83 protein-coding genes and 2 pseudogenes are annotated in these 98959 nt (G+C 62.3%); 28 read left to right on the top strand and 57 right to left on the bottom strand.

Annotation, left to right across the window (positions count from 1 at the left end; translation table 11 throughout):
- The first annotated feature begins 197 nt into the window (after positions 1–197).
- Positions 198–1943, top strand: coding sequence for an FAD-dependent oxidoreductase (locus VSR68_RS37475; RefSeq protein WP_342944572.1), 1746 nt, complete (start codon positions 198–200; stop codon positions 1941–1943).
- A 429-nt stretch (positions 1944–2372) separates the two neighbouring features.
- On the opposite strand, the gene VSR68_RS37470 is transcribed toward VSR68_RS37475, so the two are convergent.
- Positions 2373–3326 carry a LysR family transcriptional regulator gene (locus tag VSR68_RS37470; protein WP_342944571.1) on the bottom strand — a complete coding sequence of 318 codons (954 nt, stop codon included), beginning with the start codon at positions 3324–3326 and terminating at the stop codon, positions 2373–2375.
- A 66-nt stretch (positions 3327–3392) separates the two neighbouring features.
- Here VSR68_RS37470 and metE point away from each other — a divergent pair, with 66 nt between their 5' ends.
- Positions 3393–5699, top strand: coding sequence for a 5-methyltetrahydropteroyltriglutamate--homocysteine S-methyltransferase (gene metE / locus VSR68_RS37465; protein ID WP_342944570.1), 2307 nt, complete (start codon positions 3393–3395; stop codon positions 5697–5699).
- Between the two features lie 4 nt (positions 5700–5703).
- On the opposite strand, the gene senB is transcribed toward metE, so the two are convergent.
- Positions 5704–6714, bottom strand: coding sequence for a selenoneine biosynthesis selenosugar synthase SenB (gene senB, locus VSR68_RS37460; RefSeq protein WP_342944569.1), 1011 nt, complete (start codon positions 6712–6714; stop codon positions 5704–5706).
- Positions 6715–6733: 19 nt separating this feature from the next.
- On the opposite strand from senB, the gene senA reads away from it, so the two are divergent.
- Both senA and VSR68_RS37450 read left to right on the top strand, forming a co-directional pair.
- Positions 6734–7930: a selenoneine synthase SenA gene (gene senA, locus VSR68_RS37455; protein WP_342944568.1), complete on the top strand. Its 1197-nt coding sequence runs from the start codon at positions 6734–6736 to the stop codon at positions 7928–7930.
- Positions 7931–8117: 187 nt separating this feature from the next.
- Positions 8118–8540 carry a universal stress protein gene (locus VSR68_RS37450; RefSeq protein WP_342944578.1) on the top strand — a complete coding sequence of 141 codons (423 nt, stop codon included), beginning with the start codon at positions 8118–8120 and terminating at the stop codon, positions 8538–8540.
- Positions 8541–8695: 155 nt separating this feature from the next.
- Here VSR68_RS37450 and VSR68_RS37445 read toward each other — a convergent pair whose 3' ends face one another.
- The 6 genes from VSR68_RS37445 to VSR68_RS37420 form a co-directional block, all read right to left on the bottom strand.
- Complete coding sequence (locus tag VSR68_RS37445; RefSeq protein ID WP_342944567.1) at positions 8696–9007, bottom strand: transposase; 312 nt, start codon at positions 9005–9007, stop codon at positions 8696–8698.
- 24 nt (positions 9008–9031) lie between these two features.
- Complete coding sequence (locus VSR68_RS37440; protein WP_342944566.1) at positions 9032–9994, bottom strand: electron transfer flavoprotein subunit alpha/FixB family protein; 963 nt, start codon at positions 9992–9994, stop codon at positions 9032–9034.
- A 35-nt stretch (positions 9995–10029) separates the two neighbouring features.
- On the bottom strand, positions 10030–10779 hold the full coding sequence (locus tag VSR68_RS37435) for an electron transfer flavoprotein subunit beta/FixA family protein (protein WP_342944565.1): 750 nt from the start codon (positions 10777–10779) through the stop codon (positions 10030–10032).
- A gap of 32 nt (positions 10780–10811) precedes the next feature.
- A complete protein-coding gene (locus VSR68_RS37430; protein ID WP_342944564.1) occupies positions 10812–11987 on the bottom strand; it encodes a CaiB/BaiF CoA-transferase family protein in 1176 nt (391 codons plus the stop codon).
- Positions 11987–13159: a mandelate racemase/muconate lactonizing enzyme family protein gene (locus VSR68_RS37425; RefSeq protein WP_342944563.1), complete on the bottom strand. Its 1173-nt coding sequence runs from the start codon at positions 13157–13159 to the stop codon at positions 11987–11989. Before VSR68_RS37425 ends, VSR68_RS37430 begins: the two co-directional genes overlap by 1 nt.
- 146 nt (positions 13160–13305) lie before the next feature.
- Positions 13306–14781 (bottom strand): benzaldehyde dehydrogenase, encoded by a 1476-nt coding sequence (locus tag VSR68_RS37420; protein WP_428983672.1) that lies wholly within the window; start codon positions 14779–14781, stop codon positions 13306–13308.
- A 206-nt stretch (positions 14782–14987) separates the two neighbouring features.
- Here VSR68_RS37420 and VSR68_RS37415 point away from each other — a divergent pair, with 206 nt between their 5' ends.
- On the top strand, positions 14988–16151 hold the full coding sequence (locus VSR68_RS37415; RefSeq protein WP_342944561.1) for an acyl-CoA dehydrogenase family protein: 1164 nt from the start codon (positions 14988–14990) through the stop codon (positions 16149–16151).
- A gap of 124 nt (positions 16152–16275) precedes the next feature.
- Here the strand turns inward: VSR68_RS37415 and VSR68_RS37410 are convergent, their stop codons facing one another.
- From VSR68_RS37410 to VSR68_RS37390, 5 genes are read right to left on the bottom strand one after another with little or no spacing between them, the layout of a single operon-like run.
- Entirely contained in the window at positions 16276–16938 is a 663-nt protein-coding gene (locus VSR68_RS37410; RefSeq protein WP_342944560.1) for a TetR/AcrR family transcriptional regulator, read from the bottom strand.
- Positions 16939–16949: 11 nt separating this feature from the next.
- Positions 16950–18182, bottom strand: a complete 1233-nt coding sequence (locus VSR68_RS37405) for a CoA transferase (protein WP_342944559.1) — start codon at positions 18180–18182, stop codon at positions 16950–16952.
- Between the two features lie 44 nt (positions 18183–18226).
- Positions 18227–18649, bottom strand: coding sequence for a hypothetical protein (locus VSR68_RS37400; RefSeq protein ID WP_342944558.1), 423 nt, complete (start codon positions 18647–18649; stop codon positions 18227–18229).
- A gap of 28 nt (positions 18650–18677) precedes the next feature.
- Positions 18678–19958 carry an MFS transporter gene (locus tag VSR68_RS37395; protein WP_342944557.1) on the bottom strand — a complete coding sequence of 427 codons (1281 nt, stop codon included), beginning with the start codon at positions 19956–19958 and terminating at the stop codon, positions 18678–18680.
- Positions 19959–19972: 14 nt separating this feature from the next.
- Positions 19973–21106 carry a porin gene (locus tag VSR68_RS37390; protein WP_342944556.1) on the bottom strand — a complete coding sequence of 378 codons (1134 nt, stop codon included), beginning with the start codon at positions 21104–21106 and terminating at the stop codon, positions 19973–19975.
- 844 nt (positions 21107–21950) lie between these two features.
- On the opposite strand from VSR68_RS37390, the gene VSR68_RS37385 reads away from it, so the two are divergent.
- Positions 21951–22517 carry a VOC family protein gene (locus VSR68_RS37385; RefSeq protein WP_342944555.1) on the top strand — a complete coding sequence of 189 codons (567 nt, stop codon included), beginning with the start codon at positions 21951–21953 and terminating at the stop codon, positions 22515–22517.
- Positions 22518–22740: 223 nt separating this feature from the next.
- Here VSR68_RS37385 and eutA read toward each other — a convergent pair whose 3' ends face one another.
- From eutA to ehuA, 5 genes are all read right to left on the bottom strand, one after another.
- Positions 22741–23532, bottom strand: a complete 792-nt coding sequence (gene eutA, locus VSR68_RS37380) for an ectoine utilization protein EutA (RefSeq protein ID WP_342944554.1) — start codon at positions 23530–23532, stop codon at positions 22741–22743.
- Positions 23533–23535: 3 nt separating this feature from the next.
- Entirely contained in the window at positions 23536–24195 is a 660-nt protein-coding gene (gene ehuD, locus VSR68_RS37375; RefSeq protein WP_342944553.1) for an ectoine/hydroxyectoine ABC transporter permease subunit EhuD, read from the bottom strand.
- 4 nt (positions 24196–24199) lie between these two features.
- Positions 24200–24859, bottom strand: a complete 660-nt coding sequence (ehuC, locus tag VSR68_RS37370; RefSeq protein WP_342944552.1) for an ectoine/hydroxyectoine ABC transporter permease subunit EhuC — start codon at positions 24857–24859, stop codon at positions 24200–24202.
- A gap of 73 nt (positions 24860–24932) precedes the next feature.
- On the bottom strand, positions 24933–25775 hold the full coding sequence (gene ehuB / locus VSR68_RS37365) for an ectoine/hydroxyectoine ABC transporter substrate-binding protein EhuB (protein ID WP_342933879.1): 843 nt from the start codon (positions 25773–25775) through the stop codon (positions 24933–24935).
- A 72-nt stretch (positions 25776–25847) separates the two neighbouring features.
- Positions 25848–26750, bottom strand: coding sequence for an ectoine/hydroxyectoine ABC transporter ATP-binding protein EhuA (gene ehuA, locus VSR68_RS37360; RefSeq protein ID WP_342944577.1), 903 nt, complete (start codon positions 26748–26750; stop codon positions 25848–25850).
- A gap of 408 nt (positions 26751–27158) precedes the next feature.
- Between ehuA and doeA the strand changes: the two genes are divergently transcribed.
- Positions 27159–28370, top strand: a complete 1212-nt coding sequence (doeA, locus tag VSR68_RS37355; RefSeq protein ID WP_342944551.1) for an ectoine hydrolase DoeA — start codon at positions 27159–27161, stop codon at positions 28368–28370.
- An 83-nt stretch (positions 28371–28453) separates the two neighbouring features.
- Entirely contained in the window at positions 28454–29542 is a 1089-nt protein-coding gene (locus tag VSR68_RS37350) for an alcohol dehydrogenase family protein (RefSeq protein ID WP_342944550.1), read from the top strand.
- An 84-nt stretch (positions 29543–29626) separates the two neighbouring features.
- Here the strand turns inward: VSR68_RS37350 and VSR68_RS37345 are convergent, their stop codons facing one another.
- The 4 genes from VSR68_RS37345 to VSR68_RS37330 form a co-directional block, all read right to left on the bottom strand.
- The gene (locus tag VSR68_RS37345) at positions 29627–30568 is read right to left on the bottom strand and encodes an ABC transporter substrate-binding protein (protein ID WP_342944549.1); all 942 of its coding nucleotides are present in this window, start codon (positions 30566–30568) and stop codon (positions 29627–29629) included.
- A 96-nt stretch (positions 30569–30664) separates the two neighbouring features.
- Complete coding sequence (locus VSR68_RS37340; RefSeq protein ID WP_342944548.1) at positions 30665–31693, bottom strand: ABC transporter permease; 1029 nt, start codon at positions 31691–31693, stop codon at positions 30665–30667.
- 19 nt (positions 31694–31712) lie between these two features.
- Positions 31713–33224, bottom strand: coding sequence for a sugar ABC transporter ATP-binding protein (locus tag VSR68_RS37335; RefSeq protein ID WP_342944547.1), 1512 nt, complete (start codon positions 33222–33224; stop codon positions 31713–31715).
- A 226-nt stretch (positions 33225–33450) separates the two neighbouring features.
- A complete protein-coding gene (locus VSR68_RS37330) occupies positions 33451–34212 on the bottom strand; it encodes a GntR family transcriptional regulator (protein WP_342944546.1) in 762 nt (253 codons plus the stop codon).
- 160 nt (positions 34213–34372) lie between these two features.
- On the opposite strand from VSR68_RS37330, the gene VSR68_RS37325 reads away from it, so the two are divergent.
- A complete protein-coding gene (locus VSR68_RS37325) occupies positions 34373–35671 on the top strand; it encodes an L-fuconate dehydratase (RefSeq protein ID WP_342944545.1) in 1299 nt (432 codons plus the stop codon).
- Between the two features lie 27 nt (positions 35672–35698).
- On the opposite strand, the gene VSR68_RS37320 is transcribed toward VSR68_RS37325, so the two are convergent.
- A complete protein-coding gene (locus VSR68_RS37320; RefSeq protein WP_342944544.1) occupies positions 35699–36373 on the bottom strand; it encodes a DUF4410 domain-containing protein in 675 nt (224 codons plus the stop codon).
- Positions 36374–36707: 334 nt separating this feature from the next.
- Between VSR68_RS37320 and VSR68_RS37315 the strand changes: the two are divergent.
- A pseudogene (locus VSR68_RS37315) lies at positions 36708–37163 on the top strand ((2Fe-2S)-binding protein); the annotation flags it as partial.
- A 148-nt stretch (positions 37164–37311) separates the two neighbouring features.
- Positions 37312–39501, top strand: coding sequence for a xanthine dehydrogenase family protein molybdopterin-binding subunit (locus VSR68_RS37310; protein WP_342944543.1), 2190 nt, complete (start codon positions 37312–37314; stop codon positions 39499–39501).
- A gap of 140 nt (positions 39502–39641) precedes the next feature.
- Here the strand turns inward: VSR68_RS37310 and VSR68_RS37305 are convergent, their stop codons facing one another.
- The gene (locus tag VSR68_RS37305; RefSeq protein ID WP_342944542.1) at positions 39642–41264 is read right to left on the bottom strand and encodes an ATP-binding protein; all 1623 of its coding nucleotides are present in this window, start codon (positions 41262–41264) and stop codon (positions 39642–39644) included.
- 54 nt (positions 41265–41318) lie between these two features.
- Positions 41319–42017, bottom strand: coding sequence for an esterase (locus tag VSR68_RS37300; protein WP_342944541.1), 699 nt, complete (start codon positions 42015–42017; stop codon positions 41319–41321).
- Between the two features lie 465 nt (positions 42018–42482).
- Here VSR68_RS37300 and VSR68_RS37295 point away from each other — a divergent pair, with 465 nt between their 5' ends.
- The 6 genes from VSR68_RS37295 to VSR68_RS37270 all read left to right on the top strand — a co-directional run bounded on the left by VSR68_RS37295 (position 42483) and on the right by VSR68_RS37270 (position 47074).
- Positions 42483–42818: a DUF4148 domain-containing protein gene (locus tag VSR68_RS37295; protein ID WP_428983673.1), complete on the top strand. Its 336-nt coding sequence runs from the start codon at positions 42483–42485 to the stop codon at positions 42816–42818.
- 260 nt (positions 42819–43078) lie between these two features.
- Positions 43079–43798, top strand: coding sequence for a DUF1223 domain-containing protein (locus VSR68_RS37290; RefSeq protein WP_342944539.1), 720 nt, complete (start codon positions 43079–43081; stop codon positions 43796–43798).
- A gap of 311 nt (positions 43799–44109) precedes the next feature.
- Positions 44110–44721 carry a sigma-70 family RNA polymerase sigma factor gene (locus VSR68_RS37285; protein WP_342944538.1) on the top strand — a complete coding sequence of 204 codons (612 nt, stop codon included), beginning with the start codon at positions 44110–44112 and terminating at the stop codon, positions 44719–44721.
- Complete coding sequence (locus VSR68_RS37280; protein WP_342944537.1) at positions 44711–45361, top strand: DUF1109 domain-containing protein; 651 nt, start codon at positions 44711–44713, stop codon at positions 45359–45361. Before VSR68_RS37285 ends, VSR68_RS37280 begins: the two co-directional genes overlap by 11 nt.
- A gap of 362 nt (positions 45362–45723) precedes the next feature.
- Positions 45724–46236 (top strand): DoxX family protein, encoded by a 513-nt coding sequence (locus VSR68_RS37275; RefSeq protein ID WP_342944536.1) that lies wholly within the window; start codon positions 45724–45726, stop codon positions 46234–46236.
- A gap of 256 nt (positions 46237–46492) precedes the next feature.
- The gene (locus VSR68_RS37270) at positions 46493–47074 is read left to right on the top strand and encodes a TMEM175 family protein (protein WP_342944535.1); all 582 of its coding nucleotides are present in this window, start codon (positions 46493–46495) and stop codon (positions 47072–47074) included.
- A 40-nt stretch (positions 47075–47114) separates the two neighbouring features.
- On the opposite strand, the gene VSR68_RS37265 is transcribed toward VSR68_RS37270, so the two are convergent.
- From VSR68_RS37265 to VSR68_RS37250, 4 genes are all read right to left on the bottom strand, one after another.
- A complete protein-coding gene (locus VSR68_RS37265; RefSeq protein ID WP_342944576.1) occupies positions 47115–48686 on the bottom strand; it encodes an MOSC and FAD-binding oxidoreductase domain-containing protein in 1572 nt (523 codons plus the stop codon).
- 238 nt (positions 48687–48924) lie between these two features.
- The gene (locus VSR68_RS37260; protein WP_342944534.1) at positions 48925–49710 is read right to left on the bottom strand and encodes a DUF427 domain-containing protein; all 786 of its coding nucleotides are present in this window, start codon (positions 49708–49710) and stop codon (positions 48925–48927) included.
- Positions 49711–50263: 553 nt separating this feature from the next.
- Positions 50264–50710: a cytochrome c gene (locus VSR68_RS37255; RefSeq protein WP_342944533.1), complete on the bottom strand. Its 447-nt coding sequence runs from the start codon at positions 50708–50710 to the stop codon at positions 50264–50266.
- Complete coding sequence (locus VSR68_RS37250; RefSeq protein ID WP_342944532.1) at positions 50711–51142, bottom strand: hypothetical protein; 432 nt, start codon at positions 51140–51142, stop codon at positions 50711–50713.
- Between the two features lie 123 nt (positions 51143–51265).
- Between VSR68_RS37250 and VSR68_RS37245 the strand changes: the two genes are divergently transcribed.
- Positions 51266–51799: a helix-turn-helix domain-containing protein gene (locus VSR68_RS37245; protein ID WP_342944531.1), complete on the top strand. Its 534-nt coding sequence runs from the start codon at positions 51266–51268 to the stop codon at positions 51797–51799.
- 119 nt (positions 51800–51918) lie between these two features.
- Here VSR68_RS37245 and VSR68_RS37240 read toward each other — a convergent pair whose 3' ends face one another.
- Entirely contained in the window at positions 51919–52098 is a 180-nt protein-coding gene (locus VSR68_RS37240; RefSeq protein ID WP_342944530.1) for a hypothetical protein, read from the bottom strand.
- A gap of 574 nt (positions 52099–52672) precedes the next feature.
- Here VSR68_RS37240 and VSR68_RS37235 point away from each other — a divergent pair.
- Positions 52673–53143 carry a MaoC family dehydratase gene (locus tag VSR68_RS37235; RefSeq protein ID WP_090873292.1) on the top strand — a complete coding sequence of 157 codons (471 nt, stop codon included), beginning with the start codon at positions 52673–52675 and terminating at the stop codon, positions 53141–53143.
- 13 nt (positions 53144–53156) lie between these two features.
- A complete protein-coding gene (locus VSR68_RS37230; protein ID WP_342944529.1) occupies positions 53157–54893 on the top strand; it encodes a class I poly(R)-hydroxyalkanoic acid synthase in 1737 nt (578 codons plus the stop codon).
- Positions 54894–55023: 130 nt separating this feature from the next.
- Here the strand turns inward: VSR68_RS37230 and VSR68_RS37225 are convergent, their stop codons facing one another.
- Positions 55024–56202: a porin gene (locus VSR68_RS37225; RefSeq protein ID WP_342944575.1), complete on the bottom strand. Its 1179-nt coding sequence runs from the start codon at positions 56200–56202 to the stop codon at positions 55024–55026.
- 511 nt (positions 56203–56713) lie between these two features.
- Between VSR68_RS37225 and VSR68_RS37220 the strand changes: the two genes are divergently transcribed.
- The 3 genes from VSR68_RS37220 to VSR68_RS37210 all read left to right on the top strand — a co-directional run bounded on the left by VSR68_RS37220 (position 56714) and on the right by VSR68_RS37210 (position 59911).
- Positions 56714–58207, top strand: a complete 1494-nt coding sequence (locus tag VSR68_RS37220; RefSeq protein ID WP_342944574.1) for a transglycosylase SLT domain-containing protein — start codon at positions 56714–56716, stop codon at positions 58205–58207.
- 201 nt (positions 58208–58408) lie between these two features.
- Complete coding sequence (locus VSR68_RS37215) at positions 58409–59179, top strand: TerC family protein (RefSeq protein WP_342944528.1); 771 nt, start codon at positions 58409–58411, stop codon at positions 59177–59179.
- Positions 59180–59443: 264 nt separating this feature from the next.
- Positions 59444–59911, top strand: coding sequence for a nuclear transport factor 2 family protein (locus VSR68_RS37210; protein WP_342944527.1), 468 nt, complete (start codon positions 59444–59446; stop codon positions 59909–59911).
- Positions 59912–59992: 81 nt separating this feature from the next.
- On the opposite strand, the gene VSR68_RS37205 is transcribed toward VSR68_RS37210, so the two are convergent.
- From VSR68_RS37205 to VSR68_RS37150, 12 genes and pseudogenes are all read right to left on the bottom strand, one after another.
- Positions 59993–61348, bottom strand: coding sequence for an epoxide hydrolase (locus tag VSR68_RS37205; RefSeq protein ID WP_342944526.1), 1356 nt, complete (start codon positions 61346–61348; stop codon positions 59993–59995).
- Between the two features lie 193 nt (positions 61349–61541).
- Positions 61542–62342: pseudogene (locus VSR68_RS37200) on the bottom strand (carbon-nitrogen hydrolase family protein); the annotation flags it as partial.
- A complete protein-coding gene (locus tag VSR68_RS37195) occupies positions 62330–62692 on the bottom strand; it encodes a MarR family winged helix-turn-helix transcriptional regulator (protein WP_342944573.1) in 363 nt (120 codons plus the stop codon). The pseudogene VSR68_RS37200 and the gene VSR68_RS37195, both read right to left, overlap by 13 nt.
- Before the next feature lie 390 nt (positions 62693–63082).
- Positions 63083–63472 (bottom strand): BON domain-containing protein, encoded by a 390-nt coding sequence (locus VSR68_RS37190; RefSeq protein ID WP_342944525.1) that lies wholly within the window; start codon positions 63470–63472, stop codon positions 63083–63085.
- Positions 63473–63504: 32 nt separating this feature from the next.
- Positions 63505–64650, bottom strand: a complete 1146-nt coding sequence (locus VSR68_RS37185) for a porin (RefSeq protein ID WP_342944524.1) — start codon at positions 64648–64650, stop codon at positions 63505–63507.
- Between the two features lie 84 nt (positions 64651–64734).
- Entirely contained in the window at positions 64735–66363 is a 1629-nt protein-coding gene (locus VSR68_RS37180) for a 3-(methylthio)propionyl-CoA ligase (protein ID WP_342944523.1), read from the bottom strand.
- Positions 66351–66704: a Rieske (2Fe-2S) protein gene (locus VSR68_RS37175; protein WP_342944522.1), complete on the bottom strand. Its 354-nt coding sequence runs from the start codon at positions 66702–66704 to the stop codon at positions 66351–66353. Before VSR68_RS37175 ends, VSR68_RS37180 begins: the two co-directional genes overlap by 13 nt.
- 36 nt (positions 66705–66740) lie before the next feature.
- Entirely contained in the window at positions 66741–67301 is a 561-nt protein-coding gene (locus VSR68_RS37170; RefSeq protein WP_342944521.1) for an RBBP9/YdeN family alpha/beta hydrolase, read from the bottom strand.
- Positions 67302–67320: 19 nt separating this feature from the next.
- On the bottom strand, positions 67321–68169 hold the full coding sequence (locus tag VSR68_RS37165) for a TauD/TfdA dioxygenase family protein (RefSeq protein ID WP_342944520.1): 849 nt from the start codon (positions 68167–68169) through the stop codon (positions 67321–67323).
- 10 nt (positions 68170–68179) lie between these two features.
- Complete coding sequence (locus VSR68_RS37160; protein WP_342944519.1) at positions 68180–69160, bottom strand: quinone oxidoreductase; 981 nt, start codon at positions 69158–69160, stop codon at positions 68180–68182.
- A 113-nt stretch (positions 69161–69273) separates the two neighbouring features.
- Positions 69274–70596, bottom strand: a complete 1323-nt coding sequence (locus VSR68_RS37155) for an MFS transporter (protein WP_342944518.1) — start codon at positions 70594–70596, stop codon at positions 69274–69276.
- Between the two features lie 164 nt (positions 70597–70760).
- On the bottom strand, positions 70761–71816 hold the full coding sequence (locus tag VSR68_RS37150) for a 3-keto-5-aminohexanoate cleavage protein (protein WP_342944517.1): 1056 nt from the start codon (positions 71814–71816) through the stop codon (positions 70761–70763).
- A gap of 226 nt (positions 71817–72042) precedes the next feature.
- Between VSR68_RS37150 and VSR68_RS37145 the strand changes: the two genes are divergently transcribed.
- A complete protein-coding gene (locus tag VSR68_RS37145) occupies positions 72043–73044 on the top strand; it encodes an AraC family transcriptional regulator (protein ID WP_342944516.1) in 1002 nt (333 codons plus the stop codon).
- A gap of 49 nt (positions 73045–73093) precedes the next feature.
- On the opposite strand, the gene arcC is transcribed toward VSR68_RS37145, so the two are convergent.
- The 3 genes from arcC to arcA all read right to left on the bottom strand — a co-directional run bounded on the left by arcC (position 73094) and on the right by arcA (position 76433).
- Positions 73094–74032, bottom strand: coding sequence for a carbamate kinase (arcC, locus tag VSR68_RS37140; RefSeq protein WP_342944515.1), 939 nt, complete (start codon positions 74030–74032; stop codon positions 73094–73096).
- A gap of 81 nt (positions 74033–74113) precedes the next feature.
- Positions 74114–75124, bottom strand: coding sequence for an ornithine carbamoyltransferase (locus VSR68_RS37135; protein ID WP_342944514.1), 1011 nt, complete (start codon positions 75122–75124; stop codon positions 74114–74116).
- A gap of 55 nt (positions 75125–75179) precedes the next feature.
- Positions 75180–76433: an arginine deiminase gene (arcA, locus tag VSR68_RS37130; protein ID WP_342944513.1), complete on the bottom strand. Its 1254-nt coding sequence runs from the start codon at positions 76431–76433 to the stop codon at positions 75180–75182.
- Positions 76434–77307: 874 nt separating this feature from the next.
- On the opposite strand from arcA, the gene speC reads away from it, so the two are divergent.
- The 3 genes from speC (at position 77308) to VSR68_RS37115 (ending at position 84348) form a co-directional block, all read left to right on the top strand.
- The gene (gene speC / locus VSR68_RS37125) at positions 77308–79671 is read left to right on the top strand and encodes an ornithine decarboxylase (RefSeq protein WP_342944512.1); all 2364 of its coding nucleotides are present in this window, start codon (positions 77308–77310) and stop codon (positions 79669–79671) included.
- Positions 79672–79703: 32 nt separating this feature from the next.
- The gene (gene potE / locus VSR68_RS37120) at positions 79704–81953 is read left to right on the top strand and encodes a putrescine-ornithine antiporter (RefSeq protein WP_342944511.1); all 2250 of its coding nucleotides are present in this window, start codon (positions 79704–79706) and stop codon (positions 81951–81953) included.
- Positions 81954–82032: 79 nt separating this feature from the next.
- Entirely contained in the window at positions 82033–84348 is a 2316-nt protein-coding gene (locus VSR68_RS37115; protein ID WP_342944510.1) for an Orn/Lys/Arg decarboxylase N-terminal domain-containing protein, read from the top strand.
- A 66-nt stretch (positions 84349–84414) separates the two neighbouring features.
- Here the strand turns inward: VSR68_RS37115 and VSR68_RS37110 are convergent, their stop codons facing one another.
- The 5 genes from VSR68_RS37110 to VSR68_RS37090 form a co-directional block, all read right to left on the bottom strand.
- Entirely contained in the window at positions 84415–84918 is a 504-nt protein-coding gene (locus VSR68_RS37110; protein WP_342944509.1) for a hypothetical protein, read from the bottom strand.
- Between the two features lie 144 nt (positions 84919–85062).
- Positions 85063–85938 (bottom strand): hypothetical protein, encoded by an 876-nt coding sequence (locus tag VSR68_RS37105; RefSeq protein ID WP_342944508.1) that lies wholly within the window; start codon positions 85936–85938, stop codon positions 85063–85065.
- A 70-nt stretch (positions 85939–86008) separates the two neighbouring features.
- A complete protein-coding gene (locus VSR68_RS37100; protein WP_342944507.1) occupies positions 86009–86926 on the bottom strand; it encodes a DUF2950 domain-containing protein in 918 nt (305 codons plus the stop codon).
- A 12-nt stretch (positions 86927–86938) separates the two neighbouring features.
- Positions 86939–88423, bottom strand: coding sequence for a DUF3300 domain-containing protein (locus tag VSR68_RS37095; protein ID WP_342944506.1), 1485 nt, complete (start codon positions 88421–88423; stop codon positions 86939–86941).
- A gap of 231 nt (positions 88424–88654) precedes the next feature.
- Positions 88655–89578, bottom strand: coding sequence for a hypothetical protein (locus tag VSR68_RS37090; protein WP_342944505.1), 924 nt, complete (start codon positions 89576–89578; stop codon positions 88655–88657).
- 630 nt (positions 89579–90208) lie between these two features.
- On the opposite strand from VSR68_RS37090, the gene VSR68_RS37085 reads away from it, so the two are divergent.
- Positions 90209–92653, top strand: coding sequence for a mechanosensitive ion channel family protein (locus tag VSR68_RS37085; protein WP_342944504.1), 2445 nt, complete (start codon positions 90209–90211; stop codon positions 92651–92653).
- 132 nt (positions 92654–92785) lie between these two features.
- On the opposite strand, the gene VSR68_RS37080 is transcribed toward VSR68_RS37085, so the two are convergent.
- The 6 genes from VSR68_RS37080 to VSR68_RS37055 form a co-directional block, all read right to left on the bottom strand.
- On the bottom strand, positions 92786–94156 hold the full coding sequence (locus VSR68_RS37080) for an MFS transporter (protein WP_342944503.1): 1371 nt from the start codon (positions 94154–94156) through the stop codon (positions 92786–92788).
- A gap of 196 nt (positions 94157–94352) precedes the next feature.
- Entirely contained in the window at positions 94353–95591 is a 1239-nt protein-coding gene (locus VSR68_RS37075; protein ID WP_342944502.1) for a Zn-dependent hydrolase, read from the bottom strand.
- Positions 95592–95663: 72 nt separating this feature from the next.
- On the bottom strand, positions 95664–96413 hold the full coding sequence (locus VSR68_RS37070) for an amino acid ABC transporter ATP-binding protein (protein ID WP_342944501.1): 750 nt from the start codon (positions 96411–96413) through the stop codon (positions 95664–95666).
- Positions 96414–96415: 2 nt separating this feature from the next.
- Positions 96416–97108, bottom strand: coding sequence for an amino acid ABC transporter permease (locus tag VSR68_RS37065; protein WP_342944500.1), 693 nt, complete (start codon positions 97106–97108; stop codon positions 96416–96418).
- A 2-nt stretch (positions 97109–97110) separates the two neighbouring features.
- A complete protein-coding gene (locus VSR68_RS37060) occupies positions 97111–97806 on the bottom strand; it encodes an amino acid ABC transporter permease (RefSeq protein WP_342944499.1) in 696 nt (231 codons plus the stop codon).
- 49 nt (positions 97807–97855) lie between these two features.
- Positions 97856–98701: an ABC transporter substrate-binding protein gene (locus tag VSR68_RS37055; RefSeq protein ID WP_342944498.1), complete on the bottom strand. Its 846-nt coding sequence runs from the start codon at positions 98699–98701 to the stop codon at positions 97856–97858.
- Positions 98702–98959 lie beyond the last annotated feature (258 nt).

Below are 98959 nucleotides of genomic sequence, written 5' to 3'. Positions count from 1 at the left end.
CCGATTCGCTCAGCACGAGTTCCCCTTTGGGCCGTCCGCTCATCGATGCCTCCTCGTATCGAGTGCCACACAGAACACTTTAGTACGTGATCGACATCATTCAATGAATTTTTAACTCATGACACTACTTTTTGTTCGACGTTGCGGAGCCTCCGGCTGCCTGGCGGCGCCCGTCAGCCGCTGGAGGAGAACCCGCGATGAGCAACGAACCAACGCCTGAAAACGGACAGCCCGAGCATCGGCATGCAGCGGACGAAAGCCGCGCCATCGACGATAGCTCGCCCGCTGAAGACCCGAGCGTGCGCGATCATCCGCGTTACCAGCAGATGTTTCCCGTGCTCGCGGATGCGGAAATCGACCGCGTGCGCCGCTTCGGCAATCTGTGCCGTTACGCGAAAGGCGAGTTGCTCTATCGCGCGGGACATCTCTGCCCAGGCGTGTTCGTCGTGCTGTCGGGCAAGGTCCGCATTGTCGGCCGCGACGGCCTGGGCCACGAGCGGATCATCCACACGTATACGAAGCGCGGCGAGTTTACGTCGGACGTGACGCAGCTCTCCAACAAGCCCGCCGTCGTCGATGCGCACGTGGTCGAAGATGTCGAAGCGATCTTGCTCAGACCCGACGAACTCAGCGCGATGATGATCAGCGAAGCCGATCTCGGCGAGAAGATCATGCGCGCGCTGATTCTGCGGCGCGTGCTCGTGATCGAGCGCGGACACGGCGTCGTGCTCGTCGGCCCTTCCGGCAATGCGCGGCTGCTCGCGTTGCAGAACTTCCTGCGGCGCAACGTGTTTCCGAGCCTGACGCTCGATGCGCAACAGGACGCCGAAGCCATCGCGCTGCTCGAACGGCTGACGCCGCAACCCGACGACTTTCCTCTCGTCGTGTGTCCGAACGGCACGGTGCTGCGCAACCCCGACGAAGGACAGCTCGCGTCGTGTCTCGGACTGATACCCGAGTTCGACGCGACGCATGTCTACGACGTGGCCATCGTCGGCGCGGGACCGGCGGGTCTCGCAACGGCCGTTTATGCCGCATCCGAAGGGCTGTCGGTTGCGGCGCTCGATTGCCGCGCGCCGGGCGGCCAGGCGGGCACGAGCTCGCGCATCGAGAACTATCTGGGCTTTCCGACGGGCATCACAGGCCAGGCCCTCGCGGGACGCGCGTTCGTTCAGGCGCAGAAGTTCGGCGCGCATATCGGCATTCCGTGCGAAGTCAAAGCACTGTTTTGCGACAGTCAGCCGCCGTCTATCGAGCTTGCCGACAAGCGCCGCATCACCGCGCGCACGGTCGTCATCGCGAGCGGGGCCGAGTACCGGCGTCCCGACGTCGAGGGCCTGGCGCGCTTCGAAGGTTGCGGCGTCTACTACTGGGCGACGCCCATCGAGGCGAGGTTGTGCCGCAAGGAGCCCGTGCTGCTGGTCGGCGGCGGCAATTCCGCGGGACAGGCGGCCGTGTTTCTCGCATCGCACGCCGAGCACGTGCATATGTTCATTCGCGGCGCGAGTCTCGCGCACAGCATGTCGCACTATCTGGTCGAGCGGATCATGTCGCTGCCGAACGTCACGTTGCATACGCGGATCGAACTGACGGCGCTCGAAGGCGATGCGCGGCTCGAGCGCATCCACTATCGCGGCGCGGGCGGCATCGAAGGCAGCATGACCGCGCATCACCTGTTCGTCTTCATCGGCGCCGAGCCGAATACGGGCTGGCTCAAGACCTGCGGCGTGTCGCTCGACAGCAAAGGCTTCGTGCTGACAGGCCCCGACATTCCCGGCTCCGGCCTGCAATCGCAATCGTTGCAAACGAGCGTCGACGGCGTCTTCGCGATCGGCGATGTTCGCTCGGGGTCGACGAAGCGCGTCGCGTCGGCCGTGGGCGAAGGCGCGGCCGTCGTCGCGCAGATTCACCGCTTTCTCGTCGATACACGGCAGACGCATTAGGCGCCTTTGCGGCGCGTCGAAGCTGCGACGCGCACTTACGTCAGCGCGATAGCGATTCCAGCGATGCGCACGACTATCCGACGGAGCCCCAGGCGTGGGCGAGACTCGGGGCGGCGCGGCGGGAGGCGATCAAGCCGCTCGTCTACGCGCCGGACGGCGCGGTGCTTCCTCCGCGACTGCTCGAGCAATACACGTATCGCGCGCAGATCACGCGGGCGCACGAGAGGGCGGCGAGCTTTCCGGTCGAAGCGCGCAATGCGCACTACGACGCCGTGCTTGGCCGCAATCGCAGGCGGACGCGCGGAACTGTTGCGCATGCATCGGACGGGCCTGATCCACGACGAGTTGCTGCATGTGCTCGAACACGACCTGACTTGCACGAGATGTCCTCCCGGCACGCGCGGATAGAAGCCGCCGCGCACGGCAGTGCTACGCGCGCACCCTCGCCTCCACCCGCTCCGTCTCGCGAGCCATCGCGACGAATGCCGTCAGATAGTCAATCGCATCATCGGATTCGCGCGTGCCGAGAAAGATCTGTTTCGCGATGCCCTTCTTGCCGAGCCGCAGCGGCGTGATCGGCATCCAGCCCGCGTACTCTTCCGCGAGCCAGCGCGGCAGCGCCGCGACGCCCCGGCCGCTCGCGACCATCTGCAGCATGATGTCCGTGGTTTCGATCACCTTGTGACGCTTCGGCACGACGTTGGCGGGCGTCAGAAATTGCGTGTAGATGTCGAGCCGGTCCGTTTCGACGGGATAGGTGATCAGCACTTCCGAAGCCAGATGCTCAGGCGTGACGTAGGGCTCTTTCGCGAGCGCATGCCTGTCGGCGACGACGAGCACCTGCTCGTAATCGAACACCGGTTCGAAGCGCAGCCCCGGCTTTTTCAGCGGATCGGGCGTGACGAGCACATCGATGTCATAGCCGAACAGCGCGCCGATGCCGCCGAACTGAAACCGCTGCTTCACGTCGACATCGACATCGGGCCAGCGCGCGAGATACGGCGAAACGATCTTGAGCAGCCACTGATAACACGGGTGACATTCCATGCCGATGCGCAGCGTGCCGCGCTCGCCCTGCGCATACTGCTTCATCCGCGCTTCCGCATGCTCGAATTGCGGGAGCATGCGGTTCGCGAGTCCAAGCAGATACTGGCCCGCCTGCGTGAGGCGCATCGCGCGTCCCTCGCGCGTCCAGACGGGCGTGCCGAGTTGCTGCTCCAGTTTCTTCACGGTATGGCTCAACGCCGACTGCGTGAGATTCAGCACGTCGGCGGCGGCGGTGAGCGACCCCTGGCGCTCGACCTCTCGAATCACCATCAGATGACTGCGTTCGAGCATCGGGCCTCCATGAACAGAATTAATGCGTGCATGAAATAAATCCATTTTTATTCATACATCGAAAATTCTATCATCGCTTTCAGGCTCTTTTCTCTGGACGGCATACGAACGATGGTCACGACGCACAACCTCGGTTTTCCGCGCATCGGCGCAAACCGCGAATTGAAATTTGCACTCGAGAGCTACTGGAAAGGCCAGTCGTCACGCGACGCGCTGAAGGCCGCCGGCGCGCAGCTTCGCGCGCGTCACTGGAACGATCAGGCGCGCCTCGACTTCGTACCTGTCGGCGATTTCGCGTTCTACGACCAGGTGCTCGACATGAGCTTTACGCTCGGCAATCTGCCCGAGCGCGTGCGCGGCTTTCACGGCGATGCGCTCGACAACACCTTCCGCGTCGCGCGCGGCCGCTCGGCTCAAGGCGCGGAAGATCACCACGCATGCTGCGGCGGCGTGGCCGCTGGCGAAATGACCAAGTGGTTCGATACGAACTATCACTACATCGTCCCCGAGTTCGACGCGCACACGCAGTTCTCGCTCGATCCTTCGCGTCTCATCGAACAGCTTGCGCAAGCGCGCGCAGCCGGCGTGAACGCGAAGCCCGTGATCGTCGGGCCGGTGACGTATCTGTGGCTCGGCAAATCGAAGGACGGTTCCGACAAGCTCTCGCTGTTGCCGCGCCTGCTCCCCGTGTACGCGGCGCTGCTCGACTACTTCACGGCGCAAGGCGTCGAGTGGGTGCAGATCGACGAACCGGCGCTCGTGACGGAACTCGACGCGACGTGGCGCGAAGCATTCGTCACCGCCTACGATGCGCTGTCGGCGCGCCGCGTGCGACTGCTGCTTGCGACTTACTTCGGGCAGTTGCAGGACAATCTCGGCCTGGCGTGCAAGCTGCCCGTCGATGGCCTGCATATCGATGCGATCAATGCACGCGATGAAGTCGCGCAAGTCGCGGCGCAGCTGCCGGATTCGGCGGTGCTGTCGGTTGGCGCGATCAATGGCCGCAATATCTGGAAGACCGATCTGACCGCGGCCCTGCAATGGCTCGAACCGCTGCATCGGACGCTCGGCGACCGCTTGTGGGTCGCGCCGTCGTGCTCGCTGCTGCACGTTCCCGTCGATCTCGGCAGCGAACAGAAGCTCGACGCCGAAATCAGATCGTGGCTCGCGTTCGCGCTGCAAAAGCTCGACGAACTGACGGTGCTGGCGGGCGCACTGAACAACGGCCGCGCATCGGTGGCCGATGCGCTCGATGCGAATGCCGCCGCCATCGAAAGCCGCCGCGTCTCGCCGCGCGTGCACAACCCGGCTGTGAAGGCTGCGATAGCGCGCATCGATGCCGCGCTCGGCCAACGCGCGAGCGCATATGCGCAGCGCGCCGAAAAGCAGGCGGCGCTTCTCGACCTGCCCGCTTATCCGACGACCACGATCGGCTCGTTCCCGCAGACGAACGAAATCCGTCACGCGCGCAGCGCGTTCAAGCGCGGCTCACTCGATCAGGCGGGCTACCACGCGGCGATGGAACGCGAGATCGCACGCGCAGTGAAGGAACAGGAAGCGCTCGGCCTCGACGTGCTCGTGCACGGGGAAGCCGAACGCAACGACATGGTCGAATACTTCGGCGAACAGCTCGACGGCTATGCGTTCAGCCAGTTCGGCTGGGTGCAGTCGTATGGCTCGCGTTGCGTGAAGCCGCCCATCCTGTTCGGCGACATCAGCCGCCCGAAGGCGATGACGGTCGAATGGACCCGATACGCGCAGTCACAAACCAGCAAGCCGATGAAAGGCATGCTGACAGGGCCCGTCACGATCCTGAACTGGTCGTTCGTGCGCGACGATCAGCCTCGCTCGGTGTCGTGCCATCAACTGGCGCTCGCGATTCGCGACGAAGTGCTCGACCTGGAAAGCGCCGGCGTGCGCATCATCCAGATCGACGAAGCCGCGCTGCGCGAAGGGCTGCCGCTGCGCCGCTCGCAATGGAACGCGTATCTGCAATGGGCGGTGGAATCGTTTCGCATCGCCGCGAACGGCGTGCAGGACGAAACGCAGATCCATACGCACATGTGCTATTCGGAGTTCAACGACATCATTGCGTCGATTGCCGATATGGACGCGGATGTGATCACGATCGAAACGTCGCGCTCCGATATGGAACTGCTGGATGCTTTCGATCACTTCAACTATCCGAACCAGATCGGGCCCGGCGTCTACGACATTCATTCGCCGAACATTCCGAGCGAGGAACACATCGTGAATCTGATGCAGAAAGCGGCGGAGCGGATTCCTGCGGAGCGTTTGTGGGTGAATCCGGATTGCGGCCTGAAGACGCGCGCGTGGGAAGAAGTGATCCCCGCGCTGACGAACATGGTTGCGGCCGCGCGCACGCTGCGGCAGCAGCCCGCTTCACGGGGTCAGTGATGCGCTATGCCGATGCCTGAGCCAGCGCATCCCTGACCAGGCTGACTACTGCCGCATGCTCCGCGGCGGGCGCAAACAATGGCGCCCGCCGTGTGCATTGGTGCTGGAGCGCTGTCAGAAACGCGCGGTCGCGGCTCGCGCGATCGAGCAGCGCGGCCAGCGCCTCGTCGTCGCCGGGTGGGAAATAGCCGTCGTAATCGCGGCCCAGCATGCCGATGTTGCCCGCAATGCGGCTCGCCAACACGGGAACGCCCGCGTTCACCGCTTCGATAATCACGTTCGCGCCGCCTTCCATCACGCTCGAAATGACCATCGCGTCGGCGTTCGCAATGCGCCGCAGCGTGGCGCCGTGCGCCAGTCCCTCGTACCAGACGTAGCGCTGCACCGTGGGCCACGCCCTCGCTTGCAATGCCTGCGCCGCCAGCCGATACTCGTCCTCCAGTGCGCGGCCGATATGGATAAGCCGGACGCGCGAATCGTCGGGCAGACGCTCGATCGCGCGCATCGGCGTGCGCGGGTCTTTCTCCGCGCGCATGTGACCGACGAACACGACGTCGAACGTGCGGCGTCGGCGCGTCGGCGGAACGTCGGCGTTGCGCGCCAGGGCGGACTGGTAGATCACACGGCATTTCGCGCGGTGCGCCGCCGTCAATTCCGCCAGCCCCTCTTCCTGCAACACGACCAGATGTGTAGCAAGATCGAGCGAGCGGCGCGCGGATTCGTCGACGCGGATGTCCCGATACAGATCGGTGCCCGTCAGCACGACGACGAGGGGACGATCCGGGCAAGCCTCGGCAAACCTTGCGATACTCGGAGCCGAACGCCGCGCGTGCAATGCAATCAGACAGGCGGGCGGCTCGTTTCGCGGATCGGCGGGCGGCCATTCGGCGTCGAGCGAAACCTGGTAGTCTGTCCGCAGAAACCTGAACCAGCGATTGGCTGTCTGCCAGTTTCCGTTGTTGGCGCTGCGCAGTGCGGGGCTCGCGATGAATATTCTGGCCATTGGAGGACGCATGGTGGTACGGATTGGCAGAGTGACAACACGCAAACTGGACAAGGCCCAGTTGGATGCGGCATTCGTCGATGCTCATCGGCGGACATGGGCGATCCTCGCAGATTTGACACCCGCGCAGATGCAGGTTCCCTGCGACCCCGGCATCAATCCGCCGCTGTGGGAATACGCGCATGTCGCCTGGTTCACCGAGCACTGGATACTGCGCGATCCGCAACGAGACCCGCAAGGCCGGTTTGCTCCCACGCGCCCGTCGTTGCTCGCAAGCGCTGACCGATGGTTCGACTCGGGGCGCATTGCGCACGACGATCGCTGGCATCTGGACCTGCCGGCACGTGCAGAGATTATCGACTATGCGGACGCCGTGCTGGAACAGGTGCGCGCGAAACTCGCCGCATCGACGGAATCGGACGACGACCTCTACTACTTCCGTCTCGCGTTGTACCACGAAGACATGCATGCCGAGGCGCTGACCTACATGCGGCAGACGCTGGATTATCCGCCGCATGCGCCGCTGGCGATGCGGCCCGTCGAGCATCTCGCGGAGACGAGCGACGTGGCGATCGGCGGCGAGACGTTCGAGATGGGCGGATCACAGGACGACGGCTTCGTGTTCGACAACGAAAAATGGCGGCACGCGGTGTCCGTCGGGCCGGCGCAGATCGACCGCCAATGCGTGAGCAACGCGCAGTTCATGGAATTCGTCGCGGCGAACGGCTATGAAAACGAACGCTGGTGGTCGAGCGACGGAATCGCGTGGCTCAATCGCGCCGGCCTGAAAGCGCCGAAGCGGTGGCGCGAAGCGACGGGGGCGGGAGCAGGCAATGGCTCCGCGCGCTGGGAGCATCGCTGGTTCGGGCAATGGCAGCCGCTTCCGCTTTCGCAGCCGGTCTGCCACGTCAATGCGTATGAAGCGGAAGCGTTTTGCCGCTGGCATGGCCGGCGCCTGCCGACTGAAGCCGAATGGGAATACGCCGCGTGCAACGAGCTGATCGAATGGGGCGAGTCGGTGTGGGAATGGATGGCCGATCCCTTCGAGCCGTATGCGGGCTTTTCCGCTGATCCATACGAGGACTATTCGGCGCCGTGGTTTCATACGCACCGGAGCGTGCGCGGCGCGTCGTTCGTCACACGCGACCGGATGCGCAATCCCCGCTATCGAAACTTTTATCTGCCGCAGCGTAGCGACATCTTCGTGGGGTTCCGTACCTGTGGCTGAGAGCAAGCTTCATCTGTGAGTTTTCGTGCGTTGAGATGAGTTGTCGACTTGCTGTGGCGTTCTGCCACTCGGGTTCGAAAATGGCCGGATGACCATCGTCAATACCCGAGCGGCGAAAAGAGGAATACTGATCACTCGTCGATCTTATTGTCTCTGTCACAGCCGCGCGATGCGCGACTCACTATCCATGTTCAAACACATTCTTCTTCCCGTCGACGGTTCCGACGTATCGCGCAGGGCCGTTTCAAGTGCCATCGAGTTCGCGCGGATCAGTGGCGCTCGACTAACACCCTATACCTGCGTACACGACCAGTGGATTCCAACCGATAACGAACTGTGGCCTGAATACGCATCACGCGCGCACGATGAGGCCCGGGCAGAGCACGTAAAGATCGAGGAAGCCGCCGCCCAAAATGGCGTGCATTGCGTCGGTGCCGCGTCGGTCGCGTCGTCGCCCCATCTGGGGATCATCGCCAAGGCGATAGAGCTCGAATGTGACGTGATCTTCATGGCGTCGCATGGTCGGAACCGGGTCAGCAGTCTCTTGCTGGGCAGCGAAACGCAGAAGGTGCTCAGCCACAGTACGATTCCAGTCCTCGTGTTCCGCTGAAGTCGTTATACGCCGAGGTCTTGAGCAGCGGGAAAAAGCATGCGACGAGATCGGTGCCTTGGGACGCCGCTCGTCCATCGGCGCGTGACCGAACGTGCCCAGGTGCTTCGGGATGCTTGCCTGAAGGCAAATCAACCGGAGCGAGCGGGCCGCCGCTATTCGCTATCGCCTTGCTCTTCGCGCTTTGCCGCAGCCGTGGATAAGGGAAGCGCGATGCCGAGCGCGTCTGCGACTTTGTCGAGCGTGCCGTCCCGGCACCACTGACGATATTTGATGTAGCACGTCTGCGCAGGCGGTCCGTCACGCGGCAGATGATGCCAACGCTCGTTTTGCGTCAGCACCCATAGGATCGCGTTCAGGAGTTCGCGCGGGTCGCGGGGCACGCGACCGTATCTGCGCATCCCGTTGTGAGGGAACAAATGCGCGATCTTGTCCCAATCCTGATCGGACAATGGTTCGAAGCTCATCGCCTGCCCCACCCGTTGATCGGCTTACGCGAGACTCGTGCAGAGTTCCGGCACGGCCGTGAACAGATCACCGACGAGACCGTAGTCCGCGACGCTGAAAATCGGCGCCTCTTCGTCCTTGTTGATCGCGACGATCACCTTCGAGTCCTTCATGCCCGCGAGGTGCTGGATCGCGCCCGAAATGCCGACCGCGATGTACAACTGCGGCGCGACGATCTTGCCCGTCTGGCCCACCTGATAGTCGTTCGGCACGTAGCCCGCATCGACGGCTGCGCGCGAGGCGCCCATTGCCGCGCCGAGCTTGTCGGCGAGCGGTTCGAGCACTTTCGTGTAGTTCTCGCCACTGCCCAATCCACGGCCACCCGACACGATGATGTTCGCCGACGTCAGTTCCGGACGGTCCAGCTTCGTCACTTCGCGGCTCACGAACTGCGAGATGCCTGCGTCTGCCGCCGCTTCGATCTTCTCGACCGAGGCATTGCCGCCTTCTGCCGCGACCGGGTCGAAACCGGTTGCGCGCACCGTGATGACCTTGATCGGATCTTGCGATTGAACCGTTGCGATCGCGTTGCCCGCGTAGATGGGGCGCTCGAACGTATCGGCGGAATCGACGGCTGTGATCTCGCTGATCTGCGCGACGTCGAGTTTTGCCGCGATGCGCGGCGCGATGTTCTTGCCGTACGCCGTCGCGGGCGCGAGGATGTGCGAGTAGTTTTTCGCGATGTTCAGCACCGTCGCCTCGACGTTTTCTGCGAGACCTTCGGCCAGTTGCGGCGCATCGGCAAGCAACACCTTTGCGACGCCCGCAATCTTCGCAGCCGCGTCCGCAGCAGCTTGTGCGTTGTGACCCGCGATCAGCACATGAATGTCACCGCCGATCTTCTGTGCAGCCGCGACCGTGTTCAGCGTCGCGGCCTTGATCGACGTATTGCCCCCCAAGGGGGCTTCCTTCGGGGCGTCGTGTTCAGCAATTACCAGAATCGTCATTTCATTCGTCTCCGCTATTCCGTGATTCGCGTCGATCAAAGCACCTTGGCTTCGGTCTTGAGCTTCTCGACCAGCGCCTTCACGTCCGGCACCTTGACGCCGGCGGAACGCTTCGGCGGCTCACTGACCTTCAGCGTCTTCAGACGCGGCGTCACATCGACGCCCAGGTCTTCCGGCTTCACGGTTTCGAGCGGCTTCTTCTTCGCCTTCATGATGTTCGGCAGCGTCACGTAACGCGGCTCGTTGAGGCGCAGATCCGTCGTCACGACAGCCGGTAGCGTGAGAGACAGCGTTTCCGCACCGCCATCCACTTCACGCGACACCGTCGCCTTGCCATCAGCCACGACGACCTTCGATGCAAACGTCGCCTGCGGCAGATTCGCCAGCGCGGCCAGCATCTGGCCCGTCTGGTTGGAATCGTCGTCGATGGCCTGCTTGCCGAGAATGACCAGCGACGGCTGCTCCTTGTCGACCAGCGCTTTCAGGAGTTTGGCCACAGCCAGCGGCTGCAGGTCTTCATTCGATTCGACGAGGATCGCGCGATCCGCGCCGATCGCCAGCGCCGTGCGCAGCGTTTCCTGACACTGCGTCACACCGCATGAAACGGCAATGACTTCACTAGCCACGCCTGCTTCCTTCAAACGCACGGCCTCTTCGACGGCAATCTCGTCGAACGGATTCATCGACATCTTCACGTTCGCGAGATCGACGCCTGTCCCATCCGACTTCACGCGGACCTTCACGTTGTAATCGACCACTCTCTTGACGGGCACCACGATTTTCATCTTCGTCTCCAACTATTCACCGACACGGCCCGCTACGCACCCTGAGCGACGCCATCGAGCAGGCGCGCGATGTCATCCGGCGAGTAGCCGAGTTCCGCGAGCAGCACGCGCGTCGAATCGCCCACGGCCCCGACGGGATGACAGGGCGCCGCCGGCGTCGCGCTGAAGCGTGGAGCGGGGCCCGGCTGCGTAATGCCATCGACCGTCGCGAACGTGCCTCGCGCCTCGTAATGCGGATGGCGCGGCGCCTCATCGAGCGACAACACGGGCGCAAAGCACACATCCGTGCCTTCGAGCAGTTCGCACCATTCGGCCCGCGTCTTCTGGCTGAATGCTTCGGCGACGCGCTCCTTGAGCGCCGGCCATTGCGATTCGTCCCACTGCTGATCGAACGCCGCATCGTCCAGTCCGACGAGTTCGCGCAACAGCTTGTAGAACTGCGGCTCGATCGAACCGATGGAGATGTACTTGCCATCGGCGCACGCATACGCATCGTAGAAATGCGCGCCGCCATCGCCGTTGTTCGTGCCGGCCTCCGCGTGCCAGATGCCCGCCGAACGCCAGCCGTACATCAGCGATGCAAGCAGCGCAGCGCCTTCGCAGATCGAAGCATCGACCACCTGGCCTTGCCCGCTCAGCTTCGCCTGATGCAGAGCCGACAGCACGCCGAACGCGAGCAGCATGCCGCCGCCGCCGAAATCGCCGATCATGCCGGGCGCGGGAACGGGCGGCCCGCCTCGACGCGCCGTCGAATGAAGCGCGCCCGCCAACGCGATGTAATTGATGTCGTGCCCCGCCGCTTGCGCAAGCGGACCCGTTTGCCCCCAGCCCGTCACGCGCCCGTACACGAGCGACGGTTTGCGCGCGAGGCACACGTCCGGACCGAGCCCGAGCGATTCCATCACGCCCGGACGAAAGCCTTCGAGCACGATGTCCGCGCGCTCGATCAGAGACAGCGCGATTTCCTTCGCCTCAGGACGCTTCAGATCGAGCGCAATCGATTCGCGTCCGCGCGCGAGCACGTCGCTGCTGCGCGCGGTCAACGCGCCCGCGCCGCTGTCGCGCCCCGGGGTCCGCGTGGTCGCGCGGTCGATGCGGATCACGCGCGCGCCATGATCCGAAAGCATCATGCCCGCGAACGGCGCGGGACCGAGTCCCGCGAACTCGATGACGGTAATCCCCGTCAAGGGCCCCTTGCGCTCCATCATCACAGCGCCACCACGCGCGCTTCCTTACCCTTCGTGAGGTTGCGCACCAGGAATTCTTCGTTCAGCTCGATGCCCAGACCCGGCCCTTCGTTCGGGTACGTATAGCCGTTCTCGAAGCGCGGCACGTTCAGCGCGATGTCGCTGCCCGCCGGAATGTCCTTGCTCTCCCACACGCCGTGAATCGTCAGCGGTCCCGTCGATTCGTTCAGGAATTGCGACGCCCACTGGTTGCTCGTCCACAGATGCGCGGACGGGCTGTGCTCCAGGCCCGAGCCGATCATGCAGCCGCACATCACGGGCAGCCCCGACAGACGCGCGAGCGTCAGCCAGCGCTGCGACTTCAGCAGTCCGCCTGCCTTCTGCAACTTGATGAAGAGACCATCGGCCGCGCGCCGGTCGATGATGTCCTTGATGTGATGCAGTTCCTTGGCCGCCTCGTCGGCGTAGATCGGCGTGCGCACCTGCGCGCGCAGGCGCGCCATCCCTTCGATATCCCAGTGCGGCAACGGCTGCTCGATCAGCTCAAGATTCGCGTCGTCCAGGCGGCGGATAGTGCGCAGGGCCGTTTCGTAGTTCCAGAAGCCGTTCGCGTCGACCGTGAGACGAATGTCCTTGCCCACCGTCTCGCGCACTGCGTACACCATCCGGATGTCGTCTTCGACGGAGCCGAAGCCCGTCTTCATCTTCAGCAACTGGAAGCCTTGCTTGTGCGCGACGATCGCCTCGGCCGCCACCTGCTCGGGCGTGCCCGCCGACAGCACCCAGCCCATCGCCGCGCCCGCGATCGTGCGCCCGCCGAGCAGTTCGTACACGGGCACGTTGAGGAGCTTGCCTTTGAGATCGTGCAGCGCAAAGTCGACGGTCGCCTTCGCCTGGTTGTTGTCGCGCACCAGCAGATCCATCTTGCCGACGAGCTTCTCGATGTTGCGCGGGTCTTCGCCCAGCAGCACGCGCGGCGCGATCACGTCGCAGATCATCGACATGATCGAGCCCTGCATCTCGCCCATGTACCACGACGACGTGTCGCCCGAATCCGAAAAGCCCACGGTGCCGTCATCGCACGTGAGCTTCAGCACGACGCTGTCGATCGCCTCGATGCGCGTGTTCGGCATGATCATCGGCTTTTTCATCGGGGTGGAGACGGGAATGACTTCGACTTTGACGATCTTCATGATGGTTCCGGTTGATTCCAGTAGGCAGAGGTAAGGAAGCCCTGCCGCGCTCGGTGGCTAGCGTGCGAGAAGCGCGGTCGGGCAGCGTTGGCTATGTGTCTTGATGCAAGGAAGAAGTGGCGTTGCACGGCCGCCGTCACACAACGTCAGAGCGGATATTGCGGCGGCGTCTGACGCACCGTGATCCATCGCCATTGGGTGAACTCGTCCCAGTTGGCGGGGCCGCCGTGACGCGAGCCGTTGCCGGACGCGCCGCGTCCGCCCATCGGCATCGTGCCGTCGTCGTTCACGGTCTGGTCGTTGACGTGCACGAGCCCCGTCCTGAGCCGGTCGGCGATGGCCATTCCACGGCCCACGTCGCGTGTGTAGATGCCCGCCGACAGGCCGTACTCGCTGTCGTTCGCGTGCGCAATCGCTTCGTCATCCGAAGCAAATGATGTGATGCACACGACCGGCCCGAAAATCTCGTCGCGGAATGCGGGCATCTCGGGCGTGACGTCCGCGAGCACGGTCGGCTGATAGAAACGGCCTTCGCCGCTGCCGCCCGCGAGCAGCTTCGCGCCCATCCGCACCGATTCGTCGACGATCTGCTGCACGCGCTCCACCTGCTTGCGCGTGATGATCGGACCGAGCGCGACGTTGCCCGTATGCGGGTTGCCGACGGGCAGTTGCTTCGCCTTCTCGGCCATGCGCTGGGCGTACGCGTCGACGATCGATTCGTGGACGAGATGACGGCCCGCGCTCATGCAGATCTGCCCTTGATGCAGCCACGAAGCCCAACTGCCGCCCGATACGGCGAGATCGAAGTCCGCGTCGTCGCAAATGATGAGCGAGTTCTTGCCGCCCAGTTCGAGCGCGACCTTCTTCAGATGCTTGCCCGCCAGTTCTCCGATACGGCGGCCAACCGCCGTCGATCCCGTGAACGAAATCATCGCGACGTCGCGATCGGTGACGAGCGCCTCGCCTGCATCGGCTTCGCCGGGCAGCATGCTCAACACGCCTTCGGGCAAGCCGGCCTGCTGAAGCAGGAGCGCGAGCAGCACGCCGCCCGACACGGGCGTGCGCGGATCGGGTTTCAGAACGACCGCGTTGCCGGTTGCGAGCGCAGGCAGCGTTGCCCGGGACGTCAGCAGGAAGGGGAAATTGAACGGTGAAATCACACCGACGACGCCATGCGGCACACGCCGCGCCATGCTGACGACGCCCGGCTGGCTCGGCAGCACGAGGCCCGGCGGCTGCGTCAGCATCGCGGCTGCCTCGTGCAGCAAATGCAGGACGGACTCGATTTCGAAAACGGCCTTGGGTCCGATCGCGCCCGTTTCGCGCACGATCCATTCGGCGTATTGAGCGCGGTTCGTATCGAGCAGCGCGGCAGCCGTGCGAAAGATCGCCGCGCGCGACGGATAGGGCATCGCAGCCCAGGCGGCTTGCGATCGGGCCGCCAGCGCGCTCGCCGCGCGCACGTCCTCTGCGTTGGCTTTGCCCGTCGTCGCCAGTTGCAGGCCGGTGGCGGGCTCCACGACGTCGATGCGCCCGCCGGCAAGTGATGTCCAGTTGCCGAGCAGTCCGCGGCCCGACCAGTCAACGGCATTCAGCAGGTTGTCCGCCATATCTGTCTCCATGATTCGCCTTGTCTTCTGAGGTATTTCGCCGGCGTGGAATCGACTATAGAAGTCGTCGCCTCAAAAGTCAACCAACTGGTGGGTTGACTTTTTACATGTCGATCGACAATACTGTCTGAAAGGTCATTGTGCACGCGAACCATTTGCCTTTTGCAATTTAGCCAACCAATGGGTTGATACATTCAGACGAGAATCAAGGAGACACCGTGGAATCTCTGTTCGGTAACTATCGTTCGCCGTGGATGACGGAAGAACTGGACATGCTGCGCACGACGGCGCGCCGCTTCTTCGAGAAGGAAGTCACGCCGCACCAGGAAAAGTGGCGCAAGCAGCACTACATCGACAAGGCGGTGTGGCTGAAGGCGGGCGAGCTGGGGCTGATCGGCGTCAGCTATCCGGAGGAATACGGCGGTCACGGCGGCAATTACGCGCATGACGTCGTGATCATGGAAGAGCAGGCGCGCGCCTGCGACACCGCCTGGGGCTACGTGCCGGGCGTGATCGGCGCGCCGACCACACTGATCCTGACGGGTACGCCCACGCAGATCGTCAAATGGCTGCCGCCCATCATCCGCGGCGAAAAGCTGCTGGCGTTCGCGGCCACCGAGCCGGATTGCGGCACCGACATCAAGACGCTTCGCACGACGGCGCGCCGCGAGGGCGACGAGTACGTGCTCAACGGCTCGAAGATGTTCATCACGCACGGCTCGCGCTCCGATCTCGCCATCGTCGCCGCGCGCACGAACGGCCCCGGCGCGAAGGGCATCTCGCTCTTCATGGTCGAGAAGGACAAGGTGAGCGGCTTCAAGGTCAACAAGATTCTCGAGAAGATGGGCCAGCACGGCCTCGACACCTGCGAAATCTTCCTCGACGACGTGCGCGTGCCGGCGGAGAACCTGCTCGGCGGCGTGGAAGGCAACGGCTTCGGCAAGATGATGGACAGCTTCGTGAAGGAGCGCCTGACGATCGCCGTGACCGCAATCGCCAGCACGGAACGCGCGATCGAACTGACGCTCGATCACGTAAAGCAGCGCAAGATGTTCAATCAGACGCTGTGGGACTTCCAGAACACGAAATTCAAGCTCGCCGAGAGCGTGAGCCAGGTGCGCATCGGCCGCGTGTTCATCGACAGCCTGATCCAGCGTCTGGTGGAGGGCGTCAATCCGCCGTCGGCGGAAGAAGCCGCGATGGCGAAGGTCTGGTGCTCGGAAGTGCAGTGGAAGGTGATCGACGAATGCGTGCAGCTGTTCGGCGGTTACGGCTACATGGCCGAATACCCGATCTGCCAGTTCATGATGGATGCGCGCATTCAGCGGCTCTATGGCGGCTCCAATGAAATCCTGAAGGAACTGATCGCCCGCAAGCTGTAAAAACGAAGCGCGGCCGCCTGATGCAGGCGGCCGCGAGCGTTTCGAGGTGCTTGATCAATGAATGAGGCGAGAACAAAAAAGGCGGGGACGTGCCCCGCCTTTCTTGCTTCTCCTGACGCCTGGCCTAGCGCTGGGGCTTGGCCGCGATGCCTTGAATCAGCATGTTCATGAACGTCTCGACGACTTCATCGATGCTGTACTTCCCGTCCTCCTGATACCACTGCGGCACCCAGTTCAGCATGCCGAACAGCATCGCCGACAGCAGCGCCGGCACGCACGGCTTGATGTCTCCCGCAGCGATGCCTTCCGTGATCAGGTCGCGCACGGTCGTATCGAGCCGGCGCTGGAAGCGGCGGATATCGAGGCTCGCTTCCGTCGTCAGCGGACGCAGACCCACCACCACGAGACAGCGGCCGAAGTCGCTGTTCTGCGCATGCGCGAGGCTCTGCGCGAAGTAGCGCAACCGCTGCAACGGCGGCTCGCTGCGATCCCGCACTTTTTCCACCACCTCGTCGAGATTCTCGAACGACTTCACGAGGCAGAAGTACAGCACCTCTTCCTTGTTCTTGATGTAGTGGTACAGCGTCGCCTTATGCATGCCGATCTGGTCGGCGATCATGTCGAGCGACGTGGCTTCGTACCCGTTCTGCGCGAAAAGCTGCGCGGCGATGCGCAGGATCGCAAGGCGCTTGTCTTCGTGCCGGACGACGGGCGGCGCCTTGCGGCGTCGACCGGCCGGACGTTCGATGGGAGCCGGCAGCGCGGCTTCGTCGGGGCGTGTGGACATAGGGCTCGATTTTACACTGGCGCGCCGATCGCGCCGTCCGCGATCAAGCGCTCAACTTGAGCGTCGGCAAAGTTTGCTTCACGCAGGATTTCGCGTGTGTGCTCGCCGAGTTTCGGCGCGCGATGACGCACGGCTCCGGGCGTGACGGACAGCTTCGCGGGCACGCCCGGCACCGACACCTCGCCCTCCAGCCCTGGATGCTCGACCTTCGGCAGCATGTTGCGCGCCGCGAAATGCGGATCGGCGAAAATCTCTTCTGCCGTATAGATCGGGCTGAACGGCACTTTCCCGCCGAACATTTCGCGCAGTTCCGTCTTGGTGTAGCGCGTGGTGAACGCCTCGATTTCGCGGGTCAGCGCGTCATTGTTTTCCCAGCGCAGCGTTTCGGAGCCGAATCGCGGGTCCTTCGCCAAGTCGTCGCGGCCCATCAGCCGGCAAAGCTGCAGCCATTGCGGATCGTGCGGCGCCGCGATCGCGATCATGCCGTCCTTTGCGCGCACCGTGCCTTGCGGCGCAAGACCCGGCAGATTGTTGCCCACCGGCTTCTGCGAAACGCCGCGATACGAGTACTGGCTGACGAGAAGCTCCGACATCGAGAGAATCGAATCCGTCATCGCGACATCGACATACTGTCCCTGCCCTGTCGCCTTTGCGTGCCACAACGCGGCCATCGTGCCGAAGGCTGCGTGCAGGCCCGGCACCGTATCGCCGGGGCCGCCGCCGACCTTCACGGGATGCTGTTCGTCTTCACCCGTGATGCCCATCCAGCCGCCCATTGCCTGCGCAACGATGTCGAAGGCCGGCCAGTCCATGTAAGGGCTCGCGCCGCCCGGCCTGTCGCCGAAGCCGCGCACCGACGTGTAGACGAGACGCGGATTGATTTCCTTCAGTTGCTCGTAGCCGATGCCGAGCTTCGTCAGCACGCCGGCGCGGTAGTTTTCGACCAGCACGTCAGCGCTGCGCACCAGCGTGCGGAACGTCTCCAGACCTTCGGCGCTCTTCAGGTTCAGCGCGATAGAGCGCTTGTTCCGGTTGCATGACTGGAACAGCCCGCCGTAGTGGCGTTCCTGGTCGTCGTCGCGAAACGGGCCGATGCGGCGGAAGAAGTCGCCTTCCAGCGGTTCGACCTTGATCACGTCGGCGCCGTGATCGCCCAGAACCTGCGAGCAGAACGGGCCAGCCAGCGCATGTGTCAGGTCGAGAACGCGTACGCCTCGCAAGGCGCCGCTCAGGGAATTCATCATGTGCTCCTCCAGTCAATCAACTGGTTGGTTGAATCGTTGAATCATTATCGCCCAGCAGAAGGGCCAATGTCGAGCGTCGAGATGCCGAACAGCCCGCCGTAGATCGCGCCCAGATGGCGCGTGCCGAAATTGCGGCGTGCGAGATATGGAATCAGGTCGCCTTCACTGCCCGTCGCGAGGCCGGGCAGCAGCGCGCTGAGCATGACCATGCCCGGCAGACGGATGAAGCCGGTCGCGAGTACCAGGAAGTCTGCGGCGCCGGCGAGACAGAAGACCGACGCAACCATCGGCGCGAACGCGCGATCGGGCACGGCGTCGATGCCGACGCGTGCAACGGCAAGTCCGAAGCCGACCACAACCGCCGCTTGCGCCGCGACGATGCCGACGTAGCCTACGGCACTCGTCGCCGCTCCGCAGATGCCGATGAACACGCCGACCATGCCGAACAGCGGATGATTCGGCGGCACGAGCGCGAGCAGCCGAAGCCCGAATGCTTCACTGTTCGTCTCTCGCTGGCGTTGCCGCCGGATAGCGACCGAGAAACAGGATCGCCAACGCGCCGACGACGCACGCGGCACACGACACTTCATGCACGACCGTATATGACCCGAAGCGGTCGAACGCGATGCCATACAGGAACGGACCGACCGCGCCGCCGAGTGTCGCCGCGCCGAACAGGCAGCCGTAAATCGAGCCGAACGAACGCTTGCCGAAGTACTTGCGCGCGAGGAACGGAATCAGGTCGCCTTCCGAGCCCGTCGAGATGCCGAGCAGCAGCGCAGCCAGAACGATCATCGCGGGCATCTGCGCGGCGTCGGTGAGGAAGATCGCAAAGCCCACCGCGCCGATACCGAAGCTGACGAGCGCCACGAACGGAGCGAACACGCGATCGAGCAGCGCGCCGAGCCCGACTCGCGCAATCGCAAGACCCGCACCGACGACGCCCGCCGCCTGCGCGCCGACATCGCGGCCAAGACCGCGATCGCTGACGAACGCGGCAAGGTGTACGAAGCCGCCGAGAATCGCGCTCGAGATCACGAACATCACAATGGCGAGCAGCCAGAAGCGATAGCCGCGCACCGCTTCTCCGAGCGTGAGTCCCGCTTCGAGCGAAGCAGTCTGCGCGATCGCGCCGGTGCTTTTCTCGATGCGCACGTTTCGAAACAGCAGCCGATGAGCGACGATGCCGAACACCAACGCGGCCAGCGCGCACACAGCGAACGAATGACGCCAGTCCATCATCACGCCGAGCCGGTTCGCGGCGATGGGCGCGAAGAATCCGCCGAGCCCCGTGCCGATCATCGCGAATCCGAGCGCCATGCCGAGCCGCCTGTCGAAGACACGCGGCAATACGGCCAGATAGCCCGCCGCCGTCGTTGCCGCGCCGAGAAAGCCGATCAGAAAGCCGACGACGGCGACGTACGCATGATTAGCGGGCGCCATGGCGAGCGCGCCGAGCGACATCGAGAAGAGCGCGATCGCACCCGCGATGACCTTGCTCCAGCCAATCCGGTCCGCAAGATAGCCGGCGACGGGCGCGCCCAGTGCGGTGCCCGCCATCGCTAGCATCGGCAGCAGCGCGACGTCGGAGCGGCCCCAGCCGAACGTCGCCGTCATCGGCTTCAGGAAAATGCCGACGACACTAAAGAACAATGGACCGAATCCGAACATCAACCCGATTGCAGCACCGCATACGACCCACACGCTCGCGGCCGTTTTCTCTTTCGACGATGCATCGAGCGCGGGCAACGCTTTCGTGCTCACAGGACGGCTCATGACGCGCTCTCCTTTCAAAACAGATGACGGATGCCGAGTTGCACGGCCGTCTGGTTACGCGACGACGACGCGCCCACGCCGTTCGGCAGCTTGGGAGACATCGAATACGGCGTCACCGCGAGGAAGTTGCCCGCGACGCTCGCACCGGCGAACGCGTGCTGATAGGTGGCGAACGTAAACACGTCGGTGCGCTTCGACAGGCGATAGTCGAGACCCGCGCTCGCAATGTCGAACTTGCCGAGCTTGCGCTCATCGACATACGCGAAGCCCGCTCCAAGCTGGAAATACGGCGTCGCCTGCCAGGTGAGGCCGGCTTCATACGCGTTCGCGGTGATGGTGCCGAGCGGACTGTCGGATGCGTTCGTATAGGTGTACACGCCGTTGATGCCGAAGTCGCCGAGTTTCACCAGACCGCCGAAGGCCGCCGTATAGATCGATTTTGCGCCCAGCGCGACCTGTGCGATCGTGCCGCCCGTGCCCGGACCGCTATTGCCGCCGTCGGTCTTCGTGAACGCCGCGCCGAACGAATACGGTGCGTTGAAGCTCCCCGTCGGGCTGTATTTGAGCCCGACGCTCAACACGCGCGCCGACGACGGCGAGCCGCCGAACGCGCCCGCTGCGTTGCTGAAGCCATACATCACGCCGGCGCCGAAACCATGCACGGTCGGCGTCTCGTAGCGCACCATGTTGTGTACCTGTTCGCCCGCGAGACGGTCGATGTCGTTGCCGAGGTGGAACGAGTACGACGGCGCGAACTGCGTGACGTTCGTGTAGTAGGTCACGTAGTCGTAGATGAAGTCGTAGTCGTTACCGGCGATCAGCGTGCCGAACGTGTCGCTCGACAAGCCAACGAATGCGCGCCGGCCGAACAGCGACCCACCCTGTCCCGCGATGCCCGTGTTCAGATCGAAGCCGTTTTCCAGCGTAAAAACAGCACGCAGACCACCTCCCAGGTCTTCCGTGCCCTTCAATCCCCAGCGGCTCGACTGCGCGATTCCGCTGTCCATCTTCACCGTGCTGTGACCGCCCTGGTTGCTGATGTAGCTGATGCCGTCATCGATGATGCCGTACAGCGCGACACTGCTTTGCGCGTGCGCCGCGCCTGCGAACAACGCGGCAAAAGTGGCAGCCACCACCCGATGCTTCATGTCTGTCTCCTGAAACCGGCTGTGCCGGTTCTCTTCTAATTAGTACTACTAGTCGTGAAGTTCGCGATCGGTACTGAAACTTGCATCCGCCATGCGACGTTCGAACGTATGCGCCCCATGCACGGCGTTGTGTTGTATCGAGACGGGCGCACTGGAAAGCCGGGCGTCGACGGATCGAACCGCATCCGTGGGTTCCGTATCCAGGCCGCGTTCGCACGAAAAAATCGCTTCATGGCTTAAACCGCGATTTCCCGTCCGCTTGTTTTCGATGCAAAATTTCAACTCATGAGTTGAATTATTGACACGACGCCATGAGGAGTCAACGACCGCGGCCTACGTGTTTACCTTGATATGCGCGTTGATCCCCGTCAAATAAGGCTCTAGCGGACCATTTCCGGGCTCTGGACGACCCTTCAGGCGGCTTGCGCGGGCATTCAATTTCAACTATACGGTTGAATATGAAGATCGACGACGAGGATTCCGCGCCGCGCGCGTGTGCTCTGAACGCACGTAGCGCTCAAGCATTCATCGCCCGCATCCGTGGAAAGGCATCTGCAAGCAATGCGTGCAGACCTGCGATATCCCGGCCCAAGTTCCGGTTGAGGCGTGACGAAGTTGCGAAACGCGGGCGCACGCCATCATTCGTTGCGCCCGCTACTTCAGCCTTCGACCGGATCACGGCGCCGAGCTTCACGGCCGTTTCGATGAACTCGCGCACAAGCGGCGAGCGTTCGGATGCGTATGTGTCGAGCAGGCTGTCGCCAACTTCGGCGTTGCCTGCGGTCACGCACGCGAGTCATTTCGTTCGTTTATCTTGGGGTTTATCACCACCACCGGAGACATCATGACATCGTCGACAGCGAAGCGACGCGGACTCTCGCTCAGCCACATGGGCTTCTACGTTCACGATCTCGGGCGATGCGAGGACTTCTATTCGCGCGTTCTGGAATTCACGGTGACGGATCGCGGCAGCCTTCCGACGCCGACTGGCAACGTCCAGCTCGTATTTCTGAGCCGTGACCCTGCCGTGCATCATCAGATCGTGCTTGCAGGCGGACGGCCCGACACGCTCGCATTCAATCCGATCAATCAGATCTCTTTCGAGGCGGACAGTCTCGACACGCTCAGGCGTTTTCATCAGCGCTTCATCGACGAAGAACTGCAGGAGATCGCTCCCGTCACGCACGGCAACGCGATCTCGTGCTACGCGCGAGATCCTGAAGGAAACCGTTTGGAGATCTTTATCGACACGCCCTGGTATGTGGACCAGCCGATGCGCGTGCCCGTCGATTTGTCGCTGACGGACGACGAGCTTCTCGCAGCCGTCGAACGGCACGCGCGCACGCTGCCCGGATTCAGGCCGCGCGACGAGTGGGAAGCGGAAATGGCGAAGCGGATGGGGATCAGTTGAGAAGTGGCACGGAGAACAGACCTGCCGTCATCCTTCGATGACGGACCGCGCGCGCAGAGACATACGCGCCGCCGCTTCCTTCACCGTTTCGACGAGCGGAAAACGACTCAAGGATGGACAAGAGTCTGGCGATCCTCGACACCGAAGGTCGATCTTGGATCGGTTGGCCTACTACACCGGCGCGAACTCTCTCGCCGACCGACGCTTCGTCTCGATGTCGATGTCACGCCTCCAGCAGCGCATCCGCCGCAGGAAGTGGCCACATCATCAGTTCGCCAAGGCGTGGTTTAGGCTCGTTGTCGCCGCAAAGACGCAGACACATCCACGCAGTCGCGAGATTGCTGCTCACGACAGGCTTGCCGAGCAACGCCTCGATTCGCCCGATCACAGCCGCCGCCCGCACCGCCGTGCACGAAATAAAGAGCGCATCCGATACCGGCGCCATCGCATTGCGCGCGAATGCAACGATATCGTCGTGCGAAATCCGCGCCATCTCGCGGTCGTCGGTCAGACCGATGCACGTGAAGCGGTCGATCACGAAGCCTTTAGCGGAGAAATACTCGGCCATCGGCTGGCTGGTCTCGACGGTATAGGGCGTCAGCACGCTGATGCGTCGCGCGCCGATCGTTCGCAGCGCGGTCACGGCGGCCATCGTCGGCGTGACGATATGTGCGTCGGGTTTTGCCGCGCGAATCGCCTGCTCGATCGCCTCGTCGCCAATCATCACGGATGCCGACGTGCACGAGTACATCACCACGTCGAGCGCTTCGTCAGGCAGGATCAGCGCTGCGCCCGCCGTCAGCGAAGGCTGCATCGCGCGCAGGTTGTCGGGCGTCACCGGGTTCGCGTACGGCACGCGATTCGTATAGATGCCGATCCGCTCATTCGCGACGAGCCGTGCGAAGTCGGGCTCCGTGGTGTGATCGGTTGCGAGGATCACGAGGCCGATGCGCTTGTCGATAGCGCGTGTGTCCAGTTGAAGGACTGCGTCCAGCGGATGAATGACGATGGCCATCGGTCAGTGCCCCAGAGCGGGAAAGCGTTTTTCGAGCAGTCTCACGCCGACCACGGCCACAAGACTGATGCACAGGAAAAGCACGCCGACCAGCGTCATCGGCTCGAGGTAGCGATAGTCGGTGTTCGCGATGATCTTCGCTTCGTTCATCAGTTCGAGCACGGTGATCGCCGACAGCAACGGCGTCTCCTTGAACATCGAAATCAGATAGTTCGCGAGCGCGGGCAACATCGGCGGAACCGCTTCGGGCAGGATCACGTGTTGCCACATCTGCTGCGCGTTCAGGTTGCATGCCTTCGCGGCTTCCCACTGCCCACGCGGCACGTTTTCGATGCCCGTCCGATACACCTCCGCTGCGTAAGTCGCGTAGTGCACGCCGAGCACGAGCACGCCCGCCGCCAGCGCGGGCATACGAATGCCGATATCCGGCAGCACGTAGAACACGAAATACAGTTGCACGAGCAACGGCGTGCCGCGAATGAAGCTCACCACGGCCGACGTCGTGCGTGACACGGCCCGGTTCGGCGCGAGGCGCAGGATCGCGAACACCATGCCGATCACTGCCGCCGCGATCGCGCCGAGCAAGGTCGCGAGCACCGTGATCTCCAGCCCACGCAACAGGATCGGCAGAATCCCGAATGCGAAACTCCAGTCCCATTCCATGCCGTTATCTCCTCATGCCGTCAAGACCGAATGTCATCCGGCGTTCGAGCTTGCGCATGCCGAACGAAATCAGGCACGCCATTGCGAAGTAAAGCGCGAGAATCGTCGCGAACGGTATCAGCGTATTGCCCGTTTGCGAGCGCACCACCTGCGCCTGGAATGTCATGTCGCCGAGCGAGATCAGCGATACGACCGCCGTGCCCTTGAGCAACTCGATTGCGTTGTTGCCGAAAGTGGGCAGCATCAACGGCAATGCTTGCGGCAGGATCACATGACGCATGCGCTGATAGACGGACAGATTCAACGCAACGCACGCGCTGCGCTGCTCCTGGCCGACTGCGACGATCGCGCCGCGCACCACTTCCGCACCATACGCGCCCACGTTGAGGCCGAGCGCGAGTACGCCAGCCTGCAGCGGCGTGAGTGTGAGCCCGATCATCGGCAAGACGAAATACGCCCAGAACAGCTGGACGAATACCGATGTGCCGCGAAAGAACTCGATATACGCGGTAGCGAGCGCACGCACCGCGGCGAATGGCGACAGGCGGCCGAGGCCTGCGACGAACGCCATCACGAGCGCAAGCACCGCTCCCATCACCGTGAGTTCGACGGTCGCCACGGCGCCCTTCATGATCAGCGTCAGATAGCCGGACCAGTGGTTCATAAGCGCACCTCGAAGGCAGCTAAGCGACTGGCTCGCGCGCGAGTGAATCGCGCACTAGCCAGTTTCAACAGTTTCAGTTCGATGCCGAGCACAGCTTGTCGCGGCTCGTCGACATCGCCGCCTTTGCCGAAAAGCCATAAGGCTCGACGATCTTCGCGAACTCGCCGGATGCCTTCATCTTCTTCAGCTCGACGTCGAATGCATCGCGCAACGCCGTGTCCTGCTTGCGGAACGCCACGCCGTCGCACTGCACCGGCGTGCCCTGCACGGGCGCGATCGACTCCAGACCGGCGTCCTTCGCTTTCGAGAGCAGATCGCTGATCGAGAGCAACGGCAGCGCAAACGCGTCGATGCGGCCGTCCTGGAGCATCTTCAGACCGCTCTGTCCGTCGGGCACGATGACGATACGGTCCGTCGGAATATGAGCGGCCGTCGCCAGTTTCTGTTCGGTCGTGCCGCCTTCGACGCCGATCACCGCCTTCGGGTCTTTGGCGATTTCTTCGTACGTCTTGATGCTCTTGGTGTTGCCCTTCTTGACGGCGAACGCCTCCACCGCGCAGAGCACAGGCTCCGAGTACGCGACGGCCGCGCAGCGCTGCGGCGTCATGAAGAGGCCGGCCGCAATCGCGTCATGCCGTCCCACTGCGAGGCCCGGAATCATCGCGCCATACTCGGAGACCGACGCAACGATATCGTTGACGCCGAGCTTCTTGAACACCGCACGCGCGACGTCGGGCGCAGCGCCCGTCACCTTGCCGTCGGCGCCGACTGCCGTGAACGGCGGCTCGTTCGCAATGGCGATGCGCGCAAAGCCTTGCTCCTTGAGTTGCGTCAGCTTGTCCTCCGCATTGGCTGCGGAACAGGCCAGAGTGAGTACCGACAACGTCCCCGTGATCAGAATCGCCTTCAGTTTCATGGTTTTTGGCTCCTAAGGCCTGGTGGTGTGCGTGATGTGCGTGGTGGTCTTGCGATAAGCGATGCGGGTCGATCAGATCCTGTGACCGGCGGCGATGATCTTGCGCAGGAACGCCTGAGTCCGCTCGTGTTCCGGATGTCTGAATATGTCCTCGGGCTTGCCCTCTTCGACGATCCTGCCGCGATCGAAAAACAGCACGCGGTCCGCGAAATCGTGCGCAAAGCCCATTTCGTGCGTGACGAGCAGCATCGTCATGTCGGTTTCCCTGGCGAGCCTCTGCATCACATTGAGTACTTCTTCGACGAGTTCCGGATCGAGCGCCGAAGTGACTTCATCGAAAAGCATGATCTTCGGCGCGAGTGCAAGCGCTCGCGCAATTGCGACACGTTGCTTCTGTCCGCCGGAGAGTTGCGCGGGCCGGCTCTTCGCCTTATCGGCCATGCCGACCATGTCGAGCAGTTCCAGTGCGCGCTTTTCAGCCGATTCGCGGCTTTCGCCTTTCGTCAGGATCGGCGCGAGCGTCACGTTGTCGAGCACGCTCTTGTGCGGAAACAGATTGAAGTGCTGAAAGACCATGCCGATCTTCTCGCGCATCTTCTGCAGATGACGCTCGTTCGCGGGGACCATCTGGCCGCCGCGCTGCATGTGGAAGAGCTGTTCGCCATCCACTTCGATATGGCCGCCATCGATCGTTTCGAGTGTCATCAGGATGCGAAGAATCGTGGTCTTCCCTGATCCCGATGGGCCGATCAACGCGAGCTTTTCGCCCGGCATCACATTGAGCGAAAGCTCGTCGAGCACGGTAAGCGCGCCATAGCGCTTCGTGATGCGATCGATCTTGATCAGCGGCTTGGTGGTCGGCGTCTTCTCGCGAATGGAAGCGGCGTCACCAGCGGCGGCCTGCACATCCGGCGAAAGAGTCTCCTGGGCAATTCCTGAAGCGCTTGGCATTGTGGTCACTCGCGCGGTTTTCATGTTGGTCCGGGTTCCGTTCATCACGCCTGCGTGGAGTCGGTGTGCGTGTTGCGGCAGTGCAGGAAGAGCGGCTATGCGAACCAGCATACAAAGCCATATTCGTGATGTGATTGCTCTAGAACAATTCTTTCCGAGCCGTAAAAAGCCCGACGCGCCGTGTTGCAAGGGGCAACGCGGAATAGCGGGCACTCACATCAGGGACAACACCTATAAGCGCATCGCAAGACAATTCGCGATCGATGCAACGCGCCTTCGCGCCCTGGTTCGATCTGCCGGCGAAGATTGAACTAGCACATTCGGAGCCTATTTTTCGCAGCATTAGACTGCGGCCAGCAATACCCTCTGGTGCCTCATTCAGGTGCGTGGGACGCCACTTCTGCGACGAGTTCGTGCATGGAGACAAGATAGATGTCAGATACACCTCAACAGGCGGCGACCCCCGTGGTTCGCTTGCCTTTCGATCGCGCCGAATACGACGCACGCATCGCGAAGACACGCAAGGCGATGCAGAAGGCGCAGATCGATCTGCTGATCGTCACCGACCCGACCAACATGGCGTGGCTCACGGGCTACGACGGCTGGTCGTTCTACGTGCATCAATGCGTGCTGCTCGCACTCGACGGCCAGCCCGTCTGGTACGGCCGTGGACAGGATGCGAACGGCGCATTGCGCACCGTGTTCATGAAGCGCGAGAACATCATCGGCTATCCCGATCACTACGTGCAGTCCACCGAACGTCATCCGATGGACTATCTCTCGCGCGAAGTGATCGAGGCGCGCGGCTGGCAGTCGCGCCGCATCGGCGTCGAAATGGATAACTACTATTTCAGCGCCGCTGCCTATGCATCGTTGCAGCGCAATCTGCCGAATGCGACGTGGCGCGATGCGACGGCGCTCGTCAACTGGCAGCGCGCCATCAAGTCGCCGCGCGAGATCGAGTACATGCGCATTGCCGCGCGCATCGTCGAGAAGATGCATGCGCACATCGTCGAGCGCATCGAGCCGGGCATGCGCAAGAGCGATCTCGTCGCCGATATCTATTCGGCGGGGATCACGGGCGTCGAAGGCTATGGCGGCGACTATCCCGCGATCGTGCCGCTGCTGCCGACAGGCGCCGATGCCGCCGCGCCGCATCTGACGTGGGACGATTCGCCATTCGAAAAGAATGCGGGCACGTTCTTCGAAATCGCCGGCTGCTTCAAGCGCTATCACTGCCCGCAGTCGCGCACGGTGTATCTCGGCAAGCCGCCGCAGCATTTCATCGATGCGGAAAAGGCCGTGGTCGAAGGCATCGAAATGGGGCTCGCGGCTGCGAAGCCGGGCAATACGTGCGAGGACATCGCGAATGCGTTCTTTGCGGTGCTGCGCAAATCGGGCATCGAGAAGAACAGCCGCTGTGGTTATCCGATCGGCGCGAGCTATCCGCCGGACTGGGGCGAGCGCACGATGAGCCTGCGTCCCGGGGACAAGACGGTCCTCGAACCCGGCATGACGTTCCACTTCATGCCGGGGCTGTGGCTCGACGACTGGGGACTCGAAATCACGGAGAGCATCCTGATTACCGAGTCGGGTGTCGAGACGTTCTGCAACACGCCGCGCAAGCTGTTCATCAAGCCATAAGGCCGTAGCACGGATGCCGGCGCACTTGCGGCACACTCGCGCCGCATTTGCGCCGAGCATCCGCCAACGCCAAGAGGAGAGTCATGCTTCCAAAGACAATGAAGGCGATCGTGCTCACCGCTCACGGCGGACTCGACAAGCTCGTCTATCGCGACGACGTGCCCGTTCCCGCCTGCAACGAGGGCGAAGTGCTGCTCGAAGTCACTGCTTGCGGGCTCAACAATACCGACGTGTGGGTTCGCCAGGGCGCGTATGGCACGGACGACGATCCGCAGGCCGTCTCGACCTGGCGTCGCGACCGCTCGACGCTGACGTTCCCGCGCATCCAGGGGGCCGATATCGTCGGCCGGGTGGTTGCGGTCGGAAGCGGAGTCAGCGATGCGCGCATCGGAGAACGTGTGATCGTCGACGCGTCGATCTACAACCGCGACGACGACAGCCTCGCCGATATCGACTACATCGGTCACGGCCGCGACGGCGGCTACGCCGAATACACCGCGGTGCCCGCAGAGAACGCGCATCGCGTCGACTCGCCATACACCGATGCCGAACTCGCGACGTTCTGGTGCGCGTATCACACGGGCGAACAGATGATCGAGCGGGCCGCGGTCAAGCGCGGCGAAACGGTGCTGATTACGGGCGCTTCGGGCGGCGTCGGCTCGGGCATCATTCAACTGTGCCGCGCACGCGGAGCGATTCCGTATGCCGTCGTCAGCAAGGGCAAGGAAGAGGCCGTGCTCAAGCTCGGCGCGGAGGGCACGATGCTTCGCGACACCGGGGACTTCGTCGCAGACGTTGCGCGGATGACGGGCGGCCGGCCCATCGATGTCGTGGCCGACCTCGTCGGCGGTGCGCTGTTCGGAAAATTGCTGAACGTGCTGCGTCCGGAAGGACGCTACACCACGGCAGGCGCGATCGCCGGGCCCGTCGTGCAACTCGACTTGCGCACGATGTATCTGAAGCAGCTTCAGCTGAACGGGTCTTCACAAGGCACGCGCGGCGCATTCAAACGCGTGCTCGACTATATCGAGGCCGGCACGATCAAGCCGATTCTGGCCGCGACGTATCCGCTGTCGCAGTTTCATGAAGCGCAAACGCAGTTCATGTCGAAGCGCTTCGTGGGCAACATCGTCGTGATTCCCGACAGGCACTACGCAAAAGCCGCGTCATAACGCGTGGCCGTCGGATAAAAAAGAGGAAGGGCCGCGGCCCTTCCTCTTTCTCAACGCACTACCGGAACGCACTACTGCCGCGCATCAGTCGTACAGCACGGCGGAGATCTTCGGGTCGTTCATATTGCTCTTGTCGTACCAGTAGTACCCCGTGTCGACTTTCTTCGGCAGCTTCTCGCCTTTCAGCGCCTTCACCGCCGAGTCGACGACGCATTTGCCGATCCCGATCGGGTTCTGCGTGATCGCACCCGCCATCAAGCCTGATGTGATGTCCTCTTTTTGCTCCTTGCCCGAGTCGTAGCCGATCAGCACGAGTTTCTTGCCCGATTCCTTGACGCCGATTGCCGCGCCTTCCGCCGAGCCTTCGTTCGCGCCGAAAATGCCCTTGATATTCGGGTTGGCCTGAATCATCGCCTTGGCGATTTCCGCCGACTTCAAGTGGTCGCCGCCGCCATACTGGACCGAGACGATCTTGACGCCGGGATGCTTCGTCTTCATCTCGTTGAGAAAGCCGTCGCGGCGATCGATGCCCGTGCGGCTCGTCTGATCGTGCACGATCACGCCGACCTCGCCCGAGTTGCCGATCATCTCGGCCATCTTGTCGGCGGCGAGCGCGGCGGCCGCGAGGTTGTCGGTCGCGCAGGTCGTCAGCGGGATGTTGCTGTCGACGCCCGAGTCGAATGCGATGACGGGAATCTTGCTCGACTGCGCACGCTTGAGCAGCGGAATCGCCGCCTTGCTGTCGAGCGCGGCAATGCCGAGCGCCTGAGGTTTCTTCGCGAGCGCGGCCGAGAGCATGTCGATCTGCTTGTCGACCATTGCTTCCGTTTCCGGACCCTCGAAGGTGATCCTGACGTTCTGCTCCTTCGCAGCCTGTTCCGCGCCGGATTTCACGGCTTGCCAGAACTGGTGCTGAAAGCCCTTCGAGATGAGCGGAATATACGGCTCGTCCGCATACGCAAGACTGGTCACGCCAGCGAGCGCACCGACACCGATCGCGATACTGATGAGTCTTCTTTTCAACATGGGGTTTCTCCTCCTAAGGTAGGCCATCAACCTCCAGCCGTTGAGGGAGCCTTTACGTGCTACGTGCTCCCCTTCTTGATCTTGTCCCGTACCGTGTCAGCCGCCCTTCTTGCGTCGCAGGATATCAGCGTAGACCGCGAGAATGATAATGAGCCCCGTCACCACAATCTGCCATTCCTGCGCAACGGACATGATGCGCAGCCCGTTGGTCAGCACGCTCATGATGAATGCCCCGATGATCGTGCCCAGTATCGTGCCCGAGCCGCCGCTAAGCGACGTGCCGCCGATGACGACGGCCGCAATCGCTTCCAGCTCGTAGCCCTGGCCCAGCGCCGGCTGCGCCGAGTTCAAACGCGACGCAATCAGCAGTCCGGCGACGCCGCAAATCGCGCCGCCCACGCCGTAAATCGCGATCTTCCAGCGGTCCACGTTCACGCCGGAAAGCCGCACGGCTTCTTCATTGCTGCCGAGCGCAAACGTATAGCGGCCGAGCGCCGTGCGATTGAGCGCGATCGAACTCACGATCGCAAGAGCGAAGAGGATCAGCACCGCATTCGGCACGGGCACGCTGGGCAGGAAATAGCCGATCAGCGAGTCCTGCGAGATCATGTAGAAGTTCTCGGTGTCGGTGAAATAGATCGGCTGATCGGAGGACACGACGAGTGAAAGGCCTTTCAGCAGCAGCATCATGCCGAGCGTCGCGATGAACGGCGGGATCTTCATTTTCGCCGTCAGCGTGCCCGATACCGTTCCGCAGACCGCACCCGTTGCAATTGCAGCGACCACGCCAATCCACATCGGCAAATGCCAGTACGTGAGAAACACGCCGCAAATGACGGCCGTAAAGGTCATCAACGTGCCGACGGACAGATCGATGCCCCCCGTGATGATGACGAACGTGCTCGCGATCGCAAGCACGCCGTTGACGGCCGTCGCCTGCAAAATGCCGAGGATGTTGTCCATCTGCATGAATGCGGGCGACGCGAAGCTGAAGAAGATCAGCAACAGGATCAGGCTCGTGAAAGCGAGCAGCTTTTGCAGGGCAGTCGGCGAAAAGACACGGGCTCTCAGCCCCGATGTTCGTCTTTCGCTGGACAGCGCGGCAGTATCCGATGGCTGTGTCATGTACTCGACCTCTTGAGAATCAGGCTGCTTTCAAGGTTTCGCGCTGCGTCGCGAGATGCATGATGCGCTCTTGCGTCGCTTCGCTCGCGGACAGTTCGCCCGTGATGCGGCCTTCGCACATCACCACGATGCGATCGCTCATGCGCAGGATTTCCGGCAATTCCGACGAGATCATCACAATCGCCTTGCCTTGCCCGGCGAGCGAGCGCAGCAGCTTGTAGATTTCGCTCTTCGCGCCGACGTCGATGCCGCGCGTCGGCTCGTCGAAGAAGAGCACGTCGCAGTCCCGTTCGAGCCATTTTGCAATCACGATCTTCTGCTGGTTGCCGCCCGACAAAAGCCGCACGGGCTGTGTCGGCGAAGGCGTGCGGATCGCGAGCAGACTGATGAAGCGGGTCGCCGCCTTGCGCATCTGCGTGCGGCGCAGGAAAAATTTGAGCGACAGGAATTTGCCCAGGTCGGACATCACGATATTCGATTCGACGTCCATCCCCGTTGCAAGGCCGAAGCGCTTGCGGTCCTCGGACAGATAGCCGATCCCGCGCGCCACGGCGTCGCTTGGCCTTTTGATCACCGCCCTCAAGCCGTTCACGAAGATATCGCCGGATTCGACGGGATCGGCGCCGAACACGGCGCGTGCAACCTCGGTGCGGCCCGCGCCCATCAGGCCGGCAAAGCCCAAAATCTCGCCTTTGCGCAGCGTGAAGCTCACATCCCTGACGAGCGGGCCGGCGTTGAGATGCTTTACTTCGAGCGCGACGTCGCCCGTCTCCGTGGTGCCGTGCGTCGGCGTCACGTCGGCCAGCGTGCGGCCCACCATCATGCCGATGATCGCCTGAACGCTGGTGTCGGCCGTGGCCACCGTCGCGACGTATTCGCCGTCGCGCAGCACCGTGACGCGATCGGAAATCTGCTTCAGCTCATCCATCTTGTGCGAGATGTAGATGATCCCCACACCTCTTTCCTTCAACTGACGGATGATGCGAAAAAGCTCGGCGATCTCGGCGTCATTGAGCGCGGAAGTGGGCTCGTCCATGATCAGCACGCGTGAGTCGAACGACAATGCTTTCGCGATCTCGACCATCTGCTGACTCGCGACCGTCAGCGTGCCGACCACCTTGCGCGGGTCGAGCCTCACGTGCATGCGCGCGAGAATATCGGCGGCTTGCGCATTGAGCCTGTCTTCGTCGAGGAAGAGGCCGAGCCGTCCGCGCGGCTCTCGTCCGATGAAAATGTTCTGCGCGACGCTCAGATGATTCATCAGTTGCAGTTCCTGATGAATGATGCCGACGCCCGCGGCCTGCGCGTCGCGCGGACACGTGAACTCGACGGGCTTGCCGTCATAGAGAATCTCGCCCGAATCGCGCGTATAGACGCCCGCGAGAATTTTCATCAGCGTCGACTTGCCCGCGCCGTTCTCGCCCATTAGCGCGTGGACTTCGCCCGCCATGAGTTCGAACTGGACCTCATGCAGCGCCCTTACACCCGGAAAGCTCTTGCTAAGCTTATTGACGGCAATGAGCGGTGTCATGGCGCGGACCTGCCGACAAATAGCTGACGGCCGCCGGCTCCGACACGACGGCCAATGGCCTCGTCGCGGGAAGCGGACGGGAGAAGCGCTGGTCGTCGTTGTCTTTCAGGACTGGAAACAGAACGAAAAGCCAGACACATTGCCGGGACCCCCTTGATCCCATGCAGCGAGCTTTGGCGCTGCATAAAAGTCGTTCAGGTACGCGGATTCATCATCGTGTGAGTCGTTACGGCCCGAAAAGATCCGGCCTTTCCTTCGCAGACCGGCGCAACTCGGCGACCACCTGATCCAGATGACCGTGCATCGCTTTCGCCGCCACGTCCGCCTTTCCGCTGCGAATCGCTTCGAAGATGATCTCGTGCTCTTCGAGCGTATGCACGAGCCGCTCGGGACTTGCCAGCAATTGCCTCGCGCGATCGAGTGCATTGCGCGACACCGCGACGATTTCCTTCACTCGCGGCAGATTGACGGCGTCGAGCAGAACTTCGTGAAAAGCCAGATCGAGTACATGAAATGCAAGGCGCTCACCACTCTTGACTGCTTTGCGCTGCTCATCGAGATTGATTGCGAGTGCATCGAGTGTCGCCTTGTCGTGCATCAGCGCGACATCGCGCACGGTCTCGACTTCAAGCGCGCTACGGATGAACAGATGCTGACGAATGTCCTCGAGCGCGATCGGCTTGACGCGCGTGCCGCGCTGCGGAAGCACTTCGACCAGGCCCGCATGCGCGAGCCTCGCCAACGCAGCGGAAACCGGAAAGCGCGATACGCCCATCCGTTCGCAGACCGCGATCTTGTCGATCATCATCCCCGGTTCCAGCACCAGCGTCACGATCGCTTCTCTCAGCGCCTGTTCGACTGCGTCGGTCAGGCTGCCCCGCTCGCCGCCCCTGATCTTCGGCAATGCGTCATACGGATTACTGACGGCACTCGCTGCATCGGATGAAGTGCTCACGGCGCGCTTGATTTCCTTAAGACATGCTAGCATGCTAGGAAGTGAATGAAGTGTTGTCAACGCGTGCAAACGCTTAGTCAATACGCTCGGTGATTTCCCTTATCGGGCCTTACGTGGCGCTTGCATGCACGAGCCGGTCCGTCTTTCTTCGCAGACGGAAGCCGACAGCTATCGCCCCCGGGAGGTTGCTCAGATGACCACGATCACCAGGCTGTCCGTTCAGGACATCCGCTTTCCCACTTCGCGTTCCCTTGATGGCTCCGACGCAATGAACGCCGCGCCGGACTACTCCGCCACTTACGTCACGCTCGAAACCGATTCGCCGAACAGGCTCGCGGGTCATGGCCTCACGTTCACGATCGGACGCGGCAATGAAATCTGCGTGGCGGCCGTCAATGCATTGGCGCCGCTCGTCATCGGCAAGCGCCTCGAAGATATCGCCGCGAACATGGGCGCTTTCTGGCGCGAGGTGACATCGGATAGTCAGTTGCGCTGGATCGGTCCTGACAAAGGCGCGATCCATCTGGCGACGGCGGCTGTCGTGAACGCGGTGTGGGACCTGTGGGCCAAAGCGGAAGGCAAGCCCGTGTGGAAGCTGCTCGTCGACATGAGCCCGGAAGAACTCGTGCGCTGTCTCGACTTCCGCTATGTGACGGACGCGATCACGCCGCACGAAGCCATTGCGATGCTGCATCGTCACGCGAGCACGAAAGGCGCGCGCGAAAAGGAAATGCTCGCGCACGGCTATCCGGCGTACACGACATCGGCCGGCTGGCTCGGCTACGACGACAACAAGATTCGCCGGCTCGCGCGCGAAGGCGTCGCGCAGGGCTGGACGCACTTCAAGCAGAAAGTCGGCGGCAATCTCGAAGAGGACGTGCGGCGCGCGCGAATATTGCGCGAGGAGATCGGCGAAAACCTCAAGCTGATGATGGACGCGAATCAGGTATGGGACGTCGATGAAGCCGTCACGAACATGCGGCGTCTCGCGGAGTTCGATCCGTGGTGGATCGAAGAGCCGACGAGCCCCGACGACATTCTCGGCCACGCGGCGATCCGCCAGCGCCTTCATCCCATCGGCGTCGCGACGGGCGAGCATTGCCACAACCGCGTGATGTTCAAGCAGTTGCTCCAGGCGCAGGCCATCGATTTTTGTCAGGTGGATAGCTGCCGTCTCGGCGGATTGAACGAGGTGATCGTCGTGCTGCTGATGGCGGCGAAGTTCGGCGTGCCCGTGTGTCCGCATGCGGGCGGCGTCGGATTGTGCGAGTACGTCCAGCATATTTCGCTGTTCGACTATATCTGCGTGTCGGCTTCGCTGGAAAACCGCGTGCTCGAATACGTCGATCACCTGCACGAGCACTTCGTCGATCCCGTCGTGATTCGCAACGGACGCTACATGCCGCCGCAACGCCCCGGCTACAGCATCGAGATGAAGGCCGCGTCGCTCGACAAGCACGGCTTTCCTGAAGGCGAGGCGTGGCGCGTCTGAGAAAGCGCGTTGGTGGGAGCGCGCCGCTCACTGCTGCGGCGCGTCGGCGTGCTCTTTCATTCGCGCGACGACAGCATCGGCGACCTGCCCCGCCACCTCTTTGATGTTTGCCTTCTCGTCGTTGCCTGCCATCACATACCTGGCCGCGGCCACATAGGGGTTGAGCTTGACCATCGCACCCGGTGCGTGCTTGCCCGATTGGCCTTCAATCTCCTGATAAAGCGGTTGCGGCGTCGGATTGGGCAACGCATCGATTGCGATCGCGAGTTCGATCTTGCCTTGTCCCGCGCCGAAGCCCACCACGGCGCGCCGCACGCGATTGCCCTCGTCCACGCTCAAGAAAACGCCGCGCACCAGCCAGCCTTGCGCAGGCACTTCGGCGCCGCCGGAAAGATGGCGCGCATCGACGCCTTTGCTCCGCAGATCGGCGATCAGCGTATCGGACATCCCGGCGACGATCTGTTGGGACTTCGCCTGCGGGTCCTGCTGTGTCAGATGCAGCGGGGACACGCTGCCTGCAAGGCGACGCGCCCTGCTCAGCCGGCTTTGGTCCGGCGTCACGTTGGCCGCATCGAGTTCGAAGTCGGAGACATAGACGGGCGTCGATCCGGACATCACGCGCGCTTCCTGCGCAATTCCCGCCGACGCAAACGCGCAGAGCCAGATGGCCGCGAGCGAGCACTTCAACGATCGATTGTTCATCGGCGGCTCTCCTGATCGTCGGGATCATGACGGAATCGACGCGCCACATGGCGAATATACGCCTCCTGCATCGCGCCGGCCGACGAACGGTCCAGCAGGATTAGGCAAGACTTCCAGAGTTTCCGAATAACAGAAAACGCCCGCTTTGAGCCACACTCCTCAGGTTCCCATTGCTTCGTCAGCGCCCCGCACGGCATGGCCGTTAAAGCACGGACAACCGCAGCGAGCGCTTCGCCGCAGTTCTCCCGCCGCGCGGTTCTCCCGCCGTATGACACCGGCCGCTAAACGTCGCGAGCACGAACGATCAGCACCCGATCCACACTCGGAGTCATCGATGTCCACCACTTTGGTTCTCAACGGCAAGTCCACGACGCTGGACGCCGATCCCAACATGCCGCTGCTATGGGCGATCCGCGAAGTCGCGGGCCTGCACGGAACGAAGTTCGGCTGCGGCATGGCGCAATGCGGCGCGTGCACGGTCCATCTCGAAGGGCAGCCGATACGCTCGTGCGTCACGCCGCTGTCGGCTGTCGAAGGCCGCCATGTCACGACGATCGAAGGACTGCAAGGCAAGCCGGCCAAGGCCGTGCAAGCCGCATGGGTCAAGTTGCAGGTGCCGCAGTGCGGCTACTGCCAGTCGGGGCAGATCATGTCCGCGGCTGCGTTGCTCGCGCAAAACCCGAAGCCCACCGACGCCGACATCGACTCCGCGATGAGCGGCAACATCTGCCGCTGCGCGACGTACACGCGCATTCGCGCGGCGATTCACGATGCGGCGGGGGCGATGCGCAATCAGGTTGCGTCGGACGGGAGCGAGGGGCTAAGTCTGGCTGGGCGCGCTGGCAGCGCTGACGCGCTGACTCTGGCCGACCGCGCCTCCGTGCATGGGACCACTGCAAGCAGTGAAGCGCTAACTCTGGTCAACAAGGGATAAAGCGATGACGACCGATATCGTTGATGTTCAGCGTCCGTCGCGACGCACGTTCCTCAAAGGCGCCAGCGCGGCGGCACTAGCGCTGACCGTCGGCTTCGAATGGGCCGGCACGTCGCGGCGTGCGGTCGCCGCTGAAACGGCGAGCGGCACGTTCGCGCCGAACGCGTTTCTGCGAGTCGGCACTGACGACAGCGTGACCGTGATCGCCAAGCACGTCGAGATGGGCCAGGGCGCGTACACAGGCATCGCGACGATCCTCGCCGAAGAACTCGACGCGGACTGGACGCACGTCCGCGTCGAGAGCGCGCCCGCCGATGCGAAGCGCTACGCGAATCTCGCGTTCGGCACGATACAGGGAACGGGCGGCAGCTCGGCGATGGCCAATTCGTGGATGCAGTTGCGCGAAGCGGGCGCCAAGGCCCGCGTGATGCTCGTCACGGCGGCCGCGCAGCAATGGAAGGTGCCCGCGTCCGAGTTGCGCACCGAGCGCGGCGTCGTCTATCACGACGCGAGCGGCAAGCGCGCGACCTACGGATCGCTGTCGACGGCAGCAGCAAAACTGCCCGTGCCGGACCAGGCCACGCTCAAGGACCCGAAGGATTTCAAGCTGATCGGCAGCCAGTCGCCGCGCGTCGACGTGCCGTCGAAAACCGACGGCACCGCGCAATTCACGATCGACGTCACGTTCCCCGGCATGCTCGTCGCCGTGATGCAGCGTCCGCCGCAGTTCGGCGCGACCGTGAAGTCGTTCGATGCGTCGGCGGCCAAGGCGGTGCCCGGCGTCGTCGATGTGGTGCAGGTGCCGCGCGGCGTCGCCGTCGTCGGCAAGAGCTTCTGGGCAGCGAAGCAGGGCCGCGATGCGTTGAAGATCGAATGGGACGACTCGCACGCGGAGAAGCGCAGCTCGGCGGACATCATGGCCGAGTATCGCAAGATCGCAGAGAAGCAGGGCCTGCCCGCTCGCACCGAAGGCGACGCCTCGAAGGCGATTCAGGGCGCGGCGCGCAAGATTTCCGCGAGCTATGAGTTCCCGTATCTCGCCCACGCGCCGATGGAGCCGCTCGATGCCGTCGTCAAGCTCACAGCCGATAGCTGCGAAATCTGGGCAGGCGACCAGTTCCAGACCATCGATCAGGCGAACGCCGCGCGCGCGGCGGGCTTGCAGCCGCAGCAGGTCAGCATTCACACGCTGTATGCGGGCGGCAGCTTTGGCCGGCGCGCGAATCCGGGCTCGGACTACATCTCCGAAGCGGTGTCGATTGCGAAGGCGCTCGGCGCGAACGGCACGCCCGTCAAGCTTCAGTGGACGCGCGAGGACGACATCCACGGCGGTCTCTATCGGCCGATGTATTTCCACAAGCTCGAAGCAGGACTCACGCGCGACGGCAAGCTCGTCGGCTGGCAGCACCGGATCGTCGGCCAGTCGATCGTCGCCGACACGCCGTTTGCAGCGATGGTGAAGAACGGCATCGACGGAACGTCGGTGGAAGGCGCCGCGAACATCGCGTATGCGATTCCGAACATCTCGGTCCAGCTGTCGACGACGCGCACGGGTGTGCCCGTGCTGTGGTGGCGCGTGGTCGGCAGCTCGCACACGGCCTTTGCCGTCGAGGCGTTCATGGACGAAGCAGCGCATGCAGCCGGCAAGGACCCGTACACGTTCCGGCGCGATCTGCTCGAACATCAGCCGCGCATGCGCGCCGTGCTCGATCTGGCCGCGCAGAAGGCGGGCTGGAGCAACAAGCCTTTGCCGCACGGCAAGGGACGCGGAATCGCAGTGGCCGAAGCGTTCCACACGTTCGTCGCGCAGGTCGCCGAGGTCTCGATCGACAAGGACGGCAAGGTCAAGGTGGATCGCGTCGTCTGCGCGGTGGATTGCGGCACGGCGATCAACCCTGACGTGATCGCGGCGCAGATCGAAGGCGGCATCGGCTTCGGACTGGGCGCTGTACTGTATGGCGCGATCACGTTGAAGGACGGCCGCATCGAGCAGAACAACTTCGACGGCTACCGTGTGCTGCGCATCGACGCGATGCCGCAAGTCGAAGTGCACATCGTCCCTTCGACGGAAGCGCCGACGGGCATCGGCGAGCCGGGCGTGGCGCCTGTCGGGCCGGCTGTTGCGAATGCGATTTTCGCGGCCACGGGCAAGCGCGTTCATGCGCTGCCGTTGACGACGCAAAGCCTCGCGTGAAGAAAGTGAAGCGCGCGTAATGCGTGAAGAGATCGGCCGGGCCATGCACATGCAAATGGCCCCGGCCCTCTCGATACGTCACGCTGTCATCCGCGCACCGCTGACGTGAGCATTAGCATTAGCGTTACAAACGCACGCGGTCACGCATGCCCGCGAAACATCGCGCACGTCCTGAATGCCTGCTCCGACAGCGGAATCTGTTTCGCGCGGCAATAGCGCGTGGTCAGCTTCAGCAGTTCCTTGATGTCCCGGCCGCTCGCTTTCGGGTAGGCGCTCGTCAGCGTTTCGATCAGATCGTCGTCGATGTCCGCGCCCAACTGCTCGGCGAGCAGCTTCCATAGACGGACGGCATCGCGCCCCGGCGGCGTCTCGTACTGGATCTTCGCGATGCAGCGCGACAGGATCGCGTCGTCGACATCGTCGATCCGGTTGGTCGTCATGAACAGCAAGCCGTTGAAGTACTCGAGCGTGCGCAGGAACTCCGCGACGATCGCGTTGTGCTCGAGGTCGTTGTCGCGGCGGCGGATGTAGACGTCCGCTTCGTCGAGCAGCAGGATCGCGTCCCAGCGCGTCGCGCGCTGCAAGATGCCGGACAGCGTCGCGCCGACGGATGCCGCCGTCGTGCCGAGCTGCCCCGAATGCACGCGGTACAGCGGCTTGCCGACCACTTCCGAATAGATCTCCGCCGTCAGCGTCTTGCCGAGTCCGGGCGCGCCCTGGCACAGAATCGTCGTGCCGCCCGACTTGCCCGGCACGAAGTCCTGCACGAACACGTTCAGCTTCGACGTCAGAATGTCGATCAGATCGCGATGATGCTCGGGCAGAACCAGCTTGTCGCGCAGTTCGGGCTGGTACTGGTACTCGGTCATGTTCTGCACGTGCACCCAGATATTCCGGTGCCATTCCAGGTGATACAGGCAGACGTAGCAATGCAGCGGCACCTTGTCGAAGCCGCCGGCGACATTCGCGCCGCGCCAGAAATCGGCATCGGCTGTCATCTGAAAGCGCCGCTCCAGCGTCTCCTCGTCGTTGACGCACTTTGCGCTCACACCATCGACAATTCGTGTCAACTCCGCGGCGCCCTTCGCATCGACGGTAAAGGTCGCTTTCGACACGACGAACTGCGCGCCGAAGCGCGGTTGAAACGCCAGAAAGCGACGCGCGTACTGCTCGTATTCGCGCTTGAATTCCGGACACTCCTTGTAGAAGCCGAATTCGGCGAGCAGTTCGGGGATCGTGCGGTTCGCGACGTCGAGACGGTTGAACACAAGCGATGTCGTCATGCCTGAGAGGCGCATGTGCGGGTCGGTGTGCTCGGAGTTCGCCGATTGCATCGTGTTCGCCAGCATATCGATGACGACATACGGCATGCCCTGCTCGGGTTCGACGTAACGCATGCGGCGCACGAGCCACGGCAGCAGCGTGCCGTCCTTCGCGCGCTTGTACAGCCAGCCGTCGATCGCATCGCGCGACAGATACGCGATCAAGCCCGGCACCAGTTGATCGAGGCCCGGAATCGTGCGTGCCTGCGGCGCGTTGTAGATGTTGTCGAGCGCGAGCATCTGGAACATCAGCGCGCGCTCGTTGTTCGCCTTGCTCAGCGAATACAGCGTATTCAGCGACTTCGAATCGAACAGCTTGCTCGACACCAGCATGTTGCCGTGGCACGCACTGTGCTGATTGAGCTGTCGCGCCAGCGGCGATTCGGATTCGATCATCGCGAGCAGAGGATGCACCAGTGATTCCGGAATTTCAAAGTCCATAAACGCACTCGTATCGGTTGTGGTCCGGTGGCGCGGCGCTCGACTTCGCGCAAGCTAGCCGAGGAAGAACTGGATCGCCATGCCGACGACGGCCGGCTGGATCGCATGCAAGCCGTTGAATTCGACGTATTGCACGTCATAGCCGGCTGACTTCAGCTTCACTGCGTTCGCGCGGCCGCTGGTTTCGATGGGAAGCTGTTCGTCGCGCAAGCCGTGCGCGATGAATACCTTGGGCACGCCCTCCTGCATGAAGACCGACATGAAGCCGCCGGAAAACGCGATCACGTGGCTTGCGATGTCGCCGTTCGTGATGCCGATCGACAGCGCGTAGCTCGCGCCGTCCGAGAAGCCCGCGAACGCGAGGCGGCCACGGTCGATGCGATAGCGCGTGCTCACTTCGACGAGCGCCCGATTGAGCCGCTCGAGGTCCGGACCGCTTCCGCCGATCACGATGTCCCACGTCGGATACATCGAATGCGGCGCGAGCACGAGGAATTTGTCGCGCTCGGCGTGCTCTTCGATGAACGGCAACACCTTCTCCGGGAAACCGCCCGCGCCATGAAACATCACGAAGAGCGGCACGGGGCGTTGCGTACCTGGTTGCGTACCTTGTGCATCGAGACCGGTCGGCACGAACAGAACCGCGTCGCGCTCATCGACGATTCCCAGACGATGACGGCCGGGCGGCAACGGGCCCTTGCCCGGCTCGGCGTGCGTGAACGAAAGACGGCCAAACAGCGAAGGGTCGAACATTGCGGAACCTGGAGATGAACGCGCGTTGCGCGCGGTGATGGACCTTCCAGCCCGGGAGAAGCTCTAGATATTCAATATATCATGGTTGATCCGGGTGGACCGATCCTTGGTTCGATCCGATCCGCGCCGCATGCGGCCACCCATACCGGAACGGTCGCTGCCACGACCGCGAATTCGAGCTTCATCTCTTGCATCTCGAACTTCGGCACGATGTAACCACCGCTTCGATCACCCCGATCTACTCTTTGCAACCGCAACGAAGCACGACGCAAACCGATGCGTCCGACGTTCGCCGGTACGCCGCGCTGCGCGTGCAGCGCGTTGGGATATGCGCGCCTGATCGACCCAAAGACCAACGCAACGCGCCACACGCGAACGTTGATTCGTGACGCCGCGCATGTCGCCCCAACATTCATTAGCAAGGAGGACAGGACCATGCGAGTTCACAAGTTCGTCGGTATCGCGATGCTTTCGTTTGCTTCAGCCGCTTATGTGGGCGCTGCGCATGCTCAGGGATTGACGCGCGAACAGGTGCGGCAACAGTTGATCGAGGCGCAGCAGAACGGCTTGTCGTTCGTCACTGATGCGTCGTATCCGGACGTGAGCCCCGTCTATCAGCATCAGGTCGACCAGATGCGCGCGACACACGCGCACGACAGCGGCGTTGGCGCGCAGGCGAGCGGCAACACGGAATCGGGCGCTTCGAAGGATGCCTCGAAGATGCCGATGCAGACTCCTCCCACGCCGCATGACGACTGTGTGGGGCCCGTCAGTTTCTGCAACATCTATTTCGGCAGCTGAGCGCGATGGCCTCCTGTCGGAGCCTGTCTACTGCCGACGTGTAACCGTTGTCGCGCGGCCAACGAACTAACTTGAACCATCACTCTGCCGCGCGCCGTCGACGAGGCGCTCGCCTGGATTGCGCGCGGCGGCCAACACCACCGCCGAAGCGCCACACTCGGCGCACACGCCGACGTACCTCGGTTTCTTCGCTGACGCAACTCTAACCCGCACGCGCCGCCAATCGAACTAACGATACCGTCGTCATCAGGAGTCAGCACATGTTCGCCCGTTCTCTCGCTGTCATCTGCGCCGGGGCCGCGACGCTGCTCGCATCGCACGCATTCGCCGCCGGGCCGCGTCCCGTCGTCGTCGAGCTGTTCACGTCGCAGGGCTGTTCATCGTGCCCGCCCGCCGACCGCTATCTGTCGGAACTGAGCGACACGCGCACCGACGTGTTGCCGCTCGCATTTCACGTCACATACTGGAACCAGCTCGGCTGGAAAGATCCGTTTTCGTTCGAAGCCGTCGATGCGCGTCAGGCGCAGTACGTCAAGCGGTTCCGCGACTTTGCATACACGCCGGAAATGGTGATCGACGGCAAGGCCGAAGTGGTCGGCTCGAATCGCGGCGCAGCCAGCTCGGCCATCGACGACGCGAAATCGACAGGCGTCACCCTCGCGACAGTCAACGCCGCTCGCGAAGGCGGCAGCGTGTCGGTATCGATCGGCCCTGGGCGAGGACACGCACGTGTACTGCTGGTCGGCTACGACGCGCGCCACGTCACGCCGATCGGACTCGGTGAGAACGCAGGCCGGACGCTCACCGAGTCGAACATCGTGCGCGGCTTCGCGCCGATCGGCCTATGGTCCGGCGCGCCGCTCACGCTGCACGCGAACGCCGTTACGGGCGAACACATGGCGGTACTGCTCGAAGCGTCCGATGGCACGATCGTCGGCGCGGCGCGCGTCGCCGATGGACAGCAAGCGCCCGCGCGTTGAACGATCGGGTCGGTCAGCTCGACCGATTCCATAGACGATTGCGGACGGAATTTTTTCCTGATCGCGCATTCATCAGGCGACGCGTGTAACCACAGCGCGTATTCGGCCGATCTACTCATTAATCACCCTCGCGCGTCGCGCGGTCCGAATCATGTCCGGGCCGGGCGTCATCCGATCTCACACGTCACGACCATGCGCCGTCCAGCTTCGCTTTTCATCACCGTCGATGCGGCACCGGCGTTAGCGCGCTTTCATGCGCTGACGCTGCCTTCCGCCCGTGCATTGCTCTCGCGATGACGACGCTCGCGACAATGGCACCCGCTTCGGACGACAGCAGCCGAACCGCGCGCGGCCGCGAAAGCGCGACCGTGTCGGACGCCGAGCGCCGACTTACCGTGCTCCTCGAAGCGTCGATAGCCGGCGACAAGCACGCGTACTGCCGCTTTCTCTGCGAATTGGCGAGGCACCTGCGCATCCGTCTGCGCAACCATCTGTGGCAGCAGGAAGCCGACGTCGAGGATCTGGTTCAGGAAGTGCTCATTGCCGTTCACAAGGGGCTCGACACCTTCCGACCCGATGTGCCGCTCACCGCATGGATCAGCGCGATCGTGCGCTACAAGCTGGCAGACCACTTTCGCGCGAACGCGCGCCGTGGCGAGCTGTTCGAGCCGCTCGACGACGATGTCGACGCAATCGCTGCATCGCCCATCGACTCGTTCGAAGCGCGCCGCGACCTCACGCGCCTGCTGGCGACGCTGCCCGCGCGTCAGCGAGAGCCGATCGAGCACACGAAGATATGGGGACATTCCGTCGCCGAAACAGCGGCCACGACAGGGCTCACCGAATCGGCCGTGAAGGTGGGCGTGCATCGCGGGCTGAAAGCGCTCGCTGCGAAAATCAGGGGAAAAACCGATGAAGACTGAGGAGCTCATCGTCATGCTCGCGGATGGGCCGCGCGCGCCGTCGAGATCGGCGGTGGCGTGCCGGCTCGGCGGCGGCGTCGCGTTCAGCCTCGTCGCGGCGCTGCTGATGCTCGCGTTCGTGGTGCCCGGCGGCATACCCGTTCAAGCGCTGATCGCGCGGCTCGCGTTGACCGCGTTCTGGCTGAAGGTCGCGCTGCCGCTGTCGATCACCATCGCCGCCGTATGCGTGGCGTCACGGCTTTCGCAGCCCGGCGTGCGCGTGGGGCGCGCATGGCACGCGCTGCTCGCGCCGTTCGTCGTCGTGTGGCTCGTCGCGCTGGCGACGCTGGCCGCCGCGTCCGCCGATTCGCGCAGCACGCTGATCCTCGGCCATACATGGCGCACGTGCTCGCTGAACATCGCGCTGCTGTCCATTCCTGCGCTGTTCATGCTGCTGCGAGCGATGCGCAGACTGGCGCCGACACGCCCCGCGCTCGCCGGCGCAGCGACGGGCTTGCTGGCCGGCGCGATCGGCGCTCTGACGTATTGCCTGCGTTGCCCGGAGATGGAGGCACCGTTCTGGGCGACGTGGTATCTGCTCGGTATGGCGGCACCGACGTTGGCTGGCGCAGTGCTCGGCCGTCGGTTGATGCGGTGGTGAGCAACCGCAAGCACGCGCGGACCGGATCGCGAATCCAGATCAGTCGATTGCGCCGATGCCGCCACAACCGCCGACGATTGGCAGACGTCCGACCGCCAGAATTCGCTGATGAGATCGACCACGCACTCGTATTCCGTCAGCGGCGCGTCGCGCATGCGTCAGCTCATCGAGTCTTCAGGTTCGCTTTTCCGGCCTGGTGCCGTCGGTCCTCGAACACCGCCGTTCATGGAAACGTGTGTCCCGCTGTAACCGCATTCGATATCGGGTCGATCTATGGAGTGGGCGTCTGAGATCGCCGCCCACCGGACGCACGACGCACAGCGAAGCGTGCCTCTTTTCCTCACAGCTACCCACGTCTGCTCATGAACAGCCTCCGCTCCCTTCTTGCCGTTTTCGATCCGTCATGGCTTGCCGCACGCTTGACCCGCTATTCGCCGCTGCCGATCCGCTTCATCGTCGGTTATGGCTTCATCGCGCATGGATACGCGAAAATCATCAAGCATCCTGAGAACTTCGCCGCCATCCTGCATGCGCTCGGCGTGCCCGCGCCGCATTGGATGGCGTGGGCGACTATCGTCGTCGAACTGCTCGGCGGCTTTGCGATTTTGATTGGCGCATTTGTGCCGCTCGTCGCGGTGCCGATGATCGTGGTGCTGCTCGTCGCCACCTTCACGGTGCATCTGCAATACGGATTCACGTCGATCAAACTGATGTCCGTCGTGAATGGGGTTCCGCAGTTCGGGCCACCCGGATACGAGACCGATGCGCTGTATGTCGCCGGGCTAATCGCTCTGCTCTTTAGCGGCGCGGGACCGTTTGCGGTCGATGCAATACTTGAGTCGCTGTACGCCCGGGTCGCGACGCGTTCGCTCTAACAAAATAGTGGAAGTGGCGCACAAAGGTTCCAGAATCGTCGTGAACACCATCACGCGCCCGGTGGGTGTGACACGCGGCCGATAGACGCCGGGCTCTCATACCCGGAGGGAAGCGGCCGCAGCCAGCGCGGAGCATGCCGCCGACATCCGGCCGAATCATGCGGTCAAGCGGGATGAAGTCGCCACACGACAGCGCGCGTGACGAGTGCGGCATCCAGTTCCGAAGGATGAAAGGCCACGAAAAAAGGAGCTTGCCATGGAAGAAAAAAAGCTGACCGCGGATCGACTGATCGCATTTTCAGACGCAGTCTTCGCGGTGATCGTGACGATCATGGTCCTGGAACTCAAGGCACCGGAGCAACCGGCGTTCTCCGCACTCTTGCCCCTGTGGCCTTGGGCTATCAGCTATGCGGTGAGCTACCTGTTTATCGCCATTATCTGGATCAACCACCATCACCTCATGCGGCTCGTCGGTCGCGCGACGCTGCGGCTGATATGGATTAACTTCATCCATCTGTTCATGGTTTCGCTGCTGCCCTTTGCAACCGAATGGATTGCGCGCACAAAGCTCGCATCGAATCCCGTCGTGTTTTATGCGGGCCTGTTCGTGTGCATCGACATTGCCTATAACTTCTTCGAGCGCGAAGTATTGGCCCACACGGATGCCGCGCTGGTATCCGCCCGTATGCGACGCATCGCGAGGCGCCGGTCGGTCGCTGTCCTGGCGGGCTTCACGACCGCCATGCTGGTTGCACTCGTCGCGCCGCGCGTCAGCTTCGCCCTGATATGCGGTGCCCTGATTCTTCATCTGCGGCCGGATATCTCCGACAGTCGATGACGTTCGTCATCGGTGCAGTGAAGTTGCGCAGCGACGCGGCTCAGATATCGATCACCACGTCATCCTGTGGCCGCGCGCAGCAGATAAGGAGATTTCCCTTTGCAGCGGGATCGAGCGGCTCAGGCTCGTAAGAGACGGACCCGGAGATCAATCCGCTCTCGCAGTTGTGACAGACGCCAGTGCGACACGACCACCGCACGGGCACATCGCACGCTTCGGCCAGTTCGAGGATGCTCTGGTAGGCCGATGCGTTCCAGTGCGCGGCAATGCCACTGCGCGCGAACGATACGAGGGGGCCCGTGTCGGCCTCGTCTTTCGGCAGATGCGGCGCTCGCGTCGGTGCACCGACAATACCTGGATTCAACGACTCGCCGCCGTTGAAAATTTCGACATGAATCCGTTCTGGCGCTATGCCCAAGGTCGCGAGCGCCGGTTTCATCTCTGCCATGAAGCGGGTCGGCCCGCAAAGATAGACATCCGCTCCCGAAGGAATGCCCGCTTGCTCCATGACGGGATAGGACAGATGACCGGCGGCATCGAAATCCGCTCCCGTCCGGTCGCGCGAGTCCGGCCTGCTGTAGCAGACATAGCTGCGGGCGTGTGCAAGCGCGTGCAAGAGTCGGCGGGCTTCGGCGGCGAACGGGTGGTGCTGTCCGTCGCGAGCCGCGTGGAGCCACAAGACCTGGCGCATCGAGCGCGCCGCCGACAGCTCATGCAGCATCGCCAGAACGGGCGTCACGCCGATACCCGCGCTGAGCAACACCACCGGCCCGTCACCCTGTTGCAGGATAAAGCTTCCACGCGGCGAGCTGACATCGAGAACGTCGCCCACATGGACATGCTCATGCAGGTAGTGTCCCGCTGCCCCGTTCGGCTCGATCTTTACACTGATCCGATAGCTTTCCGTCGAGACGGCACCCGAGAGCGAGTAGCTACGGAAAAGTGGAGGCCCGCCGACCGTCGGCTGAAGCCGCAGGACCACGTACTGACCGGGGAGCGCCTGTTGCACCGGCTGACCATCTGCGCTTCGCAGCGTGAGCGAGAGGACGTCAGCGGACTCAGGCTCGATCGCCGTCACCGTAAGCGGTTTAAACCCCGCGGCAGCGAGATGTGCAGCCGCCGCAGGCGCGAGCCCCGCATTTCCGCTTGCGGCGCCACCCGCGTGACTCTGCAATAACGCTTCAATTGACCAGCGCCAACCGGGCGAAAGCGCCTCGATCCGCAACGCGCGCTCCAGTTGATCCCGCGGATGAGCGGACGAATACAGGAGCGAGTTGATCTCCGCAACGGTCATTCGCTCCGTTGCTTCTGCCACTTTGACGATCTCGTCTCCGGCCCCGACTTCGCCTTCCTGGAGGACGCGAAGATAGAAGCCAGGTCGTCTGCTGGATGTCAGCAGCGCCGGCATGCGGGGTTCGTTCGTGCGGATGCCGACGCGATAGCAGGTAACGCGAGGCTGCGTGACTTCGAACAGCGCATTGCCGATCCGATAACGGTCGCCGATGCACACGACGGTGTCGGGCAGCCCTTCAATCGTAAAGTTCTCGCCGAACTGCCCGAAGACAAAGTCGGTCCTTTTCAGTTGTGCCTGCCAGTAGCGATGTGACTCGATCTGATAGACGAAGACGGCGCGCTGCTCCCCGCCGTGCCCAGCCAGATCGCCTTGGGCCGTCGCCGTCGAGATTCAGTCGCCTGGCCCAACAGCGGCCGTGCACCGGGTCCTTCCAGATTCCGGTGTGCACGGTGCGGCCTTTCCATTCGATATCGCGTGGAAGTCCGACGTTCACCGAAAGTAGTCTAGGCATGTTCCTTCTCCGCAACCGCGCGAACTCGCCGCCGATGTCGGCTTATCACCGCTTGCGGTCCGGGCGCACTTCGTCGACCGTGAGTTCGCGGTCGGGGCCATGCGGGACCACGGACTGGCCCGCTTCAAGACGGAGCTGGGTGCCGTCGAGATAGACGGAGACGATGTCCGGCTCGAACGACACCATGTTGGAGATTCGCTCGACCTCAGGATAGGCCTCGGGATAGAACCACGCCGCCATACGCGCATCACCGATGTCGTAGTAGCTGCAAATTCCCTTGTAGGGACAGAAGGTCTGAGTCTTCGCAAGCGTGAAGGCGGATTCGTTGATGTCGTCGCGAGGAATGTACCAGCGCGGCGCGAAGCCGGATTCATAGAGAACGAGCGGCCGCGTGGTGTCCGCGACGACGCGATCGCCATGCCTCACGACAAGCTTGCGGGACGTTTGGCGAATGTCGATGCGATGGTACGGGTCAGCGGCATGACCGATGATCCGCTCGTCCTCCTCGTAGAAGGCGTCCATCGCGCGCCACGCGAACGCGACGCGCGCCTGCAACTCGCTTGCGTATGCGGGCAGGCTGGTATGCTGCCAGGCCCCTCGTTGCGCAGCCTGCTCGCCCGAGTGAACGACATACCACGATGTCGCTCCGAGATCGGCGTGTCGGGTGGTGTGTTCGATGCGTTCGAGCGTACCGGGCACGATGTCGCTCTCGGGGAAGTAGGCGACGGGATAGCGGCCCGGTTCGAAGAGGAGAATGACGTGCTCGCTATCCGCGATCCAGGCTCCACCGAAACGCACGCGCATGCGCCGGCGCAGCGGCTCCGCATACAACAGTCTGCTGGGTAGTGATTCGGGTACGAGAAACCGGCCGATTGCTCCCGAGGAGAGCGGACCCTGTTGCCACGACAATCCCATTTCAGTTCTCCTTGCGTCAGCGTCGACAAGGCGGCCGCGCGTCGTGAACTTGCCGGTTCCTGCTGGACTCCGGCCGATACCTGTATCCGCGCAGATCGTCAGCAGTAATCGTGGAAGCTGTTTCTTCTGCGGATACCCGGTTATGACGCTCGAATGCCTCACCAAGCTAATGCTAGTTCAAACACCGGCCGCGAAAAAATGGACCGATTCGTGTGATGAGCTTCGATAGCAAATTCGGGAAAATCTTCTGAAGCCGCGTGCTTCGCGCTAGTGAACACGTATTGCGCGAACCAGATATTTCACGCGTCGGTTCGTGGGCGCACGGATCAACGCTAACGAATTGGACGTGCACCCATCTAACGCCAGGCTATGTACCGCATCACAGGCGTCCCCGACGAGATAACGCAAATCGAGTTCTTGAACCGCACGTAACGGCCCGCTGCATCGCCAGCAGCCTGCCCATTTCTCACTAACGTTGCGGCGGCCGCGGATCGGCGGGGATGGTGCCGTCGGCACGGCCAAGAAAGTACCGGTAAATATCGTCGATGTGCGCGGCGATCGACGGATTGTCGCGATATGCGGGCATTCCGCGCGACGGCTCGCCGTCAAGAACCATCCGGACAAACATCTCACGGCTCCGCGTGCGCGCGTACTCGACGATCGAGGGAGCCGCCAGCCCCTCATAGTCCTTGCCATGACAGCGGGCGCAATCGACGGCGCGCAGGGTACGCCACGTGCTGACGACGGCATCACCCGTCAGTCGGGAATCTGTACGCCCGGTGTCCGCATGGGCGCGCGTTGGCATTGCAACCGCAATCACGGTTATGACGACAACCGCGCAGCACCTTCGCACGATCGCCGACATGAGCGTGTGTATGTCATCGCTGGCAAGCGTATGTTCGGGGCGCGTGCGCATTCAATGGAAAGTCGTCGTAGACGACTGCAGCTTCGTCAACACGCCGCCTTTGAACCGGAACCAGCCCTGCGAGCTTTGCATCACGACTTCATCGCCTTGCCAGAACACGCGCTTGACCGTCATGCGCTTACCCGAGCGCTGCACAACCGGCGGATGGTGGCGAAAGTCGTACAGCACGGGGCCGGAATCCGTCTGCACAAGCATGCGCGTGACGGTGTGATTGGCGTTGCCGACGTCATCGAAATGCGTGAGCGCGTTGGCGTCGAAGCGATCGAAAACTGCCTTGTCGAGCATCCCGACGAAATCGCGGTCGACGCGCACGAATTGCAGTTCGCCCGTGGGCGTGACGAGCGGGCCGGGCGCGTTGCTTTGCGCGCGAACGCATGGCACGAAACAGGAGGCTGCGAGCGCAGCGATGAACAGTCGCTTCATGTTTTCCTTTACATTCAGCCGCGTCCCCGATGACGGAGCACGACGGGCAAGCGTTCGTTGCGAACATTGACGTCATTCTGGTGGAGACGTCGAAGCTCTTCAACTAGCCACCAGACCGTCACTATGCCCGCCGTCAAGACGCACTTTCAGGATCTGCCCGTCGCCCTCGACCCGGCCCAGCTGCTCGAAATCGCGCACCAGCACTTCGACGTTTGCGCGCTGCCGATCCAGCAGCAGCTTTTCGCGTGGTGCGACCGCATGATCGGCGTGGTCGATCTCCTGACGACGCGCGATGCACACGGGCAGCCGTTTCGCGGCTGGATCGACCGTTACGCCGTGGGTGAATTCCTGTTCGCCGACTGCTACGTCGACCGCATCACGCAAGACAGGACGATCGCGCGGATCTCCCAGGACAATGCGCGCAGCGCGGGCTTGGCGCATATATCCGGCATGTGCGCATGTGCGCATGTGCGCCTGCGCGCCGCCGCCGCCGAGCTGGTCGCATGGCCCGGCGTTCAGGTGCAGGACATCGCCTATGCTCACGGCTTCAAAAGCGCGTCGGACTTCACGCGCGCGTTTCGACGTGCCTACGGCCTTGCGCCGCAAGACATCCGGCAGTATGGCGACGGTGTGCGCACGCCGCCAAAGCGGTCGTGACGGGTCAGCCAGCCGCCGAACTTCCGCGCCGCACTTCCTATCGCAACAGCAGCCACATTCCGCATGCCAGTGACCATCACTCGCACGCGGCGCGCCTGTTCTTCAATTAACGATGCGGCTCAGTCGAGGTTGGCGAATGGCCCGTGCGAATCCATCCAGTCATAGTGTTCCGTTGCGCCCGTCCATGCCCAGTTCGCACGCGACTGCGTCGGCGCGCCATGCGCGTCCACTCCATCGCCATGCTGTTGTTCGCTGCGCTCCAGATCCTTGTTCTCCGTCTTTCCCATTTCGTGGCTCATCGTTAACTCCCGTTGGTGATTTGATGTCCGTTTCTGCCAATGTCATGCGAACAGTCATATCAGCAAGTACCGGGCCACTTCGATGAACGCTCAGCTAGTCGATTGATTTACAAAGACTTTATATGAACACGAGAATTCCGGTCCGTTTCAGAATTGCATCCGTGAATTTCAGTTTTGACCGCACTCATTTGCTTTTTGGAATCTTCATATCCGTGCGCTAAATCATCTGGATTCCGATGCATTGCACGCGACGCGAACGCGCTGATTCGCGCGACGCATACCCGCCATAACGCGGGTGAAATGGCCCTCAACGCAAGGTGATTCGAAGAAGCATGCATGCTTCGCCGAGTGGTTTTGCAACCGGCGGCGGCTTGCGGTTCTCGCACATCGTCTCGTGCCGCGAAAGCCAGGATGGCATGTTTTGTCACTACATCGGCAGCTTTGGACATTAGACGGAAGCGTCCTGACAGTACGATTCAGTCCTGACATACAGGCCGAATCGACGGTCACTGCATGACCAAGGCGTAGCACGACTATGAAGCGGCGGTACGCCAACCCAGCAAACGGAAGAACCATGAACGAGCTTAACGGATACGACTTCGAAGACCTGCAACCAGGCATGAGCGCGACCTTCGCGAAGACCATCACGGAAGCGGACATTCTGATGTTCGCTGGCGCATCTGGCGATATCAACGCAATGCACATCAACGAGCAGTTCGCGCAAACGACGCCCTTCAAAGGGCGCATCGCGCACGGCATGCTGACGGCGAGCATCATCTCCGCGACGATTGCGGGCCGCCTGCCCGGCCCGGGCACGATCTACCTGGGGCAAAACCTGCGCTTCAAGGCGCCCGTTCGCCCCGGCGATACGGTTCAGGCCGAGGTGACCATCAAGGAACTGCTGCACGAAAAGCGCCGCGTCGTGCTGTCGACGGTTTGCACGGTTGGCAGTAAAGTCGTGATCGAAGGCGACGCGATCGTCATGCCGACTTCGCGCGGCGATCGTGTCAAAGACAGCGCGGTTTCCGCAGCGATCAACGCATGACAGCGGGTCTGATATGAAAATGCCATTCAGCATGCCGGACGAGTTCGCGATGGGCTGGCTCAAGGCCGGATTCAATTTCTGGCAGTCAATGCCCGTCACCAACGTACATGACATGACGGTGCTCGACGCCAACGGCAAGGACATCTACCCCGTTTCATCCGGTGCGCGCAACATCGTGATGCAGGCAAGCGCCAACTACTGGCAACGGCAGACGGAGTTGTGGAGCAGCGCGTTTGCAGGCGTGATCGGCGCGAAGCCGAAGTCAGTGGCCGAGCCCGAGCGCGGCGACCGGCGCTTTCACGCGGAAGACTGGTCCAGCAATGCCTGGTACAACCTTCTGAAACAGAGCTACCTGCTCAACGCAAGGATGCTCGAAGAGCTGGTCGAGGCGAGCACGCTCGATGAAAAGGAAAAGCACAAGCTGCGTTTCTTCGCGCGTCAGTTCATCGACCTCACCAGCCCCGCGAACTTCGCCGCAACGAACCCCGAGGTCATCCGGCAAGCGGTCGAATCGAAGGGATCGAGTCTGCTTTCAGGCTTCACACATCTGCTCGAAGATCTGAAGCAAGGCACGATTTCGATCACCGATCAGAGCGCGTTCGAAGTGGGCCGCAGCGTTGCCGCATCGGAAGGTTCGGTGGTCTATGAAAACGATCTGTTCCAGTTGATCCAGTACGCGCCGCTCACGCCGACAGTCGCGCAACGTCCGCTTCTGATCGTGCCGCCTTGCATCAACAAGTTCTACATCCTCGACCTTCAGCCGGAAAACTCTTTCGTGCGCTTTGCGTGCGAACAGGGCCTCACGGTTTTTCTCGTGTCGTGGCGTAATCCGCAACAGGACATGGCGCAGACGGAGTGGGACACGTATCTCGAACAGGGTGTGATGAAGGCGATCGACGTCGCGCGCACGATCAGCCGCGCCGACAAGGTCAATGCTTTGGGATGGTGTGTCGGCGGCACGATGCTGTCGTCGGCGCTCGCCGTGATGCGCGCGAACGGCGACGAGTCGGTGGCGAGCGTCACGCTGTTGACGGCGTTGCTCGACTTCAGCGAGCCGGGCGATCTCGGCGTGTTCATCGACGAGATGGGCGTGTCGATGCGCGAGCAGACGATCGGACGCGGCGGCCTCTACCCCGGACGCGAACTCGGCTTCGTCTTCCAGACCCTGCGCGCCAACGATCTGATCTGGCCGTATGTCGTGAACAACTACCTGAAGGGCAAGACGCCGGCTGCATTCGATCTGCTGTACTGGAACGCGGACACGACCAATCTGCCTGGGCCGATGTATAGCTGGTATCTGCGCAACATGTATCTGGAGAACAATCTGCGCGTGCCGGGCAAGCTCACGATGTGCGGCACGCCTGTCGATCTCGGATGCATCGACATGCCGAGCTATCTGCTCGCGACGGAAGAAGATCACATCGTTCCGTGGCAATCCGCGTATCGCTCGACGCAACTGCTGGGCGGCGACACGGAATTCGTGCTTGGCGCAAGCGGTCATATCGCGGGCGTGATCAATCCGGCGTCGAAGAACAAGCGCAGCTATTGGACGAACGATGCGGCGGGCAGCAATGCAGACGAGTGGCTCGCATCGGCGACAAAGCAGCCGGGCAGCTGGTGGAATCACTGGATCGAGTGGGTCAAGCGGCATGCGGGCGAGCAGGTGAAAGCGCGTACGACACTTGGCAACGCGAAGCACAAGCCGATCGAGGCCGCACCAGGCCGATATGTGAAAGTGCGTGCCGATTAAGCGCCGATTGACGGTTGCTTAACGGCATCAACGAAGAAGAACGACAAAGCGGCTAGTGCCGCTTTGTCGTTTGTCATTTCCGGGATCTTCACGCGCCTTAAAAGCAGCGAATCCGGTCAGACCGCGTGCATCAGAAGCGATGTCTCAAGCCGACGGTCGCCTCGACCTGATTGGTCGTGGAAGACGGCGCGCTCACGCCGTTAATCCATGCCACGCCCAATGGCGAAGTGCCGCTTGGGCTCACCCGTTGCCACGCGCCTTGCAAATAGACATCGGTGCGCCGCGAGAAGCGGTAGTCGGCCATCGCACTCAGCTGATTCCAATGGGGAATGCCGCCTCCGCCGTTTCCGCCGGCACGCGAGTAGGTGTACGCGCCTGCAAGCTCGACCGCCGGCGTCAGCGCATAGCGAAAGTTGCCCTCGAAGTTCTGGAAAGTCCCACTCAGGCCGGTCTGAAAGAATTGGGCGAGCTTGCTGTGCGAGTACACGAAGCCTGCCACAGCCGGGCCGAACGTATAGTTCACGCCGAGGCCGAAGGTTTTCTGACTGCTGGCCAGCACGCCTAAAGGCACTCCCGTCGGCGAAAGCGCGCCCTGCAGGGACGCGCCCGTCGTATCGGTGACTGCGCCATTCGTATTCAACTGTCCCGGCGTCCGCGCAGAACTGTTGAGCTGGAGATAACCAGCACCGAAATCCAGCGCCCCCCATACATACGACATGCCAAAGCTATACGCGCGATTGTTCGTGAATCCACCTGCCTGATTGGAAAAGCCGTACAACGCACCCAGCTTGAACCCGGCGAAATTCGGGCTCGTGTACTTCACGGAGTTATTGATCTGAAACGAATCGTTGAGGTTGTCGTTGTCTAACGGATGCGCGAAATGCGTGCCGCCGAATTCAGTGCCCGTCAACGAAAGCGGCGCGACGAAGTCGACCATGCTGTCGCTTTGACGGCCCAGCGTGAGCGCGCCGTAATCGCGGCTCGACAAGCCGACATAGGCCCGGCGATTGAAGATCCGGTTGCTCGACGAATTCTGCCCGTTGTTCAGGTTGAAACCGTTTTCCAGTGTGAAGACGGCGCTCAATCCCCCGCCCAGGTCTTCAGCGCCGCGAAGTCCCCATCGGCTGTACTGGACGGCGCCGCTCGTCATCTCCCAGTTGCTGTGTCCACTGCCCGTCCCGGTGATCTGGTTATTCGTGTAGGTCAGTCCGGCGTCGATCAGCCCGTAAAGGGTGACGCTGCTTTGCGCATGCGCTGCGCCGGCCAGTGCGAGCATCGTTGCCGCACCGGTTATAGCCCGCTTGTTCATTTGTCTGCTCCAGCCAAAACCGGGAGAAAGTATTCTCTTGCGACGCTTTGAACACAAACATCGATGTCTGCATGGCGCGGCGCCGTGCGGATCATCGTCAGGAAAAGGCGCGATGTTCGCTACACGCTTTATGCAACCGCAGTCGAAGCCTTCAACCTCAAAGCGAGAGAGATTGCCGGCCCCGTCAACATTAAGAATAGTTGGCCTGCAAGGAGGCCGGTATTGGTCCAAAGACCAATAGATCGCGCGGCACTATACCGGGCGAAATAGCGGACACAGCGGCGAACACAACGGCAGGCACAGCCCGGCTGACGTTGCACGTCACACCGCAACGGGTCTTGAACCGTTTTCATGCGCAACTATGCTGTAAGAGTCGAGGCCAGGTACTCGAAAAGAAACGCCTCCAAAGCTCAGATCATTACGCGCGGCGACTGTTCACGAAAGGCCGGCGCGTCAGGATGAAACCGAATAGTACGGTGTCGGTATGTTGCGTTCCACTCGCGCGTGGCTGATGCCATGTCTGTTCGGCGCTTCGCTCTGGGTTTGGAGTGCCCTTTGCACGGCGGCTCAGCCGGCGTCCGCGCCACCATCCGTGTCATTGGCCTCGGCGGCTTCCGCGCCCGTCCCGGCGAGCGCGACGCGCCGGATCGATCTGACCAACAAGCCCTGGCGCGGCGATTTCGACGCGATGGTCGAACGCCGCCTGATTCGGGTTCTCGCGCCCTATAGCCGCACGCTGTACTTCAATGACCGTGGACACGAGCGCGGTGTGACTGCGGACACCGCGCGCGACTTTGAGCGATTCGTCAACAAGACCTACGCCGACCGTCTCGGCAAGCGTCCGATCACGGTCGTCATGATTCCGGTGACGCGCGACCGGTTGCTGCCGGGCCTCGCGGAAGGCATCGGCGATATCGCGGCCGGCAACCTGACAGTGACCGAGGATCGCCTGAAACATGCTGACTTCGTGAGCGCGCACGCGCTCAAGCCGACGCGCGAACTCGTCGTGACGGGGCCGAAGTCACCCGCGTTGTCCAAGCTCGATGACCTGAGCGGCAAGACAGTCGACGTTCGCCGCCATAGCAGCTATTACGAGAGCCTGAGCGCATTGAACGGGCGCTTCAAGCAGGCCGGCAAGCCGCCGATGCGGATCGTGCTGCTGCCGGACGCGCTCGAGGACGAAGATGCGATGGAGATGTTGAACGTCGGCCTGCTCCAGATCCTGATCGTCGATGACTGGAAGGCGCGCATGTGGGCGCAGATGCTCCCGCAGATCAAGGTTCACGACAACATCGCGGTGCGCGAGGGCGGTGTCATCGGTTGGGCTATTCGCAAGAACAGCCCCCAGTTGCAGGCGGTCATCAGCAACTTTTACGAGAAGTACATCAGGAAGCAGAGCGTGGCGGAGGTGCGCCTCAAGCAGTACGTGCAGGGCATCAAGCAGATTCATAACAACACGGAGAGCGCGGAGCTCAAGCGATTCCAGCAGACTGTCGCCTTCTTCGAGAAGTATGGCCAGCAATACGATTTCGATCCGCTGATGCTCGCGGCCCAGGGGTTTCAGGAATCGCAACTCAATCAGGATGCGAAGAGCCGGGTGGGCGCGGTCGGCATCATGCAGTTGATGCCTGCCACGGGAAAGGAACTCAACGTCGGCGACATCAAGGTCGCGCAGTCGAACATTCATGCCGGCGCAAAGTACCTCGATCAACTGATGACCCGTTACTTCCAGGATGCCCATTTTTCCGAGGTAGACCGGCCGCTGTTCGCTTTCGCCAGTTATAACGCCGGACCGGGGAACATCGCGAAGATGCGCAAGGAGACTGCGGCCCGGGGACTCAACCCCGACGTCTGGTTCAACAACGTCGAGATCGTGGTGGCCGAGAAGATCGGCATCGAAACGACCACGTACGTGCGAAACATCTACAAGTACTACGCCTCCTATCAGCTGCTCAAGGAAGCGCAAGCGCAGCGCAGCCGCACGGTTCAGCAACTGCGCCGCTGAACCGGTTTTCCCGTACCGCGAATAACAGTCGGGCTGCGATTTGCCAGTCGATCGGGCCATGCCTGGGTTCGCGAAAGCGCGTCGGCGTCGTCAATTGCCGTTCGTGTAACGATTTATCCGCAAATCTCTCCTATCCTGTCATGGTCGATTCAACATGCGTCGGCGGACCTCGCGACCGTTGCCTGAACTACTCCTGCGCTTATGGACTATCTCCTCGCTCTCGCTGTCGACCCGGCCGTCTGGGCCGCGCTCGTGACCCTCGTGGTGATGGAGGTCGTCCTCGGTATCGACAACCTGGTTTTCATCTCCATTCTCAGCAACAAGCTGCCGCCATCGCAGCGGGTCCGGACCCAGAGAATCGGCATCGCGCTTGCACTCGTGATGCGCCTCGCACTGCTCGGCACGGTTGCATGGATCGCGCACTTGACCCAGCCGGCGTTCTCGCTCTTTGGCCACGCGTTTGCGTGGCGCGATCTGATCCTGATCGGCGGCGGACTGTTTCTCGTCTGGAAGGCGACGGGGGAAATCCATCATCACGTCGCGAGCCATGAGGAGGAGCGTGCCACGAGCACCGAGAGGCCTGCCCGTCTCACGCCGCGCGCTGCAATCGGTCAGATTCTGGTGCTCGACCTGGTGTTTTCGGTCGACAGCATCATCACCGCAGTCGGCATGACGGAACATGTGGTCATCATGTACATCGCCGTTATCGTGGCCGTCGCGGCCATGATGTTTGCAGCGGGTCCGTTGTCGCGATTCATCGATCGCAATCCCACGATCGTGATGCTCGCATTGAGCTTTCTGCTGGTGATTGGCATGACGCTGATCGCCGAGGGCTTCGGCACGCACGTTCCGAAGGGCTATATCTACGCGGCGATGGCGTTCTCCGCGTTCGTCGAAGGCATGAACATGCTGGCAAGGCGCAAGAAGGGGAAGCGAGAACACCAAAGGGAAACTCACGATTGCGCGAGTTAGCAGGTGCGCACGACACTGCGGCCGCATCGCTGTCAGCGAGACATTCTGCGTCCGCTTTAAATCGCGGCTTGACGCTTGCAACCTGCTGTCGTTGCTCGAAGCACCGCCCGTTGCGCAAGAGAATCCAGAACCGGCTGGTTCAGCTAAAGCAGAGACGACGAAGTCGTTCGACCCGGGATCGGGCTGGTGCAAGGCGCCAGATCACGATAGCCAATAACATGTTCGCGCGCGGCGCGAACATGTTCGATTCCAGCGAGGTGAATCATGAGAATCTGCGTATCGAGGCCGTGCGTACTTGCTGCAGTGCTGGTCGTTGCCGTCCAGGGCAGCGCATTTGCGAAGACCGAAACCTGCCATTCCACATCGAAGAAACAGATTGCTGCGCTTTTCGACCGCTGGAACGATTCGCTGAAGACGGGCAATCCGGATAAGGTCGTGGCGAACTACGCGCCGCACTCCATCCTGCTGCCGACCGTCTCCAATAAGCCACGTTTGACGACTGAGGAAAAGGTCGACTATTTCAGGCATTTTCTGGAGAACAAGCCCGTCGGCACGATCGATTTCCGCGAGATCATGATCGAATGCAATACGGCGATCGACGCGGGTCTCTACTCGTTCAAGTTCGGGGACGGCTCAGTTGTGAAAGCTCGCTATACGTTCACCTATGAGTGGAATGGGAACAAATGGCTGATCACCAGCCATCATTCGTCGAAGATGCCGGAAGGCGAGTAAGCGACACCGCGCGCGGCCAGCATTCACGCTCGCAGCGCACGGCGAACGAAAACGCGCCCGGGTCGTTGCGACGTAATCCGCTTATTTGCGCAGCGGCCTCAATCCCGCGCGCACTTCATCGGCAAACAGTTGCGGCTGTTCCCAGGCCGCGAAGTGTCCGCCCTTGTCGAGCCGGTTGTACCAGATCAGGTTGTGATACGCGCGCTCGGTCCAGCTTCGCGGCGCCTGATAGTTCTCGCGCGGAAACACGCTCACGGCGGCAGGGACGGACACATCGGCGGCAGCCAGGAAGTTGAAGTGCGACTCCCAATAGAAGCGCGCCGAGGAAACGCCCGTATTCGTCAGCCAGTAGAGCGTGATGTCGTCGAGGACGTCGTCGCGCGTCATCGCGCCTGACGATTCTCCGTTGACCGTGCGTCCGAAGACGGCCGAAGTCAGTGCCGCCGCCGGCTGCGTATAGCCGTCGCCGTGATCGAGAAGCCAGCCTGCGAGGCCAATCGGCGAGTCCGACAGCCCATAGAGCGTTTGCGGGCGCGTGCCCATCTCCAGCGCATAGGCGCGGCGCTTTTTGGCCGCGCTGCTGAGCTGCTCGTACGCGTGCTTTTCTTCATCGTTGAGTCCCGTGGGCGGCGGATCGCCTGCCTGTAGCGCCTTCGCGATATCGGCGGGAATGGTTGCCGGGAAGTCGACGTGAATGCCGAGCAACTCCGGCGGTGCCTGCTTGCCCATCACGTTCGCAACGACACCGCCCAGATCGCCGCCTTGCGCCGCGAACCTGTCGTATCCGAGGCGCTTCATCAGCGTGACCCACGCGCGCGCCGTGCGCTCCGGCCCCCAGCCGGTCCCCGTCGGCTTGCCGGAAAGCCCATAACCCGGCAAGGACGGGATGACGAGATGGAATGCGTCCGATGCGCTCGCGCCATACGCGGTGGGATTCGTCAGCGGATCGATGATCTTGAACTGCTCGATGACGGAACCGGGCCATCCGTGCGTCACGATAAGCGGCATCGCGTTTTCATGTTTCGAGCGAACGTGGATGAAGTGAATATCCAGCCCATCGATCTCCGTCACGAAGTTCGGCAGCGCGTTCAGTTTCGCCTCGCACTTGCGCCAGTCGTAGTCCGTGGACCAATGACGGGCGAGTTCCTGCATCATCGCGAGCGGCACCCCTTGCGAGTCGTCGCCGACTGTCTCGCGTTCGGGCCATCGTGTCGCCTTGATGCGCCGACGCAAGTCGATCAGTTGCGCCTCGGGCACATGCACACGAAGCGGGCGGATCGCCGTCTTGTCGCCGCCCGCCGGTTTCGAAACTGAAAAAATCGACTGATTCGTTTCGGCGAATGCAAGCTGGCTCAGCGAGCCGGCCGCGATAGTCGCTGCCGCTACGCCGACAAAACGGCGGCGAGACGGCGAGTGGGGAATGATGTCGTCTGACATAAGAACTCCTGATGCAATGAAGCGGTTCGCGTCCGGCCGAAGCGTGTATCGACGAATCGTCGAAAGCGGTACGCACGGCACGTCCGGTGTGACGCGATTGGAACGCATCGATGTATCTCGCGCGTGTCCGGAAGCGCCGCTTTTGTACTCACACGGAGCGACGCGCCGAACACATATAGACGCAAGAACTCTCCTAGCTGCGTGTCGCGGATGCCGGCGCAACCGTCGACTTCGACTCTTCCACGCGATGTTCTTCGACGTTCGGCGCGGCATTCGCGGCACGTTCATGCACGTGCGAAGCAGGCGAGCGGTCGATCAGCAGGCTCAACAGTTCGGGCCGGTTGTAGTGGCCAGCCGAGTCCACCAGCATCTTGCGACGATCGATGAGCGTGAAGTCGAGATCGGCGATGACTTCGCCCTCACCCGACCGAAGCGGTTCGCCGAGCAGCATGCCATCCGGCGCGACGATCGCAGTGAAGCAGCCGCCCGAGATCGGACCGATCTCGCAGCCCGTGTCCCTCATGATCTGCGCCTGCTGGTCGGCATCCAGCCAGGCGGTTGCGTTCACGACGAACGCGCCGGATTCCAGCGCATGCTGGCGGATGTTGATTTCCGTTCGTTCGGCAAAGCCTTCTCCGAACGCGGAGCCCGGGTACATCGCCGAATGGATCTGCTCGCCGTCGGCCATCATCGCGTAACGCGCGAGCGGATTGTTGTGCTCGAAGCACGCAAGCTGACCGATGCGGCCGACCTTGCTGTCGACTGCGCGCAGGCCCGAGCCGTCGCCCTGCCCCCAGACCATGCGCTCGAAATGCGTGGGCGTGATCTTGCGGCGGCGCTGGATCAGCGTGCCGTCGGCATCGAAGAGCAGTTGCGCGTTGTAGAGGGTTCCGCCGTCACGCTCGTTGACGCCGATGGACACGACCATGCCCGTCGCCCTGGCAGCCTCGCCGATTGCGTCGGTGGCCGGCGACGGCACCGTTACCGCCTGGTCGGCAGCAGCGCCTTGCCGCGTTGCGTCAGCGTGAGCGGCCGGCTGCGGCCGTCGTCGCCGGGCAGGCCTTCGCAGACCCAGCCCTGGGCGATCAGCGGTTGCAGGTTTCTCGTCAGCGTCGAGCGGTCTTGATGGTTCCTGCGCCCAAGCGCCGAGCGGCTGAGCGGCCCGAGTTCCATGATGAGCACGAGGAGCGAGAATTGAGGTGCGTTGACGCCGAACGGCCGCAGCGCGTCGTCGTAGATCGTGGTCAAGACCCGCGAAATCTGCCGAGTACGTGTGAGCAGGCAGCTGCGCGCGATCTCGCCGCTCAGCTCTTTGACCGCCTCGTGTTGAATGTCCACGTTCATCATCGACCTCATGTTGCAGATGCAATATCGACGTCCCGCTAGCCGTCCGGCTTGCTATGGGCCTTTCGTCGATGGACGTATTGGAGCGTGCGGATGTATCTGGTGTGTGTCGTAAAACGCCGGGTGTGTATGCGCGTGTATTGCGGCGTGTCGCAGATACATTGCCGTACATGGCACGCGAGGGGTGTCGTCAGGCCGGCTGTAAAAAGTGTGCGGGAGGGAAGTGGATGTTCCGCGCCGAACGGTCGAAGGCGCGGATTATCGGCGAGGCAGGTTCAGAGATGAAACGGCGATCTTCAAACAGAAGATCGCGAGTATGGCGATGACGCGCGCGCGGATCAGTACATCGGGCGATCCGCGCGCAAGAAGCCGCTTGCCGGCGACAGCCGCTTACATGCCGCCGAATGGTTTCTTCACCGTCAGCTTGTTGGTCACGGAAGTCACGCCCTGCACGCCCTTCGCGATCTCCGCAACCTTGTCGATCTGCGAAGGATCCTCGACCGTGCCGTTCAGCGTCACCGCGCCGCCTTTCGCGATCACGCTGATGTTTCCTGCGTCGATCTCCTTGTGCGTCCCCATCGCGGCATAAACCTTCCGACGCAGCGCGCGATCCGCTTTCCTTCCGGTTGCGGGCGCGGCGGCACCGGACGCCGCCATCGCGGATGCGCCCGGCGCAGCGGCGGGCGCGCTGCCCGTCTGGCCGGGCTGGGACCATGCACCGATGGACATCGCGACCAGCAATACGGCGACCGCCATTTCGAGTACCTGAATGCTTTTCATTGACTACTCCGTTTTATATATGTGTGACGCAATCAGAAGATATGGCGAATGCCGACCATGGCCGCAGTGGTGGACTGGCCGGGCGCAACAGGCGCCCCGTAGATGATCGTCTGGTTCATGGTTCCCTTGTTGCTGACATAGCCCACTTGCGCGTAAGTCTTGGTCCTCTGCGACAGGTTGTATTCCGCGCCCACTGCGACCTCGCTCGAGTGATTCGAAGAATTGTTCTTGTCCTTCAGGTAGTAGTAGCCGGACGTAATCTTGAAGCGCGGATTGAACTGGTAGCCGAGGCCACCCGACGCCATTTCGAAGTCAGCGGTATTGCTATGGGCCGGGTTCTTGCCGACACCATACGAAGCCGAAATCGAAAATCCGCTGATCGTGTACATCGCTCCGAAATAGTAGAAGCGATTGTTGTCGACGCCTGTCGCCGGCACTGCGGGCGCCGCCGGGTAGGTCAGCGGGAACGGATTGGTATCGTGCCCGTTGTAGTAGACGGCGGACAGATTCAGACCGTAGTTCGAATACTTGAGCACGGCCGACTCGCGCGTGCCGCCCTGGAAGTGTCCAGGGACGCCGCCCGGCGCGTACTCCAGCGCGAGCGACGCGCCATAAAACTTCGGCGAGTTGTAGACCAGCGCATTGCTGTCATAGAGCGCGCCGATCGGCGCATTCGTGCTCGTGCCGGGCCAGCCTGCCGCCTGATTCACGCCCAGCCACGCAGTCAGAATACTGCCGAAATACTGCGCGCCGCGCACATCCGTTTCAGCCATTGCGTAGATCATCGGAATGATCTGCCGGCCGGCGTCGACCGTGCCGAACGGGCCGGACAAGCCGATCGTCGCGAACTGGTTGAAGATCGCGGTGGTGCCCGGCGTATCGGACAGGCCGAACTTGCCGTTCGTCGAGTTGAATACGCCCTGCAGCTTGAAGTTGACCTTGTAGCCGCCGCCGATGTCTTCGCTTCCCTTGATGCCCCAGAAGCTCGCATAGATGCCGCCGTCCTTGAGCTGATAGACGTGGCCGAGGTTCGGCGCATGCGGCTGGAACGTCGCCGCCGACGTGCTCTGATACAGGAATCCGGTGTCGATCACGCCATAGAGCGTCACGGACGATTGCGCATGAGCGGTCGTGGCGAAGATCGCCAGTGCGGCAGCGCTGCTTAACTTCGTTTTCATTCAGTCTCCTCCAATCCTGTGATTGCCGGGCGAACCCGGCTGTTTTTTCATCGAATAGAACTGCGTTATCAAAAGCTCAATGCGTCAGGCCGTCAGGTAGTAGTCTCCGAACTGGTCGCGCAACAGGTTCTTGAGTACTTTCCCGGTTGCACCGAGGGGCACGGTGTCGACGAACACCACCGCATCGGGCTTCCACCATTTCGCGACCCGTCCATCGAAGAAGCCCAGCAGTTCTTCCGCGGCGAGCGCGCTGCCCGGCTTCTTCACGATCAGCAGCAGCGGCCGCTCGTCCCACTTCGGATGCCGCGCCGCGATGCACACGGCCATCGTGACTTCGGGATGCAGGCACGCGACGTTTTCGATGTCGGTCGAACTGATCCATTCGCCGCCCGATTTGATGACGTCCTTGCTGCGATCGGTGATCTGCATGAAGCCGTCGGCGTCGATCTTCGCGATGTCGCCCGTCGGAAACCAGCCGTCGCGCAGATGCGACGCGTCGCTACTGCCGAAGTACTGCTGCACGACCCACGATCCGCGCACGAGCAGATCGCCGGCAGCCTGGCCGTCCCACGGCAGTTCCTCGCCGTCCGGGCCGACGATCTTCATGTCGATGCCGAACACCGAGCGGCCCTGCTTTGCCTGAACGACATAGCGTTCGTCGGTGGGCAGAGAAAGGTGATGAGCCTTGAACGCGCACACCGTGCCGACGGGGCTCAGTTCCGTCATGCCCCATGCGTGCAGCACGTCGACCAGATAACGCTCCTGGAACGCTGCCGTCATCGCGGTAGGACACGGCGCGCCGCCGATGATCGTGCGGCGCATCGACGAGAACGCACCCTCGATCGCGTCGACGTGCGCAAGCAGTCCTTGCCAGACAGTCGGCACGCCCGCCGACAGCGTGACCTGTTCGGTTTCGATCAGCTCGTAGAGCGACTTGCCGTCGAGCGCCGGCCCCGGAAACACCAGCTTCGCGCCGACCATGCACGCGATGTACGGCAGTCCCCATGCGTTCACATGGAACATCGGCACGACGGGCAGGATCGCGTCGCGCGCCGAGCAGTTCAGCGAATCCGGCAGCGCCGCTGCGTAGGTGTGCAGCACCGTCGAGCGGTGGCTGTACAGCACGCCCTTCGGATTGCCCGTGGTGCCCGACGTGTAGCACAGCGACGACGCGCTGTTCTCGTCGATGACCGGCCAGTCGAACTCGTCGTCGTGAAGATCGATGAGATCCTCGTAGCACAGCAGCATCGTGGACAAGCCATGCTCTTGCGGCATGTGCGCGCGGTCCGTCATCGCGACGAACACCTTCGGGCTCTTGACGCGCGGCGCCACGCTATCGATCAGCGGCAAGAACGTGAGATCGAAGAACACGACGCGATCTTCCGCGTGCTCGATGATGTACGCGAGCTGATCGACGTGCAGACGCGGGTTGAGCGTATGCAGCACGGACCCGGACCCCGACACGGCGAAATACATCTCCATGTGGCGATAGCCGTTCCATGCCAGCGTCCCTACCCGATCGCCCGGCCTGATGCCGAGGCTTGTCAGCGCGTTTGCCATGCGGCGCGCGCGCTGCGCGAGATCGCGATACGTATAGCGGTGAATGTCGCCTTCGACCCGGCGCGACACGATTTCCTGTTTGCCGTGATGGCGCTCGGCGTGCATGAGCAGCGAAGCGACCAGCAGCGGCTGCTGCATCATCAAACCTTGCATCCTTCCTTCTCCTGATTGGTGGTGGCGTCCGGCTCATCGAGACTGACGACCAGTTGCCCATCGACTGTCCGCACCGGGAAAGTCGTCAGGCTCAAACCGCCGGTGCCCGGCGTGCAGCCCGTGCGCAGATCGAAGCGCAGTCCGTGCGCGGGGCAACGCAGCACGCACCCTTCCAGCTGTCCGCTCGCGAGCGAGGCGCCGTTGTGCGGACACGAATTGTCGATTGCGTGAATCGCGCCGCCGACGTTGAATACGACGATGCTGCGTCCATCGACGAATGCGAGCTTCCGCTGGCCAGGCGCGAGTTCATCGGCAAGGCCGACCACAATCTGACGTGACATCTCAACTTCCTTTCCTGATCCGCTGCGCAGCGCGGATCAAAGCAATTCGCGAATCAGCGTCTGCGCCATCGGCCATTCGCCGAAGCCCGCAGCGGGATTCAGATGGCCGACTTCGCCGAGATCGACGAGGCGGCTGCCCCAGTCTTGCGCCATTGCACGCACACGCTCGAACCGCGCGAGCGGATCGTTGCGGCTCGCGCCGACGATGCTCGGGAACGGCAACGGCTTGCGCGGAACCGGATGCCAGCCGTTCTGCGCGATCGCGTCGATGGACGGATAGCCTTCCGGCAGCGGCGTTTCGAGGTCCGCGGGCGTCGCGAGCAGCGCGCCGTGAATCTTGCGGTTGTGCTGCTGCGCCCAGTGCACGGTGACCATCACGCCCGCGCTATGCGCGACCAGGATCACCGGGCCGTCGATTTTCGCGAGCGCTGCATCGAGCGCCGCGACGCGTGCCGCGCAACTGAGCTTGTCCTGTTCGAGCGGCGGTACAGAGGCGGCCTTCGGCAGCTTTTGCTCCAGCAGGGTCTGCCAGTGTTCCGCGACGTGGTCGCGCAAGCCGGGCACGATCAGGATGGTCGGCGTCGTATCGAGAGTCATGAAGCGTTGTCCTGCGCAATCAGTACGGCTTGTCGCCGATAATGCCGGCCCGTTCCATCTTGCGATGGCACGGCGCGTAATCCATCACCGCATAGTGCTGCGTGCTGCGGTTGTCCCAGATCGCGATGCTGTTCTTCTGCCAGCGCCAGCGCACCTGGTACTCGGGGATATAGGCCTGGCTGATCAGATAGCGCAGCAGATCACCCGCGCCCGGATTTGCGTCCTGCCCGAAGCGCACGCGCTCCGGCGTGTGATAGTTCGTGAAATGCGTGGTGAAGGCGCTCACGAACAGCACCTTCTCGCCCGTCTCGGGATGCGTGCGCACTACCGGATGCTCCGCGTCCGGAAACTGTGCTTTCAACGCGAGGCGCTTTTCGATCGGCATCACGGCGCCGAAGCTCGCCTCGATGCTGTGGCGTGCGCGAAGCTCCGCGATCTGGCTCTTGATGTGATCCGGCAGGTTCTCGTATGCGAGGACCATGTTCGCCCACATCGTGTCGCCGCCGACGGGCGGGCATTCCACGCAGCGCAGAACCGCGCCGAACTGCGGCGCTTCGCGCCACGTCGCGTCCGCGTGCCACGCGTTCTCGTAGCGGTCGTTCGGCTGGTCCGGGTTCTTGTAGATGCGCACGAGGCCCGGATGCTCCGGATCGCTGCCCGCGACGGGATGATCTTCCAGCTCGCCGAAGCGGCGCGCAAACGCCACATGCTCGGCGCGCGTGATGTCCTGGTCTCGCAGGAACAGCACCCGATGCTTCAGCAGCGCTGCGCGGATTTCGGCGAACAGCGCATCGTCGTGGACCGCGTCGGCGAGCTTCACGCCGACCAGTTCCGCGCCGATCGCGCACGTCAGTTGTTCGATTCGCATGACTGTTTCCTCAGATGACGAAGACCGACGAGCCCGTCGTCTTGCGCGTTTCCAGGTCGCGATGGGCTTGCGCCGCATCTTCGAGCGCGTAACGCTGGTTCAACTCGATCCTGATGCGGCCCGCCGCGATGTGCCCGAAGATTTCGCCGGCGAGGTCGTTCTTCTCGGCGGGATCGGCGATGTAGTCGGCGAGCGCCGGACGCGTCAGATAGAGCGAGCCCTTCATCGCCAGCATCTGCGGATTGAACGGCGGGATCGGGCCCGAAGCCGTGCCGACGCAGACCATCAGGCCACGGCGCTTGAGCGAATCGAGCGAGGCCTCGAAGGTGTCCTTGCCGACGCTGTCGAACACCACGTTCACGCCGACGCCGCCCGTCAGTTCACGCACGCGCTTCGCGACGTCTTCGCGGCTGTAGTAGACGATGTGGTCGCAGCCATGCGCGCGGGCCACTTCGCCCTTGGCTTCCGTCGACACCGTGCCGATCACCGTCAGGCCGAGCAGCTTCGCCCATTGCGACACGATCAGGCCGACACCGCCGGCGGCCGCGTGCAACAGGATGGTGTCGCCCGCCTTGAAGTCGTAAATGCGGCGCATCAGATACGCCGAAGTCAGTCCGCGCATCGTCATGCCGGCAGCTGTTTCGCACGAAATCGCGTCGGGCAGCTTGATGAGCGGAGCGGCCGGAATCAGGCGTTCGGTGCTGTACGCGCCGAGCGTGTTGATAAAGCCGGTGTAGGTCACGCGATCGCCGACTGCGACGTTCGTCACATCGGGGCCGACGGCTTCGACCACGCCCGCGGCCTCGACGCCCATCCCCGCAGGCAGCGGGACCGGGTAAAGACCGCTGCGGAAGTAAGTGTCCGCGAAATTGAGGCCCACTGCCTCATGGCGCAGGCGGACCTGTCCGGGGCCGGGATCGCCCACTTCGACGTCCTCGTAGCGCAAGACTTCGGGACCACCCGTTTCGTGGAAGCGCACTGCTTTTGCCATGTTGAATCTCCTATCCATTACTCGAACTGCAAAGTCCGTTTCGTTTCGCCTGTCGCGCAACTTCAGGCCGCCGCGTTGAAAGCGCGCCGCCGTTGCGCGTGCAGGGCCTATCGTCAGCGCAGCGCCTGCTCGCGCAGGGCGTTCAGGCGGTCCAGGTCGCCTGCGTAGTTCCGTTTGCCGATAAAGAATGCGATGGCCGCGACAAGAGGCGCGAACGGAACGAGTTGCAACGCACCGAGCAGCCCGATCCGGTCCGCGACCATCCCCGTCAGCACGGCGGCGGGCGCGAGACCCAGCAGGTTGTTCGCGAGCGTCAGCGTCGCAAACGCCGATGCATGAATAGACGGCGGAGTGAGGTTCGCCACCATCGCGCCTGAAGGGCCGCTCGCACCTGCGCAGAAGAACATGCCGATGCCGATCACGACGAGTTGCAATGAACCCGCAGGCATGTGGAAGCCGATCGCGAGCAGCGTGAAGCACGCGAGGCAGAACGCGATCGCAGCGACCCATTTTCTTTCGCGCACATTCTTGCTGAGCCGGTCGGCGAGGTTGCCGCACACCACCATGCCCAGGCCCGTCACCAGCACGAACAGCGCCGCGCTCATGGCCGCCTTGCCCGTCGCCATGCCGTAGTAGCGGTTCAGGAAGCTCGGCATCCACGCCCAGATAGCGGCGGGCACGAGCAGATGAATGCCGCTGCCGACATAGGCGCACACGACGGACTTCGTCGAGAAGAGTCCCTTCATCAGCGCGCGGAAGCTCATGCGCACGCCGGGCCCTTCCGCCTGGCGGATCGCGCTTGCAGGCTGCAGCGGCGCAAGACGCTTCTCGGTGACGACGAACCGGTAGCAGACGACCAGCACGATCCCCATGACCGCCATCGCGCCGAACGCCGCGCGCCAGCCGAGATGAGCCGCAACCGTGCCGCCGGCGGCCATGCCCAGCACCGAACCGAACGCGCCGCCCGCCATGAACGTGCCCGTGAGCGTGGAGCGCAGCCGCGCCGGAAAGATGCTCAGCACGACGGCAATGCCTACACTGCCGTATGCGGCTTCGCCGATGCCGACGAAGGCGCGCGCAATCAGCATCTCGCCGTAGTTCGTCGAGATCGCACAGCCCAGCGTCGCGAGACTCCACATCGCCGCCATCAGGACGATGCTTTTCACGCGGCCCCAGCGGTCGGCGAGCACCGACAGCGGAAACGTGAGCACGCCGACCATCAGCGCGACCACGCTGCTCAACGAACCCAGTTGCGCGTCCGAAAGGCTCCATGTTGTCTTGAGCAGCGGAAACACGGCATTCAACACCTGCCGCGACATGTAGTCGGAAAGCAGCAGTCCCACTGTCAACGCAAATACCACCCACGCATACGCGCGTACATCAGCTTTTGTTGTCGTAACGTCGCCCGTCGTGGGCTCGGCATGCTGCATCAGCATGATTTGTCTCCTTCCCGTCCGCCTCTTTGCCGGCCGTCCTTGTGTCCCTGTTAGCAGGGCAAAGCGGCCGACTATGGATATTTCCTCATGCTCCCCGGCGCGTGCCGGGGAGTCCTGCATTCGAAGCCCGGCATCGCTCGATGCGTCCGCTGGGCTTCAACCTGTCACGCTGCGCGCAGCGGCAGGTTCCTCACGCCCGTCTGGCGGTTCGGCGCCATGCCGTTGGCGGCGAGCGTCTCGTCGACGGTTTCGTACTGCACGCCGATACGGTAAATCTCGCGCGCTTCCTTGCCGCTCGCAATCTCGCGCCCAAGCTCGCGGGCGACGCGCACGCACTGCTCGATCTGCTGCACCGACGTAAAGCGCTTGCCGTGCTGGTCGATGATCGTGTCTTCGATGCCGCAACGCGGATGCAGGCCCATCGACATCGCCATCATGTTGAACGGCAGCACGTTCTTGAGCAGCGACTCGGCCGTGAGCGTGCAGCCATCGGGCGCGCGATGCACGAAGTTGAAGAAGTTGAACGGGTTCGGGCCGTCGAAGCCGCCGCCGATGCCGATCCACGTCAGATTCAGCGGCCCCTTGTAGACGCCCTTGCGCACGAGGCGCTCGAGCGTTTCGAGCGCGTGAATGCCCGTGAGCTGGAAGTGCGGCTGGATGCCAGCGGCCTGCAGGCGGCGCAGATGCTCCTCGACCCATGCCGGGCCCGCCGGCACCGTCATTTCGCTATACGCGGACATGAACGCCGGATTCGACAGCGAGGTGCCTTCCAGATACTCCGGATAGAGCAGCTCCATGATGTTCATCTGCGTGGTGTTGATCGCGACCGTCACCTGATCCGGCGCGGGGTCGAGATCGGCGAGCATGTGACGCGTGTCGTCGGACAGCCACTTCGCGGCCTGGCCTTCGTCTTCCGGTGCGAACGAAATCGAGCCGCCGACCTGGATGATCATGTCGGGCACGGCTGCGCGCACGCCGGCGATCAGTTCGTTGAACTTCGACAGGCGCTTCGAACCCTTGCCGTCCAGTTCGCGCACGTGCAGATGAAGCACCGTGGCGCCTGCGTTATAGCAGTCGACGGCCTTCTGGATCTGCTCGTCCATCGTTACGGCGATGTCTTCCGGAAAGTCTTCGGGCATCCATTCCGGGCCATACGGAGCGGTGGTGATGACTACCTTGTCCTGATTCTCAGGGTGCAGCGAATCGTCGAGAAATTGCATGTTTTCCTCCAGAGATGAATGACGTGCCGATGCCGCGGGATCGCGTGAAACCGGAACATCTCGAATCGTCGTGCTCGCACAATACGTCATCCACGCGCTAGACTTTTAGGATCAGGCGCCATCCTTTTAGCGAACGGTGCCACTGCGTGTTAACACTAGTATTGGCCGCAGTGAGCATCGCTGAGAGGCAAGGCGCAGCCCGTCTGGAGACTGCGGAGAAAGAACGATGGAAATGATGCTCGGGTCGATCGCCATGAACGGCTATTTCGATGTGACGCGGCGGCTCGGACTGAACCCTGTCGAGCTTGCGCAGCAGGCAGGAATCGATCCCGCCGCCCTTGCGAATGCGAACGATCGCGTGCCCGCCGCCGCCTGTTGCCGGCTGCTGGAACTCACGGCAAAGAAGGCGTCGTGCCCGACGTTCGCATTGCAGATGGCCGAAACCCGGCAGAAGTTCGGCACCGGCGTGATCAACGTGCTGCTCGCGCACAAACGCACCTTGCGCGAGGTGTTGCTCGCGGCAGCCGAATACCGGCATCTGCTCAACGAAGCGCTGGCCATCTACGTCGAGACGACGGGCGAAACGGTCACGATCCGCGAGGAACTCGTCGTCGCACCGGGCACGCCGACGACGCAGGCGATCGAACTCGCGCTCGGCGCTCTCGCGCGCCACTCGAGCGCGCTGCTCGGCCAGTTCTGGAAACCGCGCTCTGTCCATTTCACTCATCCCGCGCCGTCGGACCCGACGTTTCATCGGCGATTCTTCGGCTGTCCGCTGGAGTTCGGCAGCGACTTCAACGGGTTCGTGTGCGCCACCGCCGATCTCGACTATCCCAATCCCTCAGCGGACCCCGAACTCGTGCGGTACGCCGAGAGCCTGGCCGCTCCCCTCAACGCGACAGGACCGGATTCGGCCGCGCTGGAAGCGCGCAAGGCGATCTATCTGCTGCTGCCCCTCGAACAGGCCACCGTCGATCTGGTCGCCCGCCATCTGGGCGTGAGCGTGCGCACGCTGCAACGTCAGCTGAAATCATCCGGTACGAGCTTCTCGGATCAGGTCGAGGAAGTGCGGCGCGAGCTTGCCGTGCGCTACATGAGCAACCCGCGCTATCCGATCGGACGCGTCGCGTCGCTTCTAGGCTATGCGCAACAGGGGTCGTTCACAAACTGGTTCGTCGCGAACTTCCGGATGACGCCGCGCGACTGGCGCGCAAGCCAGGCGAAGTGACGGGTCGGCGCGCGGATCACACGAGTGCCGGCGAGCACCGCGCGCCGCGTTACGCGAGCGGATAGAACTCGATGCCGGGCTTGCGCACGCTGATCCGCGTCCCCGCCGTGCCTTGCGTGATCGCGACGATGTCGCGAAGCGCGCCGATCACGGCATCCTTGCCCGTCTTGCGCGCGAACTCGATGGCGGCCTGGACCTTGGGCCCCATCGACCCCGACGCGAAGCCCAGCTTCTCGAGTTCGTCCGGATGCGCCTGGGCAATGCCTTTTTGCGTCGGCTTGCCCCAATCGACGTAGGCTGCGTTGACATCCGTCGCGATGATGAGCACGTCCGCCTCGAGTTCCTGTGCGAGCAACGCAGAGCACAGATCCTTGTCGATCACGGCTTCCACGCCGCGCAGCTTGCGGTTTTCGTCGTAGCACGTCGGGATGCCGCCGCCGCCCGCGCAGATGACGATGGTGCCCTTCTCCAGCAGCCATTTCACCGGACGGATTTCGAAGATGCGCTGCGGACGCGGACTCGCGACCACGCGGCGATACTTGTCGCCATCCTCCGCGATGCTCCAGCCTTTTTCGTCCGCGAGCGTCTGTGCCTCTTCCTTCGAGTACACAGGACCGATGGGTTTGGTCGGATGCTGGAACGCCGGGTCAGCGAGATCCACTTCGACTTGCGTCAGGATCGTCGCAAACGGCACTTCGAACGGCAGCAGATTGCCCAGCTCCTGTTCGATCAGATAGCCGATCATCCCCTCCGTCTGCGCACCGAGCACATCGAGCGGATAAGGCGATACGTCCTTGTAGGCTGCGCTTTGCAGCGCGAGCAAGCCGACCTGCGGACCATTGCCATGCGCGATGACGAGTTCATTGCCCGTTGCCACGCTGGCGATCTGCGTGGCGGCAACCTTGACGTTCTCGCGCTGCTGGCTCTCCGTCATGGGCTGGCCGCGCTGCAACAGCGCATTGCCGCCCAGTGCGATGACGAGGCGCATGATGCGATCCTCCTGCGGAATGTCCGGCCGTGCGGCACGCTTGCGCCGCACGGCGACGAACATGAGGCAAAACCGATACGCTCAGATATCGGCCAGAGTCGAAACGAGGATAGCCTTGATCGTATGCATCCGGTTCTCCGCCTGCTCGAATGCGATGTTGTAATCCGATTCGAACACGTCGTCCGTTACTTCGATCCCGTTCGCCAGGTTCGGATAGCGCTCCGCGATCTGCTGGCCGACCTTGGTCTCGCAGTTGTGAAAAGCGGGCAGACAATGCATGAAGCGGGTTCTCGGGTTGCCCGTCGACTCGATCAGCGCGCGGTTCACCTGATACGGCAGCAGCGCCTTGATCCTTTCGTCCCAGGCTTCGACCGGCTCGCCCATCGACACCCACACATCCGTGTGAATGAAATCGACCATTTTCACCGCTTCTTTCGGATCTTCGGTGAGCGTCACGCACGCGCCGCTTTCCTTCGCGAATTGCTGGCATGCAGCAACGTGCTCTTCATGCGGCCATAGCGACTTCGGCGCCGCCACGCGCACGTCCATGCCGAGCTTCGCGCCGACCAGCAATAGCGAATTGCCCATGTTGTTGCGCGCGTCGCCGAGATACGCATAGCTGATGTCATGCAGCGGCTTGTCGGAGTACTCGCGCATCGTCAGCACGTCGGCGAGCATCTGCGTCGGATGGTATTCGTCCGTCAATCCGTTGAAGACGGGCACGGCAGCATAGCGCGTCAGTTCCTCGACGATTTCCTGGCTGAATCCCCGGTACTCGATCGCGTCGAACATGCGGCCGAGCACGCGCGCCGTATCCTTCATGCTCTCTTTGTGTCCGATTTGTGACGATGTCGGGTCGATATACGTGACGTGCGCGCCCTGATCGTGCGCGGCCACTTCGAATGCACAGCGCGTTCGAGTGGAAGTTTTTTCGAAGATCAATGCAATGTTCTTGCGCTGCAAATGCTGTTGCTCGGTGCCCGCGTATTTGGCGCGCTTGAGATCGCGCGACAGATCGAGCAGATAGCGCAGCTCGCGGCCGCTGTGATGCATGAGGCTGAGAAGACTGCGGTTTCGCAGATTGAAAGCCATGAGTTGTCTCCATCGATCGGGTGGCTGAGCGTTGGCTCGACGCGAGGCAAACGCTTCAGTAATCAACGGGATCGCGCGCAATCGGGCACGTCATGCAATGCCCGCCGCCACGGCCGCGTCCAAGCTCGCTGGCCGCGATCGTGATCACTTCGATGCCCGCCTTGCGCAGCAGCGTGTTCGTGAACGTATTGCGGTCGTAGCCGACGACGACGCCGGGCTCGATGCACACCATGTTGTTGCCGTCGTCCCATTGCTCGCGTTCCGCCGCGAACTGGTTGCCTCCCGTTTCGACGACGCGCAGTTCTTTCAGTCCCAACGCATCGCCCACCGCCTTGACGAAGGGCTTGTCTTCGCGCTGGATGCTCATGCCATAGGAACTCTTCTCGTCGGGCCTGATCGTGAACGTGACGATCTTCCCGACCACTTCGGGGAATATCGTCACGAGATCGCGGTCGCAGAAACTGAATACCGTGTCGAGATGCATGGCTGCGCGCGACTTCGGCATGCCCGCGACCAGCACCTGGTCAGCCGCGCCTTTGTCGAACAACGCTCGCGCGACCTGGCCGATTGCCTGCCGCGATGTGCGTTCGCCCATGCCGATCAACACGGTGCCGTTGCCGACGGGCATCACATCGCCGCCTTCCAGCGTCGATGCGCCGTGGTCCGTGTCGGGATCGCCATACCAGACCTCGAAGCCGGCGTTGGCGAACGTCGGGTGAAACCGGTAGATTGCGGCCTCAAGCAGCGTCTCTTGCCGCCTCGCGGGCCAATACATCGGATTGAGCGTCACGCCGCCATAGATCCAGCACGTCGTGTCGCGCGTAAAGACCATGTTCGGCAATGGCGCAAGCAGGAAGCTGGAGTAATCCAGATACTCTCGAAAGAGCTTGACGACGGGCGCATCGCTGCCGGGAATGTCGTCGAGCGAAACGCCGCCGATCAGAAATTCGGCAAGCCTGCGCGACTCCAGTTCATTCATCCACGCGCGCACTTCGCCGCTCAACCCCACGCCGACGCTGTCGTCGGAGACTCTTCGGTCGAGTATCCATTTACGCGCTTCGGGATTGTCCAGCGTCTGCGTCAGGAGGTTATGAACGTCGAGCACTTCCACCCCGCGCTCGCGCATCTTCGTGACAAAGTCGAAGTGATCCCGCTTGGCCTGGCTCACCCAGATGACATCGTCGAACAACAGCTCGTCGCAATTGCTTGGCGTCAAGCGTTGATGGGCCAGTCCGGGCGCAGAAACCATGACCATGCGCAGCTTGCCAACCTCGGAGTAGGCTCCGAGCCTGGTGACCTCTGTATTCATCGCTGTCTCCTATATGCGAATCAGAGCGTCGCGGCTTTCCGGTTGTAACGGAAGCCCGCTTATCGACTTACTGCCTTCAGGCGAAAGACGGTTTGCGCGTGTTCATCGACAGAACGTCATCACACTCGCGAGGGCGCCACGCGGCTTCGATCTACCGCTTTGCAACACGCGTGGAGTGACGTGCGGCCGGGATTTATTTGTGCGGCTGCATCTCGACACACGACTCTTATCGGGCAATGAACGAAAGCGAAAGCGCGTCTGGGAAATGCTCTGTCTAATTGTTCTTACGGAAAAAACCGGCACGTCATCTGCAGATCATTCTGGTTGATAAAACCACATTGTTCAAGATTCTACGTAAATCGCATCTCAGCAATTGCGGCAGTCGAATAGCGCGACAGCAATTGAAAATATGCGCGAGATTTTTTCTAAAAAATAAATGACCAGACATCGATACGCGTTGAAGAAGCCGTATTCAACAAAATGCAGATACGGATGCGATTTGCTTGATTCGCTATGCCAGGGTTCTCATGCGAACAAAAAAATTTGCAATAAGCGATAAGCTCGCCAACTATATACGTAGCACTTACGACGACTATATCGACGCACCGCTGGCAGCCCGCGTTCGAGCGCCAGATACAGCCGAGAGAGACCCGCAGCAAGGTATCGCCATGCCGCGTTCTGCCCGATGACCCATGACACCCGGAAACCTCGGTAGTCCCCGGTTGTGCGTTCTACCTTCCTGTTACTTGTCGATCTGAACGAAAAATTGCATTGCCGAACGTTGACGGTACAGATTCCTGCGCCCAACTTTGACGTCCGGCGCATGGGCGACAAATCAAGCTGATTCGCGAAGCCGGTTGACGAAGGAGTGACCATGGTCCCTCGCCCTTTGAAGGCGCCCACCATCCCGATTCCCTTCCACAAGTTTCTGAAGGTCGTCGCGATCGTGGACCGAAATGACGCCCAAACCAGCGAGTTGTTGGAGCAGATCACGGCGGAGCACTTCCGCGTCGAAGTGACGGATAGCTTCGCACGCGACGTCAACGAAGACGCCGACGTCGGCGCGTACATCGCCCTGATCGACGGCGCCCGCCTGGAAGCGGCGCGCACACTCGCCGCTTCCGTGCGCTCGCTAGGCTTCCGCACGCCGCTCTGGGCACTCGCAAACTCGCACCATCTGTCGGATCTCGCGGTGACGGCGGGACTCGGCGAAGTCGACGGCTATATCTATCTCGGACAGCAAACGCCAGCCTTCTACGCGAAGCAGGTCATGGCGAGCCTCGTCAAATACGGCTTGAGCCTGCTGCCGCCATTCTTCGGCGGACTCGTTGCATACGATGCCGAAGCCAATATCGCATTCGACTGTCCGGGGCATCAGGGCGGGCAGTTCTATCGGAAGTCGCCGGCGGGGCAGTTGTTCTTTAAGCATTTCGGCGAAAGCATCTTTCGCAATGATCTGTGCAATGCGGATGTCGATCTCGGCGATCTGCTGATACACGAAGGCGCGGCGGCAGAAGCACAGCGTCACGCCGCCGAAGTCTTCGGCGCGGACCAGACGTACTTCGTTCTAAACGGAACCAGTACATCCAACAAGATCGTGACGGGCGCCGTTCTCAAGCGCGGCGATCTCGTTCTGTTCGACCGCAACAATCACAAGTCGCTGCATCAGGGCGCGCTCGTTCAGGCCGGCGCGATTCCCGTCTTCCTGCCGACTTCACGCAACGCATTCGGGATGATCGGCGCTGTCGATTGGCAAGCCTGGAACGAAGACTATCTGCGCGAGCAGATCCGCAACAACCCGCTGGTCAAGGACCCGGGCCGCAGCCAGGCGGAGCGCCCGTTCCGGCTCGCATGCATTCAGCTCGCGACTTACGACGGGACGATCTACAACGTGCGCAAGGTGCTCGAGAAGATCGGTCATCTATGCGACTACGTGCTGTGGGATGAGGCGTGGATCGGCTACAACGCGTTCCATCCGCTGTTCGACGATCACAGCCCGATGCGCCTGAAAGATCTGACACCGGACTTGCCCGGCCTCTTTTCGACCCAGTCCGTTCATAAGCAGGGAGCCGGCTTTTCGCAGGCGTCGCAGGTTCACAAGCGAGACGAACACATCCGCGGACAACAGCGCTACATCGAGCACAAGCGCTTCAACGAGTCGTTCCTCATTCACGCGAGCACATCGCCTTTCTATCCGCTGTTCGCGTCGCTCGACGTCAACGCAAAAGTGCACGAAGGGAAAGCGGGCGAAGTGCTGTGGGACAGCTGCATCGAGCTCGGCATCGAGGCGCGCAAGAAATTCCGCGAGTTCGCCCGCCACTATCAGGAGACAGGCAAGACCGCGCAGGAACAGTGGTTCTTCGATCCTTTCGTGCCCGACGTCGTCGATATCCGCAATTCGAATTTCATGGCGGATGCATCGAATGTCGCGTGGGAAGACATTCCGACCGACGTCATCAAGCGTGAGCAGCAGTGCTGGGAATTCCGCCCGGAAGCGGCCTGGCACGGCTATACGGGCTACACCGACGGCTACGTGATGGCCGATCCGAACAAGCTGAATCTGCTGACGCCCGGGATCGACCGGAGCACAGGCGAGTATCTGAGTTTCGGCGTGCCCGCGACGGTCGTGGCGAACTATCTGCGTGAAGAAGGCATCGTCCCCGAAAAGTGCGACCTGAACAGCATCCTCTTTCTGATGACGCCGGCAGAAGACGAAAGCAAGCTCAACACGCTGATAGCGCGTCTCGTCAAGTTCAAGAACCTGTGGGATCGCGATGCCTCGCTGGCTGAAGTACTGCCTACGCTCTGCGCCGCGCATAGTGAACGCTACGAAGGCTATACGCTGCGGCGCGTGTGCAACGAGATGCACGACTTCTATCGCGAGGCGAACGTCAAAAACTTGCAGCGGCTGTGCTTCCGCGCGTCGAGCTTCCCGGAACTCGCGATGTCGCCGGAAGAAGCGTATGAGGCGCTCGTCGCGAACCGGGTCGAGTATGTGCCGCTCGATCGTGTCAAAAACCGCGTCTCCGCGACTCTGGCGCTGATCTATCCGCCAGGAATCGGTGTCGTGCTCCCCGGCGAGCGTTGGGATGACCGTGCCCAACCAATGCTGGATTACTTCATGGCGTTCCAGGAATCCTTCAATCGCTTTCCCGGCTTCAATTACGAAGTTCAGGGCGTGTTCCAGGAACGCGAAGACGGTCGCATCCGTTTTTATACCTACGTGGTCAGTGAATAACCGACAAGGAAAGCCACTAAGGAGTGTGCGCCATGGCTGCTGAACCGAAAAAGATGAGCGTCGTGCAACTGACGTTCATCGTTACCGTAAATATGATGGGCTCGGGCATCATCATGCTGCCCACCAATATGGCGAAGGTCGGCGCCATTTCGCTGCTGTCGTGGGTGGTGACGGCATTGGGCTCGATGGCGATCGCTTATGGCTTCGCGCAGGCAGGCATCCTCAACCAGCGCGCGGGCGGCATGGCTGCATACGCTGAAGACGCTTACGGAAAGCCCGGCTACTTCCAGGTGTTCTTCCTTTACTTCCTGTCGCTTGCGATTGCGAATGTCGCCGTCGCAAGCTCGGCGCTCGGTTATCTGGCCGCCTTTTTCCCCGTGCTGACATCGTCGCCCGCCGCGACGTGCGTCGGCGTGATCGCGCTGTTGTGGATCACCACGGTCGCGAACTTCGGTGGTCCGAAGCTGACGGGGCGTATCGGCTCCGTCACGGTCTGGGGCGTGATTCTGCCCGTCGGATTCATGTCGATTGCCGGATGGTTCTGGTTTCACTCCAGCACCTTTGCAGCCGCCTGGAACCCGCAAGGAATGCGGCTCATAGAGGGCATGGGCTCCAGCATCTCGCTGACGCTGTGGGCATTTCTCGGCATGGAATCGGCGGTGCAGAATTCGTCGGCCGTCGAGAACCCGAAGCGCGATGTGCCGCTCGCCTGCATGTTCGGCACACTGGGCGCCGCAATTATCTACGTTCTTTCGACGACGGCGATCCAGGGCATCGTTCCCAATGCGGACCTCGCGAAATCGACGGGCCCGTTCGGTCTCGCCTTCGCGCATATGTTCAGCCCGGCCGTCGGTTCGATCGTGATGGCGCTCGCGGCCATGGCGTGTGTCGGGTCGCTGCTCGGCTGGCAGTTCACGCTGGCCCAGACGGCAAAGGACGCCGCCGACAGCAACATGTTCCCGTCGATCTTCAGCAAGGCCAGCCACAATGGCGCGCCGATCGCCGGCATGATCATCATGGGAATCGTGCAGTCGTTGATGGCGCTGTCGACCATGTCGCCGAATCTGTCCGAACAGTTCGCGGCGCTCGTCAATCTGGCCGTCGTGACGAATGTGGTGCCGTATATCGTGTCGCTGTCGGCGCTGTTCGTCATGATGCGCGACGCGGGGACGGAACCCGCCGTCTACCGGCGCAATGCAGTGGTCGCAGTGGTCGCGATGGCCTACTCCGTCTACGCGCTCTATGCGTCGGGCAAGGACGCCGTGCTGGGCGGCATGTTGGTCATGGCGATCGGCTACATCATCTATGGCTTCATCGCGCCACGGCTTTCGCTGCTGGGCGTCAAGGCGCGCAAGCCGGCGATCGCGGCGGCGAGCATCATCGCGTTCGCCGTGCTGTGCGCACCGGCGCCGCGTCCCGCGCACGCAGCGGGAGCGAGCGCCGTCCTGTCGGGCGCGCTCGCGCGGATCAAGCAGTCGGGGAAGATCAACGTCGGCTATGTCGACGCGGCCAGCCCGTTCGTGTACCGCGATAGCGAAGGCCGCGCCGTCGGCTATCTCGCGGGGATATGCCAGGGCGTCGCGGATCAGCTCAAGAGCGGACTGGGCCTTCCCGCGCTGACGGTGAACTGGACGCAGGTCTCTTCCGACGACCGCTACCGCGCGCTGCAGGAACACCGGATCGACCTGCTGTGCGGCGACGCTGAAACACTGACGGGCCGCAAGTTCATCAGCTATTCGCTGCCTGTCTATCCGGGCGGTATTGCCGCGCTGATGCGCGCCGACGCATCGCCCGGACTCAAGGCCGTACTTAGCGGCGACACGGAGGCCCACCGGCCGGTGTGGCGCGCATCGCCGGCGGAGATCCTGAATTCGCAGACATTCTCGACCATCAAGGATTCGCCCACGCAACGATGGCTGAACGACCGCATCAACGAGTTCAAGCTGACAGCGCGGGTCGTCAACGTGTCGAGTTATGAGGAGGGCGTGCGGCTCGTGCTCGACCGCAAAATCAATGTCTTCTTCGCGGAGCGGCAGATCCTGCAGGATGCCGTCAAGAAAAGCACCGCGTCGGATAGCCTGTTCGTCCTTCAGCGCCGTTTCACCGTTGTGCCCGTTTCGCTGGGCGTCGCGCGCGACGACGAGGACATGCGCTTTTCCGTCGATAGCGCGCTCAGCAAGATGTACGCATCGGGCAACTATCGCGGGCTTTTCGTGAAGTGGTTCGGCGAGCCGGACGAATACACGAAGAACTTCTATCGCCTTGCTGTCTTGCCTGAGTAAGGTCCCGAGTCCCGGCCTGGCGCGCGCCTGTGTCGCGCGCCAGGCCGCTTGCCGTCAGCATGCGAACCTGGGAGTGCACATGCCCGCCTCGTCCGAATCCATCTATCGCCGCCTTGGCATGAAAGCGTTGCTGGTGCATCACGAAGTCGATGCGCGTACCGCGAGTGGCCGCGCCGCCCAGTCGCTTGCAGCCGAACTGGAGGAACGGCGCGTGCGCGTCGTGATAGCGACCTCGGCCGACGACGCCGTATCGGTCATCCGCTCCGATCCGCTGATTCAGTGTCTGCTGCTGGATTGGGAGCTCGAAAACGACGAAAGCCATCAACAGGCCCAGCGTGTGCTGGATGCGCAGCGGGTGCGCAGCGCGACCGTGCCGATCTTCCTGCTCGCGAGCCGCACGAGCGCATCGACCGTCCCCGTGGACGCGATGCAAAAGGCCGACGACTTCATCTGGATGCTGGAAGACACTACGGCGTTCATCGCCGGAAGAATCGTCGCGTCGATCGAGCGCTACCGCGAGACCGTGCTGCCGCCGATGTTCGCCGCACTGGCGCGCTTCTCGAAGGTGTTCGAATACTCGTGGCATACGCCCGGTCATACGGGCGGCACCGCCTTCATGAAATCGACGGTCGGACAGGCATTCTTCGAGTTCTTCGGCGAGCAGCTGTTTCGCTCGGACCTGTCGATTTCGGTCGGCGAGCTCGGCTCGCTGCTCGACCACAGCGGCCCCATCGGCGAAAGCGAGCGTTATGCGGCGAGAGTCTTCGGCTCGCATCGCACGTATCACGTGACGAATGGCTCGTCGATGTCGAATCGCGTGATCCTGATGGCAAGCGTGACACGCAATCAGATTGCGCTATGCGATCGCAACTGTCACAAGTCGTCCGAGCACGCGATGACGATGTCGGGCGCAATACCGACTTATCTCGTGCCCTCGCGCAATCACTACGGCATCATCGGTCCGATCATGCCCGAGCGGCTCACGGCCGCGGCGGTTCGCCTGCTGATCGAACAGAACCCGCTGGTCAGGAATCGCGATGGCGTCGACCCCACGCCCGTTCATGCGCTCGTGACGAATTCGACTTACGACGGGCTCTGTTACAACGTGACGCGACTGGAAGAACTGTTGGGCGAAAGCGTCGACCGGCTGCATTTCGACGAAGCCTGGTACGGCTATGCGCGCTTCAATCCGCTCTACAAGGACCGCTTTGCGATGCACGGCGACCCCGCCGATCATGACGCTTCGAAGCCGACGGTGTTCGCGACGCACTCGACGCACAAGCTGCTCGCGGCGTTGTCGCAGGCCTCTTTCATACACATTCGCGACGGGCGCAATCCGATCGAGCACGCGCGCTTCAACGAAGCGTACATGATGCACGCATCGACCTCGCCGCAATACGCGATCATTGCATCGAACGATGTCAGCGCCGCGATGATGGACGGCCCCGGAGGCGAAGCGCTGACGGGCGACGCGATCCGCGAGGCAATCGCGTTTCGGCAGATGCTCGGCAGGCTTCACGCGCAATTCGACGAGCAAAGCGACTGGTTCTTCAACGGCTGGCAACCCGAAGTCGTCGTGAATCGCCACACCGGCCGGCGCACGCCCTTCCATGAAGCCGATGAAGAACTGCTCGCGACCGATCCGTCGTGCTGGGTCATGCATCCCAACGATGCATGGCACGGCTTCGGGGCCATCGAAGACGGCTACTGCATGCTCGATCCGATCAAGGTATCGATCCTGACGCCCGGCGTCGCGCCGCAAGGCGGGCTGTTGCCCGTCGGCATTCCGGCATGTGTCGTGACGGCTTATCTCGATCGCCACGGCATCGTCGTCGAGAAAACGACTGACTTCACGATCCTGCTGCTGTTCTCGATCGGCATCACGAAGGGCAAGTGGGGAACGCTCGTCAACACGCTGCTCGACTTCAAGAAGGACTATGACGCGAATCTCGCGCTCGATCAGGCACTGCCGAGTCTGGTCGCGCGCTATCCGGAACGCTATAGCCGGCTCGGATTACGCGATCTCTGCGATCTCATGTTCCGCGCGATGGGCGATCTGAAGACAACGGAGATGATGTCGCGCGGCTTCTCGACGCTTCCCGATCCGGAATACAGTCCGCAGGAGGCGTTCGAGCTGCTCGTGCACAACCAGGTGGAAACGCTCGATCTGTCGCAAATGGCGGGCCGCACGGTCGCCAATGCGGTCGTGCCCTATCCGCCGGGTATTCCGCTGCTGATGCCCGGCGAAAATGCGGGCCCCGACGATGGCCCGTTGCTCGGCTACCTGAAGGCGCTCGAACAGTTCGACTTGCGCTTTCCGGGCTTCACTCACGATACGCACGGGGTCGAAGTCGAGGATGGCGTCTATCGAATCGCATGCATACGCAAACCGTAGCGATTCGCCGCGCGCGCGGCGAGTGATCGATCGGCTTAGGCCTCCATCACGAGTTCTGGCGAATCGCTAGAACATGCCGCGCCGGCTCGGATCGCGCATTGGATCAGGCGACTTCTGCGTTTGCCGCACGATGCCCTGATCGTCGAAATAGAAGTTGAAGATCATATAAAAGACGTTGCTTTCCTGATAGCGATACGACCAGACTTCGCGCTTCATCAGCGGGAAATACGACGTCTCGAATGGGCGGCCGAAATTGACGAGTACATCGTCGCGTGTCCACTTGCCGACTTCGGCGCGATAGAACTCGCTTTCCTGAAGCACCTGGCGCACGCTCACCATCTTTCCGGACGCGTCGAAATCGGCGGCCGTCGTCGTCGTGCCCATCGGCTGGGTCGGCCACATCAGGCGCTTGCCGCCATCGGGGAGACTGTAGGTTTCCTTTGGCGGTCCCAGGCGGGCAATGACCGTCGACTGGTCCGCGCCCGATTGCAATTGCTGATAAGGTTGCGCGCATCCGACGAGCGCCGATGTCAACGCAAGAACCAGTACGAGTGCGGCCCGGTTATTCATCACCTTTCTCCCGCAGTAACAGTTCATCGCGGCCGAAGCGGCCGCGAATTTCTCGTCAGCGATTCAAGACTCAAAGACCCGCGCATCAGCGACCCGTCGACGTTCATGCTCCCGCTCCGCTAAATGGCCTACGGTCGACGTGCGCTACGGCGCATCGGCGCCGCCTGGCTGCGACGCAGCGCGCAAAGGCGCGGCGGTGCCCGGCGTGTCCCGTTGTCCACGGGACGAAGCGTCATGCGCGCCGTTCGGCATGATGGTTCGAAGCAGAACGAGATCCCGCTCGGGGTCGGGCATTGCGATGATCGCGTGCAAGGTCACTCTCGTCGCCCAGCACGCGTCCGACGGTGTCGCCATCGACGGATTGGACGTGTATGACGCGAACCGCGCCAGGTTCGTCTCATCTCCGTGCAGTTCCGCGACGAGCATGCGCGTCAGTTGCCGCTCGGCAGCGGCGTACTGTTGCGGCGTCGGATTGGGGACGGGCGCATTCGACGCATCGCTGAGCAGAACCTTGAAGATAAGGTTGAAGTACTGGTCGACGTCGGCGTCCGTCATCTCGCGCAGCGAGACCTGATTCATCACCGCGCGCATGTTGGAAAGACCAAAGCAGTTGACTGGGACGAGTTCGTCGAGGAACTTCGTCACAAGCTGCACGTATTGCAGGCGGTCCGGTGGCGCGAGACGGACGAGTCCTTGCGACATCAGGTCCTCGCGCGCGGCAGGATCGAGAAAGATCTGTCCGACACTCCGCGCTCCACCCGCGATGCCCGCCGCAATGACGGGGTCGTCGCGGATCTTCTCCACCCACGCGACGATGATGCGTGCCTTGTTCGAATCCGGGTCGATGCCATGCCTGAAAAACAGGGCGTCCAGATCGGCCTGTCCCGAGTCGGCGCTGGCGGCGGCGGGATCGACGGGCGGTGGACGGACGTCCGGATAGCTGCGTATCGCGGCACTGGCCAGTGCCGTTGCCGCCAGTGCGATGATCAGCGTAGCGGCGTGAGAGGCGAAACGTCTCATGTTGCCTCGCGGTACTGAAGCGCTATACGCCGTCTGTATGCCCGTGAAGATCCGCACGCAGGCTCGGACATCAGGGCTGCACCTTCGCCCAGCCTGGCCCGGGATCGAACGACGGCATGGCCTTCGCCTTCGACGCGCCATCCGGGCCGAGATCGCTTTCATAGACCTGCCCGGCGTGACTGACCATGAAGCTCTTGATCCCCGTCTCTCCGTACCGGGCGGGCCATGCAATGACGGCGAAGCCGCCGAACAGCTTGCCATGCGCGACGTAGTCGTAAGCGCCGCCCGGCGCATGCGGGCCTTGCGACGTCAGCAGCCTGTAGTGGTAGCCGTGATAGCCGGCGTCCTCGGTGTTACGCGCGCTCGCCTGAACGAAGGCCGGCCCGAGCGGGCTGGGTGGCGCGTCCGGTGGCGTCGGCCAGTACAGGCCGTCGTGCTTGCCCGGCGTGCTCGACATCTTCGACGCGTACGTCAGCAGGCCCACGCCGTCGTGGTCGGTGAGCGCGTACTCGCGCTGCGCGTCATAGATCGCGAGCATCGTCTGGATGACGGCAAGCTCGTCTCGGCCGATGCGGCGCAAACGCATTTCCTCCGCACCCGCGCGCATGTCGAAGTGCCATCCGTTCTCGCCTTTCACGAGCGGAATCGGGAAGGTCCAGCCGTCGCCGCCCACTGCAATATGCGCATGGCCGTTATCGGTCTGCTCGATCTGATGTGACTTGTTCCATTCGTCGACGAAGCTGCTGCGTATGTCGGCGCCGACAGGCGGAATCAGATCGCGAAAGTTGCGGCCGAAAATGGCTTGCAGCGTGGCTTCCTCGTTGTTGCCGATGGCTTCGCCGAACGCGTTCATCGCGGCATCGGGAGTACTGAAGTCCTTCTCCGCGTGCGCGAACGGCACGACGCCCAAACACAGCGCGCCCGTGACGGCGACCGCGCGCAGCCCTTGCGTCAGCAAGCCCGGCCGGAATCGTGACGATGCTTTCATGCTCGCGTCTCCCTAGCGTCTTCCGCCACGTCCGCCGCCGCCCGCGCGCATGCCGCCGCCGCCGCTCGGTCGATTGACACCCGAGCCTTGCATGCTGGAGCGTCCCCGGTCATAACTGCGCTGCGTCGCGCCGCCCGCGCCGACGCCCTGAAATGCGTTGTCGCGGCCGCCGCTGTAACCGCCGCCGCCACCGCCGCCCACGCGATCACTTGCACGCGAGACGTCGCCGGCGCCCCCGCGATTCGCGCCGCCGCCGAAATCGCCGCCCGCCGATCGGTCCGCAACGCCCGCGCCGCCGCCCGCGCCGCCACCTGTACGATTGCCGGCACTCGACCTGTCCGCCGCCGATGCGCGATTGCCCGCGTTGGACCGGTCCGCTGTCGCGGCACGGTTGCCGGCGTTGGCTCTGTCCGCCGTTCCAGCGCGATTGCCTGCGTTGGCTCTGTCCGCCGTTCCGGCGCGATTGCCCGCGCCCGCACGGTCGGCTGTATTGACTCGCCCGCCCGCGCCCGAATCGCGGCCGCGGAAGTCGTTGCGTCCTTCGGCGCCGCCGACGTTGCGCGCGTATTTGTCGCGGGTCGCATTGTCACGATAGGCCACGCCCTGGCGATGGCTCCCGTCGTGCTGCCAGCGTCCGCCCTCGACCTTCGTGCGGTCGAAATTGCGGTTGATGTTCGCGGCTTTGTTGACGTTGATATTGACGTCGCCGCCGCCCCAGTTGCAGTTGCTGAAAATCGCGCCGGCGGCAGCGAGCCCGATCCCCCAGGCGAACCCTGTCGCCAGCGCCGCGCCCGGATAGTACGCCGGGTACGGCGGCCAGTAGGTCGGCGGATAGGTGGGGTAGCTCCACGAGCCATACACGACAGTCGGGTTATAGGCCGGCACGTAGATCACCTGCGGATTCGCCGGCTCGATCTTCACGATCGTCTGCCCGCCGCCTGCAGGAGGCTCTTCGACGACCACGTTCTGCTGCTCGTTCGACTTGAGGTTGCCCGAGTCTTTCGCGCGGGCGCGCAAGCGCTGAACGGCGGCGAACACGTCTTTTTGCTGCGCGAGAAATGCATCGCCGAGCTTCTGGGTCCAGTCGAGCTTGTCGTTCATCGGCTCGAGAATTTGCGGGAACGCGACCAGTGATTTCACACTGGTATCCCACGTCTCGTTTTCGACGGCCTTGACGGCGGCGTCTCCTTTGACTTTCGGATTAGCCTTCACCCAGCGCGCCGCATGCACGATTTCCAGCGGATACGTCGATGCCATCAATACCTGCGCAAGCACGGAATCCGGATAGAGCGCAATCGGCGCGACGAGCGCTTCGAGTTCTTCCGGCTTGAATGACGCGGGCTGTGCCGATTCCGGTTGCGCTTGAGATTGCGCTGGTGCTTGCGGTTGGGGTTGCGGTTGCGTTTGGGCGCGCGCAGCGCCCGCGCCCAACGTCAGCGCGACAAGCAGGAGCCACGGGCACGAGAACTTGGCTCGTCGCTGGTTCCACAGGGACATGGCCGCTCCTTCAGACGGTATGACAGGGGTCCCGACTAATCGGCCCTGTCTGGACTGATGGCAATTGCAAAATGGGTTTGCAGCGGATTGCGGCGCCTACTCAATACGATGTTAGAACATTAGTCGCGTTATGGATGCAAATACTCAACGTACTGGCACAGCGAATAATGGTCGTGATTGTTGCGTTTGATTAAGCAGAACTTGCCGTCTAATGACCCGGCGAATATCGGCCTAAAAGCTCACGGCAAAGCCAAACGACACGCCATGTACATTGTGGCCGAAGACATAGCGGACCAGCGCGCGCGTGCGCGTGATGACGATCGGGTATTTGCTGCTGTCGACTTCCAGCCCGACGCCGAGCGACGTGAGATCGTTAAAGCCGAGCACGCCGGCACTGTCGCCGAAGTAATGCGAGTACGCCGCTTCGAGTACATAGCGAACGGGCCGATCGAGTGCGCGCCAGCCTGTCGGCGCGCGCCAGCGTGTCCATAGACTCAGTTGCTGCGCCATCGCCGAGCCCTGCACGGCCGTCGAAGAACCGCCGAAGCTCCGCAGGTAGATGTCCGTCGCGCGCAGTTCGACGTCGATCTCGTGCTCCTCGCGGTAGTGCTCGTAATCGAGCACCAGCGAGCCGCCATAGCCATATGCGTCGAGCGATCCGCTGTTCAGAAACTGAAGGTTGCTGTCCGTCACGTGATTGACGATCGTCTGTCCGACCTTCAGGTCGCTCGCGACGCGCCCAATCGTGCCGTTCACGATCGGACGGAATACGAGTTCATCGGTGATGTGGAAATCCCAGCCGATGCCGACCGTGGTGCTGAACGTGTTCCATCGTGTCGGCAGCGAGCGCTGCTCGGCGCCATCCGTGGCGACGAATGTCGGGTCGTATCGGCTGTAGGCGAGCGTGCCCTCCAGATACAAAGGGAAGGACTTGCTGATCGTGAATCCGCCGCCGAGCTGAGTCTGGCCGAAGCCGGGATTGCCGCTCGAACCGTTGTTGATCGACAGGGAACTGGTCGTGACGTCGGGGACCGTCGTGTAGCTCATGACCGCGAGCACGGCATCGGCGTGCTGCTTGACGTTGCCTCCAATCACGGTGCGATTCGAGAGTGGCGGCTCTGATGTGGCCTGCGCGTGTGACGACAAGGGCGACATGAACGCCATCAGACCAGCGCATGCCGCGGCCGTTCTATGCCGGGAGAATTTCCACTGACTAAAACAATCCAGAAGCCGTCGCCCGTGACGCGGCAGACTGCGAGCTGACTCGTCGTATCGACCACGCATGACGAACTCCTGTTATTGCGGGCTTTATCGCACTCTTCACTTCCTGTCGGAGCCATGCGCCACTCTATATTCGATTGAAGCGTAACTACGTGGCGACTTTGCGTCGAGTATCCCGGTTGTGTTTATGCGAAATCTGTTAAACGGAGTACTTGATTACTTGCGAACGTCATTCGATCGAGAACCTTACTCCTCTCTCGTCGCCAATTCATGGCATTTCATGGCAGTGTCGATCGAGATGGCATGGCAGCGTCTATTGAGCTAATCTTTGCGCGGGACTTTGGAGGGCATTACTTCTGACGATCGAATCGCGCCGTCGTCAGTCTGACTGCTCTCAGTTGCCCGGCTCTCAACCAGGGGACCTTCTTGAAGGCATCTCCATGAACGCGTTCATGCGGCGCGAAGCCCGCCATGCTCTCGTCGCCGCCGACTAATCTCGCGCTTCACGCTGCCGGCTCGCATGCCCCAACGGTGCCGACGGTGTGCCTTGTCGCAGGACGCGCGATGCGCTGCGCTCGCGCGTGGCTGGTCGCAACAGGCATTGCCTTGCTGTTCGCGACGTGGATCGTCCCCGCAGCCGCCGGACCTCTGCCCACCGGCCTGCAAACCATTCTCAACACTGCGAAGGGAGCATCGGCACAGCCGGCCTCCGCGGCGCAGGCGGCGTCTGCCCCCTCGCCCGCCAGCCAGGCTGAAATGACGCGCTCGCTAAACAACCTGATCGGCACGCTCGACAACGATACCCAGCGCAAAGCGCTCGTCGACCAGTTAAAGGGACTTCGGGACGCCACACAAGGTGCAGCGCCCGCGCCACACGCGCAGACCAATAGCGATCTGCTCGGCGCGATTGCGTCGGGCATCGCGTCGGTGGAAACGAATCTGAATGGCGGCGAGACGCCGCTTCATTTCTGGGCGGCCCGATTCAGTGGGGCAGCCAATGATCTGCGAATGATTTTCGCAGGGTCGAGAGGCGAATCGTTCGGCGAGGCTCTGGTTGGCATGGCCTCGACGCTAGCGGGATGGGGCGCGTGTGCCGGCTTGCTGATCTATCTGCAGCGGCGCATGCTCGTGCGCTATGGTCAGGATCTCGCGCTGGAGCCCAATCCGACGTCGATCGACCTGCTGATCTTCGCGTTGCGGCAGTCAGGGCCGTGGACCATCGCCTTCGTTGCGGTACTGGTGTTCGTGCGCGGAATGCCTGATGCGCTCGGCCGCACGCTGGGGCTCGTGATCGCCTACGCGATCGTCGCGGGTTCGATTTTTTCGGTGATATGCCTGATCGTTTTCTCGGTGTTCAACACGGCGCATCGGCGTGTCGCCGTGCATCGGCTGCTGGCGCGCAGCCTTTGGCCGCTCTTCGCGATTGGCGCGTGTGCCGCACTCGGCGACGCGGCAGCCAATCCTGACGTCACGCATCTTCTCGGCGCGAACCTTTCGGGGCTCATATCGAGCCTCGCAAATCTGGCGGCGGCCGTTCTGTGCGGATTCTTCGCGATTGCCTACAGGCGGCCCGTCACGCATCTGATCCGCAATCGCCCCTATTCGCGAAGGCGTGACCACAAGCTCGCCACTGAAGCGCTCGATATCCTCGCATCGCTGTGGCACATCCCGATCCTCCTGATCGCGATAGCTTCCGTCGTCGCGATCATCGACGGGCGCGGCGATGAAGGCAACGTGTTGAGGCCGTCGTTGCTCAGTGCGCTGTTGCTCGTCCTCACGCTGTTCGTATCGGCGCTGCTGCTGCATCTGACGCGTCGGCGCGAGTCCCGCGCACAGCGCCGGGCACCTCATCTGATGCGGCTCTTGCGCTTCGCAAGCACGCTGCTCGTCCTCCTGATGTGGCTCGCGTACATCCGGTTCGAAATGGAACTGTGGAGCGGACCGATTGCGCGGCTGATCAAGCACAGCGCGATGACACCCGGTTTCAGGCACGCGCTCATCGCGGTCGTCGCGACGGTGTTCGGCGCATGGTTCATGTGGATTCTGATCGACACCGTGATTCTCGAAGCACTGGGGCCGAGCAGTTCGCGCAACAAGGCGCTCGATCCCGGCGTGCGCGCGCGCACGATGTTGCCGCTCGTGCGCAACGCAATCTTCGTGACGGTTGCAAGCCTTGCCGCCGTCATTGCCGCCGCGAGCCTCGGCATCAATCTGACACCGTTGCTCGCGGGGGCCGGCGTGATCGGGCTTGCGGTCGGCTTCGGCGCGAAATCGCTCGTCACCGATCTGATCACAGGGCTCTTCATCATCATCGAGGAGACGATCTCAGTGGGCGACTGGATCGACGTCGATGGCGGCCACGCGGGTACTGTGATGGATCTGACGATCCGCACGGTGCGGCTGCGCGACGGGCAAGGCGCGGTTCATACCATCCCGTTTTCGCAGATCAAGATCGTGAAGAACCTGTCGCGCGATTTCGCCAACGCGATATTCGAAGTGCGGGTTCCCTTCTCCGCCGACATGGATGAAGTGACGCGCATGATCGCGGAAGTCGGCGCCGATCTGATCGACGATTTTCGCTTTCGCAACGAAATACTCGGACCGGTCGAAGTGTGGGGACTCGACCGCTTCGACACCAATTGCATCGTCGTGAAAGGGCAAATCAAGACGCGGCCTCTTCAGCAATGGAGCGTGGCGCGTGCTTTCAACGCGCGGCTCAAGCTCAAGATGGATGCGGCCGGCATCGAGATTCCTCTGCCGCAAATGCAGCTGCACACATCGCCGAACGAGCGCAGCGCGTGGCCGCAGAGCGACGATCTCGCCCATCGCGAGAACCGGCAAACAATGGATACCGGCGGTGCGGCCCGACGCAGTCCGGACATCGCGGTGCCACAGGAGCTTCGCGTGCTGAAGGAGCCGACGCTCGCCGGGTCGCCCGTCGGCGAGACGGCATCTACGTCAGAAGCCGGCTCCGCTGGCGACGATAGCGTGCGTAAGCGGCGCGAATGACGGCTTATGACCGGATGTGCAAATGCGGTCTGTTGACGAGCCTCGGTTGCCAGATCGTGCCTTGCATGAGCCCCGTTTCCACGCTTGTCGGCGCGCGTCCTGACTACCGACGCGCGCCCGACAATGCGACGATCAGTGTGCGGGTCGTGCGTGTCCGTGATCGTCCATCACGCGCCCTTCGTCATATTCGCGCGAGATGTCCTTGTTGGTGTAATCGCCCATTCGCCACGAGGCGAAAAGACTGAACAGCGCGCACACGAGGATATAGCCCGCGATTGCATAACCCGAGTGGTAGTACGCGAAAAGCGCGGTCGCGATCAACGGAGCAGGACCGCCCGCAATCACGGAAGCCAGCTGATAACCCAGCGACGCCCCGCTATACCGCAGACGCCCCGTGAAGGACTCCGCGATCAACGCCGCCTGCGGACCGTACATCATCGAATGCGGCACGAGCGAGAGCACGATGGCCGCGAAGATCCACACCGGGTCCTTCGTGTCGACCATGGCGAAATAGACGAAGCCGAATATGCCGGCTGCGGCCGCGCCGATCATATACATCCGCCGCCGCCCGATGAGATCCGACACGTGGCCAAAGAACGGAATGGTGAAGAACTCCAGAACCGACGCCGCCAGAACAGCCGTGAGCAACAGATCACGCGTCGCGCCGAGCGTCCTGACGCCATACGTGAAGACGAAGGCGGTGAAGATATAGAAAGGCGCCTGTTCGGCCATCCGAGCAAAAGCGGAAAGAAAAATGTCCTTAGGCTGTTTGCGCAGCACTTCGAGCATCGGCGCTTTCTCGATCTTCTGCTCGGAGAGAAGCTTTGCGAAGATCGGCGTTTCGAGAATATTCAAGCGGATGTACAGGCCGATCGCGACCAGCACGATGCTGAGGAAGAACGGCACGCGCCAGCCCCAGGTGAGGAACGCGTTGCCCGACATCTGGCTCAACGCCAGCACGGCGAGGTTGGCGATGAACAGTCCCGCCGGCACGCCGAATTGCGGCCACGAAGCGACGAAGCCGCGATGCGAGTTGGTGCGCGCCCACTCCATCGACATCAGGACCGAGCCGCCCCATTCGCCGCCGACGCCCACGCCCTGAATGAAGCGCAGCACCGTCAGAATGACAGCGCCCCAGATGCCGATCGTCGCGTAGGTGGGGACGAATGCAACGGCAAATGTGGCGAGCCCCATCAGCAAGAGCGTGACGATCAGCGTTGCCTTGCGTCCGATGCGATCGCCATAGTGGCCGAAAATGGCTGCGCCGACCGGCCTCGCGAGAAAGCCGACGGCATAAATGAGAAACGCCTCTAGCGTACCGACAAGCGGGTCCGACTTCGGAAAATAAAGCTTCGCGAAAACAAGGCCAGTAACGATGCTATAGAGGAAGAAGTCGTACCATTCGATCGTCGTGCCGATCGTGCTGGCAATTACAGCGCGGCGTAGCTGACGCCGGTAGTCTTCATCGGTAAGGGGCGCGGCCCCTTGTTGCGTGGCAGCCATTTCGATCCCCTAAAGAGGGCAACATCCAATATTGACATTGAGCCCATAGAGAGGTTCCTAAATGGATCACAGCATGAGTGATTCCGATCTGCTCGCAATACCTTAATGGTTAGTACCAGGCAACGTAATTCCGCCTCGAATCAGGCGTTTTTTTGCCGCGAAGCTTCATTGAATTTCATGAACCGGCGAGCGTTCTTCAGCTTTGCCGTTCCCACAGATCCTGAAGAATAGCGACGGCCGCGTTCGCTGCAATCTGGCAACCGAGCACGATATGTTCCTCGGCCGTATCTTCGATGAAGTCGTGACTGACTCCGCCGATGCTGGGCACGAACAGCATGCACGCCGGCAAATGATGCGCGAGCACCTGGGCATCGTGAGAAGCGCCGCTCGGCATGTGTTCCCATTGCGCCGGCGCGAGCACCTCGGCAGCACGCGCGAGATGCTGTTGAAGCGCGCTATCCATGACGACAGGCTCTTCCGGCTGATCGCACGCGATGATTTCAACCGTCACCTTGTGCGCCGCGTTGAATTCGCTAGCGAGCGTCGCGAGCGCGGACTCCATCGCATTGAGCCGCTGAGCGTTTGCATCACGGAACTGCAGGTACATTTCGGCCTGGCCCGGCACCACGCTGAACGAGCCGGGGTCGAATTCGATTCGTCCGACAGTCCATACCGTGTCGGCGTCCGCGAGTCGGGTGAACGCTTTGTCCATCCTTGCGATGAACGCGACGAGGGCCGCGCCGGCATCGCGGCGAATCGACATCGGCGTAGTACCCGCGTGATTGCGCTGCCCCTTGAAGCGCAGCCTCAACTCGCGTATGCCGACGATCGTGGTCACGACGCCAATTGACTTGCCTGCGGCTTCCAGGCGGCCGCCCTGTTCGATATGCGGCTCCATATAGGCTCCGTGCCGGCTCTTGTCGAGGCGCACGCGCGGCGTTCCGTCGAGTCCGGCGTTCGCCAGTGCGTCGCGCAGCAACAGCCCTTCGCGATCCTTTGCGTTGAGAATCGACTCGTCGACCGGCTCTCCGACAAAACTGCGGCTGCCGAGAAAGGACGAGAACGTGCCTTCTTCATCCATCCACGACGCGACATCGACGGCCAGATGACGCGTCGCATCGCTTTCAGCCAACGCGCGAGCGATCTCGATGCCGTAGATCACGCCCAGCGCGCCGTCGAGCCAGCCACCCGTCGGCTGCGTGTCGGTGTGCGACCCGATCAGCAGCGCCGGTCCGCTCTTCGAAGAACGGCCGAATACCGTCCCCACGCCATCGATGACGGCATTCAGGCCCGCGTCCGTCATCCTCTCGACGAGCCAGCGGCGCGCCTGCATGTCGACAGGTGACAGCGCGAGACGCACGACTCCAGGCCCGGTTGCGCCAAAACTGCGTAGTTGCTTGAGGTCGTTCAACAAACGGTCTGCGTTGATCTTCAACTCTGCGATTCCTCTTCCTGCACATTCGATGAAGCTACATCGTAACCCGCGCGTGCACCGTCTCTCTACACACTAGACAGTGACAGCGCCCGCCCAGGGCGAGCGGATATCCGACAGGAAACGCTGCGCGCGCGGATGCTCGGGCCGCTGGAAAAAGCGGTCGGGTTCCGCGCGTTCGAGCACTTTGCCCTGGTCCATGAAGAGCACGCGATCGGCCACCTCGCGCGCAAAGCCCATTTCGTGCGTGACGCACACCATCGTCATGCCGTCGCGGGCGAGGTCTTTCATCACCAGCAACACCTCGTTCACCATTTCGGGGTCGAGTGCCGACGTCGGTTCGTCGAACAGCATCACGGGCGGCTTCATCGCGAGCGCGCGCGCAATCGCGACGCGCTGCTGCTGTCCACCCGAGAGCTGGCCTGGATACGTGTTCGCCTTGTGCGGCAAACCCACGCGCTCGAGCAGGCTCATCGCGAACTCGCGCGCATCCTTCTGCGACATGCGCTTGAGGCGAACAGGCGCGAGCACGCAATTCTGCAATACCGTCAGATGCGGGAAGAGGTTGAATTGCTGGAACACAAAGCCGATCCCCGAACGCAGCGTATTCACGTCGATTCCGCGCGCGTGCACGTCCTGGCCGTTCACGACGATGCGGCCTTTCTGGATCGGTTCGAGCCGGTTCAGCGTGCGAATCAGCGTGGACTTGCCGGAGCCCGACGGCCCACACACCACCACGACTTCGCCTTTAGCAACGGTCTCGCTAACGTCCACGAGTGCCTGATATTCGCCATACCACTTGTTGACGTTTTCGATCTCGATCATGTTCACACCTTTGCCGGCATGCGCGACGCAAGCCGCCTTTCGAGCAGATACGCGCAACGGGTCAGCCCGAAGCACATCACGAAGTAGCTGAATGCGAGCAGCAGATAGATCTGTGCCGATTGCGTCAGCGCCTGAGTACTGATCTGCCCGGCCACAAAGGACACTTCCGGCAGACTGATGATGTAGCCGAGCGATGTTTCCTTGATCGTCGACACCAGCTGGTTCACGAGCGACGGCAGCATGTTGCGCAACGCCTGCGGCAGGATCACGAACGCCATCGCATGCATATACGACAGGCCGAGCGAGCGCGCACTCTCCATCTGCCCTTTGGGCAAAGCCTGAATACCCGCCCGCACGATTTCGGCGAGATACGCGCCGTCGAAAACGACCAGTGCGGTGAGCATCGTGCTGAACTGATTCGTGCGATGGCCAGTAAGAGTGGGCAGCAGAAAGTACGCCCAGAAAATCACCATTAGCAGCGGCGTGCCGCGCACGCCATAGACGAGCGCGGTGGCGGGCCAGCGCAACACGCGAAACGGGCTGATGCGGCACAGTCCGAAGACGATGCCCACAGGCAGCGCGAGTACCAGGCCCGCGGAGGCGAGCATCAGCGTGAGTACGAGTCCCCCGAGCGGCCCATTCGGATACTGGCCCACCAGGTAGTACATGCCGTAAGTCTGGAGTATGTCGATCATGGCTACATGCTCCGGACGGGATACCGTTGCTGATACCACGCAGAGAACAGCGTGATGGCGATCGACACCGTCAGATACGCGGCCGTCGCCACGCCAAACGATTCGAAGCCCCGGAAGGTCGCGCTTTCGACCTGCTGCGCCTGGTACATCAATTCAGCCACGCCGATCACCATCGCGATGCTCGAGTTCTTCCACAAATTGAGCGTCTGGTTGACGAGTGGCGGAACCGTGACGCGCAACGATTGCGGTAATACCACGAGCCGCATCGCCTGTAGAAAACCGAACCCGAGCGCGCGGCTCGCCTCGAGTTGCTCCTTCGGAATCGAGCGAATTCCGCTGCGAATGTCTTCGGCCATATACGCCGACGTATAGAGAACCAGCGCGATCAATGCGCTAGCCGCCTCGTAATTCTTGTTGTAGAGCCATGTCTTGATGACGAGCGGCAGCAGCTCCGGCGCACCGAAATACCAGAACAGCATGTGCGCGAGCAACGGAACGTTTCTGATCGCCTCGACATACGCCTGACCGAGCCCTCGAATGAACGCAATGGGCGCGAGGCGTGTCAACGCGACGACGATGCCGAGCGGAAGCGAGAATGCAAAGGCAAGCACGGACAGCTTGATCGACATCACGAAGCCGCTGACGAGCCATTCGCCATATTGCCCCGAGAGCAGCGCCGACAGATTGAATGTAGGCATGAAGTATCTGGCCGCCCGTCGTCGGAGCGGGCGGCGGCCATAGTTGGAGTTAGTCGATCTTGTCGGTTGCGATCTTGAACGTGCGCGGCGGGAAGTTCATCTTCGTGCCGGGACCGAACCACTTGTTGAACTCTTGCTGCGCCTGGCCATCTCCTTCCATGCCGAGCAGCACCTTGTTCACCTGCTCGCGGAAGGCCGGCTCGTTCTTGCGGATACCCAGCGCGATATGTTCGGTCGAGATGTTCTGCGTCACCAGCGCGTAGTCTTTCCCCGCCGGGCCGAGCTTCGCGAGGTTGCCGACCAGCGTCGTCTCGTCGTTCACATAGGCCACGCCCTTGCCCTGCTGGAGTGCGAGCAAGGCCTGAGGGCTGGTGTCAAACGATACGACGTCCGCGTTCTTGATCGTCTTCGCGATGTTGGTCTCCATCGTCGAGCCTTTGACCGTCAACACCTTCTTGCCGTCGAGTTGAGCGAGGGTCGTAATGCCGCTGTCCTTCCGGACCATCGCCTTTTGACCCGTGATGAAGGTCGATACCGAGAAGTCGATTTGCGCTTCGCGCTCCTTGTTGTGCGTGAGCGAGGCGGCGAGCAGGTCGACGCGGCCCTGTTGCAGTTCAGGAATACGCGCGGCAACGGCCAGTTGCTTGAGAACCGGCTTGACGCCAATGCTCTTCGCCACGGCATTGCACATGTCCACGTCATAGCCGACGATTTCGCGGCTCATCGGGTCTTTCATGAAGCTAAAAGGCTCGTCCGTGCCCAATACGCCGCATACGAGCTCGCCGCGCTGCTTGATGTCCGCAAGCTGATCGGCCTTCGCAGCGAGCGTCGTGATCGACAGCACCGACAATGCTGCAACCTGTGCAACGACACGAAGTGTGTTGGTGCGTTTCATGGAATCTCCTCTCTTTGGTTGTACAACTAATCAGTTTTCGTTGACGTCGCGAGTCGAAGCATACGCATTCTCGCCCCGCAGCCTGAGCGGCTGCCGGTTCGAATTGCGTGAGGGGTACTGCGGTGAACTACTTAGTCGGCCCTGAACAATTCGCTTAGTCGGCCACTCAACTCATGCTGTTGGCACGGCGGCGACGATATGGTTTAGCAAGGCGATGAGGACGAGGGCGTAAAAAAGCTTCAGCTTCCTGAGGATCAT

Source organism: Paraburkholderia phymatum, from assembly GCF_038900715.1.
GTDB classification, from domain to species: domain Bacteria; phylum Pseudomonadota; class Gammaproteobacteria; order Burkholderiales; family Burkholderiaceae; genus Paraburkholderia; species Paraburkholderia phymatum_A.
Note: the sequence above shows the minus strand (reverse complement) of the source record. Positions and strands in the feature narration are given on the sequence as shown.

Bases quoted from the DNA above. Each gene is read 5' to 3' on its own strand.
- metE (WP_342944570.1), top strand. From the start codon at position 3,393: ATGGTCACGACGCACAACCTCGGTTTTCCGCGCATCGGCGCAAACCGC.
- VSR68_RS37095 (WP_342944506.1), bottom strand. From the start codon at position 88,423: ATGTCCCTGTGGAACCAGCGACGAGCCAAGTTCTCGTGCCCGTGGCTC.
- VSR68_RS37295 (WP_428983673.1), top strand. From the start codon at position 42,483: ATGCTTTCGTTTGCTTCAGCCGCTTATGTGGGCGCTGCGCATGCTCAG.
- arcC (WP_342944515.1), bottom strand. From the start codon at position 74,032: ATGCGCCTCGTCATCGCACTGGGCGGCAATGCGCTGTTGCAGCGCGGC.
- VSR68_RS37070 (WP_342944501.1), bottom strand. From the start codon at position 96,413: ATGATCGAGATCGAAAACGTCAACAAGTGGTATGGCGAATATCAGGCA.
- VSR68_RS37180 (WP_342944523.1), bottom strand. From the start codon at position 66,363: ATGCAAGGTTTGATGATGCAGCAGCCGCTGCTGGTCGCTTCGCTGCTC.
- VSR68_RS37410 (WP_342944560.1), bottom strand. From the start codon at position 16,938: ATGTCCACACGCCCCGACGAAGCCGCGCTGCCGGCTCCCATCGAACGT.
- VSR68_RS37155 (WP_342944518.1), bottom strand. From the start codon at position 70,596: ATGCTGATGCAGCATGCCGAGCCCACGACGGGCGACGTTACGACAACA.
- VSR68_RS37425 (WP_342944563.1), bottom strand. From the start codon at position 13,159: ATGAAGATCGTCAAAGTCGAAGTCATTCCCGTCTCCACCCCGATGAAA.
- VSR68_RS37405 (WP_342944559.1), bottom strand. From the start codon at position 18,182: ATGATGAATTCCCTGAGCGGCGCCTTGCGAGGCGTACGCGTTCTCGAC.
- VSR68_RS37285 (WP_342944538.1), top strand. From the start codon at position 44,110: ATGGCACCCGCTTCGGACGACAGCAGCCGAACCGCGCGCGGCCGCGAA.
- VSR68_RS37240 (WP_342944530.1), bottom strand. From the start codon at position 52,098: ATGAGCCACGAAATGGGAAAGACGGAGAACAAGGATCTGGAGCGCAGC.
- eutA (WP_342944554.1), bottom strand. From the start codon at position 23,532: ATGGCCATCGTCATTCATCCGCTGGACGCAGTCCTTCAACTGGACACA.
- VSR68_RS37150 (WP_342944517.1), bottom strand. From the start codon at position 71,816: ATGCAATTTCTCGACGATTCGCTGCACCCTGAGAATCAGGACAAGGTA.
- VSR68_RS37205 (WP_342944526.1), bottom strand. From the start codon at position 61,348: ATGTCAGACGACATCATTCCCCACTCGCCGTCTCGCCGCCGTTTTGTC.
- VSR68_RS37450 (WP_342944578.1), top strand. From the start codon at position 8,118: ATGTTCAAACACATTCTTCTTCCCGTCGACGGTTCCGACGTATCGCGC.
- VSR68_RS37345 (WP_342944549.1), bottom strand. From the start codon at position 30,568: ATGTTGAAAAGAAGACTCATCAGTATCGCGATCGGTGTCGGTGCGCTC.
- VSR68_RS37230 (WP_342944529.1), top strand. From the start codon at position 53,157: ATGAAAATGCCATTCAGCATGCCGGACGAGTTCGCGATGGGCTGGCTC.
- VSR68_RS37440 (WP_342944566.1), bottom strand. From the start codon at position 9,994: ATGACGATTCTGGTAATTGCTGAACACGACGCCCCGAAGGAAGCCCCC.
- VSR68_RS37310 (WP_342944543.1), top strand. From the start codon at position 37,312: ATGACGACCGATATCGTTGATGTTCAGCGTCCGTCGCGACGCACGTTC.
- ehuA (WP_342944577.1), bottom strand. From the start codon at position 26,750: ATGAAAACCGCGCGAGTGACCACAATGCCAAGCGCTTCAGGAATTGCC.
- VSR68_RS37100 (WP_342944507.1), bottom strand. From the start codon at position 86,926: ATGAAAGCATCGTCACGATTCCGGCCGGGCTTGCTGACGCAAGGGCTG.
- VSR68_RS37305 (WP_342944542.1), bottom strand. From the start codon at position 41,264: ATGGACTTTGAAATTCCGGAATCACTGGTGCATCCTCTGCTCGCGATG.
- VSR68_RS37105 (WP_342944508.1), bottom strand. From the start codon at position 85,938: ATGAGACGTTTCGCCTCTCACGCCGCTACGCTGATCATCGCACTGGCG.
- VSR68_RS37225 (WP_342944575.1), bottom strand. From the start codon at position 56,202: ATGAACAAGCGGGCTATAACCGGTGCGGCAACGATGCTCGCACTGGCC.
- VSR68_RS37185 (WP_342944524.1), bottom strand. From the start codon at position 64,650: ATGAAAACGAAGTTAAGCAGCGCTGCCGCACTGGCGATCTTCGCCACG.
- VSR68_RS37350 (WP_342944550.1), top strand. From the start codon at position 28,454: ATGCTTCCAAAGACAATGAAGGCGATCGTGCTCACCGCTCACGGCGGA.
- VSR68_RS37090 (WP_342944505.1), bottom strand. From the start codon at position 89,578: ATGTCGCCCTTGTCGTCACACGCGCAGGCCACATCAGAGCCGCCACTC.
- VSR68_RS37210 (WP_342944527.1), top strand. From the start codon at position 59,444: ATGAGAATCTGCGTATCGAGGCCGTGCGTACTTGCTGCAGTGCTGGTC.
- VSR68_RS37195 (WP_342944573.1), bottom strand. From the start codon at position 62,692: ATGAACGTGGACATTCAACACGAGGCGGTCAAAGAGCTGAGCGGCGAG.
- VSR68_RS37475 (WP_342944572.1), top strand. From the start codon at position 198: ATGAGCAACGAACCAACGCCTGAAAACGGACAGCCCGAGCATCGGCAT.
- VSR68_RS37235 (WP_090873292.1), top strand. From the start codon at position 52,673: ATGAACGAGCTTAACGGATACGACTTCGAAGACCTGCAACCAGGCATG.
- VSR68_RS37060 (WP_342944499.1), bottom strand. From the start codon at position 97,806: ATGCCTACATTCAATCTGTCGGCGCTGCTCTCGGGGCAATATGGCGAA.
- VSR68_RS37135 (WP_342944514.1), bottom strand. From the start codon at position 75,124: ATGGCTTTCAATCTGCGAAACCGCAGTCTTCTCAGCCTCATGCATCAC.
- VSR68_RS37390 (WP_342944556.1), bottom strand. From the start codon at position 21,106: ATGAAGCATCGGGTGGTGGCTGCCACTTTTGCCGCGTTGTTCGCAGGC.
- VSR68_RS37080 (WP_342944503.1), bottom strand. From the start codon at position 94,156: ATGGCTGCCACGCAACAAGGGGCCGCGCCCCTTACCGATGAAGACTAC.
- VSR68_RS37270 (WP_342944535.1), top strand. From the start codon at position 46,493: ATGGAAGAAAAAAAGCTGACCGCGGATCGACTGATCGCATTTTCAGAC.
- VSR68_RS37115 (WP_342944510.1), top strand. From the start codon at position 82,033: ATGCCCGCCTCGTCCGAATCCATCTATCGCCGCCTTGGCATGAAAGCG.
- senB (WP_342944569.1), bottom strand. From the start codon at position 6,714: ATGCGTCCTCCAATGGCCAGAATATTCATCGCGAGCCCCGCACTGCGC.
- VSR68_RS37290 (WP_342944539.1), top strand. From the start codon at position 43,079: ATGTTCGCCCGTTCTCTCGCTGTCATCTGCGCCGGGGCCGCGACGCTG.
- VSR68_RS37470 (WP_342944571.1), bottom strand. From the start codon at position 3,326: ATGGATTTATTTCATGCACGCATTAATTCTGTTCATGGAGGCCCGATG.
- VSR68_RS37220 (WP_342944574.1), top strand. From the start codon at position 56,714: ATGCCATGTCTGTTCGGCGCTTCGCTCTGGGTTTGGAGTGCCCTTTGC.
- VSR68_RS37320 (WP_342944544.1), bottom strand. From the start codon at position 36,373: ATGAACAATCGATCGTTGAAGTGCTCGCTCGCGGCCATCTGGCTCTGC.
- VSR68_RS37110 (WP_342944509.1), bottom strand. From the start codon at position 84,918: ATGAATAACCGGGCCGCACTCGTACTGGTTCTTGCGTTGACATCGGCG.
- VSR68_RS37250 (WP_342944532.1), bottom strand. From the start codon at position 51,142: ATGAAGCGACTGTTCATCGCTGCGCTCGCAGCCTCCTGTTTCGTGCCA.
- VSR68_RS37190 (WP_342944525.1), bottom strand. From the start codon at position 63,472: ATGAAAAGCATTCAGGTACTCGAAATGGCGGTCGCCGTATTGCTGGTC.
- VSR68_RS37385 (WP_342944555.1), top strand. From the start codon at position 21,951: ATGACATCGTCGACAGCGAAGCGACGCGGACTCTCGCTCAGCCACATG.
- VSR68_RS37170 (WP_342944521.1), bottom strand. From the start codon at position 67,301: ATGACTCTCGATACGACGCCGACCATCCTGATCGTGCCCGGCTTGCGC.
- arcA (WP_342944513.1), bottom strand. From the start codon at position 76,433: ATGAATACAGAGGTCACCAGGCTCGGAGCCTACTCCGAGGTTGGCAAG.
- VSR68_RS37435 (WP_342944565.1), bottom strand. From the start codon at position 10,779: ATGAAAATCGTGGTGCCCGTCAAGAGAGTGGTCGATTACAACGTGAAG.
- VSR68_RS37445 (WP_342944567.1), bottom strand. From the start codon at position 9,007: ATGAGCTTCGAACCATTGTCCGATCAGGATTGGGACAAGATCGCGCAT.
- VSR68_RS37215 (WP_342944528.1), top strand. From the start codon at position 58,409: ATGGACTATCTCCTCGCTCTCGCTGTCGACCCGGCCGTCTGGGCCGCG.
- VSR68_RS37055 (WP_342944498.1), bottom strand. From the start codon at position 98,701: ATGAAACGCACCAACACACTTCGTGTCGTTGCACAGGTTGCAGCATTG.
- VSR68_RS37325 (WP_342944545.1), top strand. From the start codon at position 34,373: ATGACCACGATCACCAGGCTGTCCGTTCAGGACATCCGCTTTCCCACT.
- VSR68_RS37340 (WP_342944548.1), bottom strand. From the start codon at position 31,693: ATGACACAGCCATCGGATACTGCCGCGCTGTCCAGCGAAAGACGAACA.
- VSR68_RS37335 (WP_342944547.1), bottom strand. From the start codon at position 33,224: ATGACACCGCTCATTGCCGTCAATAAGCTTAGCAAGAGCTTTCCGGGT.
- VSR68_RS37395 (WP_342944557.1), bottom strand. From the start codon at position 19,958: ATGAGCCGTCCTGTGAGCACGAAAGCGTTGCCCGCGCTCGATGCATCG.
- ehuB (WP_342933879.1), bottom strand. From the start codon at position 25,775: ATGAAACTGAAGGCGATTCTGATCACGGGGACGTTGTCGGTACTCACT.
- VSR68_RS37085 (WP_342944504.1), top strand. From the start codon at position 90,209: ATGCGCTGCGCTCGCGCGTGGCTGGTCGCAACAGGCATTGCCTTGCTG.
- VSR68_RS37160 (WP_342944519.1), bottom strand. From the start codon at position 69,160: ATGGCAAAAGCAGTGCGCTTCCACGAAACGGGTGGTCCCGAAGTCTTG.
- VSR68_RS37275 (WP_342944536.1), top strand. From the start codon at position 45,724: ATGAACAGCCTCCGCTCCCTTCTTGCCGTTTTCGATCCGTCATGGCTT.
- VSR68_RS37165 (WP_342944520.1), bottom strand. From the start codon at position 68,169: ATGCGAATCGAACAACTGACGTGCGCGATCGGCGCGGAACTGGTCGGC.
- VSR68_RS37255 (WP_342944533.1), bottom strand. From the start codon at position 50,710: ATGCGCACGCGCCCCGAACATACGCTTGCCAGCGATGACATACACACG.
- ehuD (WP_342944553.1), bottom strand. From the start codon at position 24,195: ATGGAATGGGACTGGAGTTTCGCATTCGGGATTCTGCCGATCCTGTTG.
- VSR68_RS37245 (WP_342944531.1), top strand. From the start codon at position 51,266: ATGCCCGCCGTCAAGACGCACTTTCAGGATCTGCCCGTCGCCCTCGAC.
- VSR68_RS37330 (WP_342944546.1), bottom strand. From the start codon at position 34,212: ATGCTAGCATGTCTTAAGGAAATCAAGCGCGCCGTGAGCACTTCATCC.
- potE (WP_342944511.1), top strand. From the start codon at position 79,704: ATGGCTGCTGAACCGAAAAAGATGAGCGTCGTGCAACTGACGTTCATC.
- VSR68_RS37065 (WP_342944500.1), bottom strand. From the start codon at position 97,108: ATGATCGACATACTCCAGACTTACGGCATGTACTACCTGGTGGGCCAG.
- speC (WP_342944512.1), top strand. From the start codon at position 77,308: ATGGTCCCTCGCCCTTTGAAGGCGCCCACCATCCCGATTCCCTTCCAC.
- VSR68_RS37175 (WP_342944522.1), bottom strand. From the start codon at position 66,704: ATGTCACGTCAGATTGTGGTCGGCCTTGCCGATGAACTCGCGCCTGGC.
- VSR68_RS37280 (WP_342944537.1), top strand. From the start codon at position 44,711: ATGAAGACTGAGGAGCTCATCGTCATGCTCGCGGATGGGCCGCGCGCG.
- ehuC (WP_342944552.1), bottom strand. From the start codon at position 24,859: ATGAACCACTGGTCCGGCTATCTGACGCTGATCATGAAGGGCGCCGTG.
- VSR68_RS37420 (WP_428983672.1), bottom strand. From the start codon at position 14,781: ATGGAGACAGATATGGCGGACAACCTGCTGAATGCCGTTGACTGGTCG.
- VSR68_RS37430 (WP_342944564.1), bottom strand. From the start codon at position 11,987: ATGATGGAGCGCAAGGGGCCCTTGACGGGGATTACCGTCATCGAGTTC.
- VSR68_RS37145 (WP_342944516.1), top strand. From the start codon at position 72,043: ATGGAAATGATGCTCGGGTCGATCGCCATGAACGGCTATTTCGATGTG.
- doeA (WP_342944551.1), top strand. From the start codon at position 27,159: ATGTCAGATACACCTCAACAGGCGGCGACCCCCGTGGTTCGCTTGCCT.
- VSR68_RS37300 (WP_342944541.1), bottom strand. From the start codon at position 42,017: ATGTTCGACCCTTCGCTGTTTGGCCGTCTTTCGTTCACGCACGCCGAG.